The 115,343-nt window shown below is 40.3% G+C and carries 107 protein-coding genes and 5 pseudogenes (2 of these 112 cut by a window edge); 41 read left to right on the top strand and 71 right to left on the bottom strand.

Annotated features, from left to right (window positions below):
• Positions 1-232, bottom strand: the 5' portion of a protein-coding gene (locus LQE94_RS05885) for a NifB/NifX family molybdenum-iron cluster-binding protein (RefSeq protein WP_240577220.1). Its footprint begins 542 nt before the window's first position; only the first 232 of its 774 coding nucleotides appear in the window; its start codon is at positions 230-232; the stop codon falls past the left edge of the window.
• 292 nt (positions 233-524) lie between these two features.
• Here LQE94_RS05885 and LQE94_RS05880 point away from each other — a divergent pair, with 292 nt between their 5' ends.
• The 7 genes from LQE94_RS05880 (at position 525) to LQE94_RS05850 (ending at position 9,720) form a co-directional block, all read left to right on the top strand.
• A complete protein-coding gene (locus tag LQE94_RS05880) occupies positions 525-1,325 on the top strand; it encodes an MBL fold metallo-hydrolase (RefSeq protein WP_240577219.1) in 801 nt (266 codons plus the stop codon).
• A gap of 363 nt (positions 1,326-1,688) precedes the next feature.
• Positions 1,689-2,237, top strand: a complete 549-nt coding sequence (locus LQE94_RS05875; protein WP_118084887.1) for an RNA polymerase sigma factor — start codon at positions 1,689-1,691, stop codon at positions 2,235-2,237.
• A complete protein-coding gene (locus LQE94_RS05870) occupies positions 2,224-2,592 on the top strand; it encodes a DUF4179 domain-containing protein (RefSeq protein WP_240577218.1) in 369 nt (122 codons plus the stop codon). The genes LQE94_RS05875 and LQE94_RS05870 overlap by 14 nt, the downstream gene beginning before the upstream one ends.
• On the top strand, positions 2,576-3,202 hold the full coding sequence (locus LQE94_RS05865) for a histidine kinase (RefSeq protein WP_138376848.1): 627 nt from the start codon (positions 2,576-2,578) through the stop codon (positions 3,200-3,202). Before LQE94_RS05870 ends, LQE94_RS05865 begins: the two co-directional genes overlap by 17 nt.
• Complete coding sequence (locus LQE94_RS05860; RefSeq protein ID WP_240577217.1) at positions 3,199-3,822, top strand: PrsW family glutamic-type intramembrane protease; 624 nt, start codon at positions 3,199-3,201, stop codon at positions 3,820-3,822. Before LQE94_RS05865 ends, LQE94_RS05860 begins: the two co-directional genes overlap by 4 nt.
• A 151-nt stretch (positions 3,823-3,973) precedes the next feature.
• Positions 3,974-4,309, top strand: coding sequence for a hypothetical protein (locus LQE94_RS05855; protein ID WP_227159918.1), 336 nt, complete (start codon positions 3,974-3,976; stop codon positions 4,307-4,309).
• Positions 4,306-9,720 carry an InlB B-repeat-containing protein gene (locus LQE94_RS05850; RefSeq protein WP_240577216.1) on the top strand — a complete coding sequence of 1,805 codons (5,415 nt, stop codon included), beginning with the start codon at positions 4,306-4,308 and terminating at the stop codon, positions 9,718-9,720. The genes LQE94_RS05855 and LQE94_RS05850 overlap by 4 nt, the downstream gene beginning before the upstream one ends.
• Positions 9,721-9,833: 113 nt before the next feature.
• Here LQE94_RS05850 and LQE94_RS16420 read toward each other — a convergent pair whose 3' ends face one another.
• The gene (locus tag LQE94_RS16420) at positions 9,834-9,911 is read right to left on the bottom strand and encodes a 4Fe-4S binding protein (RefSeq protein WP_240577252.1); all 78 of its coding nucleotides are present in this window, start codon (positions 9,909-9,911) and stop codon (positions 9,834-9,836) included.
• 209 nt (positions 9,912-10,120) lie between these two features.
• On the opposite strand from LQE94_RS16420, the gene LQE94_RS05840 reads away from it, so the two are divergent.
• Entirely contained in the window at positions 10,121-10,780 is a 660-nt protein-coding gene (locus LQE94_RS05840) for a Crp/Fnr family transcriptional regulator (protein WP_240577215.1), read from the top strand.
• Between the two features lie 295 nt (positions 10,781-11,075).
• Here LQE94_RS05840 and LQE94_RS05835 read toward each other — a convergent pair whose 3' ends face one another.
• The 4 genes from LQE94_RS05835 to LQE94_RS05820 form a co-directional block, all read right to left on the bottom strand.
• Entirely contained in the window at positions 11,076-12,767 is a 1,692-nt protein-coding gene (locus LQE94_RS05835) for an FAD-dependent oxidoreductase (RefSeq protein ID WP_240577214.1), read from the bottom strand.
• 20 nt (positions 12,768-12,787) lie between these two features.
• Positions 12,788-13,093 (bottom strand): thioredoxin, encoded by a 306-nt coding sequence (trxA, locus tag LQE94_RS05830; protein ID WP_240577213.1) that lies wholly within the window; start codon positions 13,091-13,093, stop codon positions 12,788-12,790.
• 217 nt (positions 13,094-13,310) lie between these two features.
• Positions 13,311-13,517: a DUF6219 family protein gene (locus LQE94_RS05825; protein WP_240577212.1), complete on the bottom strand. Its 207-nt coding sequence runs from the start codon at positions 13,515-13,517 to the stop codon at positions 13,311-13,313.
• Between the two features lie 168 nt (positions 13,518-13,685).
• Positions 13,686-14,012, bottom strand: coding sequence for a winged helix-turn-helix transcriptional regulator (locus LQE94_RS05820; protein WP_240577211.1), 327 nt, complete (start codon positions 14,010-14,012; stop codon positions 13,686-13,688).
• 146 nt (positions 14,013-14,158) lie between these two features.
• On the opposite strand from LQE94_RS05820, the gene LQE94_RS05815 reads away from it, so the two are divergent.
• Positions 14,159-14,512, top strand: a complete 354-nt coding sequence (locus LQE94_RS05815) for a cupin domain-containing protein (protein ID WP_173790348.1) — start codon at positions 14,159-14,161, stop codon at positions 14,510-14,512.
• Positions 14,513-14,847: 335 nt separating this feature from the next.
• Here the strand turns inward: LQE94_RS05815 and LQE94_RS05810 are convergent, their stop codons facing one another.
• From LQE94_RS05810 to LQE94_RS05765, 10 genes and pseudogenes are all read right to left on the bottom strand, one after another.
• Positions 14,848-15,537: an ATP-binding protein gene (locus LQE94_RS05810; protein ID WP_240577210.1), complete on the bottom strand. Its 690-nt coding sequence runs from the start codon at positions 15,535-15,537 to the stop codon at positions 14,848-14,850.
• A 326-nt stretch (positions 15,538-15,863) separates the two neighbouring features.
• Positions 15,864-16,265 carry a DUF188 domain-containing protein gene (locus tag LQE94_RS05805; protein WP_442920070.1) on the bottom strand — a complete coding sequence of 134 codons (402 nt, stop codon included), beginning with the start codon at positions 16,263-16,265 and terminating at the stop codon, positions 15,864-15,866.
• Positions 16,266-16,277: 12 nt separating this feature from the next.
• A pseudogene (locus LQE94_RS16520) lies at positions 16,278-16,551 on the bottom strand (DUF4186 family protein); the annotation flags it as partial.
• Between the two features lie 4 nt (positions 16,552-16,555).
• Entirely contained in the window at positions 16,556-17,242 is a 687-nt protein-coding gene (locus LQE94_RS05795) for a PAS domain-containing protein (protein WP_240577209.1), read from the bottom strand.
• A gap of 12 nt (positions 17,243-17,254) precedes the next feature.
• Positions 17,255-17,431 (bottom strand): annotated as a pseudogene (locus tag LQE94_RS05790) (pyridoxamine 5'-phosphate oxidase family protein); the annotation flags it as partial.
• 291 nt (positions 17,432-17,722) lie between these two features.
• Positions 17,723-18,424 carry a transglutaminase-like domain-containing protein gene (locus LQE94_RS05785; protein ID WP_240577208.1) on the bottom strand — a complete coding sequence of 234 codons (702 nt, stop codon included), beginning with the start codon at positions 18,422-18,424 and terminating at the stop codon, positions 17,723-17,725.
• Positions 18,414-19,082, bottom strand: coding sequence for a class I SAM-dependent methyltransferase (locus tag LQE94_RS05780; RefSeq protein ID WP_240577207.1), 669 nt, complete (start codon positions 19,080-19,082; stop codon positions 18,414-18,416). The genes LQE94_RS05785 and LQE94_RS05780 overlap by 11 nt, the downstream gene beginning before the upstream one ends.
• 14 nt (positions 19,083-19,096) lie before the next feature.
• Positions 19,097-19,474 carry a hypothetical protein gene (locus LQE94_RS05775; RefSeq protein ID WP_240577206.1) on the bottom strand — a complete coding sequence of 126 codons (378 nt, stop codon included), beginning with the start codon at positions 19,472-19,474 and terminating at the stop codon, positions 19,097-19,099.
• A 49-nt stretch (positions 19,475-19,523) separates the two neighbouring features.
• A pseudogene (locus tag LQE94_RS05770) lies at positions 19,524-19,745 on the bottom strand (ZIP family metal transporter); the annotation flags it as partial.
• Positions 19,746-20,017: 272 nt separating this feature from the next.
• Positions 20,018-20,281: a hypothetical protein gene (locus tag LQE94_RS05765; protein ID WP_240577205.1), complete on the bottom strand. Its 264-nt coding sequence runs from the start codon at positions 20,279-20,281 to the stop codon at positions 20,018-20,020.
• 62 nt (positions 20,282-20,343) lie between these two features.
• Here LQE94_RS05765 and LQE94_RS05760 point away from each other — a divergent pair, with 62 nt between their 5' ends.
• Complete coding sequence (locus LQE94_RS05760; RefSeq protein ID WP_240577204.1) at positions 20,344-20,751, top strand: ImmA/IrrE family metallo-endopeptidase; 408 nt, start codon at positions 20,344-20,346, stop codon at positions 20,749-20,751.
• Positions 20,752-20,784: 33 nt separating this feature from the next.
• Entirely contained in the window at positions 20,785-21,003 is a 219-nt protein-coding gene (locus tag LQE94_RS05755; protein WP_240577203.1) for a hypothetical protein, read from the top strand.
• 148 nt (positions 21,004-21,151) lie between these two features.
• On the opposite strand, the gene LQE94_RS05750 is transcribed toward LQE94_RS05755, so the two are convergent.
• The gene (locus LQE94_RS05750; RefSeq protein WP_240577202.1) at positions 21,152-21,700 is read right to left on the bottom strand and encodes an 8-oxo-dGTP diphosphatase; all 549 of its coding nucleotides are present in this window, start codon (positions 21,698-21,700) and stop codon (positions 21,152-21,154) included.
• A gap of 283 nt (positions 21,701-21,983) precedes the next feature.
• Here LQE94_RS05750 and LQE94_RS05745 point away from each other — a divergent pair, with 283 nt between their 5' ends.
• Positions 21,984-22,124, top strand: coding sequence for a hypothetical protein (locus LQE94_RS05745; protein ID WP_240577201.1), 141 nt, complete (start codon positions 21,984-21,986; stop codon positions 22,122-22,124).
• A gap of 510 nt (positions 22,125-22,634) precedes the next feature.
• Here the strand turns inward: LQE94_RS05745 and LQE94_RS05740 are convergent.
• The 6 genes from LQE94_RS05740 to LQE94_RS05715 form a co-directional block, all read right to left on the bottom strand.
• Entirely contained in the window at positions 22,635-23,336 is a 702-nt protein-coding gene (locus LQE94_RS05740) for a pilin N-terminal domain-containing protein (protein WP_240577200.1), read from the bottom strand.
• Positions 23,320-24,174 carry a class C sortase gene (locus LQE94_RS05735; RefSeq protein ID WP_240577199.1) on the bottom strand — a complete coding sequence of 285 codons (855 nt, stop codon included), beginning with the start codon at positions 24,172-24,174 and terminating at the stop codon, positions 23,320-23,322. The genes LQE94_RS05740 and LQE94_RS05735 overlap by 17 nt, the downstream gene beginning before the upstream one ends.
• Before the next feature lie 137 nt (positions 24,175-24,311).
• Positions 24,312-26,066 (bottom strand): SpaH/EbpB family LPXTG-anchored major pilin, encoded by a 1,755-nt coding sequence (locus tag LQE94_RS05730; protein ID WP_240577198.1) that lies wholly within the window; start codon positions 26,064-26,066, stop codon positions 24,312-24,314.
• A gap of 115 nt (positions 26,067-26,181) precedes the next feature.
• Positions 26,182-34,092 carry a Cna B-type domain-containing protein gene (locus tag LQE94_RS05725; protein ID WP_240577197.1) on the bottom strand — a complete coding sequence of 2,637 codons (7,911 nt, stop codon included), beginning with the start codon at positions 34,090-34,092 and terminating at the stop codon, positions 26,182-26,184.
• A gap of 36 nt (positions 34,093-34,128) precedes the next feature.
• Positions 34,129-35,574, bottom strand: coding sequence for an Rrf2 family transcriptional regulator (locus tag LQE94_RS05720; RefSeq protein WP_240577196.1), 1,446 nt, complete (start codon positions 35,572-35,574; stop codon positions 34,129-34,131).
• Positions 35,575-35,885: 311 nt separating this feature from the next.
• Positions 35,886-36,266, bottom strand: a complete 381-nt coding sequence (locus LQE94_RS05715; RefSeq protein WP_240577195.1) for a helix-turn-helix domain-containing protein — start codon at positions 36,264-36,266, stop codon at positions 35,886-35,888.
• On the opposite strand from LQE94_RS05715, the gene LQE94_RS16515 reads away from it, so the two are divergent.
• A complete protein-coding gene (locus LQE94_RS16515; protein ID WP_173477489.1) occupies positions 36,225-36,314 on the top strand; it encodes an IS3 family transposase in 90 nt (29 codons plus the stop codon). The genes LQE94_RS05715 and LQE94_RS16515 overlap by 42 nt on opposite strands.
• Positions 36,315-36,479: 165 nt before the next feature.
• On the opposite strand, the gene LQE94_RS05710 is transcribed toward LQE94_RS16515, so the two are convergent.
• From LQE94_RS05710 to LQE94_RS05635, 16 genes are all read right to left on the bottom strand, one after another.
• Positions 36,480-42,590 (bottom strand): Cna B-type domain-containing protein, encoded by a 6,111-nt coding sequence (locus LQE94_RS05710; RefSeq protein WP_240577194.1) that lies wholly within the window; start codon positions 42,588-42,590, stop codon positions 36,480-36,482.
• Positions 42,591-42,623: 33 nt separating this feature from the next.
• Positions 42,624-44,072 carry an Rrf2 family transcriptional regulator gene (locus tag LQE94_RS05705; RefSeq protein ID WP_240577193.1) on the bottom strand — a complete coding sequence of 483 codons (1,449 nt, stop codon included), beginning with the start codon at positions 44,070-44,072 and terminating at the stop codon, positions 42,624-42,626.
• Positions 44,073-44,184: 112 nt separating this feature from the next.
• Positions 44,185-47,697 (bottom strand): DUF7601 domain-containing protein, encoded by a 3,513-nt coding sequence (locus LQE94_RS05700; protein ID WP_240577192.1) that lies wholly within the window; start codon positions 47,695-47,697, stop codon positions 44,185-44,187.
• Positions 47,687-48,367, bottom strand: coding sequence for a Spy0128 family protein (locus tag LQE94_RS05695; protein WP_240577191.1), 681 nt, complete (start codon positions 48,365-48,367; stop codon positions 47,687-47,689). Before LQE94_RS05695 ends, LQE94_RS05700 begins: the two co-directional genes overlap by 11 nt.
• A complete protein-coding gene (gene srtB / locus LQE94_RS05690) occupies positions 48,364-49,284 on the bottom strand; it encodes a class B sortase (RefSeq protein ID WP_117805298.1) in 921 nt (306 codons plus the stop codon). The genes LQE94_RS05695 and srtB overlap by 4 nt, the downstream gene beginning before the upstream one ends.
• Positions 49,285-49,521: 237 nt before the next feature.
• Positions 49,522-50,670, bottom strand: coding sequence for a DUF7601 domain-containing protein (locus LQE94_RS05685; RefSeq protein ID WP_240577190.1), 1,149 nt, complete (start codon positions 50,668-50,670; stop codon positions 49,522-49,524).
• 59 nt (positions 50,671-50,729) lie between these two features.
• Positions 50,730-51,272 (bottom strand): signal peptidase I, encoded by a 543-nt coding sequence (lepB, locus tag LQE94_RS05680; protein ID WP_240577189.1) that lies wholly within the window; start codon positions 51,270-51,272, stop codon positions 50,730-50,732.
• Positions 51,273-51,473: 201 nt separating this feature from the next.
• Positions 51,474-53,192, bottom strand: coding sequence for an Rrf2 family transcriptional regulator (locus LQE94_RS05675; protein ID WP_240577188.1), 1,719 nt, complete (start codon positions 53,190-53,192; stop codon positions 51,474-51,476).
• 436 nt (positions 53,193-53,628) lie between these two features.
• The gene (locus LQE94_RS05670; protein ID WP_240577187.1) at positions 53,629-55,287 is read right to left on the bottom strand and encodes a PucR family transcriptional regulator; all 1,659 of its coding nucleotides are present in this window, start codon (positions 55,285-55,287) and stop codon (positions 53,629-53,631) included.
• Positions 55,288-55,490: 203 nt separating this feature from the next.
• Positions 55,491-56,411, bottom strand: a complete 921-nt coding sequence (locus tag LQE94_RS05665; RefSeq protein WP_240577186.1) for a tyrosine-type recombinase/integrase — start codon at positions 56,409-56,411, stop codon at positions 55,491-55,493.
• A 589-nt stretch (positions 56,412-57,000) separates the two neighbouring features.
• Positions 57,001-57,300 carry a type II toxin-antitoxin system RelE/ParE family toxin gene (locus LQE94_RS05660; RefSeq protein ID WP_240577185.1) on the bottom strand — a complete coding sequence of 100 codons (300 nt, stop codon included), beginning with the start codon at positions 57,298-57,300 and terminating at the stop codon, positions 57,001-57,003.
• A 1-nt stretch (position 57,301) separates the two neighbouring features.
• Entirely contained in the window at positions 57,302-57,550 is a 249-nt protein-coding gene (locus LQE94_RS05655) for a type II toxin-antitoxin system prevent-host-death family antitoxin (protein WP_005333597.1), read from the bottom strand.
• 127 nt (positions 57,551-57,677) lie between these two features.
• The gene (locus LQE94_RS05650) at positions 57,678-58,733 is read right to left on the bottom strand and encodes a helix-turn-helix domain-containing protein (RefSeq protein ID WP_240577184.1); all 1,056 of its coding nucleotides are present in this window, start codon (positions 58,731-58,733) and stop codon (positions 57,678-57,680) included.
• Between the two features lie 162 nt (positions 58,734-58,895).
• Positions 58,896-59,483 (bottom strand): helix-turn-helix transcriptional regulator, encoded by a 588-nt coding sequence (locus LQE94_RS05645; protein ID WP_118199748.1) that lies wholly within the window; start codon positions 59,481-59,483, stop codon positions 58,896-58,898.
• 199 nt (positions 59,484-59,682) lie between these two features.
• On the bottom strand, positions 59,683-60,057 hold the full coding sequence (locus LQE94_RS05640; RefSeq protein ID WP_240577183.1) for a TnpV protein: 375 nt from the start codon (positions 60,055-60,057) through the stop codon (positions 59,683-59,685).
• Positions 60,058-60,061: 4 nt separating this feature from the next.
• Positions 60,062-60,748 (bottom strand): hypothetical protein, encoded by a 687-nt coding sequence (locus LQE94_RS05635; RefSeq protein WP_240577182.1) that lies wholly within the window; start codon positions 60,746-60,748, stop codon positions 60,062-60,064.
• Positions 60,749-60,769: 21 nt separating this feature from the next.
• Between LQE94_RS05635 and LQE94_RS05630 the strand changes: the two are divergent.
• The 3 genes and pseudogenes from LQE94_RS05630 to LQE94_RS05620 all read left to right on the top strand — a co-directional run.
• Positions 60,770-61,093, top strand: a pseudogene (locus LQE94_RS05630) (helix-turn-helix domain-containing protein); the annotation flags it as partial.
• A gap of 467 nt (positions 61,094-61,560) precedes the next feature.
• The gene (locus LQE94_RS05625; protein ID WP_240577181.1) at positions 61,561-61,944 is read left to right on the top strand and encodes a plasmid mobilization protein; all 384 of its coding nucleotides are present in this window, start codon (positions 61,561-61,563) and stop codon (positions 61,942-61,944) included.
• On the top strand, positions 61,931-62,197 hold the full coding sequence (locus LQE94_RS05620) for a hypothetical protein (protein ID WP_240577180.1): 267 nt from the start codon (positions 61,931-61,933) through the stop codon (positions 62,195-62,197). The genes LQE94_RS05625 and LQE94_RS05620 overlap by 14 nt, the downstream gene beginning before the upstream one ends.
• Before the next feature lie 77 nt (positions 62,198-62,274).
• Here LQE94_RS05620 and LQE94_RS05615 read toward each other — a convergent pair whose 3' ends face one another.
• The 14 genes and pseudogenes from LQE94_RS05615 to LQE94_RS05550 all read right to left on the bottom strand — a co-directional run bounded on the left by LQE94_RS05615 (position 62,275) and on the right by LQE94_RS05550 (position 76,491).
• Positions 62,275-65,166: a DEAD/DEAH box helicase gene (locus tag LQE94_RS05615; protein ID WP_240577179.1), complete on the bottom strand. Its 2,892-nt coding sequence runs from the start codon at positions 65,164-65,166 to the stop codon at positions 62,275-62,277.
• Positions 65,167-65,637: 471 nt separating this feature from the next.
• Entirely contained in the window at positions 65,638-67,020 is a 1,383-nt protein-coding gene (locus LQE94_RS05610) for an RNA-binding domain-containing protein (RefSeq protein WP_240577178.1), read from the bottom strand.
• Positions 67,021-67,040: 20 nt separating this feature from the next.
• Positions 67,041-67,964 (bottom strand): hypothetical protein, encoded by a 924-nt coding sequence (locus LQE94_RS05605; protein WP_240577177.1) that lies wholly within the window; start codon positions 67,962-67,964, stop codon positions 67,041-67,043.
• A 54-nt stretch (positions 67,965-68,018) separates the two neighbouring features.
• Positions 68,019-68,951: a Kiwa anti-phage protein KwaB-like domain-containing protein gene (locus LQE94_RS05600; RefSeq protein ID WP_240577176.1), complete on the bottom strand. Its 933-nt coding sequence runs from the start codon at positions 68,949-68,951 to the stop codon at positions 68,019-68,021.
• 16 nt (positions 68,952-68,967) lie between these two features.
• Positions 68,968-69,591 (bottom strand): hypothetical protein, encoded by a 624-nt coding sequence (locus LQE94_RS05595; RefSeq protein ID WP_240577175.1) that lies wholly within the window; start codon positions 69,589-69,591, stop codon positions 68,968-68,970.
• Positions 69,592-69,623: 32 nt separating this feature from the next.
• On the bottom strand, positions 69,624-71,606 hold the full coding sequence (locus tag LQE94_RS05590; RefSeq protein ID WP_240577174.1) for an LlaJI family restriction endonuclease: 1,983 nt from the start codon (positions 71,604-71,606) through the stop codon (positions 69,624-69,626).
• A gap of 17 nt (positions 71,607-71,623) precedes the next feature.
• Positions 71,624-73,342 carry an AAA family ATPase gene (locus LQE94_RS05585; RefSeq protein ID WP_240577173.1) on the bottom strand — a complete coding sequence of 573 codons (1,719 nt, stop codon included), beginning with the start codon at positions 73,340-73,342 and terminating at the stop codon, positions 71,624-71,626.
• A complete protein-coding gene (dcm, locus tag LQE94_RS05580) occupies positions 73,339-74,337 on the bottom strand; it encodes a DNA (cytosine-5-)-methyltransferase (RefSeq protein WP_240577172.1) in 999 nt (332 codons plus the stop codon). Before dcm ends, LQE94_RS05585 begins: the two co-directional genes overlap by 4 nt.
• 48 nt (positions 74,338-74,385) lie before the next feature.
• The gene (locus LQE94_RS05575; RefSeq protein ID WP_240577171.1) at positions 74,386-74,601 is read right to left on the bottom strand and encodes a helix-turn-helix domain-containing protein; all 216 of its coding nucleotides are present in this window, start codon (positions 74,599-74,601) and stop codon (positions 74,386-74,388) included.
• Between the two features lie 95 nt (positions 74,602-74,696).
• The gene (locus LQE94_RS05570) at positions 74,697-74,972 is read right to left on the bottom strand and encodes a hypothetical protein (RefSeq protein WP_240577170.1); all 276 of its coding nucleotides are present in this window, start codon (positions 74,970-74,972) and stop codon (positions 74,697-74,699) included.
• A 50-nt stretch (positions 74,973-75,022) separates the two neighbouring features.
• A pseudogene (locus LQE94_RS05565) lies at positions 75,023-75,856 on the bottom strand (Arm DNA-binding domain-containing protein); the annotation flags it as partial.
• A 2-nt stretch (positions 75,857-75,858) separates the two neighbouring features.
• A complete protein-coding gene (locus LQE94_RS05560) occupies positions 75,859-76,056 on the bottom strand; it encodes a hypothetical protein (protein WP_055054342.1) in 198 nt (65 codons plus the stop codon).
• A complete protein-coding gene (locus LQE94_RS05555) occupies positions 76,053-76,271 on the bottom strand; it encodes a hypothetical protein (RefSeq protein ID WP_240577168.1) in 219 nt (72 codons plus the stop codon). The genes LQE94_RS05560 and LQE94_RS05555 overlap by 4 nt, the downstream gene beginning before the upstream one ends.
• A complete protein-coding gene (locus tag LQE94_RS05550) occupies positions 76,264-76,491 on the bottom strand; it encodes a hypothetical protein (RefSeq protein WP_008705329.1) in 228 nt (75 codons plus the stop codon). Before LQE94_RS05550 ends, LQE94_RS05555 begins: the two co-directional genes overlap by 8 nt.
• Before the next feature lie 652 nt (positions 76,492-77,143).
• On the opposite strand from LQE94_RS05550, the gene LQE94_RS05545 reads away from it, so the two are divergent.
• From LQE94_RS05545 to LQE94_RS05515, 7 genes are all read left to right on the top strand, one after another.
• Positions 77,144-78,319, top strand: a complete 1,176-nt coding sequence (locus LQE94_RS05545; protein WP_240577167.1) for a MarR family transcriptional regulator — start codon at positions 77,144-77,146, stop codon at positions 78,317-78,319.
• A 2-nt stretch (positions 78,320-78,321) separates the two neighbouring features.
• Positions 78,322-78,852: a hypothetical protein gene (locus LQE94_RS05540; RefSeq protein WP_005333547.1), complete on the top strand. Its 531-nt coding sequence runs from the start codon at positions 78,322-78,324 to the stop codon at positions 78,850-78,852.
• A gap of 257 nt (positions 78,853-79,109) precedes the next feature.
• A complete protein-coding gene (locus tag LQE94_RS05535; protein ID WP_173690566.1) occupies positions 79,110-79,637 on the top strand; it encodes a DUF5697 family protein in 528 nt (175 codons plus the stop codon).
• 6 nt (positions 79,638-79,643) lie between these two features.
• Positions 79,644-80,345, top strand: a complete 702-nt coding sequence (locus LQE94_RS05530) for a DUF6100 family protein (protein WP_240577166.1) — start codon at positions 79,644-79,646, stop codon at positions 80,343-80,345.
• 108 nt (positions 80,346-80,453) lie between these two features.
• Positions 80,454-81,560 carry a hypothetical protein gene (locus tag LQE94_RS05525; RefSeq protein ID WP_240577165.1) on the top strand — a complete coding sequence of 369 codons (1,107 nt, stop codon included), beginning with the start codon at positions 80,454-80,456 and terminating at the stop codon, positions 81,558-81,560.
• Positions 81,550-83,520, top strand: coding sequence for a VirD4-like conjugal transfer protein, CD1115 family (locus LQE94_RS05520; protein ID WP_117536973.1), 1,971 nt, complete (start codon positions 81,550-81,552; stop codon positions 83,518-83,520). Before LQE94_RS05525 ends, LQE94_RS05520 begins: the two co-directional genes overlap by 11 nt.
• Before the next feature lie 16 nt (positions 83,521-83,536).
• Positions 83,537-84,463 (top strand): S1 RNA-binding domain-containing protein, encoded by a 927-nt coding sequence (locus tag LQE94_RS05515; protein WP_118520725.1) that lies wholly within the window; start codon positions 83,537-83,539, stop codon positions 84,461-84,463.
• A 334-nt stretch (positions 84,464-84,797) separates the two neighbouring features.
• Here LQE94_RS05515 and LQE94_RS05510 read toward each other — a convergent pair whose 3' ends face one another.
• The 8 genes from LQE94_RS05510 to LQE94_RS05475 form a co-directional block, all read right to left on the bottom strand.
• On the bottom strand, positions 84,798-85,160 hold the full coding sequence (locus LQE94_RS05510) for a hypothetical protein (protein ID WP_117536975.1): 363 nt from the start codon (positions 85,158-85,160) through the stop codon (positions 84,798-84,800).
• A 113-nt stretch (positions 85,161-85,273) separates the two neighbouring features.
• Positions 85,274-85,681 carry a hypothetical protein gene (locus tag LQE94_RS05505; protein WP_117536976.1) on the bottom strand — a complete coding sequence of 136 codons (408 nt, stop codon included), beginning with the start codon at positions 85,679-85,681 and terminating at the stop codon, positions 85,274-85,276.
• An 11-nt stretch (positions 85,682-85,692) separates the two neighbouring features.
• Complete coding sequence (locus tag LQE94_RS05500; RefSeq protein ID WP_240577164.1) at positions 85,693-86,076, bottom strand: hypothetical protein; 384 nt, start codon at positions 86,074-86,076, stop codon at positions 85,693-85,695.
• A gap of 117 nt (positions 86,077-86,193) precedes the next feature.
• Entirely contained in the window at positions 86,194-86,352 is a 159-nt protein-coding gene (locus LQE94_RS05495; protein WP_240577163.1) for a sodium ion-translocating decarboxylase subunit beta, read from the bottom strand.
• Positions 86,353-86,412: 60 nt separating this feature from the next.
• Entirely contained in the window at positions 86,413-87,267 is an 855-nt protein-coding gene (locus tag LQE94_RS05490; RefSeq protein WP_240577162.1) for a hypothetical protein, read from the bottom strand.
• A gap of 27 nt (positions 87,268-87,294) precedes the next feature.
• Entirely contained in the window at positions 87,295-88,143 is an 849-nt protein-coding gene (locus tag LQE94_RS05485) for a hypothetical protein (protein WP_117536977.1), read from the bottom strand.
• Between the two features lie 81 nt (positions 88,144-88,224).
• Positions 88,225-88,938 carry a hypothetical protein gene (locus LQE94_RS05480; protein WP_117536978.1) on the bottom strand — a complete coding sequence of 238 codons (714 nt, stop codon included), beginning with the start codon at positions 88,936-88,938 and terminating at the stop codon, positions 88,225-88,227.
• A 155-nt stretch (positions 88,939-89,093) separates the two neighbouring features.
• Complete coding sequence (locus LQE94_RS05475) at positions 89,094-89,405, bottom strand: helix-turn-helix domain-containing protein (RefSeq protein WP_240577250.1); 312 nt, start codon at positions 89,403-89,405, stop codon at positions 89,094-89,096.
• Between the two features lie 448 nt (positions 89,406-89,853).
• Between LQE94_RS05475 and LQE94_RS05470 the strand changes: the two genes are divergently transcribed.
• The 13 genes from LQE94_RS05470 to LQE94_RS05410 all read left to right on the top strand — a co-directional run bounded on the left by LQE94_RS05470 (position 89,854) and on the right by LQE94_RS05410 (position 103,844).
• A complete protein-coding gene (locus LQE94_RS05470; protein ID WP_005333524.1) occupies positions 89,854-90,231 on the top strand; it encodes a hypothetical protein in 378 nt (125 codons plus the stop codon).
• An 18-nt stretch (positions 90,232-90,249) separates the two neighbouring features.
• Positions 90,250-90,960 carry a hypothetical protein gene (locus LQE94_RS05465; RefSeq protein WP_005333522.1) on the top strand — a complete coding sequence of 237 codons (711 nt, stop codon included), beginning with the start codon at positions 90,250-90,252 and terminating at the stop codon, positions 90,958-90,960.
• Between the two features lie 15 nt (positions 90,961-90,975).
• Positions 90,976-91,884, top strand: coding sequence for a hypothetical protein (locus LQE94_RS05460; protein WP_109216361.1), 909 nt, complete (start codon positions 90,976-90,978; stop codon positions 91,882-91,884).
• A 1-nt stretch (position 91,885) separates the two neighbouring features.
• Positions 91,886-93,577, top strand: coding sequence for a lysozyme family protein (locus tag LQE94_RS05455; protein ID WP_240577161.1), 1,692 nt, complete (start codon positions 91,886-91,888; stop codon positions 93,575-93,577).
• A gap of 10 nt (positions 93,578-93,587) precedes the next feature.
• Positions 93,588-94,208 (top strand): DUF5038 domain-containing protein, encoded by a 621-nt coding sequence (locus LQE94_RS05450; protein ID WP_181369366.1) that lies wholly within the window; start codon positions 93,588-93,590, stop codon positions 94,206-94,208.
• Positions 94,205-97,402, top strand: a complete 3,198-nt coding sequence (locus LQE94_RS05445; protein ID WP_240577160.1) for a TraG/VirB4 family ATPase — start codon at positions 94,205-94,207, stop codon at positions 97,400-97,402. The genes LQE94_RS05450 and LQE94_RS05445 overlap by 4 nt, the downstream gene beginning before the upstream one ends.
• A 56-nt stretch (positions 97,403-97,458) precedes the next feature.
• On the top strand, positions 97,459-100,728 hold the full coding sequence (locus LQE94_RS05440) for a VaFE repeat-containing surface-anchored protein (protein ID WP_240577159.1): 3,270 nt from the start codon (positions 97,459-97,461) through the stop codon (positions 100,726-100,728).
• Between the two features lie 67 nt (positions 100,729-100,795).
• Positions 100,796-101,158, top strand: coding sequence for a hypothetical protein (locus tag LQE94_RS05435; protein ID WP_040015509.1), 363 nt, complete (start codon positions 100,796-100,798; stop codon positions 101,156-101,158).
• A gap of 62 nt (positions 101,159-101,220) precedes the next feature.
• A complete protein-coding gene (locus LQE94_RS05430; RefSeq protein WP_008373818.1) occupies positions 101,221-101,496 on the top strand; it encodes a hypothetical protein in 276 nt (91 codons plus the stop codon).
• A gap of 160 nt (positions 101,497-101,656) precedes the next feature.
• Positions 101,657-102,076, top strand: coding sequence for a DUF3268 family zinc-finger domain-containing protein (locus LQE94_RS05425; RefSeq protein ID WP_117536983.1), 420 nt, complete (start codon positions 101,657-101,659; stop codon positions 102,074-102,076).
• A gap of 13 nt (positions 102,077-102,089) precedes the next feature.
• Positions 102,090-102,677, top strand: coding sequence for a sigma-70 family RNA polymerase sigma factor (locus LQE94_RS05420; RefSeq protein WP_117536984.1), 588 nt, complete (start codon positions 102,090-102,092; stop codon positions 102,675-102,677).
• A 20-nt stretch (positions 102,678-102,697) separates the two neighbouring features.
• A complete protein-coding gene (locus LQE94_RS05415) occupies positions 102,698-103,384 on the top strand; it encodes a cell division protein (RefSeq protein ID WP_117536985.1) in 687 nt (228 codons plus the stop codon).
• Between the two features lie 13 nt (positions 103,385-103,397).
• A complete protein-coding gene (locus tag LQE94_RS05410) occupies positions 103,398-103,844 on the top strand; it encodes a hypothetical protein (RefSeq protein ID WP_117827098.1) in 447 nt (148 codons plus the stop codon).
• A gap of 188 nt (positions 103,845-104,032) precedes the next feature.
• Here the strand turns inward: LQE94_RS05410 and LQE94_RS05405 are convergent, their stop codons facing one another.
• The 10 genes from LQE94_RS05405 to LQE94_RS05360 all read right to left on the bottom strand — a co-directional run bounded on the left by LQE94_RS05405 (position 104,033) and on the right by LQE94_RS05360 (position 110,378).
• A complete protein-coding gene (locus LQE94_RS05405; RefSeq protein ID WP_005333498.1) occupies positions 104,033-104,365 on the bottom strand; it encodes a DUF5301 domain-containing protein in 333 nt (110 codons plus the stop codon).
• Entirely contained in the window at positions 104,322-105,158 is an 837-nt protein-coding gene (locus tag LQE94_RS05400) for an EcsC family protein (RefSeq protein WP_240577158.1), read from the bottom strand. Before LQE94_RS05400 ends, LQE94_RS05405 begins: the two co-directional genes overlap by 44 nt.
• Before the next feature lies 1 nt (position 105,159).
• Positions 105,160-105,519 carry a YccF domain-containing protein gene (locus LQE94_RS05395; RefSeq protein ID WP_005333494.1) on the bottom strand — a complete coding sequence of 120 codons (360 nt, stop codon included), beginning with the start codon at positions 105,517-105,519 and terminating at the stop codon, positions 105,160-105,162.
• 3 nt (positions 105,520-105,522) lie between these two features.
• Complete coding sequence (locus tag LQE94_RS05390; protein WP_005333491.1) at positions 105,523-105,957, bottom strand: hypothetical protein; 435 nt, start codon at positions 105,955-105,957, stop codon at positions 105,523-105,525.
• A gap of 229 nt (positions 105,958-106,186) precedes the next feature.
• Positions 106,187-106,519, bottom strand: coding sequence for a hypothetical protein (locus LQE94_RS05385; RefSeq protein WP_005333489.1), 333 nt, complete (start codon positions 106,517-106,519; stop codon positions 106,187-106,189).
• Between the two features lie 3 nt (positions 106,520-106,522).
• On the bottom strand, positions 106,523-106,813 hold the full coding sequence (locus LQE94_RS05380) for a hypothetical protein (RefSeq protein WP_022415108.1): 291 nt from the start codon (positions 106,811-106,813) through the stop codon (positions 106,523-106,525).
• A 121-nt stretch (positions 106,814-106,934) separates the two neighbouring features.
• On the bottom strand, positions 106,935-107,831 hold the full coding sequence (locus LQE94_RS05375) for a sensor histidine kinase (protein WP_005333486.1): 897 nt from the start codon (positions 107,829-107,831) through the stop codon (positions 106,935-106,937).
• Positions 107,832-108,683: an ABC transporter permease gene (locus LQE94_RS05370; protein ID WP_008373910.1), complete on the bottom strand. Its 852-nt coding sequence runs from the start codon at positions 108,681-108,683 to the stop codon at positions 107,832-107,834. It lies immediately after the preceding gene.
• The gene (locus LQE94_RS05365; protein WP_240577157.1) at positions 108,676-109,602 is read right to left on the bottom strand and encodes an ABC transporter ATP-binding protein; all 927 of its coding nucleotides are present in this window, start codon (positions 109,600-109,602) and stop codon (positions 108,676-108,678) included. Before LQE94_RS05365 ends, LQE94_RS05370 begins: the two co-directional genes overlap by 8 nt.
• A 77-nt stretch (positions 109,603-109,679) precedes the next feature.
• Positions 109,680-110,378 carry a response regulator transcription factor gene (locus LQE94_RS05360; protein WP_240577156.1) on the bottom strand — a complete coding sequence of 233 codons (699 nt, stop codon included), beginning with the start codon at positions 110,376-110,378 and terminating at the stop codon, positions 109,680-109,682.
• Between the two features lie 325 nt (positions 110,379-110,703).
• On the opposite strand from LQE94_RS05360, the gene LQE94_RS05355 reads away from it, so the two are divergent.
• The 5 genes from LQE94_RS05355 to LQE94_RS05335 all read left to right on the top strand — a co-directional run.
• The gene (locus tag LQE94_RS05355) at positions 110,704-111,405 is read left to right on the top strand and encodes a single-stranded DNA-binding protein (RefSeq protein ID WP_240577155.1); all 702 of its coding nucleotides are present in this window, start codon (positions 110,704-110,706) and stop codon (positions 111,403-111,405) included.
• A gap of 141 nt (positions 111,406-111,546) precedes the next feature.
• Positions 111,547-112,323, top strand: a complete 777-nt coding sequence (locus LQE94_RS05350) for a hypothetical protein (protein WP_022415111.1) — start codon at positions 111,547-111,549, stop codon at positions 112,321-112,323.
• 16 nt (positions 112,324-112,339) lie between these two features.
• Positions 112,340-114,151 carry an AAA family ATPase gene (locus LQE94_RS05345; RefSeq protein ID WP_005333473.1) on the top strand — a complete coding sequence of 604 codons (1,812 nt, stop codon included), beginning with the start codon at positions 112,340-112,342 and terminating at the stop codon, positions 114,149-114,151.
• Positions 114,152-114,160: 9 nt separating this feature from the next.
• Positions 114,161-114,427: a helix-turn-helix domain-containing protein gene (locus LQE94_RS05340; protein WP_005333471.1), complete on the top strand. Its 267-nt coding sequence runs from the start codon at positions 114,161-114,163 to the stop codon at positions 114,425-114,427.
• Positions 114,424-115,343 carry the start of a vWA domain-containing protein gene (locus tag LQE94_RS05335; RefSeq protein WP_005333469.1) on the top strand. 1,198 nt of this gene lie beyond the right edge of the window, so only the first 920 of its 2,118 coding nucleotides appear in the window; the start codon lies at positions 114,424-114,426; its stop codon lies beyond the right edge, outside the window. Before LQE94_RS05340 ends, LQE94_RS05335 begins: the two co-directional genes overlap by 4 nt.

Below are 115,343 nucleotides of genomic sequence, written 5' to 3'. Positions count from 1 at the left end.
CTGCAATTTTCTTCCTGGCATTCTCATAAATTCGCTGAACTGTTGTTCTTGCAATCTGCATAAATACTGCACACTGTTCCTGACTATAACCTTCTTTGTCCAAAAGACGGATTGTTTCGTACTCATCTATCGTCAAAATAATGGACGGAGTTTTTTTATTATCATCTACCGGGAAAAATTCTAAAACATCCGGAAAATGGCAGACTTTTCTGCACTTTACTGGTCTTGGCATAAACTGCTCCTTTCTTGCTTTTCTTATATATTAACTTTATTAAGAGCATATGTCAATAACGTTTTTGACATATGTCCATTTAATTTCTTCCTTTAACAAAACACACCTTCGCCATTACTTCTGAACACTGCCGCAATACTACTGACTATAATATTTGTCTTGAGATTCTGTTTCAATTTTCCATCCCAAATTCCATTTCGTATACAAGCAATTAAGTCTTTCAAATACTATACAGTCCTGCATATATTTGCTAAAATAGAACCAAATTTCTACTGAAAGCGAGGTACACATCATGAAACTTACTATTTTAGGTACCGGCAATGCCATGGTCACAAAATGCTATAATACCTGTTTTGCTATTGAAAATGATGGTCACTATTTTCTGGTTGATGGTGGTGGTGGCAATACTATTATGAAGCAGTTAAAAAATGCAAATATCGACTGGCAGGAAATCACAGATATCTTTGTTACGCATAAGCACATAGACCATATCATGGGAATTGTCTGGATTTTGCGTCTGTTTGGTCAGAATATTGCAGAAAAAGGTCTGGAACGGGAACTGAATATTTATGGCCATGAGGAGGTCATTCATATCCTGCACTCCATGGCAGAATTGCTCCTTCAGAAGAAACACTGCGCTGCCATTGGCAAACAGATTCATATGATTAAAGTAAAAGACGGAGAAGAAAAAGACATTTTAAAACATAAAGTAACTTTTTTTGATATCCAATCTACTAAGGCAAAGCAGTTTGGCTTTTCTATGGATCTGGGCGATGGAGAAAAATTAACCTGCTGCGGTGATGAACCATTTAACCCTTGCGAAGAAACATATGCCAAAGACAGTAAATGGCTTCTTCATGAAGCATTCTGCCTCTATGGACAAGCTGACAAATACCAGCCATATAAGAAGCATCATTCCACGGTAAAGGATGCCTGTGAACTGGCTGAAACCCTACATATCCGGAACTTGATCCTGTATCACACCGAAGATGACACACTAAAGAATCGGAAAGAGCTGTATACAAAAGAAGGCTCCATGTATTACCATGGAACCCTCTATATCCCGAATGATCTAGATGAATTTGAATTATAAATAATGCTCATATAACGTGAGCAGCAAGCCGCTGAGATTATCATATGGTATATTCAGGAATGCTCTTTGTAGTCTCCCCTCAACGATGAGATGCTGTCCTGCATCAGCATTTCATCGTTGTATACTTTTCCGGTTCTGTACTTTTTCCTTACTGCATATTTACATTTCTACTATTATTAGATTTTCTTATCGTCATTCTTGAAATTATGCTGATGTTCACATATAATGTATATATTATTTTCAGACAGAACAGGATTATATCTTTGAAAAAAGTGGAACGTAATGTGAGGTTATCTGTCCATAAGAGAAACTGCCAGAAAATGGGAAATGCAGGAATGACATGGCAGAAAGGAAGTGAACAGCATGAGCACCGATGAAGAATTTTACAAGCAATATCTGTGCGGTGATGAAGCAGGGCTTGAGGCGCTGATGAAAAAATATGGCGACCCGCTGACCTTATATATAAACGGTTATCTGCATGACGTTCACGAAGCGGAAGATCTGATGATCGAAGCCTTTTCCTATCTGTTTACGAAAAAGCCCCGCATCCGGGACGGCGGATTTAAGGCCTATCTGTATAAAGCGGCACGGCACATGGCTCTACGCCACAAAAGCAGACGGCAGATTTTTTTCAGCTTTGAGGACTTGACCGGGGAGCCGGACGGCAAAACGCTGGTGGAGGAGGTCGTCCGAACAAAGGAACGGAATCAGATTTTACATTTCTGTATGGACGAGTTAAACTCGGAATATCGAGAGACCCTTTATCTGACCTATTTTGAAGGCATGAGCTATCAACAGGCCGCCGAGGTCATGGGAAAAAGCGTGAAGCAGATTACAAATATGGTGTACCGGGGAAAAGAACGTTTGCGCGGATTATTGGAACGGGAGGGGATCACAAATGTTGAGCCATGAGGAACGGATAGCGGAAGTAAAACGGCGTACCGCAGAAAAAGAGCGTCAAAAAAGACTGCGGCGGAGATGGATTGCCGCCGTTTCCGGCGTGGCGGCGTGTCTTGCGGTGATAGTTGGTGTTTCCCTTTCCATGCCCGGTATTGTGGAACGAATCGAGCCGGGGACTTTTTCCGGATTTGAAACGGCGGCAACGATGTTAGGCGGCAGCGCCGCGCTGGGATATATCGTGATTGGACTGCTCGCTTTTGTTCTTGGCGTGTGCGTGACGATTTTATGCTTCCGCGTCCGTCTGCTGAACAGGGAGGAACAGCCGGATAAGCAAAAGGAGGATGGTGCGGATGGAACTTGTCAGTAACCTTTCACAATTCATCGTTACCCTGCTGGGCTTCTGCCTGAGCGGCATCTGGTATCTGAAAAGCCGGGCACAGGCGTATTTCCTGCTGACCTGCTTTTACGGCTGCTTCGCCCTCGGCTCTCTCTACTGGACGCTGTATCTGCTTTTATTTTCTGAAACGCCGCAGGTCTTTTATGTGTCGGAGTTTGGCTGGGTGGCCAGCGTGATTTTTCTTTATCTTCTGCAATACGGGCTTTCCACCGCGGAGGAACGGGGTTTTGCATGCCGCAAAGCCCTGCTTGCCCCCCTGTTCGGCGTTCCGCTGTGCATGTTTTACTGCACCTTTGGGGATGTCCTCTCCAATCTGCTCTGGTGCGGCATGATGATCGTTATTTCCCATCATTCCATCCGGGGGCTTGCTTACGCCTATACACAGACGGGAACGGCACGGGAGTTGCGGCATTTCCACATCGGGGTGCTGTGCTATACGGCGGTGGAGTATGCCCTTTGGACTTCAGGTTGCTTCTGGTCGGGGGCTTCCATTTCCAGCCCCTACTGCTGGTTTGACTTTCTGCTGACGCTCTGCCTGCTCGCTCTGTTGCCAGCCACGGAAAAGGCGGTGGTGAAATGACCTATATTGAAAATGTTTTGATCTGTTTGGCCTCGCCTCTGCTGATTGCTGCTCTGTGTATGGGAAAGCGGCAGATAAAATTTTTCCTGTTCTGCTTTGCGGGAATGGGTGCATGTCTGCTCTCCGCTTATATCAACACCTTTCTTACCGCGCTTTACGAGGCGGATGCCTTTGCCGCCACCTCGGAGATTGCTCCCGTGGTGGAGGAGGTGATGAAGCTCCTGCCACTGCTCTTTTATCTGTTGGTATTCGAGCCGAAAGCGGAGCAGATCAAAATTGCCGCCGTGATCGTCGCCCTTTCCTTTGCTACTTTTGAAAATGTCTGCTATCTGATTCAGAATGGAGCCGAACATTTTTCCTTTATTTTCTTCCGAGGCATTGGGACGGGAGCCATGCACGTCATCTGTGGGGCCATAGTGGGCGGAGGGCTTGTCTATGTGTGGCGGCGGACATGGTTAAAAATTGCCGGAACCTGCGGCCTACTGGGGGCGGCAATTACCGTTCATGCAATCTATAACCTGCTGATCGCCTACGGCAGCGCGGCACAGTATATCGCTTATCTCTTGCCCGTTCTGATTTTGACAGTGGGAAAGCTTATCTCCCGCCGTCTCATACCGTGATACAACTGAATTTTTCTTCTTTGGGAGTTGCTTTTGTGCAGCTCCCAAATTTTTTGAAAAAATTCGATTTTGAGGTGAGAGTTTCTCCGAGTTTTTGTACCTATATAAGTGAAAGGCTTTTTAAGCTGTGCTTTTGAGGAGGTTGGAAGGTATGTACGATACAGAAAAGCGTGTTGAGCTGGTAAAAAAGCGAATGTATGAATATCGCCGCCGAAAGGAGCGGCATAGAGTCTATCACCTGTCTGCTCTGTGTTCTCTGCTGTTTTTGTCCCTTGCGGGAGCTTTAGGGACGGTGCAGATCCAGCCGATGGATGCCGCAGGAATGTACGGCGCGATCCTATTGCATGAAGGGGTGGGTGGATATGTGCTGGTGGCTATGACTGCATTCGTGCTGGCCGTAGTGATAACGGTCGTCTGTATGAGGCTGCATGAACGAGAGAAGAAACAACAAAAACAAAAAAAAGAACAAAAGGAGAACACAATATGAAAAAATTCCTATCTATGCTATTGATTCTCTGCCTGTTTTTAGGCGCACTGCCCGCACAAGCGCTGGCTTATGTTGCTGACAACATTCAACGGGCAGACACTGTAGAGCAGGTTTCGGTGGGCAACAGCTCACTCGTCCTGCAAAACGATTATATCCGCATGACGCTGAACAAGCAGGACGGCTCCCTCACAACTTCCCCTGCCGCAACGTCGAGCAGTGTCAATCAAACAGACAAGCAAAAACCATTCTGTGAGTTTGTTACATGGAAAGGCTACGGCTATAACAAACAGGAGCTTGTGTATCCCACAACGCTCCGCCTAAAAAATGTGTCTTTTGTAAATAAAACGCCAAATGGCGATGCAAAAGCCATCAAAGTAGAGTATGACCTGACGACCAAGCTGCCCGACAGCACGCTTACCGCCACGACCGCGGTCTACTATGAGCTGGTGCAGTGCAAGGAAGACGAATCGTCAGAAGATACCTGGGGCGTACTGACGACCGTCAGCAGTATCTATATCACAGGCGGATATGTCCCTCCTACGACTGATAGTGATGCTTATATGCCAAGGTGGGGTTATACCCTCGACGACTTTACCGGCATGGGGCACGCAAACGCCACAGACAGTCCTGCAATTAAGATGAGACGCACTGTCTACAATACGGATCAGCATACGGAATCGACCGAAAGCTCTGTTCTTACCAGCAAGGTGGAAAATCTGTCTACCTGGGACGCCTTCTTTCAGGGAAGCGACTATTGCGGGGTCGATATCCGCGATGTTTATGTGGACGGCTACACTTGGGCAAATCCCTTTGTAGGACTGACGCAAGCCTCTGATGTGCAGGGCATTGATATTATTCTTCCAGAAAGATTCAGCGTAACGCCGGACAGTAGTCCTGCCAACACCTATGTGGAGTGTAAGGGCGACGTCGCTTACCATTTCGACAGTAATGAACCAGGTGGGAATGTGCACTTCCTTTGGGGCTTCCGCGAATTGAAGAAAGGTGTTGAGAATGTTCCGACAGAAGCGGACAAGGTAGAAATCTCCATTGAGGCCAAGCGGCTGGCCGCCTTTGCCAACGGGGACAGTGTGACGGTGGAATATGTGGCCGACGATGCGGCACTGAACGCCCTGAAACAGCAATACGGCGATCCTATTGCCCTCATCAGCGGCGACTATGAGAGCAAAAACGGCACGGAATTTACCTTTACCGGTGGGGCGGCACTGCTCTCGCCCTCCGTGACGGCGACATGGGATACCTCCAACAAAAACAACAAGCTCGTCATCCACAAGGACGGAACGATCACTCATAGCGGTCTGAGCCTGAACGCACCGAGCTTTAAGTTCTACCAGCCGAAAAGCGGTGCAGGCAAGGACTTGAAAATCAAGCTCACACAGGACGGTTTCACATTTGACATTAATCCAACGAAAAATGAGGCTGTGATTTACGTTGATATCCCATATGCCAATGCAAAGCTGGAAAAGGCTGTTGCCGATGCGGCGGGAAATCTTGTGTTCAGCGGTGATATTAGCTTCCAAACCATCTTTGAGGGGGCAAGCTTCACTCTGGAAGAACTGGGCTACGGCCTAAATGAGAAGAACGAGTTTAAGGTCAACGGCGTTCACGCAACGGGTAGCTTTGACACGGCCAAAACGCTGTCGCTGGAGCTGGCCAGCGTCGAGGGCGAGGTCAATACCTTCAAGGGCAAAGAAAAATATGCTTTCAATCTGGAATTGAACGCTTTTGATCTCTTTGAAACCGAGGCCGAGTTGGAGCTGACACGCAGCAAACAAGACGGCAGCCTGCTCCCCAACACGCTGTACTTCTATGTCGCGTCAAGCCCCGGAATCCCCCTCATTCCTCCGGTGCCGATCGGACAGCTCAACGGCGGCGGCGCGGGATTCAGCAATCTGGCTGATACAGTGAACGGCGACTATTTCGCCATCCCACCCCTCAAGCTACGGGGCACATTGAAGGGCACCTATCTCCATCTCATCGAGGGCAAGGGGGACGTAGTCATCGGACCGAGTGAGATTTCCCTTACGGCCAGCGAGGTGGGTATCGTCGGCACGAACGCATCCATTATTGACAGCTTTGGCTATGCTCTCAAGCTCAACGGACAGGAGCGGACTTATAAGGGAACCACCTACAAGGGTATCTATTTCGTCGGCTCCGAGGCCCTTAACCTGCATCTGCCGAATACTGCATTCAATGTTATTGTCCTGAACTCCTCCGTCGAGCTGGGTGCGTTCGGCGGTGCTGATGAGAACAAAACAAACCTTTATCTTGGCGTAGGCGCAAATGGCAGCGTCAGGGGCAGAGTGCAGTTCCCGGACAATATTCGTGTCCTCGGCGGTCTTGGTGTAGATGTTGCGAATATCAATCTCGTCATAGGAGGACAGACTGTTTTCCCAATCAGGAATGCCAGCGTCAGCGAGGGCATGAAGCAGGCGTTTAGCAATATGGACGTGTATCTCGGTGCGATGACCGAGGTGGGCGGCTGGCTTGCCAGTGCCCGGGCATGGGTACTCTTGCCGAATATCGTTGAGACCAACTTCCGCATGGGCGGCGGTTGGGATATTGAGGTTAACGCGTTCGGCTATTTGCCCGAATGGGACTGGTCGGACAAGGGCGTCGATCCAATCGTGCAGGCCATGCCGTCGGAGGACAGCGGCGAGGCTGTCCCTATGCTGCTTGAGGAAGAATCAGGTGTACCTGTAGCTAGCGGTGAGAATACAGAGGAAATCACAGTGACTGCCGGTGCAGACGAAACGCCGTATATCTTGCTGGCCTTTGAGAACACGGTCACCGAACAGGAAATCAAGGATGCTTTGAAGATTCAGAAAGACAACCAAGAAATTAGTGTCAACTGGGTTGGCGAGGATGGTCTGATTGATGCCGACGCGGACATCAATGCAGACATCGACATCATACATAACACGACGGACAACAAGGACTACAGCGTGGCTCTCCTGCGGCTGAATGAAGGCGGGACCTATACGGTCAACACGGGCTCGCTTGAACTAAAAAAACACCAAGAAGCCGCTGTAACACCATTTGAGAAACTGGACTTGTCTCTGAACAATCAGCAGGTGACTGGTCAAATCAAGTACGCCGAAACGGATACAAAGTATGTACTTCGCACCTATTTTGCAAATGAAGAGGGCGGAGCAGATTATCTGATTGATGAGCAGGAGGTAACGGACGCAAGTAATATCTCAGTCGAGATTCCGCAGAGCGGTGCGCTGGCACCCACGGGCAGCTACTATGTGACCTCTTTCCTCATGACGGAAAAGAGCGTTGAAAGTACCAACGAGAACGGCGAGGTGGAAACCCTGACCGGTCTCGTCGCCATCGACAATCAGCAGTTCGACACTCAGGTGAGCTACACGAACAACAACCATCCGATTGCGCCTGACAACGTTGCATTGAACCTTGCTGGAAACGAGGTCATGACGGCATCGTGGGGTAATGTAGACAGTGCCGATGGTTACGCCGTGACAATCTATCAGAAGCAAGACGACGGCACATACAAGGACACCGGTTTCGGCTATGACCTTGATAAAAACGCCACCTCTATCAATATGGCACTTACTGTTGGCGGGCAAGCGGTTGAGGTGAACGAAGAAGGAGAAATTTCTTCCACCACGGCGGCAGAAAACCTTGAAGCAAACAAGACCTACAAGGTGGGCGTGAGGGCATACAGAACCATCGAGGGCGGCAAATACTACAGTACGGAAGTCGAATCTTCCGAGCAATATCTGCCACAATATACGCCGTTGAATTTGATGCTCTCCATGAATGATACGCCTTGCATAGCAGACGAAAACGGCGTGTACCATGCCTATGTGGACGGTACCGACGATGTGCTAACGGTAAACTGCGAAACAACCGGTGTCACCTACAAGGTCACACGGATGGATACGAATGCCGAGATTCGTGAGAATACCGCAGGATCAGGGTATATGCTTCCCGATTTTGAGGGCAGCCTGATGTTCAGGATCGACGGTATTTCAGGTGTTGCGGGCAATACGACCGCCAAGGATATGACCAGTGTGTTCTTGCTGGTTAGTGTGGATAAAACGCCGCCTGTGCTGACTCTTTCTGCTCCGATATTCTACGCTGACAAGATGACGGGCGAATATCAAATCACAGGCACGGCGGACGCGGGTAGCAAGATTTTCTACGGAAATGATGGTAAATCTGTCGATGCGGCTAACGATGGCTCCTTCACCGTACCCGGTACGCTGGAGAGCAACGGTGGTGTTCTTTCCCTTTACGCACAGGACAGTGCGGGGAACGAATCCGCTTTGCAGCTTGCACTGATTACAAAGCAGCCGCAGTATGCTGTCACAGTGAACGGAAGCTACGCACAAGATTCGGGCGATGGAGAGTATTCAGAGGGCGAAACAGTAACGATTAAGGCTGGTGAGCGCAGCGGTTATCAGTTCGGTGGTTGGACCTCCAATCGTGATGTTGCCTTTGCGGATGCAAGCAGCGCGACAACGACCTTTACCATGCCAAACGCCGACGTAACCGTTACAGCTAACTGGAAAAAATCTGTTTCTCCTACGCCAATCACTCCTGGCGATACGGTAAACTATATCGTGGAGCATTATAAGGCTAGTAACGATGGTTATACGCTGGAAGAAACGGAATATCTTGGAGGTGCTATCGGTTCGAATGTTACCGCTGAGCCAAAAACCTACACAGGCTACACTTATAATCCTGATGCAGAAGGAAGTATTACCAAAGGGACATTAAAAAAGATTAGCAGTGCATCGGATATATTGACCTTAAAACTCTACTATGACTTAACTGTTTATGCTGTGACCGTAGAAAATGATGGAAATGGCTCTGCAACTGCTGTTCCCGGATCCGCAACGATGGGAGAGACAATATCACTAACTGCTACGCCGAACAGTGGCTACCACTTCAAGTCGTGGGAAGTTGTTTCCGGCGATGTGACGATCAGCGAAGATAAGTTTACCATGCCCGCAGGAAATGTGACTGTAAAGGCTCTTTTTGAAAGAAAATCAAACAACGACGAAGGAACCACTTACTACACATTGACCTTTGATACCAACGGTGGTAGCAGTATTCATGCAATCCGCACGACTTCTGGTAAGACGATTAACCTTTCCGACTACATCCCGACCCGCAACGGCTATGACTTTACCGGCTGGTATTCCGATAAGACGCTGATGCAGAAAATCACGAAAATCAAGCTGAGCGAAAACAAAACAGTTTATGCTGGTTGGACAAAACTGACAAGTGATGGTGCATCTACCCAAAAGCCTCCGACTGGTGATAGCAACGAATTGCTCCTCTGGTCTGTTTTGCTCCTTATTTCTGGTTTCAGCATAATAAACATTGTACTGCTTGTTAAAAAGAAAAAGGGTGCAAAATAATCAACATATAAATAAGCTAATGTAGAAAGGAGGTAACGGACATAGTTTCGTTATCTCCTCGTATTGTAAATACCATTCACCTTAAAATAAGGCTTTTCTCTACTTTTTAATTCCTAGAAAACTGCTGCCAGCGGACAAGTATTTTCACATACTCCGCAGGCAACACATCTTTTTTTATCGACACTTGCCACTCTTTTTTCCAATGCTTTGTTCCCCTTTCAAATTTAGTATCTCTATTGTACCTGAAAAAGGTAAATTCTTCTGTGATATTATTACATAAGAATTTACCTTGAACGCTAATAACTGAAGTGACATATTTTTATTTATGGCATATGTCAATTATGTAATTGACGCATCTTAAAAAAGCAAGTATACTATGTTCATAAAGGAGATAACTGTTATGGGCTTCGAAAATTATTTTCCAGTATGGAATGAGTTAAATACAGCACAAAAAAAAATACTTTCAGATAATTTAATCACACAGCATGTAAAAAAAGGAACGGTTATTCATAACGGAAACCTGGATTGTACTGGATTATTACTGGTTAAATCCGGGCAGCTTCGAACTTACATACTTTCAGATGAAGGACGGGAGATTACACTCTACCGTCTGTTCGATATGGATATGTGTCTTTTATCCGCCTCATGTATCATACGATCCATTCAATTTGAAGTAACCATTGAAGCAGAAAAAGATACTGATCTTTGGATCATCCCCGCTGAAATCTATAAAGGTATCATGAAAGAATCTGCTCCCGTTGCAAACTATACCAATGAGTTAATGGCTACCCGTTTTTCTGATGTCATGTGGCTGATTGAACAAATCATGTGGAAGAGTTTGGATAAGCGTGTTGCTTCTTTTCTTTTAGAAGAGACCTCTATTGAAGGTGCAAATGAATTGAAAATCACTCACGAAACTATCGCCAATCATCTTGGTTCCCACAGGGAAGTTATCACTCGAATGCTTCGATACTTTCAAGACGAGGGGCTTGTCAGACTCTCCCGCGGCAAAATCACAATCCTTGATTCGAAAAGACTTGAAACACTACAAAAATCATAAAACTGTTTTTGTATCAAGTCGAACATCCGTGAGACTTGGCGCGTGATTCTGGTCAGCGAAGCTGACATATTCCTATCAGAATCACTGCGCATCCTCGCGGAGCGTTTATCTCAGTCGGAGATTAGACTCCCACTGAGACAAATTTGCTATTACTCACCACCTGAAGAGGTGGGAGTCTTCTCGACTGAGATAATATCTAAAAAATCCTCCATTTATTAGAATTATGAAAGTCATTCTAATAAATGGGGGATCTTTTTATGCTACAAAAAAATTATAAAAATATTTTTGTTTATTTCTAATAATCCATACCACATGCATATGCCCTTTCAATCAGCGTACGATCATTAACCACTGCATCATAGAAGCGAAATCCGCCGGAAAAGTTGTATGTTTCATATCCATTTCCTTCCAGAATACGGCTCGCAATATAACTGCGCAGCCCACTCTGGCATATCAGATATATAGGCTTTCCTTTCTCAACTTCATTGATACGTTCCCTCAATTCATCTACAGGAATATTTTTAAATCCATTAATATGGCCCCTGCTAAATTCATCTACCGTTCTCACATCCAGCAACACAGCATTTTTATCTTTAGAAATCTTATCCACATCTTCCAAATGCCATTGTTTTAAGGTCCCTTTTGCTATATTGTCTATCATGAATCCGGCCATATTTACAGGATCCTTGGCAGAGGAATAAGGAGGTGCATATGCGAGATCCAAATCTTTCAGCTGGGTTGCCTTCAGCCCTGCATGGATTGCTGTTGCCAGCACATCGATACGTTTATCAACTCCTTCGTATCCAATAATCTGAGCACCAATCAAACGATAATTCTCTTTTTCAAAAACTACTTTCATGGTCATCACTTTTCCACCAGGATAGTAACCTGCATGACTCATAGGAGAAAGAATTACTGTATCTACCTCTAATCCTGACTTTTTAGCATTGGTTTCATTTATACCTGTAGTGGCTGCTGTCATATCAAACACTTTGATAACGGAGCTTCCCTGACTACCCAAGTAATGACTATCACCACCACAAATATTATCAGCAATAATCCTTCCCTGTTTATTGGCAGGTCCTGCTAAAGAGATTAACGCATCATTGCCAGTAACATAATGTTTTACCTGAACTGCATCACCTGCAGCATAAATGTCTGGTACAGAAGTTTCCATTCTATCATTCACTACAATACTTTCCTTGATGCCAAGTTCCAGACCAGCTTCTTTTGCTAATATTGTATCTGGTGTAACGCCGATTGCCAGTACTACCATATCAGCTTGAAGGGATGGATTATCTTTCAATAGAATCTCTACTCCATTGTCTTTTTCTTTAAATCCTTCCACTGTATAGCCCAGTACCAGTTTTATCCCGTGTTTTCTCATTTCACTATGAATCATGGATGCCATATCTGGATCAAAAGGATTCATCAGCTGCTTAGGCCGCTGGACAATTGTAACATCCATGCCAAGCTCCCTCAAATTTTCTGCCAGTTCCAGACCAATAAAGCCACCACCTGCCAATACAGCCGATTTTGGATGGTTCTTATTTATATATTCCTTTATCCGAAAAGTATCTTCTACTGTACGAAGTGTAAAAAGTTTATCAATGCCTACTCCAGGGAGTCTCGGCTGTGTTGGTTTTGCACCTGGAGAAAGGATAAGTTTATCGTAATTTTCTTCAAATATTTCACCTTTTTCTAAATTCTTCACTGAAACAGTTTTACGTTCCGGATGTATGGAGATAACTTCATGATGAATTTTCATATTAATACGGAAACGTTTTAAAAAACTCTCGGGTGTCTGTAGTGTAAGTTCCTCCGGATCTGTGATCACATCTCCAATATAATATGGAAGTCCACAATTCGCATAGGATATATATCCAGATTTTTCAAATACCGTTATTTCTGCATATTCATCCAGTCTGCGTATTCTTGCTGCAGCTGTAGCTCCTCCGGCTACACCACCTACGATTATTACCTTCATCTTTTTCCCACCTTTCCTCATTAAAGCATTTCTAAAATTGCATTCTTAGGTCTTACCCCGGAAACCTGCTGAATAATCTTCCCATTTTTCATGACAACTAAAGTCGGAATACTCATAATACCGAACTTATTTGCTAGTTCAGACTGCTCATCTATATTGATTTTTCCAACTTTGATATCTGCACGTTCACTCGCAATCTCCTCTACGACAGGAGCCAACATACGGCAAGGTGCACACCAAGGAGCCCAAAAATCCAAAAGAACAGGTTTCTCGGAATTCATTATTTCATTCTGAAAATTATTTTTATTGATATTAATAGCAGACATTTTACAGCCCTCCTTGTTTTTTCTTTTATGGCTTTATTATAATCTGAAATTCATTTGTTTTCTGTGATATCATCACATTATTATCATGATTAATTTTTTTTAATTTATCCTGGATTATTTTTTGAAGTGTAAAAAGACATAAAAAAGATGCCAGAATTTCTCCTGACACCATAGTAACTGTGCCAACTTCGTGCCCAGTGGGCACAAGGTTGGTTCATTATTCATTTTCTGCATTCGCCAATCCTTTCTTGATTTTCTTTTTCCCAGAAAGCATTTTATGTCCTGAATAAATAGCCATAACCATGCAAATCAAAGAACTAACCGCAAAATACTTATGTTCTGATTTTGAACCTTTATATCCGGTATAAAAAGTGCCAAACATTGTGAGTAATGCTCCAAGTGACCAATATTTATGTGCTTTCATTCTACCACCTCTCCCTTTGTGTTAATTTTAATATGTAACTTTTGATGAAATATACTTTACAAAGCTTTTATTTATTTCGTTTTTAGTTCGTCTTTATTCTCGTATGTTCTCAATATTCTATCTTCTTCAAATCCTGATTTCTATGTTGCTTAAATTCCAAATAAAGAATCAGTCTATGATTGATTTATAATAATTTCCAAAATCGGCTAGTGCATCTATAATTGGCAACATTTCTTTTCCAAGTTCCGTTAATCCATATTCTACTTTTGGCGGCATCTCCTGATAATCATGCCGATAAACAAGCCCGTTATCAATCATTTGCCTGAGACTATCTGTCAGTACCTTCTGTGAAATTCCTTCAATATCTCTCTGCAGTTCATTAAAGCGCCAGGGACGTTCTTTTAAATTACGTATGATCAGAAGTTTCCATTTTCCACCTATAAGGGACACGGCCGTTGCTACCGGGCAGATAGGAAGTTCATCTTTTGTCTTCATTTCATATTCACCTCCAATTTTATAATAGCACATACATTTTAGAGTGTGTAGTTATAAAAAAGTGCGTACTTGTTTTTGCATGTGTAAATCAGTAAATTATAGATAAGCAATCGAAAATTGCAAATATATATCTGGAGGTAATAAACATGGCAAATTACGCAAAAACAAATATTGGGAATGAAGGCAGAGTAGAACTTCATGAAACACTCTCATTAACAGGAGCTGAAATCAGCATTAACAAACTTCCTGCTGGAGCAAGTGTTCCATTTATCCATTCACACAAAAATAATGAAGAAATATACGGAATTATTGCTGGTAAGGGAAAAGCTATTATTGATGATGAAGAAATCAATCTTACCACTGGAGATTGGCTTAGGATTTCTCCAGCAGGTAAGCGTCAGTTCTTTGCTTCAAAAGATTCCGAACTCACTTATATCTGTATTCAGGTAAAAGAGAACTCGCTTGAAGGATTTACTACAGACGATGGCATTATTTACTAAACTTCTTATAGAGTAAAGAATGCTATGCTGTTATGTATTAATTCAAAGCCGTGAAACCCTTTATAAGGTCTCACGGCTTTTTACTTGTTTATTCAAACTCCTTTGCAGACTGCGTTTCATGACACGCAAAAGCTGTTATTAGAGGTTTATACTTCATACACGTGTTCTGATTTGTGTTTTTCGCACCGCTTATGAAGAAATAAACTCCAAAATAACTCCATTTTACTCTTTATTATTTTGTTGTTCTTCTCTTGCGTACAGGAGATCCAATGCCTAGAATATTACATTATTCATAGTCTGATAATGTCTCCCTGCATAAGATACTAGCACAAGTATCAATCTCGTTTTGTTAATATCACCCATTTCCCTTTTTGGCTACTTCCCTGCCTCTTCAGATAATTCTTTTCCTTCAATTTAGTTATATAATACTTCACACTAGCAAGATTCCAATCTAACGCATTGGCCATTTCTTTCTGCGTGATTGAAGGTTGCATACGTACAAGATTCAGAATTTCTATTTCTTTCTCACTCAGTACATTTTCATCTTCCACTTGGTCTAATCTCTCTAAATCTTGGTTAGCTTGGTTAGTAGCTTGGTTAGCTTGGTCAGTAGCTTGGTTAGCTTGGTCAGTTATTGGATTGACTCGGAACAGCTCTACCCGAAACATATTATCGAATTCCTGAAATCTCGGTTTCGGAAGTCCATACTCTTCTGCTGCATTAAGGATTCTTTTAATTCCGCTTCCCCATGCTTCTACGAGTCCCATCTGACTGAATATATTGGCAATTCCTTTATTCCGAATCTTAGAGTGACCATTCATAACTTCTTCATAAGTCAATCCGTTATATAATCCGCCTGGAGAAGTCACCTCCAGTCTGTCATCATAAACTGCGACCTGAATACAGGATTCATCTAACAGGTTACGATGACAATGGGCGTTAATAATCATTTCCCTGATTGCTTCCGGTGGTAACTCATATTTCTCTTTTCGCAACTCCCTAATTTTATCACCAAATGTTGTCATAAGTATACATCTTTCTCCTATGAGTTTTGTACGTGCTTTTTTTATCACGATAAAAGTATATCATTATGCAAACAAAAAGAGAACCCGACATCTCAAGCAAATTTGATGATGTAGGTCCCTCTTTAACATTTTTGCCAAAGCACTGTTCTTGTTTGCAGCACTGCTCAATGCTCCGGAAATGCAAATATCTGTATCAGAAAAAGAGCCAACTCTTTAAAAAGAAGAGGTACCTACTTAACGGTGCCTCTTGCTTTTCCATCTAATCTGTTTTATTGCTCTACCCTATCACACTTGCACCAAATGGCATGAAAGAAAGTCTTGCCATTTTAAAAAACTACTTCCTGTACCATCATGAGCATTTTTTCAAAAGACTGTGCAAACCTTACATCATCTTCTTCTGTTCGTTTTTTCGATCCCTTGATATGATTCTTATGGGAACTTCTTCTGGCTTTTTTATTCAAATGACGTTCCATGAGCATCTGATCAATATTGTTATTCGTGTACCATTTACCCGATTGATGAATGGCATATGCACCTTTTCCCAGTGCCATTGCAGCTACACCATAGTCCTGTGATACGACAATATCTCCTTTATGGCAGATACTGATCAGTTTATAATCTACTGCATCTGCTCCTGCCCCTACTACAATCACTTCGCTATAATTAGAATACAAAATATGATTCGTATCACACAGCAATGTAGTTGGAATATTATATTTCTCTGCTATTGTCTCGATAATACCTACTACCGGACATGCATCTGCATCTACAAATATCTGCACTTGTGCCTCTCCATTTCTTTTTGAGATAAAATCCTCTGCATGTTGTCTGATTCTCTCCATGTCTCGCCTCCCGGCCCGGTCGTTGCTTCTGCTACGCAGGGTCGTCCACTGGACAACCGCAACCTTTTTCGTTTATGTAATCAATATCTTTCTGCTTTAGATGAAAACTGCTTCGGAACTTGGAATTGTCCAGTCGCTCAAATAACTGTTTGTACCATTCATCCTTCGTCATATCATCACCATAAATCGTATTGTTTCATAGTCTCTGCATTTCGATATTCATGTTTCTCATAATATCCTATCAACTTCCCATCATCTCTGAGTGCCACCATATAAACATCTTTATTCTGTTTTTCATTGTGAAAAGTATAAACGATATTATGCCTTTCATCTATTGCAAACCAGTCCACTACCTGCTGTATTTTATCTCTTGATTCCGGATTATGACAATCTAACAGACTTCTTCCAATAAGTTTATCGCCACCTCGCTTCGCATAACTGATAACAGCTGCCGGATTCATGTAAATAATCTCATGTTTAAGATTGCATATAACAACAGATGCCCTGTCCTGATCAACAATGCTTTTATAAAAGTTGACATAAGATTTAAACTTAATCACCTTTTCATTATCCAGCCTCTTTTGAAGATGTGGTTTCTTTCTTCGATAATAATCGTATATTTCTCCATCTGGTATCCAGATTTGTGCCTCATTTATCTTATCAAGTACAGCTTCAACAATCTGTTCATCTGCCAGCGAATCAGGTGCTTTACCATGTTCTGTTACATACTTTTTGTATTCTTCATACACCCAGCCTGTAATCTTATCCTTCTGTTTCATCTTGAGATTACTAAACTTCTTGTTCATCTGTAAAAGCTGACCATCTATCTTTTTATGTATTTTTTTCTTCTTACTTTTCGCCATTTTATGTTATCCTTAGAACTTCACTACTTCCGGTTCATGTGTAAATGATGAAAATGTAGCTGTCGCATTCTTAAAATAGAACACCTCTGTATTTCCATCATCTGCTGAGTACATATTCTGTAAAGATGGATAAGCATCAAGCATAGACTGTCTTGCTTCTCTTCTATCATCTTCTACAAGTTCTCCTGCCTTAACTGTTTATCTGATACTTATAATGAATTACAACTATTTTCAGTATAGCATATATTGCTTTATTAAGTATCAATAATTTGCCTTATGAAAAGGTTGGAAAGAGCGAGCCGGTATGTATTGCAGATGATGTGCCGTTTGAAATTCCGGAGAGTTGGGAATGCGCATGACTACCAAGTCTTTTTCTGGCTTGTTCAAGCATATCCATGCTGTAATCAATACAAGTAATATGTGCATTTTTCAGAGAACTCCTTACCCTCCAAATTTAATTTTAATTCTAAAAGCTTAAAACTATCGTTCTCTAATCTTCCTGACATTATGATTCATGAGGTGTCTTCCAATATGTCTATAAGCAAATGCTTTAAAGGCTGAAATTTCTTGATGATGTTCCTTCAACAGTTCATCTGGACAATCATATACACCAAAATCCTGATTGATTCCCTCGCTCTGAATATAAGTATTGTTCCTATCAAACTCAATAATGAGATTTCTGAAATCCTTGACTGCTACTCCATAACCGCAAAATGCACCTGTACATTCCGAATTTTGTTCCTGTAACTTCTTTATGTAGGTTTTATCCAAAATGAATGCTTCCAGTTCGTACCACTGATTTTCGAAATTAATTTCTACCCAGCTATGGAAAATACTTTTTGGAGCATTACGGTAAACAAACCCGGTCATAGCCCCTTTCTGCAATCTTTTATCAATCGTAAAACCATGTACTCTGCATGGAATATTGCAGGCACGTAAAAGTGCCATAAATAAAGTTCCTTTTGTATTACATTGTCCATAACCATCTGCAAGTACTTTTGAAGCTGAAATTCCGTCATCAATATTATATCCAAATAAAACATCATCTCTTACATAGTTGTAGATTGCCTTAATCCTTTCAAATTCACCCATTTCCTTCCATTTCATATTTTGAATAAGTTTTTGAATTGCCGGATTAGAAAAATCAACCATTCGTGTTTCCCTAAGATACTTATCTTTCATTTCTTATCGCCTTTCCCATAGGTTTTCTCACAACACAATGCATTCGCATACCTTTACGAATTTCAAATTTTTCTACTTTTAATCCTGCTTTTTTGCAACATTTTATGACCACATCTCTTGTTGGCACTTGGACATCTCCATGTCCGCATATATTTGCCAACGGCATTTCCAATGTATTCATTAGCCATACCAATACTTTATTGTCACTCGTCACATCTCTCAGTATCAATCTTCCATTTGGGCGAAGACATCTTTTCACACTATCAAAAAATGCCTGTGGATCCGGATAATGATGGAAGCTCATAGAACAAATAATTGCATCAAATGAATCGTTTTCAAAAGGAAAGTTCTCACAATCTCCTACAACAAATGTTGCATTTGGAATATTTTTCTTTTTTGCCTGTTCAATCATGGCAGGAGTCAGATCCAGTCCTGTATAATGTCGGTCTGGATATTTTTCTGCTAATAAAGAAATCATCGGAGCAGGCCCACAGCCTGCATCTAATAAATCTCTAAATGGCTCCTTCTCTAATTCTTCCAGAATATCCGGATAATCCTTCTTGCACATTTCGTAAATGCCAGCATGGTTACTTTCATATCTTCCTGCTGCTTTTGTAAACTCTTTAATTGATATTTTTTTATATTCTTCATTTTTCATGCTTTTTTCTCCAATCACTGTACCTTTTTCGCCTTGCATTCGCATTTCTTCATTTTTTTCATATAAGCATAAAACTGCTTATGCAATTCCCTCATTTCATCTGGTGCCTTCATAGCATGTTGATACATAAATTTATCTCCAAAACTGCTTCCAAATGTAACTACCAGCATATTTGCTAAAAATGGCAAGGGTAAAAAGCAAAAAATATTCATTTTCCAAGGTGACAGTTTACCCTTTTGTTTTCGCAAAAAATTAAAATTTCTTTTCAGCCTTTCTGCTGTTTTCCTCATAATTTTCCATTCTTTTTCTACTTTCTCCGGATCATCTGATTCATAATACGCATCTGCAATCGGTACCACCATAGCAAGATGACAAAGCTGCCATAGATGCATATCCGTTACTTTCTGGTATGGTATATGAGCATGCCTCAATATCTCTGAAAACTGCCGGAACAAACGATAAAGTTCCCATATTCTCAGATTGTTTAATTGCCGGAATCAGGAGACTCCAGATTGAAGCAGCAACCATTATACCTGCTGCAAACCCTGCAAGTGCACGTTGCAGTAACTTGCTAAGTGTTTTTCTCATAAAAAACACGCATGCTGCACCTAGCGTTGTTCCAACAAATGGAATCAATATACCTTCAAAAACATTCATTAGCATTATGTATTCCTTTCTGTATAGTCAAAAGTACTTTCACATCGTTCTGTTGTTAGTTTTAACTAACAGCCATGTATAAAAGAAACCGTGCAAAAAGCAAACTGTAATTTCACACGGTTTTCCTTATGTTTAAGTATATCACTTACGAAATCATATAACAATATAATTCTTTTAACAATTTACAAAAAGCCGGAGGTCACAATAATCTTCATGACCTCCGACTCGTTATACTTATTCTACACTGTCCTTACACCCAATCAGCTCCTCTCTCCAGCTTATCTTTTCCCTGCTTTTCCTTCATCCTTAACTGCTGTTTTTGCATCAACGCCAGCTCTTGGCACAGCTTCTCTGCTCTCATTTTTCTCTGCCACCTGCTGTTCTCGTCTCTCCTTCACACCTTTTTCTTCCAGACTGCAAAAACTCTGCAAATACAGCAGTACATGATTCTGCATATCCGTCAGATCTTCCATATACTTCTGAAATTCTTCATTGCCTTTTCCTTGCTGATAGCTGATCCAGCTTTCATCCGTCAACTTCATTTCATATTATTGGTAAGAAGCTTCCGCTTGGAACTGATCCAAACTGTTGTAAAGGCTTCTGTATGCGGGAATGTCGAAAGACCTGCATCGTCATTAACTGCGACCTGCCGGAAATCATACAGCAGATTATCCTGATCCACGAGATTGGTCACGCACTCCTTCATCAGAAAACCCTTCAGATCAAGTGTTTTCATGATTTTGAATTATTCGATGGAGTATCACAATGTGAATATGAAGCGAATTGCTTTGCCGCTGATTATCTTCTGGAGGATGAAGATGTCCTGGAGATGCTTAACGCTGATATGTCCTTTTTCCAGGCTGCCGCCGAACTGAAAGTTCCACCGGAACTTCTTGATTTCAAATTCCAAATGATGAAACGAAGCGGCGTTCAGATTGTAGATTCTCCGATTACTTCCAACAGTGACTTTTTAAAAGATATCCCTACTTCGGGAGTAATAGAAAATTACTAAATATGCTATTTTGAAAAAAGGAGAGTTTGGAATATGATCAACTTAAATAAACGTAGAATAGATTTTGGAAAAGGTGACGTAGGTATTGGTGTCATTGGTAACACTGCAGATTCCGCACAACTAGCATTTTATAATCAGAGTGCACGTCCCATCCATATACTCAAGAATCCAGATCAGAATTCTGGGTTCGAACCCATGGAATTTAACGAAGAACCTTTTTATCATGAGCTTTTCCAATCCAGAAAGCATTGATGCAGTTATTTTGATTTTACAACGTGCCAAATATATTAATTTCACTTCTAAAAGTGAACAGCAAAAAACAGAATAGATGAATGATGTATCTTATAAAGAATGGCCGTCTTTTCTCCAATGAGCAGGCAGCCATTTCTCATGTAATTCTTTAATACAAATCTCCCACATATCCATCTACTTCCAGATGCATATAGCACTCATCCACCTGCTCTGATTCCAGAATCTTTAAAACGTGTTTCATACCTGTAGCAAGTTCTTTTGTTTTTAACTCTTCCAGCGGAATCCAATAAACTCTTCCTTCCTCAGAACTCTTCAAGTCTCCGGTGAACTTATCTGCTTTATACAGGGTAATGACATAATGCACTCCGCCCTTATGCCAATGATATAATCCTCCAAGCTTCGGTGCTTCGATCGTAAGTCCTGTTTCTTCCCAGACTTCCCGAATCATAGACTTCTGAAAAATCTCATTTGCTTCTACGTGACCACCTGGGAAAGTCGTACCGGTATAGCTATCATTTACTTTATCCAGAGCCAGTACATTTCCTTTATGATCCTGAATCATACACATATTCATAAAACAGACCTTCTCAATCCGGCTCTCTTCTTTTTCATTCAGAGATTTTCTGACACGTTTGTTGATATCCGATCGTTTGGATTTATGTTTCCCATCTATCATCTTATGGTTTTTCCGTGGCATCGGTTTGACCTCTTTTCTTCTTTTTCGTTCAGATTTTACTATACCACAGAATCATGCCTGCGTCATACTTCTGAGCTTCGATGTCCTCTTTTTCTTCTCTCAGTACCTTATTTATAGAGGGATCTTTTTTAAGGACTCTCTTCCGGCGGCTGTGCCACCGGTAAATAGCAAGGACAGGAAGTGTATATACACTTCCGGAAAACCAACAATTTAGGGAACCCTGCCCTAAATTAAAAACACAGAAATCACTACTTCGAAGAACCAAAGAAAGGAGAATCTGCCTATGGCAAAGAGAAAAAGAAATATACAGATTTTGTTTTGTGTTTCCCCTGAAGAAAAAAAGCTGATTCGCAGGAAGATGATAGAATCAAAAACAAAAAACATGGGAGCTGAGCACGCAGAAAGTCATTCAAAAACACTGTGATTCTTACCGGCTCTGCCGTAAAGTAATTGAAGATTGCAAATCTGCTAAAAATCCAAAAGCATACCGCAGCAAACATCAGGAAGAATACAAACTCCACGATTCACTAAAAAAAAGCTTCAGAATCTCGGTGTTACCAAAATCCCAAGCTCTAATAAAATCCAAAAGAGGATAGAAAATCTTGAATCTGAACAGGCTGCTACTGTCCGGGGAAAAAGGAGTTGCAGAAAAAGCAAAAGACACTGGATATCATCCGACAAAATTTCACTGCACTGCTCGATGCTCCTGAGATCAGTTCAGACTTACTTCCAGCAAAACGGGAACCTATTTCTGTCACAAGAGATAAATAAGATTGCACTGGCAACTCTCTCATTTTCTTCCAAATCTTCCCATGGTTTAAAACCCATTTCCTCCTAGGTGACGCCATATGGTGCACCTCCGGAGGTATTTGTTTTTGGGTTATGCCAGTTATATAACGAAACGAAAAGACCGGGATTTCCCGATCTTCTCATATTATTTATGGACTTTTCTTTTACAAACACTAAATATGACTAAGGATATTCCCATTAAGGAAAGCCACATAATTACATTCGTATCGTCCCCCGTTTTTACATTTGGAGTGCGACTGCTTTTATCACCCGATGTTTCTTCTGAAACTGGTGGCGTATTCGTGGTAATTGGTGGTATCGATTCATTTTTAAATTTAGGTTCTGCCGTTACATTCCAAATTATCTGACCATCATAATTACCTGGAACTGTTATGATAAAAGGTTCGCTTTGATATACTTGATTGCTAATTTGTGTTTTTTGTGTCTGGACAAAAAGATACACTCCTTTTTCCAGATCTCTGTACATAACTTCTCCGTCTGAGTTGGTCTTTCCGGACATTCCTTTGATGTTGTTATCCTGTACATATTTTTCCAGTTTTTTTGCAGCTTCTGCCTGAGCGGAAGAATCATCAAAATCAAATATGACTCCAGACTTTACAACCTCACTCACTAATGCCCATGAATTATTTTTATATGTTCCAACCTGATACATCGTAAATTCAGTATTACTTAACTTATATACCGTGGTCTCATCTTCAACCGTTGCTTTTAATAATATACTTCCCAGATCATTCGCAGACACAGGTAACGGAATGAGGAGTAAAAGCATACACATCACACTGGCCATACACATATATATTCGCTTACGTTTACTTATTCTGCTCATGTTTTTTCTCCTTCCTGCGTTTATGTAACTTAATGCTCACCCATATGATGATTAAAGCAACAATTCCAGCAATCAATAGAATCAAATTGAATGGGATTGTGCGCTGAAGACCAACTTCCTCATCTATCTTCTGTGCCTCTTCATACGGAATTCTAGTGCCACGTACAAGCAGTCTGTGCGTGTTAACTGCATAAGGAGTGCATGTGACCAGTGTTACATAATCCTTGCCCTTTTCAATCTGTAAAGAATCTGTATCTGATGGCAATACTGTCAGAATCTGATCCACCTGATAGGCAAAGGTATGATGAAGAACTTTAATATAAAATACATCTCCAACCTCCATCTTGTTCAGGTCGGTGAATATCTTGGCATTTGCAAGTCCACGGTGTCCGGATAATACCGCATGACAGCTCTCACCGCCTACCGGAAGCGAGGTGTTTTTCAGATGTCCTACACCTGACTGCAGTACTTTTTCGGATGTTCCATGATAAACCGGAAGAACAACATCAAGCTTTGGGATATCAATATATCCCATCATTCCAGTATCATCAATTTTCAAAAGTTTGTTATACTCATCATCTTCTGTCTGGTTTTCATTGCTTTCTGAAAATGGATCTGCTATGGAACCAATTCCAATCAGGCTTTCATTGTATTCCTGTGCCTGCTCGATCATGGCATTTTCCTGTTCTTCCGACAGATGAGAAACTTCCTGTTCATAATCTGTAGCAATCGTTGTGCTGTTCATCTGATTGATGTAATTGCTCACTACCGGATACAGGATTAAAGAAAATGCCGCCAGATATCCAATTCCTCTTAGTATTTTTACTACTTTCTTCATAATACCTTTCACCTTTTCGTCTGTTTCTTCTGAAATACCCAGTCCACACTGGACATTTCAGAAAAAGCAGACATCCTCCCGGTACGATACCGGGAAGATGAACTGTCTTTTTATCCATTCTTAAACTTCAGAATGCCTTAGTTTTTTGCTTTCTTTTTGCCAAAAGCTTTGCTTGCTGTTAATACGCCGAAAAGAACGATACCAGCCAGTGTTACCATAAGCGCTCCCTTGCTACCAGTGGATGGAAGCTGTGCACCTGTTTTGTTTTCTACAGGTACTTCTGGGGAAGTTAATTTATCAGTATTTGTTACAGTTATTGGATTACCATTGTATGTATAAGTTACAGTATAGTTTGTCAGTTTGCCAGTTGTTGTATCATAATTTGCTTCAATCACAACTTTGATGTCGCTGAGAAGTTTATTGTATCCTTCTGGAGCTTTTGTCTCTCTTAAGTAGTAAGTTCCAGCTTCAAGACCTTTTACAAGAACTTTACCATCAGCATCAGACACAATCTTTGCAGAAGTAAAGTCTGCTGCTTTAGCTTCATCGGCTGTTGCCTGACGGTATACGCCGTTTCCTTCGTCTACAATATTAACCTTCGCCTGTTCATCTGCTGCAGTACCTTCTGTGTTTCCCTTATAAAGCTCAAATTCTGCCTTTGCAAGTGCAGTCTTATCTTCTTTATTACTCTGGTCTTTTAAATAATATTTATAAATTGTGAAATCAAAGGTATGTACATCTACGATGCTTGGCTCAGATGTACCTGTTCCACCTGTTGTCGGGTTATTACTGTATTCAACGACCGCCTTGTTGGTATTTGGATTCATACCGATAACAGCATCTTTGTTTAAGGTTGCAGTATAAACAACTGTGATTGTCTCACCTGTACGATTCTTATAGGAATTATAGAAATCATTTAAGGTAACTGTTAAAGTACGTTTAGCCTGGTCATATGCAAGTGCATATGTATTAGTTCCTGCTTTCTTAGCAGTAAGTGTTGTATTTCCAACTTTTACAGATAGTACTTCTTTTAAGTCCAGTCCTTTGGACAAAGTATCGCTAAATTTAAAAGTATAAGAATTATATCCTGTCATATCCGGCACTTTAGAAGTCAGCTGGTAAGTGACGGTATCGCCAATTCCAAAATCTCCGGCTTTCTTTTCATCTGCTGCGCCACGTGGTGCGATGGTATCCTCAGACTCATTTTCGTCATCTTCATCTAATCCCATATGACTAACGTTTTCCCAATTATCGTTCACAATAGCATCAACTTTAGCGCCACTTCCACTCTGTGCCGGAATGATTTTCTTGTCTACTGTCGGGTAATTGCTCTTCATATTAACTGTAGCATCAGTACCTGTAACGCTGACTAAAGAAGCTACGGATTTTACTGTTTCATTTCCAGGTGCTGTAGATGTATCTGTGGCACCTAATGGATAAACTACATAGTATCCATATGCCAGACCACTAATTACTGTAGTGTCAGCGCCTGTAGTTGCAGTTGTATGAGTAGCCTCTACAGTTGTAGTATTTCCAAGAATCCATCCCATGATATCTTTTGCAAACGCTGCGCCATTACTTCCAGCTGTTCCGACCTGTGTTTTAACATAGTTATATGCCGCTTCACTTAAAGCTTCGCCAGATAAAGATGAACCATTCTCTACTTTTGTTTTGAAGAATCCATCATATGCACTGTTCAGTGTATATGCTACGTTATCGCCACTTTTTGTTGCTGTAAAAATCTGATACAGATCCAGAGTCTTTCCTGCCACTGTATTGTTGACAGTCAGAGTGCCTTTTGGATCTTCTGCTGCAAATGCAGTCATGCTCATGGACAGTATCATGGTCATTACCATCAGAACTGCCATAAATCTTGATACTAATTTCTTCATGTTCCTCTTCTCACTTTCTTTTGATTTTTTATTAGTTCGCTTGGGATTCTTTCAGCCTTTATGGTGGAAGTTCCCCACGCAGCCATATCTCTCTCATGACCCTGCTCCCCCTTTCCTACATCGTCTGTTTCCGTTTTCTTCTGCGTCCGGTATAAAGCAGGAACGCTAACAACAGGCCACCTGCTATGATAAACATCATAATGCCCTCGCCTCCAGTATCCGGAAGCAATGCAAAATGCCGGTTGATAATCGTGAAGGTAAATCCATCTTTAGAAGTTTCGATTGTAGTTGTATATCCTTTTATTTCCGTTTCCGTAACGGAATATGTGTAATAGTGAATGATTTTATTTTCATCCGTCGTATATGCTGGAAGTCCATTGATGACCTCCTGCCAGGTAGATTTATCACTAGAGCCACTTATAATATAGTTCTCATATCCTGAAACAGTTTCTGTCTGTTCTTTTCCTGCTGCATCTGTCCAGGCACGAGATATCGTTACCTTAATATTAACCGGACGTTTTTTATCCAGATTGTTTAGATCCTTCCAAACTTTATTGATTGTCAGCTTGATGTACTCATCACATGGATCCTGTGACTCGGATGGTTCCGGTGTATCACTATCTCCTGTGTTCAATGTTGTTTTAGTATCTGACATCAATACTGCTTTTGCAGGTGATTCATAGGCATTAAGATCTGCTTTCACTGAATCACTCTTGCTTGTCAGAACAGCATTCTTTAAAGTCTCAAAGATCTTTACCTTATCCATATGTCCTATTGTATAAATATCCCATCCGCTTGCTTCATCCTTTTCATGACTGCTGTTCAAGATACTGTTATTCTTTTTAATTTCATCTAAAGATTGATCCAATTTTCTATAAATACGATAATTGTTCTTTTCGCCTTCCACCTTTTCCTGGCTATTGAAGTCATATACCGTATTCAGTTCACTTTTTCCGCTAAATGGACCGACAAGATCTTTTGTTCCACGAACCACATCACAGTAATACATGTTGTTGTTCTTTAAAAGCCCTTCGTCATTGAATCCAACAAAACCGCCGCTACGTCCATCCTCTGCAGAACCATCTTTATCATTTCCGGCTCCACCGGCATAGACATCATATCCATGACTGACACCGTAGACATTACTATCTGTAATTCTTGTTCGATTCGCCTTGATCAGACTCACACTGATATTGGATTTGGCATCATTATCATCCAAAAGTCCATTTTCATCACATGGAAGTTTGATGGATGAATCTCCAATCGTAATAATTGCAAGATCTGTCTGCTGCTTGTTATCTGTTGACTTCTTTGAAAGTCCTACAGAAATATCCAGTCCAAGCAGATTTACGTGAAGCAGTTTGCCAGCATACAGTGCATCCACTTTAATAATTCCAAGATTAATATTCAGAAGATTGGAGTCCTGGATTTTATCCAGATACAATGCCTTTATAAGTTTATTAACAAGTGAGACTATTACATTCACTGCTCCAGAATCCAACTTCAAATCTGCAAGATAAGCGAAACTTGTTCGTCCTGCAAAGCCGCCGGCTGTTCCACCTGACGCTACCTGTTTCAGTCCAATTTTCTGGTTCGTTTTGTCACCTGCTGTACAATTCGACATTCTTGCAAGATTTGCATATCCAATAAATCCTCCGGCAATCTGCTCATCTCCATTTGTACTCTGCACGGTGTAACCGTCATCTGTTCCTGTAACTGTACAGTCATCAATGTGAGAGCCAAAAATATCCATAACTCCAAGTGCTCCACCAAGTAACTGTCCTGTATTGTTTCCAAGAACGTCAATCTTGTCTGCCTTAACTACTCCGCTCTTTCCAGAATAGCCGACAAATCCTCCGACGCTATTTAACCCTCTTACATTACTTAAGTTCGTTACTTTACTATTTTTAACTGAACCATTTAATAGTGAACCACCAAAACCACCAGCAGTTCCGCTATATGTAACCTCATTGTTTTGACCATACTTTTTAGCAATATTAGCACTCACGCTTAGACCTGCATCTTTACTTCCACTTACATTTCCGTAATATACATAGCTTCTAAACGCATCCAGTACATCGACTCGTCCTAGTTTTAAAAGTTTATCCAATAAAGACGTTTCACTACCTGCACTGATATTAGCAACACCTGCAACATCCGCAATTCCAAAACATCCACCGGCATATTCACCAGATACTACAGAACGAATATTTTGGGCAGTAACACCAGCTAAAGCTTCATCTTTTTTACCAAGTACGGTTCCTTCAAGCATTCCCGCAAAACCACCAACAGCTTTGGCATAAGAAGTGTTTTTGCCTCCACCATCATAAGCTCCATTGACGATAACACCCCAGTCATTCCATGCTTCAACATCTGCATATCGAATGGTTGCGACTGTAGCGTTTAATACATTAATTAAATCTGTTGGTGTGTCTAATAACTTCTCTAAAAGCTTGGTCAAGAATAACCCTTCTCCTCGAACAGGATCTACTGTAGCCACACTACCAGGTTTTGAACTGCCTACAAAGCCACCAACATAACTTTTACCATCTACTCGTCTAAGCTTTGTGACTTTACAACGCAATGTGTCATCACCCCAGATCTGACCACCAATCAGTTTTCCAACATAGCCACCCGCATATCCAAGAAGATCTTTATCATTATTTCCATTTGACTGAACCATAAGACCACTTTGATAGCCTTCGACTGAAGATTGTTTGATTACTGGTACAAATACATTTAAAACTTCAAGCATCTGTCCTAGTTGTAAATTCAATCCTAAAATACTTGTACCACCAAGATTTGCAGCACCACCATTGATCATTTCTCCGGCAAATCCACCTGCACAACGAAGTCCTTTAACTAACTTAGTATCATGAGCTTGACCATTCGTGATAGTTCCTGTTAACATGGAACCCACATAGCCACCAGCTGCACCACCATTTGAAAGAATCGTCTCATCACGGTAGTTAGTTCTTCCAGCTACAACATTATAGCCATAGACATATTGACCAAGAATCTTATCCAAATCTTCTTGAGTATTTATCTTTCCACTTTGAACTAAGTTGCTGAAATCACTACCATAGCCACCATACTTACCTACATATTCAACCCATGAATTCCATGTATTTAAATCCATTAATGCAAGCGGACCATAGACTTCTGTGTTTTCTTCAGTTGGATAAACAACACTTAATGCGCCTAAGATGTTATCAACTTTTACCAATCCCCATAATAAAGATAAGCTTCCAGCTTTTGCTGTATCTGCCGATTCCATTAAACCAGTAAATCCACCGGCAATCTCTTTTCCGTAAACAGATCGAATACGAACAGCCTTACATGTACTTTTTGGTCCAGTGTAATCTTGACCTTTCCATTTGTTTGTATTATTGCCCCAAATATGACCGCCTTCATTATGACCAGCATAACCACCAGCCATACCTCTTTGAGTTGTTGTAGTAGAAATTGCATCTGCACGAACTGCACCACCACAAGGAATACACGTTGTAGAACTGTTTCGAATTGTAGGAACAAAATCTTCTGCAAGAGATGCCAGTGTTTCTTTAGTATTGACAAGACCACCTAGTATACTTGTTTCTCCCAAAGCATCTGCCACACTACCTGGCTGTAAATCTCCAACATAACCACCAGCTGTAATCTGACCAATGATATATGAGAAGTTATAAGAATTTGAATTCTGAATATGACCACCAGAAATCTTACCAACAAATCCACCGGCATCTCCTAATACATCATTATCCGAAGCATCAGAAGCTGTATTTTTCATAGAGGCTCTAACCGCAAAACCACCAGGTCCTCCAGTAACATCCGAATGTTCTATTGTAGAAACCACAACATTTAATGCATCCAATACATCATTCAAGCCAATCGCTGTATCTAAAACCTTCAAGCCTTTTCCAACCGAAGCAGCAGAACCAATATTCATATATCCAATATATCCACCGGCATATCTAGCTCCCGTTACTGCATATGTACTTTCCTGACCAAAATAATTTGAACTATCTTCACCCTCTAAATCTTTAGGAGGTGTTACCTTTGTATGTTTTAAATTTGTTACATCACAATGACTAACCTGAACTCCACTGCCATAGCCAATAAAGCCACCTGCACTACCAGAATTCGTATCATCCGATTTAAATTTATTAGCCGATACTGTAAATCCATTATCAGATTTAACACCTGCATACTTTATAATTGGAACATATGCATTTACTAAATTTAACAGTTCTCCAATATTTATATTTAAACCATTAATATTTCCTAGAACACTAATACCTTTACCAGCATCCGCCAATGCTCCAGAATAAACATTTCCACCAAAGCCACCAGCATAACTTTGACCATTCACAGAGTCTAAATTATATACAGCATAATAATCATTTTCACCACGCAAACTATTATCCACTGTTCCACTTTGGAAATCTGCTGCAAAACCACCAGCAACATCTGCTGTAACACTTCCACCATTCACAAAAGAAACCGTGCAATTTGTATATTTAGGAATTAAATATCCTACAGCATTTACTAAACCATTAGTCTCAATCAATGATTTAATTGAATTGTCATCAGCAACATCTGCTAGACCACCCGTTTTTGAAATAGCCACAAATCCTGAAGCATATCCGCCATTATCTGCAGCTTTCACTGATTTTAGATTTGTTACATGAGAATCCTCTACTTTAGTACTTCCACTTTTTGCGATAAAACCAGAAGCACTATAATCACGAACAGAATTAGAATCACGACTACCCTTTGCGTGTACCGTAAATCCATTTGTGACTCCATTCACATTTACTTTATTAATCTTAACTTCAATTGCTTGTCCTAGAGAGAGCAAATTATTCAGTTTCAACAAATAATTCAAGCCTAATAGATTAACAGTCAATCCACCATCTGCTCCCGCCAAATCGCCAGGACCAGAAAGACCTATAAATCCGCCTACTAAGTTATTGCCTTCAGTAGAAGCTAAATCATTGATGCTAACAGTTGTTATCGAACCACCAATCGCATCTCCAAATCCACCGCCAACACGTTCATTTCCCGTAACAGTAAATCCATTCCCTGCACCATTTACATGAACATTATCTACAGTAAATGCAAGATAAGATGCAACACCAAGCGTTGTATTTAATAAACCAGCAACACTAGCTGTACCCATTGATCCAGCGATTCCACCAACATAATCATTTCCTGTAACACTGGATAATCCAGTTAAAGAGATATCAATCTCTTGAACAGAACCAACATCATAAACATTATTTTTCCAATATGATATTTTCTGTAAATTATCTGCATTAGATTGTGCTATATATGCACCATTGCCTCGACCTGTAATACCACCAACATAGTCCTTACCACTAACTTGAAGTGAAGCATTTACAGAACATCCTAAGATATGTGATGGATTTACACCAGCAAGAGAAAGTAAAGATGAAGTTGCTCCAGGATTACTACTCAAAAGTTTTACAACAAGATCAACTACACCGCCAAGTAAGTTATCTTTTGTGTCATCTTTACCTAAGTCAGCAGCCCATCCAAGAGATGCAATTCCTGCAAAACCACCAGCATAATTTCCAGAAGCCGTTACAGTAAGTGCATTATCCGATTTAACATTACAATTGACAGTTGATGCATTGGCCAATCCTCCGGCAAAACCACCAATATAACTTTCACCAGAAACAGACACAACTGCGTTATTTAATGAACAATTTAGAAGCAAGCTTTCCGTATTCATCTTAGGAAGTTTTGTCTCTATATCCAATGCACCTGATAGTGTTCCTTCAATCACATCATCACGAGCTAGACCAACAAAGCCACCTACAAAATTCTTTCCACTAATTGTATTCGTACCACCTGTTACAGAAGAATTTTCTACAATAGCACCCTTTTGCATACCAATAAATCCACCAGCATATTCTTTATCGGATGCTGTTGAAATCGTTAAACCATTTACATTACAATTCACTATCTTCGGATTGATATATCCTGTTGGAATTAACTTTCCTAAAGGAATTGCGTTCCCTAATAGAATCTTAATTAAATCACCTAAACCTAAACCTGGGATGACATTTAAAATATTCGTTAATAATTTAACCAAATTCCCTAAAGCATTCGATAATCCATCATATTGAGTTGAACCAACGGCATATCCAACAAAACCACCTGTATATCCGTTCACATTTTTTACATTTGCATTATTGACTTCAATATTTGAAATTTCAACCTGTCCTTCAACTCGCCCAGCAATTGCTCCAGTTGATAAAGCTGTAGGATCTTTTTTACGTGCATCTAAAACATCGCCTAATGTTTTGCCTAAATCAATTTTCACTTGACCAAAAGTTAAAATAAATGTTAATCCACTCAACAATCCACCCAATAACTGTCCTAGAGTCTTTGTAAGTGCACTTACTAATGTGTCTGGATAATAGGTTTCATTTGTTGTTGTATGAACTTTTAGATTATTAAATTGAATATTAGATACCTTTACCAATCCTTTACTAAGACCAATATCCTTTTCACTTACTTCACTTGATATTGTTGAAAAGAATCCAACACCCATTTGTTCTCCAACATTAATCTTAGTTGATTGATTTACAGTTACGTTTGAAATCACTGGCTTGTCGATTGTGTTTATAACACCATCTTTCCAAAGTCCGCCTTTTTCAGCAGATTTAGCACCAATCATTGTGCCTTGGAAAGTAAGCGGAGTCCAATTTGAACTACCTAAATCAATGTCACGGAAAATTATATAGTTAGCATTAGCAGAATAAGTTTGTCCTGTCATTTTATCTATATCTAAATCAGGATCAATTTTACCTGTATTTTGATTTACACCACATCTACCTCTAGTGTGTATTCCTTCAGCACTAAGCTTACTATCTTTCTCTAAAATTGTACCAAATGTGAAATCTTGTTTTCCGTTTTGTTCCTGCTTTAAGTCGGCATCGCCACCATAAAGCATGATAGAGTTACCTTTTCCATCTTTGTCTATTTTCCAAGACACACCCTTATAAACTGCTTGATAGACTGCACCATAAACAGTTTTGCCACTGCCAATTGCACGTAATTGCTCTTCATTCCCAATTAAGATATAGGTTTTATCACCAATTGTTTTTACAACCTGCCCCTTAAAGTCACGTCCTTCAGTATCTGTTGTATCAGGATCTATGCTCAATTGATCTGCAACTAATTCAGGCTTATCTGAACTGAAGTTCTTTGAAATGACATAATTATGGTCTTTACTGTAAGTTAAATAATCTTTGTCTTCTCCATTTGGATAGATCATCTGCCCCATACCAAACTGTGGTGCATCATAATCCAATGTCATAACTGGTTCCGTTTCAGATTCTTCTTGCGCAAGTACCATTAACTGATATGGATTGTATATGTAGATTGTATCCGTTTCCTTATCATACAGCGTTGGTGTTTCGTTTTCTTCTACTTCCGTACCAGTAATAGTTCCGGTAAAGGAATCCGGCACTGACCACATCTGTTCCAAGTTCATCTGGATGTCATTCATCAAAATGTACTGGGCATCTGCACCGTATTTCAGCTCTGTGCCTTCACTCTTTACTACATCTCCAGAACCAATCTTTCCGTCCTTATCACCCGTGTAAACATAAGCATCTGAACCAATCTGTTTTAACTGTTCATAATTATAAATGCATATTTTACTATCCTTATAATAAGCATCTATATTATCTGTTGATTCTGCTTTAACATTTCCACCGGAAGATTCCGATTCGTTATTCTTCGAGTTTTCATTTGTTTCCTCCGATATCGAAGATTCGGACTCCGTGGTGCCATTTATTTCATCTGAAACTGAGGATTCGGTTGATGCTTCATCATTACTCATATTGGTTTCATCAGAAAGGGCCACTTGACTCGTGTTGGTACCTGATGGATTCAGATCTGCCGCATCCGCAATATTCACTTGAGAAAATAAGATAGCCATACATAGTATTACTGCGATAATTCTGTTCTCTATCCTTCTTTTTTTCTTCATATCTGGACCTCTAATCTTTTGCCTTCATTTGTTACTTTAATTTTGCCTTTTTAACCAGTTTTGCTGCTTTGCTGCCTCCTGAAAGCATTGCATCAGCTGATTGGAAAACGCTCCGCATTCACCATTTGAAATCATCTGGATTGCCTCTTCAGGTTCATACTTTCTTTTATATGGACGATCGTTGATCAATGCATCGTAAGCATCAACAATCCCAACGACCTGTGCACACATTGGAATCTCATTTCCTTTTAAACCATCCGGATATCCTGATCCATCATATCTTTCATGGTGATGTCTGCATATTTCATAGCTATATTGATTCAGCTTTTCCGTTGTTATCCCCTCTGGGAATCTCTGGGTCATCGCTGCACCTACTAATGGATGTTGTTTTACTACATTCATTTCTTCATCTGTCAACTTTCCATTTTTATTCAAAATTTCAATTGGTACTTTTATCTTTCCAATATCATGAATCGGTGCCAAATGAGCTACTGAAGCAATTTCTTCATCCGTAATTCCATATTCCGGATAATTCTTCTGCAATTGAAGATATACCTGTTTCGTATAGAAGCTGATATCGTCTTGATACCCTGATTCAACTAACTGATTATGATTCAATACAGTAGTTAAAAGTGATACCATATCCCAATACTGCTTTGCCATATCCTGTTCTTTCTTTACGAGTTCCTGTTCCATCCTTATAACTGTGTTCTGGACAATCTTCTCATTATGTAAGGTAATAATTGCAGTATTCTCATTTGCATCTATATTTTTTTTTGCTTCCATCCAAACATATGCATTCTTATCTTTTCCAGTAATTCTGCGATACGGAAGATCTTTTTCCATACATCCATCAACTAGTCTTTCTTCTAATCCTTCACTTGATAAGAAGTCATGAACCATTTTTTTATCAGAAGCATACACATATCTTTCTATATATTGATTTATGAACTCTTCATAACTTTTTGTTTTCCTTACTTTCTCATACACTTCACGGATATGTGAATATACACACTCGTAGCTTTTTTCCTTCAAGTTCAGTTTTAATACAACATAAAATCGTCCAAAATATTCATCTTCTCCAGGGCGGATAACATCTGAAACTTTTACGCTTTCTAATTTATTATTGTATGTATTCTGCAAACTCAACAATATTTTATGTATCTTGCAGGTATCTTCTAAATTTCTGGAACAAAAACGATCTTCTTCCAAACAACGATTAATTGCCATTGTTTCCTCTACACACGATATAATATCCATTAAAGAAATGTTCTCCGGTTGTTTTGCCAGCATATAGCCACCATTTGTACCTTCACAGGCAGTAACTATTTTTGCATCTTTCAGTTTTTTTGCTATTTTAGGAACATAATTAGCAGAAACATTTAGCTTCCTTGACAATTCTGATGTAGATACCATCCGTTCCTGTGCTGCTAAGTAACATACGATTCTAATTGCGTAATCTGTCGAATTTTTCAGTTGCATCGTTATCCCTCTAATCTAAACCCTGCGAGGTCTTAGTTTATATCAAAAAAATATCAAAATTTGATATCTTCAATATTTTTCGCTGATAATCTTTCTCATCAAGTGTGATATTATACGCTATTAAACTTAAAAATATAATGCACAAAGGATGAAAAATTTTTAACGTTTTTTTATCCAAAGTGTTCCATTTGCGATTAATGGACAAAAAAACGAACCACACTAACCATGTGATTCGTTATCTTTTATAACAATTCCAATATTTTTAATATTATGAATCTCATCTTTGCCTCTCTAAAAGATTCTTAAAAATTCTACATTACTTCAAGAACTCGAATTGCTATCAATCCAATTCGAACACTAAGCACTTCTGCTGGATTATTAAAATCTATATTCGTTATTTCTATTATTTTCTGCAAACGATATGAAGCAGTTCGATAATGAATAAACATTAATTCAGAAGTCTTTTTTAAGCTTTGGTTGACATTCAGATAACATTCCAATGTATCAACCAGCTCTCCATTTTTCTGAATATCGTACTGGCGAAGTTTATTCAATGACTCCGGTATAAACGCTTGCAACTGATTTATATCTTTCATCTTTTCCAGTACCTGATAAAAGAATCCTATCTTTGTACTATCTATAACTGACTTATAGATTACTACAACAACCAACGACTTCAAAGGAAGCTGCATGTAATGACACCAATGAAATATCATGAGCAATATACAAAAGCAGCATAAAATATCGCCAGCCATAGCATGGCTGACGATACAAAAATTTATTATTTTTTATTGTCCTCTTGACGGGGAGCATACCATTATTATAGTGGTTTATTTTTTTATTCCAATGCAACAAACATGTAAAATGTCTGATGTATTTTTGCAAGTTTTGTTCCATAGCAGTGTTTATCTTATTTTCCGTCTTCTTCTGAAAAACAGAATCATGATAATACTTATGGCAAATAGTAGCCATACATGCCTGCTTGTTCCCAGACGAACCCCTGTTTCCGGTATTAATTGTGTGTTTTCGTTTGTGATTTTTAACTCGATCACATCTCCTCGTGCAGCCTCAATCCGCTGTTTCATGACAGCCGTATTTCCATTCGATGTTGCCTGCACTGGATTTGAATACTTATCATTCTCTTCTTTTTTAGAAATCGAAACAGCGTATTTTGATGTATCAACAGTTTCTGTTATTATGATATCCGAAGATATATCTACATTTTTTAATGTAACTTTATCTCCATGTTTCAAAGAAGTTCTAATTGTCTTGCTACGCAGCTTTTGACCATCTTCCCAATAGAGAATTTCCATATCAAATGGCTTCTTGCGGTTTCCAAGTGGACCTGTGACTTCCTTTGTAATCTCAACCATCACCCCGCCTTTTTGCGGATGATTGACGATATGTCTGTCCGAAACAGCTCTCCAGGTATTTGTCATCGATGATTTCTCATATAGGAATAAAATACCGGATTCTACATCGACCATATATAAATTAAAGTTATCCTGATACTGTGTTTTGGTTTTATCTGCTTTGTCCTTTTTGTTTGGAGTAACAGATTCTACCATCCAGTATCGTCCGTTCTCAAAGTCCTCCGGTAATTGAAGCATTCCATTTTCATCTGTTTCTAAGGAACGATACGTCGTACACGTTTTTCCATCCTTTTTCAGAACGATATCGTCCTTGCTCTGTGTATTGTCATAATCTACTGTATATCCTGTATCATCCGCATATTTTTTCGTAACATCATCATACGGTACTTTGTAGAACAGAAAACCTGCACCAGCAAGTCGGTTTCTTGGAAGATCATCCGTCTTTAAGAAACTTCGTTCAGCAAGATTGAAATGCAGATTCTGCACTTCCAGTTCCATCTTGGAAACATCCTTGAACTCATTCTCATCCTTCGGGAATATTTGTTGTCCATTTGAATCGAAATACTGAATCTCTGGATAAATAACTTCATAATATAGGAAACCATCCCCGTATTCCAAAGAATAATGTGTCTTTCCTATCTCAATTTCTTCCACCTTATATTCCACCGGATTTCTGTCCTGGAATAGTGGAACATTGTCGACTGTGTGTTCCCATCCGTTCTCTTCATTCAGCAGGAATTCCTGTCCTGTAGAAATTCCATTCTGATACAATCTGATTTTCACCTGTTTTTCCGTCAGTGCATCATTTGGATTTTCCCATGTCTTTTTGATATGCAGAGTGCCTGTTTTAGCAAAATTTCGGATATTAAGGCTGGTATCTCCTCGCTGAAGCAGAACAGATTTTCCGTCTATCTTACCATCAACTGGTGCCTTAACAGCCTCCTGATTTTCGTTAGCCTCCCTATCCACCAGTTTTGCATCAGTGATTTTGAATGCTCCATTGGCAATCTCAACTGTGATCTGTATATCTCCTGTGTCTACATATCCCGTCGGTAAGTTTGTCTCTCGCAACAAATACGTCTCAGTTGCTGTTCTGTTCTGTTTGTTTTCATCTTGTAACGGAATGTGAAGTTGTGCGATTCCGTATTTATCAGTTGTTACCGTTTCCTCCTCAACACCGTTCTTACTGACAGCAAAATTGATCTTCTCCATTCCCTGTCCGGTAGACTCATCAAATTTGTTCAGTGTGAGTATTCCCTCTTTCTGATAACGGTTCTCCAATTCAATAGTAAGAGTCTCACCACCGCGTCCAATTCCACGTCCTGTGAATTGAATTCCACTTTCTGGATATGCTTCCCATGAATTTACATTATCTCCTTGTTCATGAGAATTGCGAACATTGTACCAACCTGAAAATTTCACATTCGAATCTTTTGGCTTATAGTTGTACTCTTTTAATGTGTATTTCCAGAATGAGTCCGCCTTAACGATCCACGTACAGCTTGTATGTGTATCATCTGTCCATGTACCTACAACTTCTATTGGAGCATCCTCCGCTTGCGGAGCTTCTGCATCCGGTTTCTGGCTATCTTCTGAAGGAAGCACAAGTTTCATATGCTCATGAAATGCAGGTGGCTGAGGTTTTCCATCTAAAAGCTTTTCATCCATATCTACCTGGATATAATAATCTTTCTTGACTTCCTCTATTGCTTCCGGCATTCCGACAAAATCTTTCTTTACTGTCAGGTAACCATTTTTTGCTACAATACGTCCGTCAATATGCCACCCATCGGACATTTCACTTTTGAAAGAATACCAATAAATGGTGAAGAATTCGGTATCTAATTTCGATGGCGGAATCTCCCTGTCTCCGATACGAATCATACGTCCGCTTTCACGAATTGTCTGGAATACCTCTTCATCGGAAGGAATTCTATCTATCTTGTAGATATAGTCTCCATTTCCAATATATCCCTCATCTGGTTTAGTTCCCTGCAAAAGTTCTTGCACTCTCTTATTTCCATCCGCATACTGTTCCCACGTAGATGGATTCTTATTTCCAATAACTGGAACATCATGCAATATACTTGCCTTCACATTACAGTTTGCCACGGCAACCGCACTTGTATAATCGTCTACATTCGTGGTTGGTAATGCTACCGAACCATCTTCCGGCATCGCTGACTTACAGATATAAAACTGTACCTGTTTTCGATTTTGGTTACTCACCTTACGCCACGCTGCATAGAGGGTGATTGGCTGTCTTGCATTATTATTTATAAGATCAGAAATAGAATCCCCTGCACCGCATTCCTGCCACTTTCCGTCTTTGTTTCTGTAATCCCAATGATCGAATTCATACTGTTCCAACTCTTTGCTGTCATTATCTTCATGATCATAAACCAGAGGATATGGTGACTTAACGTTATGTTTTCCAGCTTCTATTTCATTCTCATAATCATCTGTATGTCTTGTCTTATTCTCAACCTGAGGGGTCAACTTAGCTTCCTTAGGAAGTTTCTTCATATAACGAGTTGTATTATAGATAACCCTGACTGCCCCAGACTCCAGCGGTTTGTCTGCGATCACCTCATAAGATGAGTTAACATTCGGAATTTCAAATTTTACCTTATCATCTCCGGACGGTTCCGGAAGAACCTCATTTTCGTCCCTGTCATTAGATGTACAACTCCAGACAATCTCCTTGCCATAATACTCACCTTCTAAACTTGCCCTCTTTGGTACTTCCACAGTATATGCTTCCCCATGGCCTACATACTGTCTCTTAATCGCCTCTCTTTTGGTCAGGTTCAGTGGATCCAACACTTCAATCAGATGAAAACTTCCCTCTACACTGAAATGTCTTCCTGCCAGCCCAACCTGAGAAGAAAGTCCTGTCAAACGATCAAAATAATTTTCGATTCTGTCTGGATTCAGTGGGTTTGGCTGTGAGAAATAATAGACAGATACATCTTTTCCGTTTTTCAGGACAGGAATATACCATGTACCATCGTTGTCCTTATAAGGGTGCTGTACAAACACACGGCTGTCTGTCGCATAACCAAACAGAATCTTCTCTTTCTGATCTGCGCCGGGCTCCAGCTTGCTCGGAGTGAAACCAAACTCACTGTAAATTTTAGAAATCGTATCATCTGGTTTAGCTCGCAAATAATAACGACTGGCTCGGCCACTGTTTGCTTTGATTATGTAATGCTGCTCAGCATTGAGGTTCTTTATCAGCTTATAATGTCCATCGATAAATACATAAAAACTGATATTTGCTTCTTTTGTTGCTGCCGGTTTTTCTGTATTATCAGGAACAATCACATATGGACGTACTGCATCATCTGGCTTAATAGTAAAGCTCATGGTATGCTCTGATTTATTTTTACTCCATGTAACTGCTGAAAGAGTACCATCTTCCTCTCTGCATTCCCAGTTTATATCCTGCGTTTGTTCTTCTACACGCGGGTTTGTACTAACTGTTCTTGTAAGTGTTGACTTTCTTGCAACAAAATCAATTGCCGGAAGATCACGCAAAGCTGTTTGGCTGTAAACCTGTCCATCGTCATCCTGTACTGTCACACTGTAAAAACCGTTATATCTATCATCGTCGTGTTCGAGTAAGGTCTTTGCACTCATGATGCTTGTATTCTGTCCGTCTGGCAGGTAATACACATCCATCGGCTCTCCGGACTTTCCTATATAAATACATTCATGACCTTCTATCGTGTATTTCCCTGCATTATGGATTGTATCGTAATCTCTCTTGGAATAATAAAAACGCTCTTTTGCTCCATTTTGAATAGAACCATCGTAATGAAATTTTTCAAAATGCTTTTTTAACTCATCATTAGAAATATAATAATAAACTGTTCCCGGCTTTGTTGTAGTATCTTTTATAACAGGAATTTCTTCGTTTAGAACATTATATCTCTCATTATTTACAAAAGTATAGAATTTAATGTTCAAGGTTGCTGGTGCAAAAGTGCTGCATGCAACCGTATATGGTTGCTCTATCTTCCCAATAGAAAAGGTTAGTTTATCGCCCTGTTTCACCGGAAAAATTGTTTCATTTTCATCCTCACTGGCACAAAGCCAGTCGCTTTCCTTCGTATCTCCTGGATCAACGGAAATTGTGACCGCAGAATCTTTCTTATAGTAACTCACTGTTCGATTTCCATCTGGATTGATCACTGTAACCGAATAGAAACTGTTCTTATTCTGCTTAATCTGGTCTGAATAATTATCCGGAATTTTTTCGCCATCAGATGCTCCTTTTGGCATATAATAAACGTCTGTTGGTACAGTTGCTTCCTGCTTGTCCAGGTTATAAGATACATATTGCTGTCCTTTATAAGTTACCACTGTCGCCTGTGCTAATGTCTTCTCACCACGGACTGTATATGGAAAATAATTTCCGGACTGTGTTTCCTCTGCATTCAAGCCAAACTCTCTATAAATCTCAGCAAGATCACTGACAGATAAATAGCATCTGCCCTGACGGTTCCATTTATACACCTTTTTCAGAGAATCAGCCGGCAGCTTTCGAACCTCATTGTCTGCATATATATAAAACTGAATGTCAAAGGCTGTCTGATCCGCTCTCTGGATCACATAAGACTGTGTGATCTTTCCGATTGTGAACCTCGTCTGGTTCCCTGATTCCCGTATACCATCTATCACCTTATCATCTGTTCCCATACAGGTCCATTCGATCTGGTCTGTCTGGTCCGACAATTGGGGATTAAAATCAGCCACAGCTTCTTCCACTACAGTTCCTGTTAATGCATAACGAATCCGATCCTGCCCTTCTCCCTTTACCTCTACGGAATAAAATGAGTTGTCCTTTTTTACAGAATCTTTTAAATTTAATGCAAGGCCTTTTCCATTTGGAAGGTAGTAAACATCTATCGCTTCCCCTTGTTTATTCTGTCCATAATTGTAAGAAACATATGTCTTTCCGGATTCTGTGTCTGTATAAACTTTTCCGTATTCTATCCCGCTTTTTCCCCGGTATGCAGATACAAACTTATTATTTGCATCCGGATTCTGATTCTCACCATTTTTCACAAATCCAAATTCTTCATATATCAGGAGCAGGTCCTCAATGGAAACACCATAGTAGGTAGTTCTTCCGTCTTTCCATGTTGCAATGCCGGTAATGTCATTATGCTGAAGCTTTACCTTGTTTCCATCAATAATGACATAGAAATCAATATCAAATCCTTCGGAAATCTCCTGAAGTTTCGGTGATTCCTCTTGTGCAATCTGCTCCTCGAAGGCTTTTTCTTCTTCTGAAAGCTCTCCCTGGGATGGAGTAATTTCTTCCTCCGGAATCTCTTCTAATGACGGGGTGATTTTCTCTCCAGGAGTCTCTTCTAATGGCGGGGTGATTTTCTCTCCAGGAGTCTCTTCTGATGGCGAAGTATTTTCTTCTTTCGACGTCTCTTCCGACAATGATGTACTTTCCTCCGGAATAAAATCTTCTGTGTGCATTTCACCCTCTTGAGTACTATTTATATTTGGAATATTCTCTTCTTCCACTGAAACTGCCAAAACTGTCGTTCCTGCGCTATTCATGCACAAAACCAATAAAAGTGTCCAGGCTATCCATCTTAGCCATCTCTTTTTCCTCTTCACACAAATTCCTCCTAAAAACATATTTTCCTTTTCTCAACTATCTGCCTTTTTTATCCATTCCTTCTGCATTGCCGCTGCTATAAAGCACTGCAATAGTTTTTTTGAAAATACACCACATTCACCGTTGGCAATCATTCTTATGGCTTCTTCATGCTTTAATTTTCTTTTATAGGGGCGTACACTGACCAATGCATCATAAGCATCCACAAGGCCTACTACCTGAGCACAAAGTGGTATTTCATCACCTTTTAGTCCATCCGGGTAACCAGAACCATCATATCTTTCATGGTGATATCTGCATATTTCATAGCTATACTTATTAAGTTTTTCTGTCGTAGCTCCTCGTGGAAACCGCAATGTCATCTCTGCCCCTGTAAGAGGATGCTGCTTTACAATTTCCATCTCATCAGCTGTTAATTTACCGTTTTTGTTCAATATCTCTATCGGCACACGGATTTTTCCAATATCATGAATTGGAGACAGATGAGAGACATTTTCTATTTCTTCCTCTGTAATCCCATACTCCGGATAGTTTTTCTGTAGTTGAAGATACACTTGTTTTGTATAAAAACAGATATCATCCTGATGTTCTGTTTCTATAAGATTATTGTGATTCAACACTGCAGCCAGAAGCGAAACCATTTTCCAATACTGTTTTGTCTCATCCTGTGCTTTTTGTCTTAATTCCCGTTCCATATTTACAATTGTGTTAGGAATAACTTTTGCATTATGGAATGTAATAACAGCAGTTTTCTCATTTTCATCCACAAATCTTTTTACTTCCATCCAAACATAAGTCTCTGAGTTTTTCTCGCTTCTTCTTTGATAAACGATATCTTCTTCTGAACAGCCCTTTTTCAAATGCTCTGTCAACGAATCGCTTTTCAAAAATTCCTGCAGTTTTTCACAATCCTTTTCACATACATATTTTTCACAATATACTTTCAGAAAATCATCATATGTTCCTGCAGTTTTTACATCATCATAAATCCCCCTGTTATGAGAATAGATACATTCATAACTGTTTTCCGCTAAATTAACTTTCAGAATGATATAAAATCGCCCAAAATATTCATCTTTCCCCGGTCTGATAATATCAGAGATTTTCACATTTTCTAATCGGTTATTGTAAATGTTCTGTAAGTCCAATAAGACTTGATGTACTTTACAGCAATCCGTATAGTTTCTGGAGCAAAATCCATCCTTTTCAAGACAGCGACTGATTGCCATTGTTGATTCCATACATGATATGACATCAAATAACGAAATCTTTTCTGGATTTTTGGCAATGGCATATCCTCCACTGGTACCTTCAGAAGCTGAAATAATCTTCTCTTTTTTTAACTGCTTTGTGATTTTGGGAATATAGCTCTCCGGAATCTTTAATTCAGAAGCTAATTTTGCCGTTGTAACCCTGCGCTTTTTTATTGCCAAATAACAGACAATCCTGATTGCATAATCCGTTGTATTTGTAAGCTGCATAAGTGCTCACCTCGCTCTTTTTTCTTTGTCCCGTACATAAACTCATTGATTGAAAAAGGAAGAATCATACTTTCAGGTTCTTCACTTCACAAGCACAATCCTTCCCTTTGCCCTAACGATATTTTCTTTTTACTTTTCTGAAAAATACCACGCCGCTCATGCCAATAAGCAAAGCCACAATTAGCATCATAATCCAACTGCTATTCTGAATATCTCTTCCAGTTACTGGCGGTGCAATGGTCGATGTATTGGTAAACTGAATCGCTTCACTTCCTGTAGTTGCCATCGTAAATAATGCTTCCGCTCCATCTGTCACCGTTCCCCCATTTATGCTGTACGAAGCCTTGAAATTTGTTCCCGGCTCTGTCTCTGTAACGGTATATGTCCATCCTGTCGGCAAACAGCTGATATCCACATATTCATCTTTCTTTAATGTAAAAGTTGCCTGATTGTTTGTAAAAGCTAGATTTTCTTCTGTTCCATCGCCTTTTTTGATGTAAACCTGGTCACTGCTAAGAGTTGCAGCATTTGTATCCTTTCCATCCGGTGCATTTGCCTGAATCGTAAACGAGAATGCCTTATCCAGTTCCAGATTATATCCGGATACAATTTTGCTGACTGTCAATACGGTTGGCTTATAATACAAATTTAATTCAATCGTATCTGTAGATGCATCATTTGTAACCGTCTTTTCTAATGTGTTGTGTGGATCATCTTTATCAAAGATATATCCTGGAAATGTCCCATCTGGTTCTGGCTTTGCAAATACTTTAACACTCTCATTTTCTGTAGCAAAAGAAATAGTTCCTGCTGTTGTCTTTTCCAATTTTTCTGTACTATTCGGTACCTTAAGCCAATGCTTCACTTCTACCTTTTTTGTATCGATTTTCTTCCACTGGGCAACAATCTGATAACCACTCTCGTTATTCCATGAACACAATGGAAGATTCGTATTATTTGCATACGCATAATTATCTTCTGCAATTGTAAAAAGCTCTCCATGTTTGTATAGTGTTTCACTTAGATTTCCAGATCTGTCTTTCAACTTCCATCCCACAAATTCATATCCTTCACAAGTCGGTTCTGGACAACTCTCACCCATAACAAAGGTCGTTCCCATACCTCTTGCGCCTTTATACGTGGATGGATTTTCACCATAAGACTGCATCGGTTTATTTTGATTATTTGTTTCCTGATTATACGGAATGTTATTCACAAGGGCATCTTCAGGTAATACCCCCTCACCTGCGCCAGAATTATAATGTACATATAAATTACTGGAAACTGCTTCAAAACTTGCTGCATATAAAAACCAGTCCGTATTATACGGATCTGCTGCTCCCCAAGCTAGATATGTTGTATATCCAGCCTTTTTAGCAGCATCCTTTGCCGCTTTCCATTCCTTTGTATATATATAAAATTCATTATTTCCTGTTTTAATAGACGTATCTGTCATCGTATCAATCATTCCAGCATTAGCCGATGATTTTCTTCCGTCCAGAACAGGGTCTTCACCATGTGGAAGACCATAACTCACACCTGTGGCAGACTGAAGACCATTTGTTAGGACATAACCTGGTCTTGGTTTCACAAAGAAAATTCTTACCTGTCGTCTGCTTTTCCCGTCATACTTCACAGCATCCATATCTATGACATCATTATCTTTAACAGGTACGAGTTTCTGTTTTTCATAATCCCACATCACTACATCCAAACCTTCACTGTTTCGCCTTTGGTTTGTATATAATCTTGCCGTTAACGCCTGCTTTCTAATACTGTATGGTGCTAAATTAAAATTATAATCTTCCACTGCTCCGCCTCTGACTTTTAATCGCATTGCATATGCATAGGAACAGTTCGCTTCATCACCTCTACTAGATTTATATTCATTCGTCATTTGAGTTATTATAGTCACATTTCCTGGACTTGAGGTTAACTCATCGCTTGTTCCAGTAGAAGTAGGTACTTCGCTATAATACCCATTGGCACTAGAGTCCATTGTATAACCATTTACTGTCATATGAACCAAACGATATCCTCTGTTCACATGAAATTCTGGCATATATAAATAAGAATCACCACTACTAAAATCTGATTCCTTAAATGTCCACTCAATCTTATCCTGGCCTTCCAAGTAAGTCCAGCCATTCTTTATACTATGAGAAATATTAATGTACTCAACACCAGCATTATCCTTCGTATTAATAGTCACACGATAAACACCCTGATTCGTATATGAAATAATAACTGTGTCATCTTGATTAATTCCAATCTTATAGGTAGCTCCGTATTCATCTCCTGATGTTTGAGTTATTCCGGCATCCTTTTCTGTTTTGACCGATTCTATCTTAAATCTTTCTTTTTTATCTGCATAGTTTGCTGGTTTATGATTATCTTTGCCAGGTGTAACAGAGATTACCCAATCTTCCCCTGCATTGACACGAATCTGTTTGTTCGTTTCAACCGGAACATCTTCGCTGCCCTTTTTCATAGCAAGGATACCAGGGTCACAATTTGTCGGAAGCACTTCTTTAATCATAACAAAGTAATACTCCTGATAGGTCATTGTTAGTTTCTGTTCTGCTTCCATCTTGATCGCAACAACACCATCTGTACTATAATATAGCACTCCGTTATATTCCCCGATATACACACAATCTTTTCCATTTACCTTCGCACTAAGGAAATCGAAATGTTTGCCATCTATCAAAAGAGCCTTATGTTCAGAAATATTTCCATAAGCGATTGTAGTAGGTGCTCCATTAATTAGAGTTCCCTTTGCATCCACATATTCTACACGATCCGTAGTCTGTTCATCGCCATTCGCAACACTTCTCTGCATTGCGATATTCAAACTCTGTACAGATATCGTATCTGGAAGCTGCTCATCACTTGCCTGTTCTGTAGATTTTTCATTGTCAATAATCTGCTCTGAAGACTTCTCTGATATTTCTGTTTCAGATTCTTTAGTTTCTGTAGTATCTTTTTCTTGCTCCAGGTCTTCTGTCTTCGATATTTCTGACTCTTTTTCCTTTTCTTTCAATGCATAAGTCATAGTCAGTTTTTGTCCATCTGCAAACTTATTGGCATTGATATTATCGGAACTCCAATAAACCGTATCTTTATATACTCCTATAAAGGAACAGTCTGCATCATTTACTTTTGCACTCTTAAATTCATAATCTTTGTCAGAAATATTTAACTCTGAATGATCTGATATTTTTCCAAGCTCAATGGTCTCTGGTGCTCCTTCAATCGCATTGCCGGATTCATCTACATATTCCACCAATTTTGTGGTCGGTACCTGACCATTTGAAGTTGCTTCCTGTATTTCTTTCTCCAGCTTCTCCACTTCTATGCTATCCGGAATCTGTTCCTCAGTTTCTGCCGATGTCTCAGTTTCTGTTTCTGATGTAAATTGCTCCGAAGTTTGCTCGGTTTCTGTCTGTTGTGCATCTGTCTCACTTGTAAATGCTTCTGTATCTTGTGTTTCTTCCTGCTCTGTAACCACTGATGTTTCATCTTCTGATGCACTTACGGTTTCCAGATTCATAAAACAAATAGAAAAGATTAGAAGCCAGGAACATGCTATTTTCAAATATGTTTTCCAATTCTTATGCCTCATTTTTCGCATCTTCCTTCCTGTTCTTCTGCTTCTCCATGAGTAATCCGCAAAGGCAGATAACTGAGCCAAAGAATAAGAACAAATAGCCTGCAACCGGACTATCATCACCTGTCTTTACCGGCGAACCATTATGAATAATATCCTTTGATCTTGGGGAAGATGGAACCGGGTTTTGATTTTTACCAGTTTGACCGGTATACGAGTTTTTGAATGAAACCTTCGATACTTTATCTCCATTTTCATTTTTGACCACTGTTACCGCCATCAGTTCATTATTGGAATCAAAGAATCCTTCAATCGTTACATCATAGGTTTTTGAATCATATGTATAATTTTCTTTATTCTCTGTTGCCTGGTACAGCTTGTAATGATATTCTCCTGCCTGTCCGACATTCATAATCAGCTCTGTAGAAGAATTACCACTCATATTCCAGGTAAATGTTCTTCTATTGCTTCCCTCCGGCATTGGATTTTGTATCTGATCTGCTATTAAAACATAAGAGCCTGTTTTGTCAGCATCTGCAGAATTGTTTACTTCAAATATCTGTTCCACTGGTATTTTCACTGTTGTGTTTTTGCCAGCTGCCAGTACTGGTTTTTGAACACCCAGAAGGAATATCATGGACAGGAATATAACCATGGCTATTTTTGTCAAACGTGTTGTTCTCATGCTTCTCCCTCTCCTTCTTTCTTCTTGTTTCTTTTCTTTTCTATCTGTCTTGCTATCAGCATCAGTACAAGGACAATCAGGATAAACCATACAATAACTGGCACTTTTCCTACTGCATTTTTCAGTTCATCAATTCCTGTACCTACGTTTTTGGCTTTTTCTTTTTCCGGATATATCTGATCTGTTAAGCGTCCCATCAGGATATTTCTTCCATTTGTCATATCCGATGTACAGGTGGTCAGCAAAACCAGATGATCATCTTCCGTTATATTCATATCTCTTTTATATAAAACATTGTTCTCGATTTCCTGCAGATACTCCTGTTTCGCTTCTGGTGTGTCCAGACACACATTGAAAATCGTCTCATTATAAGCATCTACCTGTAACAATGCGTAGAATTCAATTCCATGATTTTTTCCATCAAAGAACAGATTTCCATATGGATGTTCGTTGAAATACTGTTCATTTGTAAATTCACCGATATCTCCAAACATCATGTGCTTTTCCATATGGTGACCATATATAATATTATCAAAATCCGAAAAATCCGGCTTATTTGCACAATGTAAAAAGATTGCTCCGCTTAAGGAATAGTTTCCTTCCGCATCTGTATTCATATAAGTATCATCATTGTCCGTCTGCACCAGTGGATAATTGATATTTGTGTCATTCACTCGTATCCATCCAATCACATCCGGATTGATTTTCTGTAATTCTTCAAAAGATTTTGTATTCTTTTCTGTCGGAATATATGCTTCATAGTTCTTTGCATCTGCTGTCTGGTATACCTGGTGGGAGTCCCACAGCATATAACCGGAGAGGAACATGGCTGCAAGAATCAGCGATAAGGCTGTGAAGTTTACAATATGGTCTAATCCTCTGATAATTCCTTTCAGCACTTTCTTCATCCGAAGCATATGTACAAGTTCCTTTCACCATTTCTGTTTCTTTTATATTTATCAAAACTGGTTTATCTGACCAATTTGCTCGTATAATCTACAAGAAACATGCTCTGCGAGTTTCTTGTAGCTATCACGGCAGTCGCCAAGGTCTTGTGCAAGCACAGACTTTGGCTCGTTGCTCGCGTAAATTAGCAAAAAGGGATGCGGCGGAGCAACGCCGCACACATCCCCTTTCCTGGTTGCTATATTTTATTATTTCTGTAATCTTCTACGTTTGAAGCCTACAAAAGCGATCAGTGCTACACCGCAAAGTGCAATCATCAGAACGTATGGAAGAGTGTTCATGATGATACCAGTTGTCGGTACATAGTTGTATGTATTGGTTACGTCAACAGTATTCTTTGCTTTGCCTAAAGTTTTATCAGATACTGTGATTGCTTCGTCATACTTGCTTGCTGTAACAGTATCCTGTGCTGCACCGTTAATTACAACAGCTGCACTTCCTTTATAGTTCGGTGTTGCAGACTCTGTTACAGAGATCTTAGTTCCTACAGGAACACCTGTGAATTTCATTTTCTCAGTTGTTTTCAGTTTGAATGTATAAGTACCATCCTGTTTAAGTGAAATAACTGTTCCATTACCTTTTACGCCGCCAAGAGTATTTGCATCTGTTCCATCTGGAAATTTAAAGGTTGCTGTGAAATCGAACTCTTTCTTTGCATCTGCTTGTACACCTTCTGGCACACTAATCGTCTTAGATACATTTAAAGATCCAAAATTTGTGTAATCTGGATCTGGGGTCGTTGGATTTGTACCTGTACCAGCTTCCTGTACATAGGTGTTGGTGAAGTTGAATCCGTTTGTATCTGTATCACCGATATCTGTTACTTTTGTACCCTGTGCATCATCGCCTTTATCATCTTTCATTTTTTTGACGATAATATTATCAATTACTAAATTGCCCTCTGTATTCTCTGTAACATATACATCCATTGTATACTCAGCCTTTGACATGATCATTTTTTCATGTTCCCCGTCGGCTACTGCTGGATCTGCTGTCTGAGACTCAGTTACAGTGTACTCATACTCACCTGCCTCTGGAAATGTCGAAAAATTAACTTTTGCTCTCTGTTTTGTTGTTCCGGTCTGCTTTGCTGTAAATGAAATATCTGGTATCGAGACGTTAGCATCCTTTGTAATAATCCCAGTTCCTGCTTTAACCTGTGTTGCAGTAAAGCTAAACTTCTCTGCTTTTCCAACCTCTGTGTTATACGTTTTGCTAACATAGGCTTCGGTTACCTTGCCCCCCTCTGCCGCAAATGTTGGCATTGCCATTCCCATCGTCATGGCACCAGCAGCAACAACTGCGAGCACTTTTTTGAACATTTTGTTCATGCTCATAATGATTCCTCCCTTGTAGATAATATTGTTTGTTTTTATTTGATTAACGGAGGAGGGGATTAGAGTCCTCTGGTCCGAATAACCGCAATCGCTTTTCCTTTGACGTCTTTAATATTAATACAGCCATAGATTCTGCTGTCTGACGCTTCCGGTCTGTTATCACCCAGTACAAATATCTGACCTTCGCCAACAGTGATTGGAAAGTCAACTCCATTTTGAAACTGTGTGGTGTCAAAATAAATATCCTGTGAAATCTGCGTAGCACCGTTAATCATCAAACCGTCTTTTGTTATATCTACGGTATCACCTGCGACTGCTACGACCCTGCCTGTGGTTGTTCTGCCATCTTTCTTAAATACTGCAATATCACCGGACACAAAACGCTTGTCCAGTCGATAATACATGACCAGATCACCATCTTTTATTGCTGGTTTCATAGATACGTCATTGATTCTTACAATTCCATACAGGAATGTAAAAATAAGAATGATTGCAAAAATAATAATCACAATCTTCAAAAGCAACTGAATGATATCCTGTGCAAGTGATGGTTCCTGTATTGCTTTTTTTTCTGTCTCAATATCAACCTGTTTTTTCATCATTCACGCTTCCATATTCAAACTTAGATATTCAAGGTTTCCGTTTAAACATGTAAATTGTAGTTCTTTTCTTTAAAAATAGTAATGTTACAAATCGGAAATCTTTTTGAGAAATTTTTGTAAAAAGTGTTCCACCACATTTATATAATTTTCAAAATCAATAAAAAAAGAAACCATGCCTCAACACGATTTCTCTTTCTTTTTCTATTCTATTTCTTTTAACATTTTATAAATAATCAGGCCATTACTGACTGCCAGCACTTCATTTGCATTGTCAAAATTAATTCCGGAAATTTGTTTTATTTTTTCAAGCCTGTAAGATATCGTTCTATAATGAACAAACATTGCACCTGCAGTTTTCTTGATGCTTTGGTTATTTCTAAGATACATCTGCAAGGTTGTAATCAATTCTCCCTTATGTTCATCATCATATAAATATAATTTCTTTAATGTTTCCGGAATGCATCTTTCCAATTCCATCATATCATCAACTTTGCCGAATATCTGGAAAAATCCGAGGTTCGAATAATTTACTACTGACTTATTCTTATCACCAGTCACCTGGCGGATAATCTCAATATACTTGATAGCCTGACTTGCTTCGTGATAAGATTCTTTCAATCGTTGATACCCTCCCACACTTTTTCCTATACCAATCTGAAAGTCTGTATCTTTCTTTCTATAAAGAATGCTTTGCTGGATAACCTCCTCTATTTCTTCCATCTCTTTCTGATATTCCAGTTCTGTCTGATCGGAATCTACCTGTTGAATCATAACAATCTGATCCATATTTCTGTAAATAAGCGCATCCGGCAAAAGATGCATCAATTCACCCTCGATAACACCTACTTCGTGAAGCTGTTCTTTTGTATATTTTCTTTGTACATTTTTTGTGATGGTATGAAAATCAACAACCCTGTAAGTATCGCTTTCTTTCATTCCGAGCTGTGCTGCCGCTTCAGTCATTTCTTTCGAACTCAGTAATCCATTCAGAATATTTTGGATAATATCTCTCTGATACGTCTTTTTTTCTTCATCCTGTGCAAATTCACTCAAAAATCCATCCTGTAAGTTAATAGTCGCATTTTCGAGTTCCATACAAACATCCTGTTCTTTTTTTCTTAGCTCCTGTTCCATTGTTACAATCGTATTCGGAATTACTTTTGTATTATGAAATGTAATAATTGCTGTATTTTCCTTTACATCCACATACTTACTAGCTTTCATCCATACATACGATGTACCGTTATTTTCGATAATTCCGCGATAGAAAATTTCTTCTTCCACACATCCATCTACAAGATGTTCTGTTAAATTCTCACCTGCAAGACATTTCTGGACATTTACCCAGTCTGCTTCACAAATATATTTTTCCGCATATTTTTTTATAAAGTCATCATATGATTCTGCTGTTTTTACTTGTTCATAGACATCATGATTATGAGAATAAATACATTCATAATCTTTTTCTCTCAGATTAACTTTTATAATCACATAAAATTTTCCAAGATATTCATCCTTACCAGGACGGATAATGTCTGATATCTTTACGCTCTCCAAGCGGTTATTGTATATATTTTGCAGATCCAGCAGAATCTGATGTACTTTACAGCAGGTTATATAATTTTGGGAGCAACCTCCCTCTTTTTCCAGGCACCTGCTAATTGCCATGGTGGATTCTGTACACGATATCACATCCTTTAAAGATATATTCTCTGGCTGTTTTGCAATCTGATATCCACCCTTTATCCCTTCACAGGCTTTTATGATTCCTGCTTGTTTTAATTTTTTTGTTATTTTTGGAATATAACTGGATGGAACACTTAGTTCCTGAGATAATTCTGATGTAGAGATCATCTGCCTTTGTGCTGCCAGATAACATACGATTCTGATAGCATAATCCGTTGTACTTGTAAGCTGCATGGTTTTACCCCTTTCCTTAGCTAAACTATTTCAGGTATTAGTTCGTCCTAAAAAATTGGTGGGTTCCTGTCGGACGATGAAATTGATTATTCAAAAATTTCCATCAATTTCATCAAGATATGGGGGGCGTTCTACTCTATCATCAGATATAAGATCTAGAATTCTATAAATAATAATATCGCAACATATAGTAATGCGATGATGGCTTTTCAATATAATTTTTTCTCATTGTCTATTTGAATCAGAGAATGTTTCTCATCGATATTTCTGTATTGTATACCATTTTAATTTTTTTTATAATGTTCCAAACAGGAAAAGTTTTTTTATTTTTTTGTAAAATCTGTTCCATCGTATCGATACTCTTCCATATAATACCTTTTTATGAACTTCGTTCAAAAAAAGAAACCATGCCTCAACACGATTTCTCTTTCTTTTTCTATTCTATTTCTTTTAACATTTTATAAATAATCAGACCATTACTGACTGCCAGTACTTCATTTGCATCGTCAAAATTTATTCCGGAAATTTGTTTTATTTTTTCAAACCTGTAAGATATCGTTCTATAATGAACAAACATTGCATCTGCAGTTTTCTTGATGCTTTGGTTATTTCTAAGATACATCTGCAAGGTTGTAATCAATTCTCCCTTATGTTCATCATCATATAAATATAATTTCTTTAATGTTTCCGGAATGTATCTTTCCAATTCCGTCACATCTTCAATTTCGCCAAATATCTGGAAAAATCCGAGGTTCGAATAATGTACTACTGACTTATTCTTATCACCAGTCACCAGGCGGATAATGTCTATATACTTGATAGCCCGACTTGCTTCGTGATAAGATTCTTTCAGCCGTTGATACCCTTCCACACTTTTTCCTATACCAATCTGAAAGTCTGTATCTTTCTTTCTATAAAGGATGCTTCGCTGAATAACATCCTCTACTTCTTCCATCTCTTTTTGATACTCCAGTTCTGTCTGATTGGAATCTACCTGTTGAATCATAACAATCTGATCCATATTTCTGTAAATAAGCGCATCCGGCAAAAGATGCTTCAATTCACCCTCGATAACACCTACTTCGTGAAGCTGTTCTTTTGTATATTTACTTTGTACATTATTTTTGATGGTATGAAAATCAACAACCCTGTAAGTATGGCTTTCTTTCATGCCGAGCTGTGCTGCCGCTTCAGTCATTTCTTTCGAACTCAGTAATCCATTCAGAATATTATGGATAAGATCTCTCTGATACTTCTTTTTCACTTCATCCTGTGCAAATTCACTCAAAAATCCATACTGCAAGTTAATAATCGCATTTTCGATTGCCATATAATCAAGTTCTGTCAGTCCTCTATTTTCTTCTGTTATTGTTATATATATTTCCACCTCACTCAATATGGCAAATTTCACTACATATTGAACACAGCTTCCTTTCATCTGCTTCATATATTGAAATTTCGTAATAATATTGGGTTTATATGGCTGAATTTCATCTGACAATATTAACTTGGAGTTGTCCGAGTTTGTTGAAACCATACAATTAAGATTACCATAATACAATACAACAGGATTCTCAATCATGATACTTAAAAATTTGGTAATATCACTTGCTGTATTATTTGATCCATTATTTCTTAAAATAAACGTATTAAAATTATCATGCGTAATTTTAAAATACTTTAATCGTGCAGTAGCTTTATCGAATACCTGCATTATAACATGGCGGATAATTCCCCAGTAATATAAATCTTCTGAAATTTCTACCAGAGGAATTTCATATTTTTTGCAGTGTTTTTCTAATAAACTCAATCTGCGTCCTGTAGGATCATATTCTTTTCTTTTCTTTACAATGAATCCACTTATGTCACTTTTAACTAAATCTTCAAAATGTTGCTCTACTTCTCGATCACTGCATGATAAATATACCTGAAAACTGGTTATGAGTATTTCACCACCCGTCAGGTATCGCTCCATATCTTCAATTTCGATTATTCGAATACCTTTCACTTCCAAATCTAGACCTTTTTCACCGCAAAGCAGCTTCATTTTTGGAAACTGTTCTGATTCAAGTAATTTTCTTACAGTATATGCCATCGTTACTCCTTATCCATTGCAAAATCAATACAACATAATATCAGTTATGTTGTAAACTGATTTTTCACATCTGTTTTGTTTGTTAATAAGTTAAATATGACCTGTTTCATTATAAATTGCACAAAAACGGCAATTGATTAGACAAAATTCACCTTCATGTCAGATGATAAATAGCCTTATTTCACAACGCTTTTTTCTTAAGGTCAAGTATACCTCACAGAATCTTCCTTGTCTACAACATAACTGATATTATGTTGTAGTCCTAATTTTTTTTGTTCAATAAACCTATCTATTCGTTTTTGGAAAACAGATTCTGTAGTCGCTGTGTATATTCTTGTAACATTAACACTACTATGTCCTAGTAAATCTGCCAGACCAGCAAGATCCTTTGTATCCTCATAATAACTTCGTGCAAACAAATGTCTTAGATTATGTGGGAAAATTTTTGTTTCTGCCACTCCAGCTTTTTTTTGTAAATTTTTCATTTCCCGCCATAGATTACTTCTATCTTTTAATTTTCCAGTTTTTGTGATAAAGACCCATCCGGTTTTAATTCCATGTTCTTTGCAATAATTCAGTAAGTTTTCTCTTAGAAGTTTCGGTAAAAAAATTTTTCTATACTTTCCTTTATTATAAATTTCAATCTTTCCCCGTTTAATCCGTTCCACTGTAAAATATTTAAGTTCGCTGATTCGTATACCTGTACAAGCGATTGTTTCCATACATAATGCAAGCTGTTCCTTTCCATCTTTCTTTGCTGCATAGATTAATTTTTGATATTCTTTCCTTGTAAGTTCCTTTTGGGTTTGTATAAACGGTTGTTTTTGGATCTTAATTCTTCTGACTTTCAGATTGCCCGTACCTAAAAATTCTAGGAATTGATTCAGCGCAGCTAAAATTGAATTAACACTATTAATTGCATATTTTTGGATCAGGCAGTCCTTGTATTGTAAGAGTATTTCTTTATTGATGCATTTATCTTCATCTAAATATTGAAAAAAGACTTTTATATCAGACGTGTATTTTTGAATTGTTGCTTTTGCATTTTCTCTTACATGCAAATAAGTCGCAAACTCGCTGATTATCCCCTCTGATATCTTGATTGAATTCTCCATTACTTTCATTAACATCTTCCTCCTGATAAATCTTACTTCCCCATTATAACCTTTTTTTACTAATCAGCCGCCACTTTACTTGTCTTTACCTTTCGTCATCTATCATTTTCTGACTGATTTTGCTATTATTTCAACAAAAGACATCTTTGGTATCTCTTTAATTTCCTCTGCTGAAATAAATACATCTGTTTTATACATAATTTTTCTCCTCCTCGTTCTGTATTTTTTCTTTCAAAATACATATGGGATAAAATATTGCGTATTACTAAATCAGTTATGAAATTTTTTATTTTGGGGAAAAATGGATATATTTTCGGAATAAAAATATTCTTTTTGGATATAAGAAATTACTCATAGATTTGTTTCACAATATCTTTTGTCTACAAAAAGTGTATCACGAAAGTAAAAAAAGTGCCCGAAACCCTTAATCTAGGGTTTCGAGCAAAAAAGTGTTCTACTCAAACTCGCAAATAAAATCTTATCACTATACACTTTTGTATAGGGATTATGGTTCTATCTGGTTTTATATGTGTTCCACTGTCCAAAGTCCACAGACTGTACTGAACGGTGTTATCAATTTGTTATCACATCTCTGTTATCAATCAAAGATTCTCGTGATATCCTGATATCGGTTAACTACACGATAAATCTCTACATATTCGTTACTGACCTTGTAGATAATAACATAATCTTCCCATATCGCATATTTATAATCTGTCCGAAAGCTGACCCGTTTGGAGAGATCCGACCCCATTTCAGGAAACATCTGAAGGTTTTCAAATTTACCGTAAATTTCCTTTATGGTCTTTGCTGCATATTCTTCGTTATCTTCAGCAATATAATCCCGGATATCTTTCAAATCCTTTGCAACAATCGGATTGATCCGCAGTTTTAACATCTTATTCCCCCACAAGTGCTTTTAATTCATCCAAATCCAGCCAGCCTTCTCCGTCTTTCACTGCTTCTTCAGCTTCCTGCAGCTTCATCAGAAGCTTTTTCTCTGCCCGGTCACGCTCATAATCTTCAATATCCATGACAACGAAACGTCCTCTGCCATTCTTAGTCAGATATACCGGTTCTCCTTTATGACAGTTTTTCAGGACTTCATTATAATTTCTCAAATCAGATACTGGTAAAATATTTGCCATATTCTTTCAGCTCCTTCCTTTGATTTTAAATTGTTTCTGCTACTTCTATTATACACAAAAAGCTGTAAAATTCAACGTAGATTTTTACAGCTTTTATTTTATCATTTCTATATATTTTTATTGCAATCTATTTTAAATATTGAGAAAAAATCGCCTCCAATTCTTTATTTCCTTTCAAAAATTCATACTCTTCTTTATTTTCAATTTCTGTAGCTAATGCACGAACAAAATTATTTCCAACACCTGAAAAAGATTTTCCATGTACTGTATCCGCATATCTGTAATATAAAGGTGATTCCACCATCTTCCATGGCTTCTGTGACTCCATCAGCACTTCTTTTATCAACTGAATACATTTTTCTACATCCTTTCGATACACGGCAATCAATAGATATGGTACTACTTTACCGTAATCCCACAGACCAAATAACGATACCATATGTTCTGTGATTTCGGCAATCTCCTCTGCTTTACAATGATTTCCGGTTTCTTCTTCCATTTCTATCAACTTATACAGATAGTTTTGTATATTCGTAACTGTCTGCATCAGTTTTCCCCCTAAAAAGAACGCTGCAATATCTGTCCCTTCCTGGTGTGCTAGTACATTCGTTTTCATAATTGTGGCATCTATCACAGTATCTGGAATTTTATCCAAAAAAATATTTGCTTCTTTATATTTTTCCATTTGTATATATTTCGCTGCAAGCATAAAAATACTGGAAATCCTTACCTTTTCATTCGGACTTTCAGCAGTTCGTTCCAGCCATTCAACAATCACATTATTGCATTCCAACTTTTTCTCATCATCGACATCGGATAAAGTTAACGCCGCATTTAAAACAGTAGCAATTGAATAAATCAACGAATCACAATGAGGATATTCCTTTATTTTATTTTTTCCCATCTCAAAAGCTTTTATAAAGCTATCCAATGAAACTTCCGAAAGCTCATTCACAAATTGTCCAATCTCTTTTTCTGTCAATTCTTCACGAAATGAAAATAGTTCATTCATATCAATTTTTAATAATCGAGCAATTGCCGGAAGTAATGATATATCTGGATATGTGTTTCCTTTTTCCCATTTATTTACCGCAGGAGTAGAGACGTCCAAATAATCCGCCACCTGTTCTTGTGTTAATCCCACAGTTTTCCGATAGTTTCTTATCTTCTCACCAATTTGCATTGTTTCTACCTCCTGTTTATATTCTCATTATAGTATTTCTAATATGTGTTTACAATTGAGCCTTCGTTTAATTATGGCTTCGATTTCTTAACTACCAGTTAAAATCTGCGAGAAAAATGCTCTATTTTATAATTCTACAAATCAAAATATCCTTAAATTTAATTAATTCAAGAATAAGTGCATCAGTACTCCAATTAAGAAGCAAATCATCGCTGTAACACCCGCACTGATAATAACCTTTAATATATTTTGATAAGGACGTTTTCCCACTTCAACTGCCTTATGAAGTTCATCCAATTTTTTTCCCTCCGTAAATGCAACAATTTCCTTATAGGTTTGTATATCATTTTTCTTTTTTAGTTTTTCAACCTTTAACGCCCAGTACTGTGTAATAATAAATAAAATCCCAAACGGAATATACGCATACCTTCCGAGCCACATAAACAAAGGTACTGCCGATATAATCAACACGGCCAAATGAACTGTATAGATGGAACCATAATAATTAAACTTTTTAATTTCTTGCTCGCTAATAATTTCTTTCATTTTCTCTATATCTCCTTTAATTAATTGATCGAGAGATACATTAAACAATGAACTAAGAAGTAACAAGCTATGAATATCAGGATAACTCTTTTCGTTTTCCCAATTAGAAATTGTCTGTCTTGTTACATATACCTTTTCTGCCAATTCCTCCTGTGATAGATGAAGCTCTGTTCGGTATTTTTTTATCTGTATACTCAGCTCCATATAATTTCCTCCCTTCGCAAGTAATTTGTTCTCTTGATCTGAGCCAAGAATAATCATTTTTTCATTATCTGTCTATCAAAGATATTTTACTTAACGGAAAACACAATGTCAAAAGAGTTTTACACTACAAAACTCATACCTTTTCAGCAATTTTTATTTTCATCTTTGTAAAGAGCAGCCTTTCGACTACCCTTTCGACTCACATATATACCCTCTCTTTCAACACAATTTCTTCCGCACTAACTTTGATATTATTCATCAATCTAACCCACTTCATCTGATCCTGCCTCTTTAAGTTTTCGTTCACGCCCTGTTTTTCTGCCATCTGTTTCATTAACACTTCGACCTGCTCTGTTACTTCCTGGTCAATCAGATTCAGATGTGCTGTCAGCTTGCCAGATAATAACAAGTTTTGATACCGTATTGGTCTATACTCTTTCAAAAACTGTTTCCGTAACACTCCATATTTTCCATATGTCGGTTCTTCTTCATTCAATACCAGATTCGGCAAATAATAATCTCCACACAGAGTATAGCTTAATCCGTTCTTTTCATCATAAACGTGTTTTTCCATGATTTTATCTCTCCATTTCTCTATTTTTTGATTTATTTTTCTTACGCTGCTGATTCTCCATCTCACTCTTTTTTATTCCCCAGGCTAATCTTTCATGAATACTTCCCTTCGGCATTTGTTCCATCCGCTGCTTTTCTTCCAGAGCTTTCTCGTTACGAATATCCTGCTGTACTGCCGCATCTACCGTCTCTATTCCCAGAACTCGTACAACACGGTCATACCTATCAGAAACACCTTGCATTATATTCTTTTCTTCTGATAATTTATGATTTTCTTTACGCATATCATCCAACTCCTTCTGAATACCGTTATATTTTTGTTTCAGCTTTTGATATTTACTCTTCCAATTTTCCACCTCTTTTGTAAGTTCTTTAACCTGCGCAGCCATTGCCGCAACCTTATTTTTTATCTGAAGAAACAGCGGTTTGATTTTTTTGTCCCGGTAGGTTGCTGCCCGTTCCAACGTTCCTGCTTCCGGTAACAACATTTTAACTATTCCATATTCTTTTATTTCCTTACTCACATTATCCATAATCGGCTGTAACTGTTCCCTGCGTTCTTCCAAGCTTTTTAATTGTTTTTCTGCTGTTTCTGCACGCTTTTCTGCTGCTTTTTTATCTCTGACCGCCTGTTCTTTACTTTCCTTCAAAAGCTGTACGTCTTCTCTGGATTCTGCGATTTGTAAGGCCAATCCTTCGTTCTCTGCTGAGGTGCCCGCAGTCCAAAAGAAAACTATCTGAATGCACTGGTTGATATTTTTGATGTCTCTCCGCATGCACTGGCTGTCCCGGATATTGACAGCTATGTAGGACTTATGCATACCTTATTTACATTAGAAGACCTTTACGGACTTCATATTGGTGAGATTGACGGAGAACTCTGTCTCCGGCTGGACAAATCCAAGGGAACCACCTACCTTTCTATGTTTGATATGTTCCATGCATGGCAGGAACAAGCTGAAAAGCTGAAATCCGGAGAAATCACTCCGGAAGAATATGATCAGTGGCGGTATAATTATCCGAAAAACGACAAATAAAAAATCAACGAAAAAGGCCTTACCAAATTGATTTCACTCAATTCAGTAAGACCTTTTTGTTGGTTTCACACATATTACCTGATAACCACAAGATTCCGGATAAACAATGCCAAAATCTCTCGTGTTATCATTTTGTTATCAAATAGAACTTTATCTACTCGGAAACGCCCTGTTTATAAGGCTTTCCAGAAATTTTTAATTATTCAAACTCTTCCCAAAGGAAGTATCATCAAATCAAAAATGCTGATTTTATGCGGCATTCCACCGCATCTGTTTCATCTAATGTTACTCTTTTCATATCGTTTTCAAAAACTTTAGTAGCAAATTAGTTGCAATTATTCAATCATGCATCTACGAAATTCATGGCAGATATAATCTACTTTTACTACTAAAAACGAATAATCAAATTTGGCTTGTGGGTGCTTAACTGTGCCTGCTGCCACGCCAACTATGAAAGGAGCTTTTCTATGAGCAATAAACACAAACACCCAACTATAAGTTTTAGAATCAGCGATGCTGAACGCAAGCAAATCGAAGCCCGTATCCTTGCCAGCGGCATGATGAAGAAAGATTACTTTGTCCGTTCCTGCATCTATAACCGCATCTGCGTTGTAGGCAAGAAAGAAACCATATATCCGCTTGTGCAGACTGTTAATGCACTATATCTGCAATTACTTGAAATGCAAAAAGCATTTGCTGAATACTGTGAACATCAAACTTTAAACAATCTTCCCACAAGCGATGAAATCCAAGAACTACAGACCGGCTATAACAATATGCTTACAGCCATCATTGACCTGCTTTATGGTGCTAAGTATCTGTGGGAAGGAGAACACCATGAAACAAAATAATCCTTGTTACCTGTTTGGTATGTATGAACCTGATACAGATTCCGTTATTGTTAATGCCATCAATGATACATATACCGGCACGCCTCTTATTATCAGTTGTGAAAAATGTAATTCAGCTGTCTTGCTCGATACACCTGATGATATCGCGTATCTATACCATCTGGCACAGGAGAATCCTCTGCTGTATGCTGAATTAGCTTGTAAACCTAATGGATTACAGGAATATGTGGATGCTATGAATGAATTCAATTAACAACATAATTCTTATCTCACCAGTTGCAGACTTCTTTTGCGACTGGCGAGATATATCCTATCCCCGTTATCATTATTTTAAATGCTCCCCATTATTCTAAGTCGGTTAACTTTACCGGCTTTTTTAACATATGAATCTGTTGCTGCTAGTACTTCTTGAATTCTAGCTGGTATAGCTTTACTCTTCTTTATCCCCGGTTGCACTATGCAAATACATCCTCGTAATACTTTTCCAGATGTTTTTATCTCTTTTATCATGGTCTTAAAATTTCCACCTTTTTTCACTATACAATGCCCAGCATTATGACGACTCGTAAACTTTTCAAGTAACTTTCCTTTTGTCGTAAACCATGTTACAGACTTTATTGCTTGTCCAGATACTTCATATATATCACCAACACTATTGTTATAAGATGATGAACCCATTTTTTTGACATGATACAATTCGACAACCAACTCATTATCTGTCTCATAAATTGTGATATAATCCGCCATTTCACCTGAACCATGGTCGTATATAATATATTTAAATTTTTCATCTGCTTCTAGAATTTTATATAATGCATCCTGAATTGACACCCTCGTATCGCTGTCATTTTTTCTAAATTCCAATTTTAAATTTGTATCATAATGCTTCCAATCAACACCTTCTATTATATTACTGTCAAATAACTCGCTCTCAAAATCACCTTCAATTACATCAATGCCTGTTATCGTCATATCCTTTACAGTTTTATATATTAGTGGTTGTTCCGTGAGAAATTTGTCCATTGGTATTTCTTCTTTTCCTGAACATACAATAAATCTATTTCCCAAACTCCTATATCTGGCTTTTATATCACATTCCAAGTTCTCTGAAATTTCTCCGACCGAGACCTCAACTGACACTTTTGTCTTCTCACAATTTTTCACCACAACCATCGCATCCGTTAATCTGCAACACTCGTAATCCGACTCTTTTCTACGATACTTAATAACAGGATCACAACTATATGTTTCCGCAGTAAAATCTGCATAAAAGATATCTTCCGGATATTCTACAAGAGCTTTGGGCTGAGGTAAAAAATCAAAATTTGTATTTGTTTTTACTTTTATATCTTTATTTGCTATTTTCTTTCCCAACCTATCACACCACTGTATATAATCTTTTAAGTCTTTGTAAGCACTGCTCCAAACTTTCGAAGCACTACTATATCCAATTGTGATATCTCCTTCTGCATCATCTACTGCTTTACAAAATGCATGCCCCGCAGAATACATTCTACCAGAATCTTTATCAATTGCATCACTCACATCTGAACCTGCCATTATTCTATATGATTCTCCTGATTGCGATTGCTTACTCAGCATTCCTGAATTAAAAATCTCGAAGTTTTTGAGTTTTCCCAATACTTTATATATTTCTGATTTTGGTATCGGATCATAAGAATCACAAAATGATGATACCAATTCATCATACATTGCTTCTGAATGTTTCTGTGAATATATATGTACCATATGAGTTTGTGTTTGATAATGTATTATATATAAAATATATTCAAGATTGACCTTATCACCACTTCCCATCCAAAGTGGTGATACATATTCCAAGCCAATTCCTACTACCGTATTTTCTTTTTTATTTCTTAATATTCTTCCTGCCACGTTACATACCTCTGGAAATTCGGCATTTATATCAAAACTCATAGAACGATAGATTTTCACATGACAATTAGGTCTGATTGCATGAACAGGGACATTTTCAAGAATACGCTCATCTTCAACAACATATTCTTTATAATAATTTCTATTTTGCTGTTCACTTTTATTCTTTTCTTCACTCATTCCAATGATCATATCCTGCCATACAGCATCTTTAGAATAAAGTAAATTGTTTTCAATTTCTAATTCTTCATTATTTACCGCAATAAATTTTGCCTTTCCTATATTCTTTGCATTTGTCCGAGCAAATCTACCAATAAACTGTAATGTACTCGCAAGCGATTTATGAGGAACATGTATTGCTGCAATTTTAAGATTAGGAAAATCATACCCTTCTCCTAGCATATCTACACACACAATTCCATCCAGTTCTCCAGAATGCAACAATTTCAAAATATGCTTAACCTTGGAATTACTCATTGAACTATCCACTTTTAAAAGTTTCAATGAAGTATTATCCTTATATAGCTTCTCCAATTTTTCAGCACTTACTTTAGTATCCGTACGTACCATCAGATAATGTTCATAGCCAGCTTTTCTATCATTCAGCAATACCTCCTCAGCTCTTTTAGCAATGCACAAATCATTATCCATTCCACTTTCCACAGGAACATATTGTATTTCGCCAAAAATACCATCTTCGTATGCCTTTGAAAGTGGATAATCATATACTATTTCACCAGACAGCTCTTTTCGATCCAACCTAAATGGTGTTGCTGTAAACAGCACATGCGTTGCAACAGATAAATTCACCAATATCTGTTGCCATGTTTTAGCTGGGGTATGATGAGCCTCATCAACTTCCACCAAATCAATATTCTCTTTCGCCCAATCAGATTCACTTAGGCTGAGTGCACAACTAGGTGTAGCAACAATAACATCTGCTTGCTCCAAGTCTTTTTGATACTCCTTGGTATACAAATGCTCCAGCTCAAAAACGTTAGGTTTTTTTATTGAAGTATTAAATACATTAGCTACACACAATGTCCTAAGTTCAGAAAAATCCTCTGCAATTTGTCCACAAACCATTTTACTCCGCGTAACAACTAATACTCGTTGTTTTCGTATTAAATATGGTGTCAACATAAGCACAGCTGTTTTTCCTGATCCTGTCGGCATAATAACAATAGCCGCCTCCTTTTTATTGAGCGTAAAAAAGGATGATATTGCATGAATTGCACCTAATTGAGCATTTCGTAATCCTCTGCTCTTTTCCGAATCTATGGGATATTTTACTGCATTGTAATGATTCTTAAAATAATTCCCCATATAATTTCCTTCCCAAACTAATATTGTTTTCTCATATTAGTTCATTGTATCTTGAAAATACTATCGTTCACTAATTCATTTAATAATTGTCTTGTCCTTTGACCTTTTATGCCGCCTACATCCATAATGCCAAAATCTACTGATGCCTTTCTGTTAATTCCATTCTTTCCATATTTTTCGAATCTGCTGACTTTTCTGCTGATTCTGATGATTTTTTCTGCTGATTCCTTTTTTCCTCTTCATCACAAGCATCATCTAATCAGAATTTGTATCTTCAATCAATTCTGGCATTAGTCTCAACTCAGTCTCATAACCTCACCTTAAAAATGAGACTAAGTTGAGACTGATTTGAGACTAAGTTTTTCCAACACGCTAAAAGTCCCGATTTTATCACGTTTTTAGATTTTTCTTTAGTCTCATAAAGTGTCAAAATTTATGAGACTTTGTTGAGACTAACTTGAGACTGTCTCATTACAAGGCCCATGTTGAAGTCTTTTTATCGTAAACGGCACCTGTTACTTTCTTAATTTTCGCATAATCTCTAAACACTGTTGATCTTGATATATCCAATTCTGCCATTACCTGTTCAACTGACAAATGCAGGTTCTCGCAAATCATATTATAAATTTTCTGTTCTCTTTCAGATAATGTTTTCTGTTCTGTTGCTTCATCTGCAGCTATTCTGTCTAATGGTATATTAATTCTAAATACATCATCTTCAATCAGCTCTGGCTTACCGCCATCTGAATACATTGGCGTATACTTGTAAAGATTTCTTACTCCCGAGCCGATAGTATCTGTTCTACCAATATTAGCAAAAAATTGCTGAATTAAAGGATTCTTTGGATAAGGAGTAAACTCATCACTCATAATATTTCCATGGCGTCTAGGAATACACCAATTTTCTGTTCTCAGCCAATCCTTTTCGATAATCACCTTTGCCGGATATGCACTTGAATAATCTCTATGCACAAGTATATTACCAATAACCTCCCTTGAGATAATACCTCTAATACTCGTGCTAATATTGTTGATTAAGCAAAATTTATCTGATGTATGCTTTGCAACAAATTCCATTAAAAGATCATATGCCTCTATTAAATTAGTTGTTACCTGCAATCTATCATCATATCTGTCTAAATTCTCAACCCTATATAAGGCATCGGTAATATATCCAGGACAACAAGACCTTATCACATCATCTTTGCCAAACAATAACACACCTGCAAGATTATATCCTTGAATACCTGATGAAAAATCTTTTTCCCATAATCCGGCACTCTTCATAATTTCATCATCTGACATTTTCAACCAAGGATGATCCGGATTTTTGCTCCTTGCAAGATTTCTTACTTTACCCATCAAATCCATGCGTAGATCTTCCGTTGTAACATATGGGAATATCTTGTGCTCCGCATATGTGTTGCTTTTTCTGTTATACATATTTTGTAACTGAATAGGTGAATCTGTAATATCCATGTCCCCATCTTCATTTCTGTCATATATTCTATTAATACATTTTTCGACAGTTGATGTTGGTGGTACATACACCCATAATAATAATTTACCTTCATATTCAAATTCTTCTATGGAAAGATATAGTGTAGGTGACATTCTATCAGAATTGTTAAGCTGATTAACAAAGTTTTTTCTCATATCTTTACTCATATTTCTATTAATCCCGATTGGTGTTCCATCATCTTCTACGCCCACGATAATATAGCCACCATATCTATTAGAAAATGAGCACACTGTTTCATAAACATCTTCCTGTATTCCATGCTGACATGTCTTGTACTCAATTGTTATTTTCTCATCATTTGTGAGCAAATTTCTCATCAATTCGGTTGTCATTTAATCGCCTCCTGTATTTATTAATCAGCATAATATTCTGCCATAAATTGCATGCCATTTCCTTCATTATTCTGAATATACTGTAATAGTTTCTTATCAAACCTTTCATTCATATATTCAACAATTATTGGACATACCCAATATTGACTTCCCTCCTGTGGCTTCATCCCCATTTCTAAAGCATCAAGATAATCTGACGAATGAAATTTAATACTATCTATAACTGACAACAAACTCAAAAATATATCCGTAATATTTTGAAGTGTCTCTATAAGTTCTTTATCTTTATCTTCCTTTTTGTTCTGATATACATAATTATCCATTACAAATCTAATGCCATTCGCATGGACATAATTATTTAACTTTCTGTCCTCTCTCAACCACTTATCTACAAGAAAATTATCAAAAATATATTCGACCTTTTCATTATTACTTACCAAATATGATTTGTATTTTGATGTATCAAAAAATTGTTTTCTATCTTCTTTGTTTTCTGAGCTTTCCAATACATTATAAATCCATTTTTCCATAGCTAGTTCTGCGTCGGTTTTTCTTTTACCTGAAACCAATATAGACACATCTAACTCTATCATTTTCATCATAGATTCCGAGTTTATTGTAAATTTTTCTGCTTCTTCATCCGTTAAACCATGTTTGTTCTGTATAACATTCAATACAAATAAATACTGCATTAAATCATCTCTACACTTCCGTAATAAAGTATACGCATCCGAGTAGGCATCTCTATTACAACAAAAATCAATAGTCTCTAGGGTTTTACATATTGACATCATTGTCTCTCCAGATAACATATATGGTCCTTTTTTTCCATAAGATACATCTACAGACGAAAATGTTGAATCTGCTAAACAAAAGAATATATACCATATATTTTCAATATCTTGGGAATTAAACTTATAATTAGTGTCTTCTATATCATCCATACGTTCTCCTTGTTTTTAGTCAGCCTTATGTATTATAAATAAAAATATTTCTTTTCAATTCAATTCTAATTTTGTTACATTGCTTGCTTCAAGCAAATCTTTTGTCTCAGCATCTTTAAATACTTTAAAGCACAAATATCTCAACAACAATGAAACTTCTTCTTCATTCTTAAAAACAAACTTACCATTATCGCTTATTTCAATATTCAACATACTTGCAACTGCTTTTCTCTTTGTCTTATTTTTTATCCGATTGACGCGTTCACTTTTTAATGTAATAAAAGTTCTAGGTGCCTTATACGCCCTTGCCATTTGTTCAAACTCGTCTTTATTTTCAAATGCATCAAGTTCAAAAATCTTCTCAAGTGCTTTAGTTTTCACTTTTTGCATTGTCTTATCCATATTTAATAAATCTTCAAATTTATAGTTGAATGAATATATTACTTCATCAATCACTATACAGTCTGCATCCATACGTAACTTGCATACCTCATCTGTCATTTCAGCCAATTCATTATCCGCATCAAATGTAAATACAACATTCCGTTTATTTTTCAAATTAATTATAGGATTAGCCATTTTCAGAAACACCAATGATTTTCCATCATTGTTAGAGGGGGTTCCTTCTAGTACATATCCATTATATTTCCCTTCAATTTTTTCATCCGAAGCACATGCTATATCTTCAACAAAATAATCCCATTGCTCTTTAACAAGTACATTATTCGTTTCAATCCTATCGCAAGAAACCTTTGTGTTTTCACCTGTATAATCTTTAATCTCTGTAATTTTATCAAACTGATACTTTACAACCATATCAATTAATATTCTTGCATATTCTGGAAGGTATTCATTATTCTTGAACCTTATTTTATATGCAGTAAAGGGATTATTATTTCTTCTATCTATCTTAAAAAAATATAAGCTCCAGCTATATATGTTTTCTCTTGCGTTGCTCATAATTTCAATGAGTAAATCTTTATCCATTGTATGCCTCCCATCCCTATCTTAAATCAATATAAATATAATTATCAAAATCCCAACATTCTATATCATTCTCAATTTTAATAGTAAGATTATTTTTGCTAATTACTAAACACTCTTCATAAATATGTGGTCTATCCATTATATTAGTCTCTAAATCACATAAATACATGCGATACCCTTTTATTTCAAGCCATATATTAGTATATACATTACTATTTCTAATGCATAAAAAAGCAAGCATTCCAAAATAAATTATAAATAAAACCACGCTTTTGAACTCTGCAAAATCAAAAGCTATCATAGGTAAAATATACGCCAACAGGAATTCTGAAGATAATTTATTAGCCCTTAAAGCTTTTTTTATCTTAACCTTATGTGGAGTGTTATTTCTTTTTTTATCCCTCAAAAATCTATTTATAGAGATAATACTAGTCAGCATCAATATCCCAATTACTAACACAACAAATACACAAACCCAATTTTCTCTACATATATTAAAAACATTCATACATATAGAATCACAATGTCTCCAAGTTTTAATTCCACTTTCAGCTATATTCCAAATATCTGATACCATTATTGATAACCATAAGGGTATAAATGATGTAATAAACATATTCCATTTAAATTTTTTGTCCATATATGGCTCACTCCAATTCTAATAACTTCTCATCACAAATACACTTCCCTAACCAATTCCATAACCTTTTCAACCAGCAGCTCCAAGTTGTCACCTTCTGCCATAGATGCTATATCTTCTTTATCCTCAAAACACTTCCTGAGAATATCTATAATTACCTTTTCATCCTGAAGTTCCTTTTCAGACAATTCTTTTATCTTTTTCTCTATTTCGATAGATGCATCTGCAATCTGATTACATCTGCCATAAGAGTTGCCTATATCCTCTGCGACCATATCACCATAATTTTCTTTTTCATACGGATCAAATCCATAAAAAGCTTTGCTTGCAACCGGGCAGATAGCATCATATATAATCTTGGCTCCAAGTTCTCTTTTTATCTGTCTAGGATATATCAATTTACCTCTGTCTACCTTCATCTTAAGCTTTTCCTCAGCCATTTTACTAGCGTTTGTGATACGCATAAGATATGCCAGCATTCGATTAGCAAAATTTTGCTCTGATACTTCCTGTCTACCTATATTTGGTATATATTGATTAATCTCATTCTCACTAATTGTCTGATTATCAAGATACAATTGATACATATTTGATGCACATAATTTCACAACGGCTATGTTTTCCAATCTTTTATTTCCAACATGATTTAGAATTTCCATCTGTACCCAGCCATACTGCTTATCTCCAATTTCGTCAGGACAGAAAAACATATTTTGCACATATCTATATCCCTGTTTCATAATAAAATCATCAAACGCTAATTGATATAAATATTGCTTTGTGACATCCCCTACTCCCGGTTGTCCACTAATGATAGCTTTATCTCCATGTATTTTATAATCTATACAATAATATTTTGCATCATATATTCCAAAGCAATAATCTTTTTTCTGTTCATCAACCGGATATATGCATACCAAATCAGGTTTTAATGTTTCCACCTTCGGATCTTCTACATCCGGGAACTCAGTTTGTCTCCATCTTGGTGATTTAATCACTTTTCTTAATGTTTTGTCTTTATATTCAACTTTATTCCATTCCGAATTGCTTAATGGAAGATCTACTATTTTCTTATCTAGAACACTTCCAAAATTATCAGCACATACTTTTTCCCAAACTAAGTTAAAACTATTAGTTCCATATAAACTATAGCTCACATCATTTTTGTCTGTTTTCTCGTTAGCAATATATGTATATATTGTTTTTAGAAGATTCTGTTTCCTTGTAATATATTGAGTTTGTATCTCAGACTGCAACCTATATAATATATAACTCGCATCACCAAAATCAGACAGTTCTTCTTGTGTCAGCTCGACTTCTGTCAATTCAAACAATTCTAAAAGTCCTGCATCTGATAATTCTCTACTACATTGTGTAAGAACGCATTCATGTAGCCGCCGAAAATAATCATAGTCATTGTCAATCGTATTCTTAGTCTGTAATTCCACATAATATGGTTTGTTATTCTGTATAATTGCAAATGTTTCATTTATAGTCTTATCCCATAAAATCTCACCTTCTCCATTTGTTTCAATTATTTCTTTCTGATTTGTATACAAACCATCAGCATAATATGTCTCTAACAAATGAATAGATACAGCCAGTCTATTAAAAATCTTACTATCATCTTCTCCATTAAACAGATAAATCAATTGTTCTGATGCATTGTATTTTTTTATAACCTTTAGAACCTGCTTTAGATTTTCAAATAAATATTCTGTTGATTTGATATATTTAGGATAACATTTAAAAACTTTTCCCTCGATTACAACAACTCCAACATAATCAAATATATATTCTATATCGCTTGAGCTGTCTATTACATCAGTCAAGACAATATCTTCATTTGATAAATCATCAAAATCCGGCTTATTCTTTTTTACAGCTTTAACTACTCCATATTTTTTAAGAATCCCGACAATGCGTCTGGTTTCTTCCATATTTATGTTAATTAAATTGTCTGTTATTTCCTGTAAAGAATAATGCTTTCTTTCACGAAAGAAACCTTTCGTCATTGTCTCTCATCCCCTTTTTATATATTTTCCAAATCTTCAATTCCAAATATGCCTTCACCCTCCTGCTCAAAGGCTTTACATATTTCTGAAAAAATCATCTTTCCATTCTTTTTATGATGACCTATAAATATGTTCTCCGGACGCATCTTCATAACATCTTCAAACAAATACATGATTACTTTACTTTCAAATGCTTTTATATAACTATTCTCTTTTTGATGCATATCTTTAAGTTCTTCGTTATCTCTCTCAGTCAAAGAAGCTTCATCTTTTGCTTCTAATTCGTCTATTTGCTCTTTATTGTTCTTTATCTCGTCTAACATATTTTTAGATATAAAAAATGGTCCTAAAAGCTTGTCTTCATTAACCTTACACTTTTCAGATGTCAAAATGTTATTTATCCTTGTTCTTAAACTATCCCATCCAATATAATGATCTGCTTTGTTATCCTTAAAACACATTGGTATGACATAATCTTTTATTGCTGCAACCTGCTCATCATCATTGACACCTAAATATTCGAATTCCCATCTACGCTTAAATGCTGTGTCCATTGGAAATACACCCTGATCTGCACTGTTCATTGTTGCCCATATATACATATTTTCTGGAATTTTCATATATAATAACTTACTAATATCCTCTTTTGTGTATTTATCTTCATCCTTCTGTTTAAATATTTTATTGCCATATTCATCATTTTCTTCATAATTCAAACACACAAGTTCTTTTCTCAAATATTTTTTTATATCTTCTGTCGTTGCAATCGGATATTCACTAACACCATCTTTTCTATCTAATAACTGAAAAATATCTCCAAAAACTGCTGCCACATTACCCCTATTAATTTCTTCTACAATAAGTAAATAATCCTCACCTGGATTATTTACTGCTCGTGTATAAACTCTCATAAATGGTCCAGGAACATACTCATATGTTATGTCCCCTGGCTTTTCTCCCTGAACAGGTTTATATGTACCGACAAATTGTGAAAACGAATAATTAGGATGAAAAGTCACCCGTTCAACATTATCACCAAAAACCGCACTATCTTTTTCAAGTTTATGGCTTTTACCGGTTCCCGGTGCACCAAATATTATTCTATTTTTTTCACCTTTATTCTGCTTATCTATAGAATATATATAAGTAGGGTTAAGTTTTCCCCATGCCATATGTAAAGCCTTCGTATCATCATATTCAACATTTTCCGTAGCATTAACAATTGTTGCTGTTAGAATCAATTCATTTTGATTTCTAATATTTATATCTGATACAAACCAACATGCATTTTCTCCTAACCCTAATTGTTTCTTCATCTGTTTTATAAAGATATCATTAGAATATATATCTTCATTGTCATAATATGTATTACTAGGTCCATATTTAACCCTAAGTCTCCCTGCATGAGACATAGAGGTGTCTCTTGTAATTAACAGAATATATTTTCCGTCATCTATGAGCACATCATTTACATATACTTTCTGAAAAAGAGCAGCTAAAACTACTGGTGAGTTCTCTACATTTCCAAAAACTACATTTCCACCTTTTCCTATTTTAGTTGAAACTTTTTCCAGTGGAACTGCGGAATATACCATTCCTTTTAATAATTCATCAATTTCTGCATCATTATTTATTTTATGTTCCTTTCCCTGCCCCAACGCCGTTGCCCAATTAGGCGTTGAACCTCTACCTTTGACCTTGTGCCCAAATGCTAGTGTTGCAAAATCTATTTTCATAATAATTGCCCCCATATATGATTTAATAATATTCCAACAAGATTTACATCCCAACCATTAGCTGCTCGCTTAGATAACTGTGTATATGACTGATTTGCAAAATCAATTTCTCCATTCTTAAATCCCATCAATCTAAATTGTTCTGTCACCGAATATTTACGAACAATCTCTATCCCATCAGGACCTGTAGGCTCAACCAATCTTAATTTATTATGCTCAGGTGCTAAAATTGTAATGCTAATGCCATCATCTCTTATCTTTCTATTGTATAAATCAAAGCAAGATGCTTCTGAAACAACAAATGATGGTATCCCATAAAAATCTTTTATCCTCTGAATCTGTTTCTGTGACAAATACAAGAAATCTTCTGGATTATCATCAACAAAATCTTTCAATCTTAATCCATTTTCAATAGTCGGTGGTGTCATTGAGAAATCATCTGGCAATCCTCCTAAGCGAGCAAACATCCATAGTCTTTCTCTGTTTTGTGGAATTCCATAATCCTTTGTATTAAGTATCGCATATTTTAAATCTCCATATCCCATTTCTTTCAATGAATTCTTCAACGTATTGAATGTATTTTCAAACCTTTTCGTAGCTAGTCCCTTTACATTTTCCATAAAAATATATTTTGGTTTTTTTACAGCACAAATTCTTAAAATATCATATAATAATGTTCCCCTTCCATACTGATCATTTTCTCCTTGTTGCATTCCTACAGTAGAAAATGGTTGACAAGGAAATCCTCCTGTAAACAAATCAAATTCAGGTAAATCTTCTGGATTTATCTGTGTTATATCTCCCCAGTTATGTATAGGCTTTCCTTTTTTGTCCGTATGATTAGCATCATATAATGCAGAAGCAAATTTATCAAATTCCGAATATCCGACAACTTTGTGATTTATCCCTGCTCGTTGCAGTCCATATGTTGCACCTCCATAGCCGGCGAAGCCTTCAAATACTCTAATTTGTTTGTGTCGTTTTAACTTATTCATTTATAATGTTACCTTTCAATTAATTGTTACAAATTACGTTTAAGCCTATTAATGACTTAACCATTCATTTTCTATTTCTTCATAAGGATAATCTCGTTCTTCACAAAATCCCTTTATATTTCTCATAGCAGCAATATTAGGTCTAGCCTTTCCAGTTTCCCATCTATTCACTGTCGAAGACGCTACACCTAGCTCTTTTGCGAAATCTTCTTGTGTCATTAAAAACTTTTCTCTTAATACTCTTATTTTATAGGATAATTTCATTATACTTATGCCTCCTGCTCATTTTACAATCATTATCATAGCATAAAACAGGCGTTTTATCAAATAAATATGCAAGGGGAATACGGGCAGCGGAATCATCTTCCTCTGCCTCTATTCCATATTTTATCTTCCGCCTTACCTTTATCAACATCTCTGCTAACTGCTTCATCATAAATCCTCTGGAACTCCTCATAAAGCTCATCCCCATCCAGCTTTATTCCAAGTTTTTTCATCACATCCGAAAACAACCTTATGCTTCCACTAACATCAGCAATATCAAATCCGAATATATCAACCTTAACAGAATCACTGACATTCTCATAACCACCAAGCTCTGATATTCTCCTAACAATCCAGCCAACTTCGTCCACAGGCTCTTTTTCTTTAGGTTCAACAAATTCGCTTTATCCTGTTACATCAATTTAGTAAATCGAAAAAGTCTTTCCTTTTTCATAATTCCATACAGATGACCACAATACTCCCGGAATTCCTCAGCAAGAAAATCCGGCATCGTAATCACACGGATACTCTTCGGAGTTTTCGGCAGCTGTGTAATCATGTCCTTTCCTTTCAATCTCTGATAAGATTTATTGATTGATATGGTTTTCTCTTCGAGATTGATGTCATTATAAGTAAGGGCAAGCAATTCACCGATACGCATTCCTGTCCAGTACAGCAGAAGAAATGCCATTCTTGTTTCTGGCTTATCACTTACTGTCTCCAGAAACGCATTGAACTCTTCCTGCATCCAGAAATCCTTCGGTTCTCCTTTGCTCTTGCCGATCGCTCCTGCCTTCCTGCAGGGATTATCTTGCAGGTTATAATACCGCATGGCATAATTGAAAATTGCAGTCAGCTGGCAGTTCACTGTTTTCAGATAAGTAGGAGAATATCCTTTTCCATTCTTATCCTTATACGTCAGCAACTCATTCTGCCATGCACGGACATCTGCCACCATAATTTCACTGAGAATCTTCTTTTCAAAATAAGGCTTGATTTTCAGGTCTATAATATATCGCTTCGTGTACATAGTGTTTTCTCTGAGACGGACATCCATATCTTTGTAATAAATTTCCAGAAAATTTCCAAATTCAATGTCCACACCCTGGCTCTGCTGTTGTAGGAAATCTCTTTCCCATTCCTTAGCTTCACCCTTGGTCCTGAATCCTCTTTTCTGTTTTCTTTTTCGGTTTCCCTGCCAGTCTTTGTAATAGACCTGTACTTTCCAGTTTTTTCCTTCTTTGTAAACCCCCATTACTAATCCTCGACTTTCATGCCATAAATCTTTTCTGCCAGGAATTTCGTAGAGATTTTTCCAGCTACTACAATATATCCTTTTGCCTTCAATTCTTTGTTGTATTCTCGCATCAGACTATATGCATAAGTTTTTGAAACTCCAAGAATTGCACACACATCATCCACATCCATATACATTTTTTCCTGCACCATACTCATACCGCTTTATCCTCCTTCAAATACTGCTCAACATGTTCCAGACCATAGATCTTGTCCTCTACATAACGGGCTGGTACCCGACCGAGAATCACATAATAGTTCTTACTTGCCAGATCGGCATTCATTCTTTCCACCACCCGGTAAGCAAACGAAACTGATAATCCAAAGAGTTCTGCAATGTCTTCCACTGATAAATACATTTTTCTCTTACGCATGAAACCATTCCTTTCCCTCTTCCTGTGGGATCTCACAAGTATCTTCCACTCCGTAGAAACGCTTCACAAAATACTTTGTCGGAACTTTTCCTCTAAGCGTCAGATATCCCTGTTCTTCCAGTTCCTTGTTCAGATTTCCGATGATCTCATAAGCCGATGTCTGTTTTACTTCCAGAAGTTCACATATATCGGCTGCCTTTAAAAATAATTTGTTCTGCATAATCAGTACCTCCTATGTTTTGAATATTTATCTCTTCACATACTCTGTACTGGCAGATGCAAAATCGGACATCATTTTCCGAAATTTATCAAATTTTCTTGTTTTTTAATTCTCCATCAGTGTGATTACTGTGTCATGGAGTTTAAGCTCATCGAAAATAAAGAACCTTTCTGTGGTATCTGTTTTCTAAATGCAGGCAACAAAAAAACAGTCTGCCTTGACGAAAATCACTTCAATCAAAACAAACTGTTCTTCATATTTACTCTAATTTTATTTTATGAGAATAACTGATTTCACGAAATTTGCAGGTGAATCTGGAATATAAACAAGAGGAAAAAATAATTTTTAAACTCCATTTGCACTCCATTTGGTCTTTTCGACACCACGCAAAGCCTTTATTTATGGGCTTTTCCGCGATTTTTCAAGCTACTCAAACTCCAGATTGACAGTACGGAGTATTAACGAATATAGACGATTTTCAAGGCTTTTTAGACAGTATGAAACAAAATAGCCACATAATCTAAATTTTAAAAATGCAATAAAAATGCAATGAACGGCACAACTAATTGCTATATTCCCATCGGCTTCTTCTTGATACCAATACTTTGAAAAATCCGATTATAACTAAATACACTCTGAAAGGAAGATCACTATGAATTACCAATTAGAACTCAAACAAATCGTGGAATTTCCACGTTGTCGCATTTACCGTGACTTCATACAAACTTTAATCACCACCAAGAGCATCCGAACCACCGGAGGCTCTTTTCTTTTTTACTATCTGGTTTTATGCTCCTATGCAAATTACCGGACATCCTATCGCCGGATGGAACACATCACCTACACAGTCGGTCCCGGAGAATGGATCTGCTCCGTCACAGATCTTCAGAATTGGTTCCGCTGCCGCTTCCAGCATCAGGTATTATCTATCCTCAAGTTTTTTGAAGAACAGAATTATATTACCTATTCTCTCCTTGGCAAAAACAAGCTGGTCAAATTCAAAATAACCGACTGGCCTAAAGACAACACCATATTGGAATATAACTATCCCTGTAAAAAAGATACAGGGTTTTTCTTTTTCCCGATTGTCAAAGTCCATGAACTGATTGGCATAGGGAAATGCTCGGAGATGGATATTCTTTTAGATCTTTGGATTCATGCTGTCTACAACGATGCCACCGTACAGGGTTCGGATTCCGGTCCGGTTGTATATTACCGGAACAATACTGGCAATCCCCTTACCAGTTTTCATTCACTGGGCGACCGTTGGGGACTGTCAAAGGCATCGGTCTCCCGGCTTCTGAAGAAACTTGAGGAAAAAGAATACATCACACTCATCTCATTTACAGGAAAACACGGAAGCGTAATTTATCTCAACAATTACCTGTCCGTCATGTTCAACATCAGCGATGTAATGATTGACAAGGAGGAAATCGCCATGAAAATGCAACTGCCAATCCATGTGCCAGAAGATATTACAGTAGTGGAATCCGGTTCCGCCACCGTTTCAGAAACTGTCATGGACACACAAATTACCGTTTCAAAAAATGATTCCTGCGTTCCGGATTCGCATATGAAATATATCGTACAAAAAGTCGCAGAACTATTGGATTCACAAGGGATTCCATGTTGCCACTGCTCCAAAACCCGCTATATATTATCTCCATTATCAGCCTGCAAAGATATATTTAATACATTTACTCTAAATATTATCTGTCCCTACGGAAATGCCGCTTATCGGTTTGAGTTGTCCGTAAGTCCAGGGGATGAGTCTGCCCAAAAGATGCCTGCCGTGGCAGAGCCTTCTGCACTGAAAGGGGGGGAATAGACATGGCAAACCGCAATACACAGGGATTTCCTTCACCCGAAGAAGATCCACGTTTTCACGACACCTATCAGTTTTTACGCAGATACCGGGATGCAACCTACAGCCTGAAGGTAGTCGTACACCAGATGGAGCACCAGTTTAAGCTCCAATACGACAATGACATCGACAAATTTCTGGACTCCATCTATGCTGCCGGGGCTGATCTTACCGGAAGCGACATCGAACAACGGGCAAAAAGTATTGCCAGAAGCAACCAGATGCTGAAGCTTTTGGAATCATCCATCGATCTCCTCCGGAACAATCACAAGCATGGGGAACAGTATTACTGGATTCTCTACTACGCTTTTCTCTCTCCACAGGAAATGAAAAATACAGATGAGATATTGGATAAGCTGGCTCACCACATCACCAATATTTCCTACCGCACCTATTACCGGAAACGCAGGGCTGCGATTGAAGCACTCAGTACCATTCTTTGGGGATTTACTGCAAAAGAAACACTGGATACGCTCAACAAGTTCTTTCCGGAATAGCATCGCTCATAAAATGGCACAGAAATGACCTGCTTCTGCGATTGAAGCGTAAAATTACCCATGCTACAATAGGTATTGCTTATAGTTTTCCTTATTTCCAGCACCCATAGATGGTGCTTTTTTTGTACCTGTAAATTCAATCGCTGACAGCAGGTTCTATGTACTTTGTACGTACACTATACTTACAATACCAAACGTATTCTGTACGTACAGCCATACGTATAAAGTTTCCTATTATATATAGAAGGGAGTCAATCATGAAAACAAGGAACGAAATCTATCAAGGAGAGGGAGCCAAGCTCTTACGGTTCATTACCACTTACCATACTCTGAAGTATGACCAGGTTTTACAACTTTTCTCCCGACATGAGCAGTCTATCAAGTCATTGATTACCAGCCTCATCAAACAAGGGCGCATCATTTACGATAAAGAGCATGACCTTCTTTGTGACAGCCAGCAGTCTGCTGAGAATCCTGACTATGCTATAATTACATGCTTTTGGGTACTGCTGGATTTTAAGAAAGGTATTATATACCACACCAGTGGCGAATTTCCAATCAAGCTCAATTTCTTTTCGCAAGATGAACAATACGAAATCATCTATATCGGTGAAGAACAGGAGGCTCTGATCAATCATGTGATGGAAAGTATCCCATCAAATGGTTCCAAGCGCCTGATTGTCTTAGAATCCGAAAGCCAGGCTGCCAAAATCACCATTGATGATGTAGCCGCTTACTGCCTCGTAAATGAATCCGGTGCTGTCAGTTACTACATGAGAAAGTAGGTTATTATGATGCAAAATACACCAACCATTTACCAGCGGCTTGAAAAACTGGAAGGGGAGCTGCAAAAACTGACGAATACCGTTTACGCTCTGAAGGTCACTGATATCCAGAATTATGATAAAAATTTTGAGGAACTGAGCGTCAGTGCTGCTCTTAGAACGGAGCGGATTGCCTGCCAGATGCGTAATCTTGTCTGTTCGGCCCTCTCTCCAAATCAAGCAGCTTATCTTCCCAAAGCGGCAGATGCACAGGGAATCCGGATTGCAGAACAGCAGGGGATTCTCACCATTGCGCTTCCCGGACTGCTTCCGAAACGAAGAGTCCACACAAACACTGCATTTCTCCATGAACCGCTTAATTATATGCTTCGTGAGTATGTAAAACAAAATGCCCTGCCCCTCTATCGTGACTGCATGATATGCTTCAGTCAAATATATGACAGGGAACTTCCTCAAAGACGTATCCGGGATTATGACAATCTGGAGTTTAAACAGATTCTGGATACACTTTGTACTTATGTTCTAACAGATGACAGCGGCTTTTTCTGTGATTCCTACTACACGACACAGCTTGGCTTAAAGGACTATACACTGGTATCGGTTATGGAAAAAGCTGACTTTCCGAAATGGCTGCAGAACCAGAAAAATCATCACGAAAGCATGTCGGAAAATCTCCTGACTTCTCAGGCAGAAATCCGACATCGGTAAGAACCACCGCAGGGAACTTTGTTTTCTTGCTTTTTTTTCTCCAAACTACCAGAGATTTACCCAAGTATAGGCTTGCATGGGTAAGAACTGAACTGAGGTGATGCTTATTTGATAAGACCTGACACTACGAAATACCGCTTACTGGAAATGATAGGGATGTGCGGGGAATTTCCCGCAGACCAGCTAAACAGACTCATCCCCAGTGCCTCCTATGCGGAAAAACTCATTACGGATTTGAAGGCAGAACACCTCATCCGTACCCACTACCGGGATGCTCTCAGAGGCTACCGGCTGACCAAAGCTGCGAAAGAGATGCTGTTATCTGTCTCGCCGCTGCGCTTCCAGTGCTATCTGACCGGCAATACCGAGACGAACCTCATCCGAAGTGAAGTATCCCGCCGTATCCGCTTACATCAGAAAGCCGAAACGTATCTGACACTCCTTCATGCCGGGATTCCCTTTTATCCGGATGTAAAACCTGACATCTTCTGTAATTACCGCGAAGCTGGTTCCATCGGTATGCGAAACCTTCCTCTTTTTTACGCTTCCAGAGAAATTAAGGAACTAGGCCCGGAGACCACGAAGATTAGGAACTCCCGCAGCATGGGCATCCTGATGGCACCGCAATGTGTCTATGTCCTTTACAACACGGGAAACGGAGTCCTGAAATGGGAATATCGAACGGAAGTCCGCTTAAACGCCTTCCTGCAGCATTACCTGCAAGGCTACCCTTACAACGGACATCCACAGATCCGGGCAATCATGACCGGAACCGACATGGAAATGGCTTTCCGGCTGTTTACCAGTACAGGAGGCTACAAAAAGAGCCTGTTTATGCTGGACACTTCCTTCGAGCATTTCCATTACCTTCCCAATACTCCGGAAGGGGAAGTGCTTTTAAAACTGCTGGTTCACCCTGAGATCATGGAAAAGCTGGACAACCTCCTGCTGTCCGATCTGGGCTGCCGCAGCGATTCAATTCCACTGGAACATGATGCCACGGATGCTTCCGGGAACCCCATCCTTCTTGCTTATGATTTTGACATGCAGCGAATCAACCGGTTCAATACCGGCTTAAATGTATACGGCAGATCCGGGAACCTGATCTGTTTCGATTTTCAGATTCCGGTCCTGAAAAAATACTTAACTGCCACAATCCATTTCTCCAGTATTGACCTTTGCAAATTCAAAAGGGGGTTTTTACATGAACCGTAAATGGTGGAAGCTCATTTATATGCTTCCGATCACCTTCTGCACCCTCTATGCAGGAGGCTATGTTGCTCAATTTATCCGCAACTATCAGACCTGGGAATCTGCCGGCAATTTTGCTGGAAACGGAACTGCCCCGCAGATTCCCTCCCCGCACCCGCTCGCCTGTCTGGATGCCCTGACTGCTTTCCCGTACAATCTGTATGGGATTTTTCTATGTCTGGCAGCTTTTGGACTCCTGACCTTCCTTCTCATGCGTATGGGATTTGACCGAAACGGGGAAATAACAGACCGGGACCGGAACCTGAATTATTCCACAAAGGGAACCTATGGGACTTCCGGTTTTATGACTTTGGAGGAAATGCATCAGGTACTGGAGCTTACGAATGATGTCAAGAAACACAAGGGAACCATTCTTGGAAAACTGAACGGAAAAGCCGTTTGTCTCCCGAAGGATACCCGCATGAACCGGAATATTGCCGTTTACGGTGCCAGCGGTTCCATGAAAAGCCGGGCCTTTGCACGCAACATGATCTTCCAGTGTGTTGCCCGCGGGGAAAGCCTCATCATCACCGATCCAAAATCGGAATTGTACGAAAGTACAGCCACTTACCTTGAGAATGCCGGATATATCGTGAAATCCTTTAATCTTGTAAACCCGGAAAACTCGGATAGCTGGAATTGTCTGGGTGAAATTGGCGGACAGGAAACCATGGCACAAGTATTTGCTGATGTCATCATCCAGAATACCGGTTCTGCCAAAGGCGATCACTTCTGGGACAATGCCGAGATGAACTTATTAAAAGCTCTGATTCTCTATGTGGATCAGGGATTCCCACCGGAGGCAAAGAATATCGGACAGGTATACAAACTCCTGACCATGAGTTCTGAAAAAGAACTGAACAGCCTCTTTGACCTGCTTCCGGTCTCCCATCCGGCAAAAGTCCCCTACTGCATCTATAAGCAGGCAAGTGACACGGTACGTTCCGGCGTCATCATCGGACTCGGTTCCAGACTTCAGGTATTCCAGAACAAGCTGATCCGCCAGATCACTTCCTATGATGAGATCAACCTGACGCTGCCGGGAAAAGAAAAATGTGCATACTTCTGCATCACTTCGGATCAAGACAGCACTTTTGATTTTCTTTCTTCCCTGTTTATGACCTTCGTATTTATCAAACTGGTCCGTTATGCAGACACCTATGGGGAAGATGGAAAACTGCCGGTTCCGGTACATATCCTGGCTGATGAGCTGGCGAATACGGGAGCAATCCTATCGCTCAACAAAAAGATTTCCGTGATCCGAAGTCGAAACCTCAGTATTTCCTGCATTTTCCAGAACCTGCCTCAGATGCAGAACCGGTATCCCTTAAACCAATGGCAGGAAATCATCGGGAACTGCGACACTCAGCTATTTTTAGGCTGTACGGATGAGGTAACTGCTACATTTATCTCTAACCGCTCCGGTGATGTGACCGTTGGTGTCAGCAGCGAAGCCAAACAATTAAATAGCTGGAGGGTATCCGATTATACACCAGAATACCGCCAGACCAGATCCATCGGGAAACGAAAGCTCTTAACTCCGGATGAGATCCTACGCCTGCCTCTGGATACCGCACTGATTATCCTGCGTGGTCAGAAAGTCCTGCAGGTAGAAAAATACGATTACACCCTGCACCCGGATGCCAAAAAACTCATTTCCCGGAAGGCTTCCGAGCATATTCCGGAATGGAGAAAAGGAGCATGTAGTGAAGAATATACGTACACTCCAACTATTCCTGCTTCCCACCCGAAAAAAACCGCTTCTTATGGAAAGCAGAAAAAGAAAAAAGCTGAGCCTCTCTTTGACCAGCAAAGCGTTTATCAGGAACCTGGCTATCACGATTTCCCGGATGACTTCTCAGCAGATAACTATCCGGATCACACAGACATGGTTCCTTTAGATAAAGATTCTATCATGTCATAATTTGAAAGGAGACACTATGATGCCAAACGAAACAACCAACACATCTATTTTAACTCTGGATTCCGATGCAAAGCTGGAAACAGCCCAGTCCATTTCAGACCTTACCTGGCATGAGATCCAGAATGCCTACCGTACCCGCCGTATCTTAACCGGAATGCTTGGCGGTATCGAGAAAACAGAAAACGGCAGCCTCATTGCCGTGGTTTACTACAAAGATTTCCGTGCTGTCATCCCGGTAACTGAGATGATGATTCATCTCATGCAGGATGAAGCACACGATTATGGGGAGCTTGCTCTGCGGCAGAACAAAATCCTCAACAATATGCTTGGATGTGAGATTGATTTTCTGATTAAAGGATTGGATTCCAAAACACGCAGCATTGTTGCCAGCCGCAAAGAAGCGATGCTAAAGAAACGCCAGATTTTCTATCTGGATAAAGACGCAAACGGAATGCCAAAGGTCTATGAAGACCGTATCGTACAGGCAAGAGTCATTGCCGTTGCTGAAAAAGTAGTCCGTGCTGAAATTTTCGGTGTGGAAACCTCCATTCTTGCCAGAGATTTGTCTTTTGACTGGATGGGCGATGCTAGAGAACGCTTTCAGGTGGGCGACCACATCCTGGTACGCATCCTGGATGTGGAGGCTGACTCACCAGAGCAGATTACGGTTCACGCAGATGTAAAAAGCGTGGAAGGTAATACCAGCAAAGAGAATATGAAAAAATGTAAGATTCAGGGAAAATACGCCGGAACTGTGGAAGACATCCATAAAGGCACCGTCTTTGTCCGGCTCTCCATCGGTGTCAATGCCATTGCTCACTCCTGCTATGACAGCCGGACAGTCGGGAAAAAGGATCAGGTATCCTTTGTGGTGACGCATATTGATGAGGAACGGAACGTTGCCCTCGGCATCATCACCCGCATCATCAAGCAGACCATTTAAAATTATAGGTTGTTCCATAAAAAGGAACGTGGTATACTGATTCGGTATTATTGAACTGGAAAGACGGATGCATTTCGATTTTGCCCTCTAGTATCCAAGGAGGGTGATGCCCATGAATACAATGGAAGTATTGACTTTACTATTGGTAATTTTTGCGGCTTTGACTTATATAGATCGACATAATAAGAAATAGCATCCACGACCCTAGGAAAGTTTTGGATGCTATGACTTATACATAGAATATAAAATTTAACTGAGGGCATCAGATTTTGCATCTGAATACCTTTCTTGAGTTCATTATACACTGGGGGATTTGAGAAATCAAGTCCCCCTTTTATTTTAATCTCTGCATCGGATACCTTTTCAGGAATGTATCAATCCACTTCTGATTCACCCCATTTAGTACACCAAGCCCGGATAATAGCTGCATACAGTCAAGATATCCCTGCACATAACTGAAAAGCTCCGTCTGATATCCCCAATGCTCGTAGGCATTATAATGCTCCTCAAACAGATCTGCCATTTCAGCATTCACATTCCGGAGTGCTTCCACTGCCTCATCAAACTTCTTTTCCAGTTCGCCGCATACACTTCTGCCTTCCTCAAACACCGGATTCTGCTCCCGCAGCCTTGTTCTGGTCGGCTCCATCAGTTCCATTGCACTCTGCATCAAAAGTTCCATCATCTCTTCATTCATTTTTCAGATACCTCTCTTTGCTTTTTCATTTGCCGTTGGCATAAATAAAGCATAGCAAATATCTGCTTTTCTGAAAACGATGTGACAGTTCCTACGATGATAGATTATAGTTCCTATTCTCCTGCCTGCTTACCAAAGAACAACTCTCTATGCGGATGCAGCGCATCTGCATGATAAATGTTGATCCGGTGCTCATCCCCACTCCGGTCTTTAAACGCCGGAAACAGGAACCCATATTCCGGTTTCCCCGGCTCATAATCTCCTGAAACCGGACAGATGGCGCACATAAGGAACGGATAGACTTCCTCCGATTCCCACAGCTCTGCTTTATCACTCGCCATTGCGATTGCCAGATTTCTCGTCTGATCTGAAGCAGATAATTTCAGGAAATGTGTATTGAATGTTCCATCCACAAATCCTTCCTCATCCATGTATGCTCCGGCAATCCTGCTGAAACAGTTTCTCTTGATTGTCATACGTCTAGTCAGTTCCAGCATATCTTCTCTGTTAATTTTTCCCATATTCTTCCTCGCTACCCATCTAAGCACGCATTATAAAAAGAGGTAAAATCCCCGTCAAATTCCATTTCAATAATATGTAGGCTGTCCATTGTGTGCTCCAGATAAGTCAGTGTTCCTCTGTCCAAATCTATACTCGGCTTTCCCAGTGAGTTCGCTATTACATCTGGATTTGTAATTCCAAACATCTCCTTTATATCCGGCATAAGATAATCCACGATATCCGGAAGCCTTTTTTCATACACCTGTGCCAGTTCAACTGCACGTTTTTTATAATCTGAATGTATCCTGTTGCATGTAAATTCAATTCCGTTTATTTCCATCTTATAGTAATCATTATTCTCATCATAGACAAACGCTGTACCCTTACTTTTTTTATTTTTTTCCAAAATCCCCATGATATATCTACACTTTCCCGGTTCTTCCGCCATACACAGTCTAAAAAACTGTAACTTAATGCTTACGTTTGTATAAAACAATTCCTGCTAAAATCAACAAAGTAATACCAATTACAATCAGAAAACTAAAACTATCCCGTTCAATTTCCCTGCTATGTAAATAGAAGTCGGACCATCCGCACCGCCTATCACGGATACTGCCGCATTTTCTTTCTGCTTCAGTACAATGCCAATGACAGCCAATACAATTCCTAAAATTCCTGCTATGATTCCCAAACATTTTTATGTAACTACCTTCTCCTCAAATCACATACTTCTTTACGGGAAGAATACATGTCATAAAATGTATGAATATATTAACTCCATTATTTTTTCTATTCCCATATCCTCTTTGTCATCACTATCCTGATTTATATGTTCTTCAAATTTTTTACATATTCTCAGATGTTCCATATATGCTTCATCTGACAGTTCACCTCCTTCAGATATTACCAAAGTTAAATATTCCACAAGATCCTTAAAATTCTCAACAACTCCTAAAAGAATAGTAAATAACACTTGAAGATCAACCCCTGTATTAGGAATTATCGACTCTCGCCCACTCATATTTTTCTTCTGCCATTGTTTTTCCTCACCTAACGGTGCATTATAAAACTGATATTCACCATTTCTTCCAAATGAATATCTCGCAAAATCAAAATGTGCATTTACACGTTTTAATTCCTCGATCAGTACGCTCAATTCTGATAGTGCGATTTCTATTGATTTGTTCATATTTAGTCTACTCAATTCACACTTTAAAATATTTAAATACTCATAAATACCGTGATTATTTTTTAATTTCTCTCCAGAATGAATAAGAAAATGAATTGCATTTATACTACTTTTCAGCCACAATTCTACGCCATGCCATACGTCAAATAAAATAGGAAAAACAAGCATATCTGCCACACAATAACGATTTCTATTATACAAAATTGAATACAGCCCTAATACTGCATTGGCCATATATGCTTTGCCCATTTCAAAATTATCATTTATAGTTTGAACCGGATTACTTTTATCATTTCCCCCCATAGCGTCATCAAAACACCAGTTCAAAAAAGCATAATTATTTGATTGATTATAATTTATCTCGTCTTCACTACAAAAAATTTTCATTTCATTAGTCTTCTCCACTCTATTGGTCATATCTATCCCCTCCACAAAATAGAATTTTTATATACTTCTCAATTCATCATGTTCTTCAATCTTATTACATGGATTAGTTCGTAGCGTGACTGGATCTATAAACCAATATTTTGTATCTTCATAGTCAAATAACCTTCTTCCTAATAATGTGCGATTTGAAAACATATCTTTCTTTTCTGGCCAGTATACTCCCACAGGGCGACAATTCATATACTGATACGACTTGATCATCTGCGGAGCTCCTCCTATTGTATCTCTTTTATCTGTTTTTTGAAGCATTCTGCATAATGCTTCAAAAGGCTCCATATCTAAAACAATCCCTTTTTGTTTCTCGATATCGTTTCCATACTTTTTCCTTAATAAATCCCTTAATTCTCTTTTAAAATTTTCTCTCTGATCACCAATTGCCACAAAGTTGCCACTCACACTAGATATTATTCTATGGTTCTTTCCGTCCTTTGCAAAAGACTTATCATGTTTATCATAATAATATCTCCAAATTTTAAATTTCTTCTCCACCCACGAATATCCTCCAAAAACGAATTCATTATCGGGAACATAATTTGGATCAGCCAAATCATACACTGAATTCATTAGATGATTTGCATGATTTAAAAGGTGTCCATTAATATCGGTTATATCCATTGCCCGTGTTTCTATTCTTGTATATCCCGTCATTGCCTGCCTAATTTGCATCATCATTGGATATGCATATTCAGTATCTCCTGCAAACGCTAGTGCACATGTATTTCCCGGCAAAGTTGTAAGTTTTGGACACTCGTCCCAGCGATGTCCTCCACATAATCTACTATCAGAAATAAAAATTAATTCTTCACAATTATGAATTTTTCTCACCCACGATGCCGCTATTGTCATTGCTTTTCCTCCATCAACTTCAAATTTTTCTAATACATAAAACCTACTTATATTATACTCCTCCCCAATTCAAATCACAATTTATTCCCCAGCCTTTTTCCCGTTCACAAGCTTCGGACAGTAAAACGCCTGGATCTTCATAGTCTCCTCATCTGATTCAATTTCCACATAATAATCCCGGATAAAGTATCCCGCATTATGCTCCTGAAGGGCGTACAGCTCCAATGTCTGAAAATCCACCAGTACCAGATCACGTGGCTTTGGCTTTTGTGTTTCCTCACAGAATACTTCCATGCTTTCCACCAGCTTATCCAGACATTCCTGACACAGATGGTTCTGTACTTTTTTCACATCGAAGATACTATCTTCCCCGTAATCCACCGATACTTCGGAAATCCCGTAATCCGACATCTGCTCCGTATGGAAAAAGCAGCCGCCTTCTCCTGTCCCGGTATAACCCATATGCCCGTTTCCCTGCGGGCCGGTAAGATTCCCGTCTTCATCGTGATTCCGTATATGCATATCCATCACATACCATTGATTGGTACAGATGACTCCAAGATCATCAAACTTCCGAAAATATCCCATCATGCTCCGTTCATGACTCCCACACAGCCAGCACTGTTTTGGATCTTTCAGCTTGCTTTCTACTAATTCAGGCACCTTTCTTTCTACCGGGTGATATTCCTGCTCCTGTGTTTTTTCAAGATAACCTGTCAGATCCAGCCGGCTGATTCCCAGTCCGATCAGAATTCCTGCCGCACATGCCAATAATCCCACATATCCCTTTTTCATATCATAGTCATCCTTTAAGAATTAGTTTTATAATGCTTTTAGGATTACTATATCAAATCTTGCAATCACTTTCATCATAAATCGCATATTTTTATGTGTTTTATTGCATATACAACTTTCAAAAAAACTGCCTGCGGCAATTTCGCAGACAGCTTCTATTTCATCATCTCTTCAATTATCACATCCAGCATCCGAAGCACGCTTTCCTGCTTCTTCGGTGTGAGCCCTTCCAGCTTTCCTTCCACTACAGAAGTATGTTCCATTCTGGTAAGAGGAATCACTTCCTTCAGCACTTCATTCGGTTCCGCACCTAATACATTCAACAGCTTTACAAATGTTTCCATCGTAGGTGTTTTCACTTCCCGCTCAATCGCACCCAGATGGTTGGTACTGATATCCACCAGTTCAGCCAGTTTCTCCTGCGTAATTCCTGCCTCTTCCCTGTACCTGCGGATTGCCTTTCCCATTCCTTTCACACGCACACCTCCTCCTTCCAGTATTTACTAACGCTTAAAGCATTAGTCATGTAAATCCAGTATAATTGGTTGCAAATCACGCTTACAGTATCCATAAGGATTGCATTTATAACGCTTTTAGCGTTGGTCATATTTTTGGCACTCCATCGTCTGTAACTGGCACAGTCCTGCGATTGTAGCGGTAATTTACCCATGTTAAAATTGATATTGTCAAAATTATATGCAGAAGGAAACGCAGCACTGCCGTATGGGAAGCCTCTCCTGCGGCATAAAGGTTGCATTTTTTCTGTAAGATAGGAGGATCTTTACAATTTCATACTTTGATTTAGGACGCAGCCTGCATTGACCGGGCTGCGTCTTTTCTTGAGGCAGGAAAACCATAAGCAAAGGCAGGGGAGGTAATTCTCCTGCCACTCTTATAAAAAGGAGGTACCTTTACGTGAAACACAAACTGAAAAACGCTCCGCCGGACACAAAACGGCATGTCAATTATGGCAGATGCCTGTATGCTGCATTTCTGGCTGTCACAGTCCTCTGCGGATACACACAGCCGGTTTTTGCCGCTACCATCTGGACCAAAGCCAATGAGATCATGAAGGATGTCTATAACCAGATTATCCTCATTTCCACCATTGCTGCAGTTGTAACTGCATCGGTTGCCCTTCTGATGATGAATTTTTCCAAAAGCGGAAAAACCGTGGACGAATCACGTGCATGGCTCAAGCGTATCGTCATTACCTGGGCGATCTTAAACGGGCTTGGCTTTATCATGGCTTACATCACCCCGTTCTTTGCAGGCGGAAAATGGAACGGATAGACGAAAGGAGATGCCACTATGGGAATACTTGACGGAATCGTGGAATGGATTGCCGAACAGGTCATGAACATTCTGGATCTGATCACCACTTCAGTCCTCGGTGCTCTGGGCTGTTCCATGGATACGTTTCTTCGCTACTTTCCTGCAGCCGAGACCATGTATCAGGTCTTTCTGGCACTGGGCATCGGGCTGATCCTCTTAAACTGGGTATGGCAGCTCTTTAAAAATTACTTTATGGGAGCCGGTATCGAAGCGGAAGATCCCATTAAGCTGTCCATCCGTTCCTTCCTCTTTATCTTTCTCACCTTCTATGCGAAAGATATTGTGGATCTGCTCCTGAAGATTTCAGGAACACCGTACAACTGGATTTTGACGGAAGACCTGCCACCTTTAAAATTTGCGGATTTTAACTCCGTAGTCACAGTCATCCTGGGAGTCTGTGCAAATGGGGCGGTAGCCATCATTGCACTGATTCTGGTACTGATTCTGGCGTGGAACTACATCAAGCTGCTCTTTGAAGCGGCAGAACGTTATATTCTTCTGGGAGTACTGGTCTACACAGCCCCGGCAGCTTTTTCCATGGGTGCCAGCCAGTCAACCGGAAATATCTTCAAAAGCTGGTGCCGGATGCTTGGCGGCCAGTTCTTTTTGCTGCTGATGAATGCGTGGTGCCTGCGGCTGTTTACTTCTATGGTCGGCACCTTCCTTGCCAATCCGTTATCCCTATAAGAAAGGAGGACCAAAATGAAACTTAGAAAGAAACTCATACCATTCCTGGTATTAACTGCCTGTCTGGTACTGTTTTGCTCCATGCCGGTCTTTGCAGCGGAGCTTACGGAAGCAGACGTGGAAGCGGCAGTTGCCAGTCAGGGAAAGGAGGCGGTAACCGGAAATGTCTTCGTCTGGTTCCTGTGTGCCATTGCCTTTTTAAAGGTATCCCAGAAAATTGATTCTTTTCTGGCATCGCTTGGCATCAATGTCGGCAATACCGGAGGAAACATGATGGCTGAACTTCTGATTGCAGGACGGAGCCTGACCGGTTCCATGCGTTCCCATGGTGGTGGCGGCTACCGCAAAGCCTCTTCTCCCGGAAGTGCGGCTGTCGCAGGAAGCTTCCTATCCGGCGGGCTTGCCGGAGCGGTGGGAAGACAGGTACAAAGGGAAGCGGTCAATTCCGCAACCGGTTATACCGAACACAGCAGTATCGGGAACATGCTTTACCAGTCATCCCTGAACAAAGGCGGAGACTTTGCCAATCAGGTCATCAGCAACATTGCACAGGGAAATTACGGTCAGGTGGGTTCCATCAAGGGCGCAGACGCACAGAAAGCCTTTACTTCCTATATGGGCATCAAGCCGGGCGGCGGTTCTTCCTATGATAATGTAGAAATCGGCGGCGGACGGATCACCGGTACCGAAACCGGAAGTTCCGGGAACCGGGATTTTGCCCTGTACCATGCCGACCAGTATGCAGCTCCGACTCAGGGCTCCTACTCTACGGTGCAGTCCGTAGACGGTTCCACCTGGTACAAGCAGTATGCACAGGATACGGTAGAAAAAACACCATATACTTCCGGCAACGGCAAAGTAGCCTACAATGAATCCATTGTCCAGAAACTGCCGCCAGCCCCACAGCGAAAGGAGCGTATGTAACATGCCAAAAACAGCCTTGATGGGCAGTCCTCTTGCTGTCATCGGTACAGTATTCCGGCACAGGCGCACCCTTGCGAAAACCGGAGCAGCCGTCGGCGGTGTACTGATGCTTCCCATGCTGTTCCTTGTCATGCTTCCGGGACTCGTCTTCGGAGACCTCACTGAAAATACCGGAGCACTGACCAGCAACACGGTAATCAGTGAAAATATCCGGGCTTCCAATCAGGCAATCGTGGAGGTGCTTCAAGAAAGCCATGATGCACTGCTTGCTAAGATCAATGCGGAAATTTCCAGACTCCCAGAAGGAGATACTGCCTCTATCAGCGATCCTTACGCTTCCAGTATCATCGTAAATGCGAACCAGCTCATCGCACAGTTTTGTGCCAGCCAGGATGACTATAAAAATATAAATATCAGCAAACTCAAAAGCCTGATCCGGGAAAACGAGGACGGGCTTTTTTCTTATGACGTTACTTCAGAAACGGTCACGGTAGAAGTTCCGGCAGAAGAGGAAAATGCACCACCCAGAAAGGTTACTTTTACCCGCCATACCTACATGGTCAGCTATGCCGGAGATGCCTACTTTGCAGATCACGTCTTTCATCTGACCGATAAGCAGAAAAAAACGGCAGACAGTTATGTGGAAAACCTGACCATGTTCTTTGGCGGCTCCGCTTCCGGTCTTGCCATGGCGGTAGGTGTCAGCGATGAGGTGCTGGCTTACCGGGCTACCATCCAGCAGGTCGCACAGAAATACGGCATGGAAGCTTATGTGGAACTCCTCATGGCAGTCATGATGCAGGAAAGCGGCGGGCGTGGAAGCGATCCCATGCAGGCGGCAGAAGGCGGCTTTAATAAGAAATACCCCCATGTCCCCAACGGCATCACCGATCCTGCTTATTCCATCGAATGTGGGATTCAGGAATTAAAGTATGCACTGGATAAAGCAGGATGTACCGGACCTACCGACCTGGACCGCATCAAGCTGGCACTTCAGGGTTACAATTACGGCTCCGGCTATATCGACTGGGCAATGGAACGTGACGGCGGCTATACCAAAGAAAACGCCATTGCTTATTCGGATATGATGTGTGCCCGTCCGAACTGGCATTATGACCGGTATGGGGACAAGGAATATGTGGAGCATGTTCTCCGGTATTATCAGATTACCAATACCGGCGGAAGCTATCCGGCAAACGGAATGCAGATTCCGCACTATCTCCAGACCGATTACGGGAACATCCCTTATGGCGGCAGCTCCATCGCATCTTCCGGATGCGGGCCTACCAGCTTTGCCATGATCGCCAGCTACCTGACCGGGAACACTATTACCCCTCCGGATGCGGTGGCATGGTGCGGGAATTCCTATTATAAGCCGGGAGTTGGAACCTACTGGAGCTACTTTCAGGCTGCAGCCAGTCATTTCGGCTGTGGCAACGTCACACAGACCAGCAATGCCAATACGGTACTTCAGGCACTCTCCGAAGGCCGTCCGGTCATCTCCTCTCAGCAGGCAGGACTTTTCACCAGCGGCGGGCACTTCATCGTGCTCCGGGGTGTTACGGCAAACGGCAAGATACTGGTCAATGATCCCAATGACAGTGACGCAAAGAACTATATTAACCGTGAATTTGATATGATGTCGGAAATCCATGCCACGGCAAATGCCTACTGGATCTTCGACAAAAGATAAAGGAGCCATTATGAACAGAACAAAAGTGATTCTTTCCATTTTTCTGATGCTGTTTCTGCTGCTTGCCGGACTGGTTCTCCCCAGTTTCTGGAAAAGCCAGAAAAAAGAAGCTTCCGGAAACAAAGGCAGGGAACCGGCAAAGGAAACAACAGAAACAAATTCCGATACCCCCATGCCGGAATATCTGGATTTTGTTGCTTTAAAAGCATTTTTCTCCGACAGCCAGATTGCTTCTCTCAAAGAGCAGTTTCCTGTCTACCTAAAAGAGTATGTCAAAAAAGAACAGACAAGCATCACCTTCCTGCCGGAAAAAACCAGCTACCCTACCGAAACAACCGTCTGCCTGATGTTTTCACTTTCCGATCAGGATACGCTTCCGGTTACCTACCACACCCCGACGGGTGTGTTTTTATTTGGAGAAGACGGGGTACAGGTCTCTGCAGATACGACTGTTTACGAAAAGCAGACCGATGATTCCCTGCCGTCCTTGACTTCGCAGGACATCGAACACCTGCAGGAAGGCGGGTATCCGGATACTTCTGACAGCCCGGAAGCTCCGGACACAGAATCCGGCAGTGCCTCCACACCTTCGGAAGATGCGAAAGATACGAAAAAGGAGGTGCAGCCATGACACAGCCAGAAGAAACACCGGTTTCCTTTATCCCGCCCAACTTCATTGAGAAAGGCAAGATCCTAAACGGAACTTTTGACATCCGCAATGCCATAGAAAGCATTGTTCTTTCCCTGGCAATCGGTATCCCTGTTTTCCACCTGCCGCTGTCCCTGACTGCCCGCATCATCATTCTCTGCATGACCGCACTTCCGGCGGCAATGGTAGCCCTGATTGGAATCGGCGGAGAGAGCATCACTGCCTTTCTGATGAATGCCCTGCGTTTTGTAGTGAACCGCAGGGTAATCTGGAGGTCCGACAGTCTTCCGGAAGGAAAGCCACTCAGGAAACCACGTTCCAAAGAGCCAAAGACAAAGAAACACCGGAAAGCAGAAAAAATGGCAAAGCCTTCCAAAGTAATGGCATCGGCTCCCCCGCAGTCTGAACCGGACGCACCAGCCCCGCCAAAAAGTAAAAAAAAAGAACACCGGCAGTTTGATACCTCCACCAAGCGGGGCATCAAAAAACAGGCAAAGGAAGATATCCGTTATCTGAAGTGGGAGCAGAAAGAAGCCAGCCGACAGAAAAAAGAGGCGGCGAAACAGATAAAAATCCAGAAAAAAACGGAAGTCCGGAGACGAAAGGAGGAAGAAAAACGGGCAGTTTCCGAAAAGCGGGCGGCAAAAAAAGAGCAGAAAAAGAAGGGGGGTTCCAAGAAGGACGCCTCATCTGCCACGGCAAACCCCGTTTCCCGGAAAAAGCGAAAGAAAGACCAGACCTTGGAGGATTATCTTCCGGTGGAAAAAATCGCAAACGGGATCGTCTATACCACAGACGGACGGTACGTGAAGATCCTGGAGATTGAACCAATCAACTTCCTGCTTCGAAGTGCCAGAGAACAGCAGGGCATTATCTACAGCTTTATCAGTTACTTAAAGATCAGCCCGGTCAAACTCCAGATCAAGATGATCTCCAAAAAAGCAGACATCAATAAGCATCTGGAGCAGTCCCGGCTGGAGCTGGAACGGGAAACAGATCCCCACTGTCAGGAACTGCAAAGGGATTATATCCAGTTCGTTCAGCATTTAAGTTCCAGAGAAGCGGTTTCCAGACGATTCTTTCTGATTTTTGAATATGAACCGTTTAATATCAACCGGAAAGAAGAAGAACGGGAAATTCTTGCTGCTCTTGAGACAGCGGCACAGACTGCCAAAACCTTTTTGTACCAGTGCGGGAATGAAGTGGTCACCCATGACAATGAGGATGAATTTACCACAGATGTCCTGTACACACTGTTAAACCGTACCCTTTGTACGGAGGTTCCGCTTCCGGACCGGATCAGCACTGTACTGTCCGCCTATACAAAGGAAAACCGCATGGAGGAACTGGATCACATCCGGATCAACGAGTTTCTCGCACCGGAAAGTGTGGATTTCAAGCACTCCCATTATGTGCAGATCAATGGGCTTTACCATTCCTACCTGCTTGTGCCGTCTGACGGCTACAAAAACCGGGTAACTCCCGGATGGCTGTCACTCCTTGTCAATGCCGGGGAAGGGATTGATATTGATTTCTTTCTCCAGAAACAGCCAAAGGACAAGATTCAGCAGCGTCTCGGTCAGCAGATCCGTATCAACCGTTCCAAATTAAAGGATGCGTCCGATACCAACACTGACTATGATGACCTGGACTCTGCCATCCGCTCCGGATATTTTCTGAAGCAGGGACTTGCCAACAACGAAGATTTCTATTACATGAATCTTCTCATCACCATTACCGCTTCCACGCTGGAAGAACTGCAGTGGCGGATTCAGGAAATGAAAAAGCTCCTGATCTCGCAGGATATGAACTTACACTCCTGCTACTTTTTACAGGAGCAAGGCTTTCTCTCCTCCCTGCCGCTGGCAAATCTGGACAAGAAGCTTTTTAAGCTGTCCAAGCGGAACGTACTGACTTCCGGGGCGGCAAGCTGCTATCCCTTCGTCAGCTACAGTATCTGCGATGATAACGGAATCCTCTTTGGGGTAAACAAGCATAACAATTCCCTGGTCATTGCAGATATCTTTGATTCCAGGCAGTACAAGAACAGCAACATCTGTATCTTAGGCTGTTCGGGAGCAGGAAAGACCTTCACCATGCAGACCATGGCACTAAGGATGCGAAGAAAAGACATCCAGGTGTTCATCATCGCTCCCCTAAAGGGACACGAATTCTATCGTGCAGCAAGAAATGTTGGCGGAGAATTTATCCAGATTTCCCCTGCCAGCAAAAACTGTATCAACATCATGGAAATCCGAAAGGTGGATAATTCTGTAAATGAACTTTTAGACGGACCGACCCTCGATGCCTCCGCACTGGCTGGCAAGATCCAGCGGCTTCATATCTTTTTCAGCCTGCTGATCCCGGATATGTCCCATGAGGAGAAGCAGCTTCTGGATGAAGCCCTGATCAAAACCTATGCCTTAAAAGGGATTACACATAAAAATGAATCCCTGACAGATCCGCAGCATCCGGAGCAGTACAAAAAGATGCCCATTCTGGAGGATGTCTACAATGTCCTGCTGGAAAGCGAGGATACCAAACGTCTAGCTCATATCCTGAACCGCCTGGTTCACGGTTCTGCTTCTTCCTTTAACCAGCAGACCAATGTGGACCTGACCAATAAATATACGGTACTGGATATCTCCGAACTGACCGGTTCCAGCGATCTTTTAACGGTCGGCATGTTCGTTGCCCTGGATTATGTCTGGGATAAAGCGAAGGAAAACCGTACCGAAGAGAAAGCCATCTTTGTCGATGAGGTCTGGCAGCTCATCGGTGCATCCAGCAACCGGCTTGCAGCGGAATTCGTACTGGAGATTGCCAAGATCATCCGGGCTTACTCCGGAGCCGGCATCTTTGCCACGCAGGATTTGAACGACTTCTTTGCTCTGGATGACGGAAAATACGGCAAAGGCATCATCAACAACTGCAAGACCAAGATCATTCTCAATATGGAGGATGAAGAGGCGCAGCGAGTGAAAACCATCCTGCATCTTTCGGAAACGGAAGTTATGAACATCACCCATTTCCAACGAGGAAACGGTCTGATCTCAACCAACAACAATAACATCACTGTGGAATTTAAGGCTTCCAATCTGGAAAAGGAGCTGATTACCACAGATCGGCAGGAGCTTCTGGAAATCCTTGCAAAACAGAAGAAACCGGCCGTGTAACTTTGGGCAGCACTGACGCTGCCCTTTTCATTTGAACTTCAAGAAGGAGGAGACTTATGTTACAGACATACAAATCCTATACCAGACGGACGCTGGCTATGCTGCTGGCAGTCCTTGTCGCAGTCGGCGCATTGTTTTCCGGCAGTTTTCCGGTTCATGCAGCCGACGGCACCATCAGCTATAAGGCAGGTGCCAATATCCCTTACGGCAGCTATTTTACCTCCCGCATGAGCTTTGACGGGAGCAATACTGCCTACTGCGTGGAACCACTGAAGAAAACCCCTTCCTCCGGTTCCTATTCCTATGACCTTTTAAGCCAGAACTCCCCGCTCAGAAAAGCGCTCTACTACTTAAACGGCGGCTACGGCTACGATAAAGTCGTCAAGGATAAATATTTCAGTGGCTGGAGTGATGATAACAGCTATGTCATCGGACATCTGGTTGTCGCTTACATCTATGCCGGTAATTCCGCTGACACCGGAGCTTTCCATGGCGCTCCGCAGTCCTATATTGATAAAGCACTGGAAGTAGCCAGTGCCATCCAGGGACTTCCGAACCCGCCGGAAGACTTCCGGGCATTCATCGTTCCGGGACAGGGCAGCCAGACCATTGCCGGAAGCTGGTATCAGGTTCCAAACGGCTGGATCGAACTGAAAAAATCTTCTGCCAACGGAAGTATATCGGACGGGAATCCGAATTACAGCTTAAAGGGTGCTGTGTATGGAATCTATCAGGGTGAGAAGCTCATCCAGAAACTGACCACCGATGAAAACGGGTATGCCAGATCCGGCGAACTGGAGGAAGGCGATTATACCGTAAAAGAGCTCTCTGCTTCCAAAGGCTACATTGTAGACACCAAAGCTCACAAAGTCACTGTAAAAGCAGAACAGACTTCTGCTGCAAACGTAACAGAGATTCCGCAGAATAATCCTATGGATCTGGTGCTTGAAAAGCTGGATGCCGAAACAAAGAAAGCCTCCCCACAGGGAGCAGCTTCCCTTGCAGACGCAGAATTTACAGTCAAGTTCTATACCGAGCAGTCTGACAGTGATCCTGCGGAAGCTGGAAAGAAACCGGCACGTACCTGGGTATTAAAAACAGATGTTTCCGGAAAGATGCATTTTACCAAAGATTCCTTTGTAAGCGGCGATGCCTTTTACTATACCAGTGATGGCAAGACCGTCTGTCTTCCGCTCGGTACCATAACGGTACAGGAAAGCAAAGCCCCTGCCGGATACCAGCTCAATCCAACTGTCTTCGTACAGAAAATTACAGGTGACGGTAAGCAGGAAACGGTTTCGGTATACCAGTCTTCTACCGTAGAAGAATCTGTCATCCGTGGCGGAGTGAAGATCCAGAAACGTGACAGCGAGACCGGAGAAGCAAAACCGCAGGGTTCTGCCACATTGGAAGGTACTGTCTTTGCGATCACTACGTTAAATGAAAATCCGGTATTAGTAGACGGAACATCCTACACGAAAGATCAGGTTGTCCTTACACTTACTGCCGATAAATCCGGTTCTGCTGCAACTGCAAAAGATGCTCTCCCATTCGGACATTACCGTGTGGATGAAACAACTGCACCTTCCGGTTATCTGAACAGCGGAAAGATCTCTGTAGAATTTGACATCACAGAACAGGGAAAAATCGTGGAACTGACTGCAAAAGACAATTCCATCTCCAATCAGGTCATCCGCGGGGATCTGGAATTTGTCAAGATTGCTGACGGCAGCCAGAATCGTCTGGCAAATGTTCCATTTAAGATCACTTCCAAAACAACAAGTGAAAGCCATGTGATCGTAACAGATGCCAATGGTTATGCCAGCACTTCCTCAAAATGGAACAAACATACATCCAATACCAACCGTGGCGAATCTCCAGAGGACGGCATCTGGTTCGGCACATCCAAACCGGATGATTCCAAAGGAGCATTGATTTACGATACTTACATCCTGGAGGAACAGCGTTGCGACTCCAATAAAGGCATGGATCTCTTAAAATTTGAAGTTAAAGTTTATAAGGATTCTGTAACTGTACGGGTTGGAACTCTGACCGATGATGCCATTGAGATCGGCACGACTGCTCTGGATGCCGAGACCGGTACACACATGAGCCAGCCGGCAAAAGAAGTGACGATTGAAGACGTTGTGGAATACAAAGGCTTGAAAAAAGGCCAGAAATACAAACTGACTGGAACGTTAATGGACAAAGAAACAGGCGAACCAATCCTTGTGGATGGAAAACCGGTGACTTCCAAAACAGAATTTACTGCAAAGAAATCCTCTGGCTCCGTCAAAGTAACCTTTACCTTTGATGCAACTTCCTTAAAGGGCAAAACAACCATTGTCTTCGAGGAATTATATCAGGATGAGATGCAGCTTGCAGTCCATACCGACATCAACGATGAAGACCAGACCATCTATTTCCCGGAAATCAAGACTACTGCGAAAGATGCGGACACGAACTCCAATATTTCCTGTGCAAAGAAAGAAATCACGCTGGTGGATACGGTTTCCTTTAAGGGGCTGGTTCCTAACCATAAATATGAAGTGACCGGAACTCTGATGGATAAAGAAACAAAGAAACCAGTCGAAACAGACGGAAAACCGGTGACAGCAAAAGCATCCTTCAAGCCAAAAGAATCCGCTGGTACGATAGAGGTTACCTTTACCTTTGATGCCAGCTCCTTAAAAGGGAAAACGGTAGTTGTCTTTGAATCCCTGGCTTACAAAGACAAGGAAGTTGCCGTACACGCAGACATTGCAGATGAAGGACAGACTATTTACTTCCCGGAAATCAAAACCACAGCCAAAGACGGCAGTGACGGGGATCAGGATGTCTCTGCTTCCAAGGAAGCGACTATCGTAGATACGGTCACTTATCATGGTCTGATGCCTGGATCTGAGTACAAAGTCATCGGAACCCTGATGAATAAGGAAACCGAAGAGGCTTTGTTAAAAGACGGAAAACCAGTTACCGCTCAGGCAGAATTTAAAGCAGAAAAAGCTGGCGGCTCTGTGGAAGTTACCTTTACCTTCGACGCTTCTGCTCTTGCCGGACAGGATGTGGTTGTCTTTGAAAAGCTCTACTATACAGACGGAAAAACCGAACATGAGATTGCTTCCCATGAGGATCTGAAGGATGAAGGTCAGACCGTACACATGACGGAGCTTCCGAAAGAACCGGAGACGCCTCCGGTAGCTCCGCCTGTAAAGACCGGCGATGAGACGCCGCTTCTCCTATATGCCGGAATCGCCATAGCTGCACTTGCAGGTGCAAGTGTCCTGGGCATCGTTTACTTCAAACGCAAAAAGAAACATCAGTAACTCATAACGAAGACTCCTGCAGGCAGCTCCCACATGGAACTGCCTGCTTCTTTAGTAGGTGATGAATATGAAACACCCCCACTGCAAGACAGATGCCAAGCACATCCGTCATTTTCTGAACCTCTGTGAAGGGAACTGGCACTCCTGTATCTACGTCTGGTGCCGCACTTGTAACGCACAGGAAAGCTGTGAGAACTCCGGCTTTTTATTCCATCCGGATGAAACGGGAAGCCCCTGCATCCTCCCTCTTTCAGATGCAGCGCTTTTGTTTCCCCGGATACCGGAGCCAACCGAATGTACCGGAAGCATGAGCATTGCTGCTTTTACAGAGCTTTATCTGCCCTATCTGGCCGCTCAGAAGCTGCCATTAAAGCCATGCCCCATTCCGGCACTGCTCCGGCTTCAGGAGAACCAGCAATATGACTGGTAACAAAAAGTTGCACTTTCAGGCTCTTATACGTACAGGATATGTAAAGAAAGGAGGCACTGCCTATGTTAAACGTAATTTCAATCATCCAATGTATCGATCAGGTCTTTACGAACCTGATATTTATTCCCATGATTTTTGTCCTGTATGTGAAATTCCGTCCGAAAAAGCCATGGACCAGAAGGCGCAGGAACACTTACCTGCTCTGTCTGGTACTGATCAGCTTATTCCTGCTACGGATTTTCTGTGAGAAGTTCATCTTTACACCGGTTAATTATCCACGTTTCACAGACAGCGGCTTATTCCCGCTCATCCGGGCAATTTTCTATCCCGGCATCTGAAAAATGGGGATTCGTGCCATTTAGTCCGAATCTGGGATCAGTATCCGCTTGCGTCCTATGGGAATTCATCACCTGCTTACTTACAATATAAGTATACAGTACGTACTGGTTATTCACGTACACGTTACGTATCGTGTATGTACAAGCGAGGTGAAAACAGATGAAGAAACCAAAAATCATCCGCTGCCCTTACTGCGGCGGAACAGCAATATTAAGAGATGCATCCTTTGTATATGGAACGCATTCTCATGGCGGACAGGTTTATGTCTGCTCCCACTATCCATCCTGCAATTCCTATGTCGGGGTACATCCGGGAACCAAGATACCAAAAGGAACGCTCGCCAACCGGGAGCTTCGTCAAAAGCGGATTCAGGCACATCGAATTTTCGATCAGATCTGGCAACAGGGCATCCTTTCCAAACCGGAAGCATATCGCTGGGTGGCAGATAAGTTCTGTCTGACAGATAAGCAGGCTCACATCGGACAGTTCAGCAACTATATGTGCGACCAGCTCATTCAGGAATCCGCAGATGTTTTAAAGAACAACCATATTCCCTTCCGCCTCCGGGCAGCCAGCTGAAAGGCGGTGATTGATGATGACCTTACCGCTAAATAAAAAGCAAAAACAACTGGTGGAAAAATCCATGGATCTGGTTCCGATCATGATTCGTTCCATGACCCGCACCGCTGCCTATGTAACTGAGGAAGAACAACAGGAATTATGTCAGATTGGATATCTGGCTTTGTGCCGGTCGGCTGTCGGATTTGAGGAAGGAAGATCATTCCAGCCTTATGCCAAAACTATCATCCGTCATGCCATCTTTGATTACTGGCGGAAAATTGCCCGTGACCGCTCCATGCTCTGTTCTCTGGACGAAGCATCATCTGAAGATGAACATCTCCATTATCGTGATTTGTTTTCCTACGAGGATACACAAACAACTCACCCGGAAAAGGACACAAATCAGACATTGCTTCTTGAGCATTTAACCCAGCTTGGCACCGGACATTCCCCAACTATTCAGAAGGGAATTGCAGCCCTCTATCTGCAACAGCAGGGATATACCAGCTTTGACCTGGCAAAACACTACCAAGTACCAGCCAATCGTGTACGGGCATGGCAGAGCAAAGCACGGAAACTATTACAGCAGGATGATGCACTCTATGCACTTCTGACTTAACTTTGAAGGAGGGAACTTTTATGCTGACACTTTATACTGCTGTCGGAACCTTAAAATTTCAAAAAACGACAGGCGGAAAATCCATTCCTCTTGTAATCAACGATGGACAAGAATATGGACTATCGGATGACGAACTGCTACTTTGGAGCTGTCTTGCTTTTCAGATTCTGACGCTCCATGAACTCCAGGATGCCTATACCCTGCGCCAGATACAGAAAGAAGGTCCGAAAGGTTTATCCTTCCAACACTATCTAAACCGACTTTCCTTACGTGGTCTGGTTGTAAGCGGAATTGGACTGACCGGGGTGGATGCCTTATATCGCCTTCTCGGCAGTCTGACCATTATTCCCTTGAAGGATACCTTTCTCATCCGGCTCTTTGGTTGCATTCAACTTTATCTGGAAGGAAGTATTGGCGCAAAAGAGTTTGGCAGATATTTAAAGAAGAAACCCTCTTCACCGATGGAAGATACCATTCTGAAGCTGGCTGATAAGGTATCCCTCACGACCGCTGAGCTTGTCACAAGTATGGAGCAGGAAAAAGTAATCCACAACGAATCGGATATTATGGATGAGTTATACACAGAACCGGAGACAACTTACCAAACACTTGTGGATGATGTCCAGATTCACCATACCCAGTATCCAGTGCTGCAGGCTATTGCTAATTTGTACCTGAATAAACAAATCACATTTCATACATGTTAAAGGAAGGAACCTTATGCCAAAACCATTTTTTACAAAGCTGGTTGCCATCAGTGCAATCGGCTTTTTCTGTGTACTTTTTGGGTGCATCTTCGGAATTGCCACCCACGACCGGCTCTTCATTCTTATGAGTCTCTTAATCGGAATCTGCAGCATCCTGCGTGCACTCAGTTTCTACCACCTGATCCATACACATGCTTATCTGTCACTGGACGTAAGCTGCACGAAACGGGAACAGACACTCTTCGGGAAAAACCAGCAATATTGGTTTGCCAGTGATAACGGAAAGGAATACGCCTTCTCACTGGAAAAGAATATCAAACTCCTAGAGGGACATCGGTATCGGCTGTACTTCCGGAAACCACAGCAGGGGACAGGGCAATCGATGCCATGTGCCGGAGATTTTCTCGGATATGAAGAACTCACCGATCAACTGCCGGAACTTCCGGATACATCCGTTTAGATAGAAAATGAGCCGCCTGTACTGCATCACCCCTACAGTTCTGGCGGCTCATTTTATTATAAATAACCTCTCTTATTTCTATCAAACAATAGTGTTTGTATCCGCTTCAATGCCATGAGCATTTGCTCCGGAAATGTCTTAGTTAAACTTGAAAGAATTAGATTTTCATTCTCATTACACAAATATTATTAGATAACCAATTCAGAAATATCAATACTCGTTTTATAGTTTTGTTTTACTCCGCCAGGAGAAGTAATAAAAATCGTAGCGTATTCCCCATTTTCATAAAGGGTAATTTCTTTTATATCTTTTTCTTCATCTTGGTTCGTAGTATCGCAATAAAATTTTATGGTATATTTAGGGTTCATACCTATGCTTTTTTCTGTCTCTTTCCATGATTTTATATTTAAAGCAGAAATAACCTTATCTATATTATGCTTATCATCATACTTTACCAGCAATTCCTTATTTGCAGCATCATATATCTCTATAACTTTTACACCTTTTACATAATTGTCCATTCTCTGCCTTTTTCCGCCCCGCCAGATACCTGTGCCGGTATTTCAGCTCTGCATACTCTGTGATCCGTTTCATGTAGACTGCATCATAAGCTCCGCCTACAGCACCAACCACCGGAATTCCCTGTAAGAACTTCATATACAGAAGCTCTTTTGACAAAGCTCCCGCCGTTTGTTCGATCTGCTCCTTATCCTGATATTCTTCCGGCAGCATTCCGTTTCTGATAAATTCATTTACTTTCCCGTCAATCTCACAAAGTGTATCCCCATAGGATACTGCTCCCCGGATCAATAATAAGATAAAATATTTTTCTTCCCTGCTTTCATAGCTGTATCCATACTGCAGAGCAGTCTCATAAATATTCTTTAAAATCATCCCTGTAAATACCGGAATATCCGGCAGACCGATTCCCAATACGCCCATCCCGATTCCAGACACACCGGATAGCAGTAAATTCTTTGTTCCCGTATCTCTTGCCTTTTTAGAAAAAGAGCGGAGGGATTTGGAATTCTGCTTTACATCCGCCATATACTGCCGCACCTGATAATCCTGCTCCAGTTTTGTCCGCTGATACGTCTTTTCAATAACCCCGGTTCCTTTCTCGAAAATCAGAGCAAATGCCTTCGCAAAAGCGGTATCCAATGTTTTCTGAAGTTTCGGCGGTATCTTTTCCTCCAGTTTCTGATTCAGAATGCTCTCCCTTTTCTCTGAACGCTTCTGAAGGAATCTCTGCTCCTGTACTTCCAGCTTTTCCCACTCCTTCTGAAGCGGTGTCCTTTTATCAAATAATCGCATCTTAATACACCTCCGCACCAAACGGCATCAATGCCAGTTTCGCCAGTTTAAACTGCTGTAAACCAAACGGGATTCCGATAATCGTCACACATAAAGCTGTACCCAACGCCAGATGCTCCAGTGCAAGAGGCAGACCGGATACAATCAGCCAGATGATATTCAAAAGGAACGAACCAGCTCCGCCACCATACTGCACCTCTTTTCCAAAGGGGAAAAAACTAAGCGCCGCAAATTTAAAACACTGCATCCCCACCGGAATCCCCACAACGGTAATACACCAGAGACAACCTGCCAGACACCAGCTCAGCCCACTGACTGCGCCGCCAAACACAAACCACAACACATTTCCCAGGCATCCCATATGCTACACCTCCCCATTCATCCGATTTTTCACATCAGCAAGTATCTTTTCTATCCGGTTGATGGCATCATCCACCTGTTCTCTTGCATCTGCAATCTTGCTCTGCACCATATAATCTGCCACCAGCCCGTCCAGAAAGAAATCCGCAAAGGAAAGGAAGCTGCCGATTTCCATGCGTAGATCCAAGGAAACCTGCACATCTCTTAATTCTCTCTGAAAACGCTGAATATCGCTTTTCGCCTGTTCCATCAACGCAGCTGCGTCATTCATTTTAGAATGCTTCACAAAGTCACTGATAAAGCCTCCTCCAAGCATATCAAAAATGCCCCAGTTTCTCGCACTTCCCAACTTATCCCTTGCTGCGTAAAGGCTCTGAAGCGCCCGCTCCCCTGCCTGTACTGCTTCCTGCATTTCCCGTTTCATCATTTCGTTACTCATCGTTTATCCTCTCTTTCTTTTTAGCAGACTATTGCGGCAGATTTTCTATATTTCATAATAAAAAAAGACTCCTATCATGACCTCTGCCACAATAAAAGTCTTGCTATCTCATTTGCTACGGGTATCTCTCGATACCGGTTGTCGGTTACAAAACCACCTCTTTCAAGGCGTTCAGCTACTCCCTTTTTTGCTTGAGATGAATATAACATATTGGAAATAATTTGTCAAATCATGCATTTTTCTTTTCCAACCGTTCCGCTTCTCTGGCAAATACATGCGAGATATCAAACAGTTCCGGTACATCTGATATGGTACACACATTCACACAATAATTGAGCCATGGAAATTCTTTTGTCATCTGATAAATAACTGCCATGGCTTTTGCTTCTGACATTGCTTCCACCGAATGATATCCCGATCCCTGAATATGCTCAAATCCGTTTGCTTCAAAAAAGTCCCTTACATCCGCATATGCATTATGCCAGTCACCTTTCGGATAATATTCCTTTAGTGCTTGTGTATTCAGGTCAAAATTGATGCCTTTCCTCTGTAAGCTGTCCATCTGTTAGTTCCTTATAAAGTCTGTAATCAGGTTCTCCTTTTCTGTTCCGTTATACCAGAAACACTCTAACAAATTCTCTGCAATTCCTACGGAGTTTTTCAACTGAAAGATTGCTGCCCAGAATCTTCCATAGTCCTGCTTGCGTCCCCGGTCAAGATAAATCCTGCTTCCAAGGGCTTTGACTGCACAGCTTAAATCCTCCTGCTCAAAAATCTGATCTGCCTGTTCACACATCTGATTTACCGTTTCCGGAGCGAGCTTGCTTGTATCAAATTTAAGTTCTACTTTATACATTATACTCATCCTTTCATACAACAAATGACTGAGTGACTCTTCTCTTTCTACTGTAATTCTACCATGAAACCTATATAAAGTCATTCCCCATTTTCACTTGCTTTAATATAAATTTTTCCTTTTATTTTGGAAACACAATCTCCACACAGAACTCATTCCCTTCTATCCGGGCGCTGATTTTCCCATCCATACGAAGTACCAGCTCTTTCGCAATTGATAAGCCGAGACCGCTGGAAGTCTTACTGCGTGCTTCATCCGCTTTATAAAACCGTTCAAACACCTGATCTACATTTATTTTTTCCACATGACATACTTGATTTTTTATCTGTATCCGGATGTTGTTTTCAACTTCTTCCAGTGAAATACTGATTTTCTTCTCCCCGTGATCCAGTCCGTTTTTTATGATATTCTGAAAAATTCTCTGGATTCCCTGTTCATTTCCGTTCATAAACAGCAGTTTATCTGTAATCTGTATCTCCGGTTCAATTCCTCTGCCCGTCCATTCATCGTAGTAGGAAAATATGGTATCTTTCAAAATCTTGTTGATACAGCAGGATGACATTTCCAGATGAAAAGAATCGTTTTTAAGTTTTGTAAAAGTAAATAATTCTTCCAGCATTTCTTTCAGGCTGCCGATTCTCTCCTGTATGATCTTCATATACCGTCTCTGCTCTTCCTGGTCTTCACAGGTTTCCATTAACTGAAAATATCCGTCAAGGGATGTCAAAGGAGTACGGATATCATGTGAGAGATTTGTATATGTATCCGAAATCATCTCCTCTTTCTTCAAGTATTCCTTCTTTTCCCTTCGCTTCAGTTCCAGCCATTCGTTTAAAACATCTGCCAACTCACCAATGCCTCCAAAATCCATTTCTCTGGTAATCAGCATGTTGCTGTCGTGCTTCATCAGAAACGACAACTGGCGGCAGATGTCTTTCACCTGCCGCTGGTATTTCCAAAATAACATTCCTTGTACCAGTATCACTGCTATCAATAGCACGAACCCTAGTTTTATCATTTAGATATCTCTCTTTCTGAATACCCATGCTGTCAGTAATGTAACCACGATTCCGAACGCCGCCGCAATCACAACTGCCGTCAGGCATTCCTTATTGGTCGGTGACATGGATAAAAGTGCAATCTTTCCTGTCACTGTATATTTCAAAATCTGGAAATTCTCCACACCTGCCTTCTGGATCAAATGATTGATCACTCCGTATAAGACAATCATGGTATTCATGCACAGGCAGATAACAATCGTCATGCTGAACACGTTGCTGTTCAAAACCACCGCAATCGCCATACTGATTAGTACCAGTGCATAATGAAGCAAAATCTGAATACCAAAGTATCTCAGCAACTCGCTTCCATTCCCCCACTCCAGATATCCGAAGTACATCTGCTGTGCAATAATCTGAATGATGAAATAAAGCAGCATGGTAACAGTCGTATACACAAACAACACGGAAGCTTTGGAAAAGATCAGGTTTCTCCGGCTCCTTACCTGCCCGCCGATATTTTTAATATAACCGCTTCCTATATCTGCACTGGAAAACAGCACTGTAAAAATCACCAGAAACAACGCCACAAACTTCGCCTGCAGGTTTGCATATACCTGATCAAAGACCGTTACTTTTTCTCCCGGCTGTGTCGGCAGGAATACGGACATTCCCATATTGATGGTTTCTGGTTTCACTGTTTCTGCAATGCTTTCTGTCTGCTGTTGTTCCGCTTCCTTGTTCATCGTATCAATATCCAGTTTCGACATGGATGTGGAGAAGAATATAGCTGCCGCCATCACAATCCATACCACATACATACTTTTTGTCCGGACCATCCGGTACAGATCCATTTTTATCATATTAAGCATTTTGATTCCCTCCTGTCAGATTCAAGAAATAGGTTTCCAGTTCTTCACTGGTAATGGAAATTCCATTGACCAAAATTCCTGCTTTTGCCAGTTCCATATTGACATTGGCGCTTTCATTCAATCGTTCAAATATATGGATATGGCTCTTATCTGTAACCTGATAGTTGGTAAATCCCATTCTGTCCAGAATCGGGACTGCCTGCTCCGGATGGATTAACTCTATTTCAATCCGTTCACTGCAGCGTTTCATCAGTTCTTCGCTTGTCAGCTCCTGCAGAAGACTTCCATTATGGATAATTCCATAATCCGTTGCAATCTTAGATAATTCCTCTAAAATATGACTGGATATCAAAATCGTCATATTCCGTTCATCTCGCAGTCTCTGTATGGTATCACGCACCTCTGCAATTCCCTGGGGATCAAGCCCATTGATCGGTTCATCAAGGACCAGGAGATCCGGCTCCCCGACCAGTGCCAGCCCGATTCCGAGACGCTGCTTCATTCCAAGGGAAAAATGTTTCGTTTTTTTCTTTCCGACACCTTCCAGTCCGACCATCTCTAAGATATCTTCGATGTATCCCTTTTTCCGAATACCAAACAATTCACATTTTATTTTCAGGTTTGTATATGCATTCATGTTGCCATACAGCCCCGGTGCTTCAATCAGACACCCCACACGAGAACGAATCCTCTCCAGTTCTTTTCCTTTACACCCGAACATCTCAATCTCTCCGGCTGTCGGTCTTGCAAGTCCACTGATCATCTTCAGGCAAGTCGTCTTTCCCGCACCGTTCCGTCCGATAAATCCATAGATAGCACCCTTTTTTATGTGAAGGTTTACTTTATCCACTGCCTTATGATGACCATACTGCTTCGTCAATCCATTTGTACTTAATAACAATTCACTCAATGCTTTCATCTCCTTTTCTTATCTGCTGTTATCATATCGGATAAATCCTAATCAAACGCAAATAAATAGTAAAAAAAGAGTAAAGATTAAGAATGCAGACGGTAGCCGATTCCCCATACGGTATCAATATATTCCTCCTGCGTTACTGCTTTTATCTTTTTCCGGATATTGCTGATATGTACATCCAGTGTCTTTGTCTCTCCCATATAGTGTTCATCCCACGCATATGCAAAAATCTCTTCTTTGCTGAAGACCTGTTTCGGATGCTCCAGTAAAAGCTCCAGAATTGCAAATTCCTGCTTTGTAATTTTGGGAAGCAGCACTCCGGCAATCCGGACTTCAAAGCGCTCACGGTCCAGTTCCAGGTTTTTATATGACACGCTTTTATGTTCCGGCTCCTGCTGCATATGGCGGAGCTGAACCTGAATCCGGGCAAGCACCTCCTGTATCTCAAACGGTTTTGTAATGTAATCATCTGCCCCACTGGTAAGAAGCCCGATTTTTTCATCCAATCCGTCTTTGGCTGTCAGGACAATAACCGGCGTATTGCCCTGTTTCCGAATCTGGGCAAGCACCTCTTCTCCTGAAATTCCCGGAAGCATCAGATCCAATAGAATCAAAGAAAAGCCCGCCTTATCCATCTGGAACAGCATCCTCGCTTCCGTCCCGGAAAAAGCCTGTACCGTCTCATACCCTGCTTTCTGTAATGCCGTATATAAAAGATTATTGATATCCGTATCGTCTTCTACAATCAGAATTCTGTTTTTCTGCTCCATTTTTCTCATCCTTCCATTTTCCGATTTAAACAATATTATATTGCACTTTTATAACTATGTCCAAAATTCTTTTGATATTATCCTTCCACCTCGTCTACATATGCTATATATAGTTCTAATTCTTTTGACATATGCTATATCTTGTGTTAATATAATCTTGTATTTAAGTTTTTGTGCTGTCCCGTCATGGGAGTCTGGACCATTCATCCAGAAGCATATGCAGTTTAAGTTTGGAAAATCGTGTCATTATACTGCCGTTTTATACGGTGCTATAATGGCACTTTTTTTATTTTAATCTATTTTAACGCCCAAAGAGGCAGAAAGGAGAATTTTTATGTCAGCAATTTTAACAATTTTAGGGAGGGCCACAAGAGATCCTGAGATGCAGCAAGGAAAAAATTCCGGTACGGAATATGTTTCTCTGGACATTGCAGTTTCACAGCGAGGCCAGGATGGAAAGGAAGAAACCATTTACTATCAGTGCTATTTTAACAAGTTCCTTGCAGAACGCTTAGCAAAAGCAGGCGTAAAGAAAGGAACCGGGCTGATGATCTATGGTGATCTGGAGCTTCATCCGTTCATTTATCAGAAAGGAAAGAATGCGGGGCAGGCAAATGCCGGTCCGAGGATCAATGTCAAGGACTGGCACTTTGTACCATCCAACCATTCTGACAGCAATACCGGACATCCGGGTGCAAACCAGAACAGCCAGCCGAATGGTGGTGCGGCAACGCCCGGTGCAGCCGGCAATGGCAGCTACCCAATGCAGGGAAATCCCAATGGCAGCTACCAGAATCAGGCAATGCCTGGCGGCTATCCACAGCAGGGAATGGCTCCTGCTAACGGTGCCTACACGCCTCCTGCAAATGGCGGACAGTATCAGGCTCCGCCAAACGGAACCGGTCAGCCACAGAGCAGCTACCCGCCGCAGGGCAGTTATACCGGAATGCCAAATTACGGAGGTATGCCGGGCAGTCAGCCAACTGACGGCTTTCAAAATGTGCCGGAACAGATGGCATCCCAGTTGCCCTATTAACTCTCAAGGAACCCTATGTTGAGGAATTGCATTTATCATCTTTGTGATGATGCAGTTCCTCTTTTTCATGTCCGGAAGCGGCGATTTCCCATCCAGCTTCCGGGCTTGTCTAAGAATCATGAATCAGAAAGGAATCAGCTCATGAAAAAATCAAATCGAAAAAAATTCTTACAGTTTGTCGTGCTTGTACTGTTTCTTGCAGCACTTTTCGTACCACAGGATGCCAACCGGCTTCTGATTGCAGGCATTGCCCTGATCGGTATCGGAGTCACGCTGTTCAGTTATCTTCTCCCGCTTTTCACGGAACGCCTGAAAAACAGGGAGCATAAGCTACGAAAACGCCCAGAAAGAACTCGTCATCTGGAAGGAACACCTGATCTGGAAACCATTCTCTGGAGACAGATCAAATTCCAGATTACCGGAAAGCTCAAGGAAGCCTTCCCGGATGCCACATGGGATTTTGTGAAAGAACCACCGCTCTCCCAGATACTGGATGGGGAACCATTACGGATTCGCACACGGAATACCGGAAGTTATAATTTTGCGGAAATTCTCATGGATGCCCGTGGCAGTCTGACGCTTCAGATGATGACCATTGAATCCTTACATAAAAAGGAACCGTCAGAAGGAAATCCGGATTCCAGACCAGCCGTTAATCCCAAATCATGGTATTCCCTGATTGGGAAACCGCTACTGATGGAATTGGTCGGTGACTTACAGGCAAGGGGCTATGAAAAGCTGTTTATCAACGAGCAGGGAGATGTCTATATTCTGAACGGCACTGAACCGGAAGTCCGGGGAAAGCTGGAACATTTCCCGCCCAAAGATTACTGGGGCGAATTGACGGAGATTTTTACTGAAGATGAATTGACCACAGAAGAGACCGAGCAGGCACTGGAACTGTCCTGGATCTCATAAGAAGGAGGAACGAATCATGGCAAATAACATCGTAGCAACCTGGGGGTTCAAACGCAAACTCCCGGAACCATTTGAGGATTATACGGACCATGCAATCTTTGATGACATTGCATCCAAATACTGTACTCAGCCACGGAAAAAATCCACGCTTCATGCAGCTACCCTGCGGGCAGTCCTTGCTTATCTGGAGCTGGAAAACCCGGTTGGCAGTACCCCGCCGGAAAAGCTTGGGGCGGTCGGTACCCAATCCAACAATTTTGTTGTGGCGGAATATCCGAGCAAAACCGGTGATCTTCAGGTGGTTGTCTACAACCAGCTAAACGGAAAGTTTTACGGAGGCTGCTATACTCCTCCGCCGGATGTGGAAAGCACACCGGAAAAATACGAATTTAAAGACTCCAAACAGTCCGGTGCGGCTCTGCTGTTCGCACTGATGCCGGTTTTTCTGGCAGATGAAGAGTGTAATGAAAAGTATCAGGAATTAAAAGCGCACCGGGACAACGGTTATCCCGATCTGGACGCCGCTGCGGAAACAGCAGCCGTTCTCTGCGACAACATTTACCGGAGAACCCGCTATGCATCAGGTCTCCCGACCGGTGGTGTTAAGATTGACCTTCCGGCAAACGGCGTATTGTCGCTGATCAAACCGTTAAATATCCAGAAGGGGGTCTATGCACCAACCGAAGTGCTCCATGGAGACTTTCAGGTGTTACGTCCAGGAAGTGGATTTAAGAAAGCACAGGCAGCCATTTCCAGAGATGATTTTGTTGGGAAATTTATCCTGACCGCATCCCGAAGGCTGTCTCCGGAAGAGGAGGTATCTGTTCCGACATTGGCAGAGTGGTACATCATCCCTCCGGAAATCAAACGGATCTGCGAACACGCAAAACTGACAACTGATACCACACAGCCGATGCGGAATTTTCTTTTACGGGGACCGGCAGGTACCGGAAAGACCGAAGGAGCCAAAGCCATTGCTTCCGCACTTCACCTTCCTTACCGCTGCATTACCTGTTCCGCAAATACAGAGGTATTCGACCTTTTAGGTCAGATTCTTCCGGATGTGGACGGAAAACGCACCCGGCTTCAGCGGCAGTACCCGTCTTTTCAGGAAATCCAGTTAGATCCCTCCGGTGCCTATCAGAAGCTGACCGGAAACTATGATGAAGAAATTTCTGCCGAGGACACCTACCAGAAGCTGATCGATACGATTTTTGATGAAATGCACAGCTATTATAAGGAACACACCTCCGGACAGAACTTCCAGTATGTGGATACGCCTCTAGTCGAAGCCATCCGCTATGGGTATATTCTTGAGATACAGGAGCCTACGGTCATTGCTAATCCCGGTGTACTGGTTGGACTTAACTCCCTTTTAGACCGCTGTAACAGCGTATATCTTCCAAACGGAGAAACCATCCACCGTCATCCGGATACGACCATCGTAATCACCACAAACAATGACTATGCAGGCTGTAAACAGATGAACCAGTCTGTCATTTCCCGAATGAACCTTGTGATTGATCTGGATGAACCGGATGAGGATACACAGGTAGAACGTGCCATGGCTGTTACCGGATGCAAGGATGCAAAAACGGTACGTCTGATGACACGCATTGTCAAATCCATGGCTGTCTACTGCCGGGAAAATCTCATTACAGATGGCTGCTGTGGCATGAGGGAGCTGATTTCCTGGGTGCAGTCCTACATGGTCTGCGGGGATATCCGGGAAGCGGCCCGTTACACGGTGCTTGCCTCTGCCTCTGCCGATGCTGAGAACCGTACGGAAGTGGAAGAAAGCTGTCTGGATACTGTGCTTGCTGCGTAGGACACGCCTATGAGAAAAGCAGCACTCACAGAAGCCCAGATCCGAAAGCATCTGGCAGATAATCTGTCTTATCTCCGGCAAGCCAAAACACCGAAGTTATCACAAAAGGCAGTTGCCAGAATCTTAAATCTTCCCCCGAAAACCATTATGAATTATGAAAATGCAAACTCCTCCCCGATGGCTTATGCCGTCCTTCGCCTTGCTGTGTATTACGGCTGCACGATGGAGGAACTGCTGACAAAAAATCTAAGAAAAGAAAGGAAGAATATCACGTGAATCACAGCCAAAGAAATTTAAAGAAACTAATCCGGGCAAAAGAGGATTCCATTGCGGATGAGGAGTTATTCCTCTCCGCTGCCTATCAGAAGTACCAGACCTCCCTTGCCAGAGCCGTTACCGGACGTTACCGGTATGGACTGCAGGTACTGCTGGACTGGGACATTTCCGAACAGGCAGGCGTTGCATATACCGACAATTATAAGGTACATCTCAACGCAGCGAACCCGATCACCCAGTCTTTCCCCACCCGTTTCTTACGTTCCCAGAGCCTGACAGGGCTCACCGGGCATGAAGTGGGGCACTTACTCTATTCTGATTTCACAGCCCACGCTGTTCATCTGAGGAGTCTGGAAAACGGTTCCTTCTATCCGAAGGAGCCGGAGCTATCCCTTCCAGCTTATCAGACAGCACTGGAGGAGATCAAAGAAGTGTTAGAAGAAAAGGACAAAGCCGGATGCCTGACACTGGCACGATGCGCCGCAACTTTTCAAAACATTCTGGAAGACATCCATATTGAAGACCGTATGTGTGAGGAATTCCACGGCACCTTCCGACAGGGGATTGAACTCAATAACCTGCGTATGTCCGAACAGATTCCTTCCATACAGGAACAAATTGACAAAGAATACCAGCCATTTTCCATCATTGCCAACCTGATCCTTTCCTATTGCCGGACCGGAAACATCAACAATCCCACCGGCTATCAGGGGGATTATCTGGATACCATTTCCGATTGTACCGATCTTCTGGATACGGCAATGGAATCGGAAAAAGGCACTGACCGGATGCTGGTTTCCAATGCGCTCTTAGCCCTGACCTGGAACTATATCCAGCCGCTCATCGAAAAAACACGGGAGGAATTGGAAATGCATGGCGAGGATTCCGCTGCCGATGCTCTGGAAGATCTTCTAGG

The sequence above is a fragment of the Mediterraneibacter sp. NSJ-151 genome (genome assembly GCF_022487435.1).
GTDB classification, from domain to species: Bacteria; Bacillota; Clostridia; order Lachnospirales; family Lachnospiraceae; genus Schaedlerella; species Schaedlerella hominis.
This window is presented reverse-complemented; position numbering and strand designations above follow the sequence as displayed.

Excerpts from the sequence above, each read along its gene's own strand:
- LQE94_RS05355 (WP_240577155.1), top strand. The coding sequence starts at position 110,704 with ATGTCAGCAATTTTAACAATTTTAGGGAGGGCCACAAGAGATCCTGAG.
- LQE94_RS05615 (WP_240577179.1), bottom strand. The coding sequence starts at position 65,166 with ATGGGGAATTATTTTAAGAATCATTACAATGCAGTAAAATATCCCATA.
- LQE94_RS05480 (WP_117536978.1), bottom strand. The coding sequence starts at position 88,938 with ATGAAAAAGGGATATGTGGGATTATTGGCATGTGCGGCAGGAATTCTG.
- LQE94_RS05685 (WP_240577190.1), bottom strand. The coding sequence starts at position 50,670 with ATGAGCATGAACAAAATGTTCAAAAAAGTGCTCGCAGTTGTTGCTGCT.
- LQE94_RS05410 (WP_117827098.1), top strand. The coding sequence starts at position 103,398 with ATGCCAAAACCATTTTTTACAAAGCTGGTTGCCATCAGTGCAATCGGC.
- LQE94_RS05875 (WP_118084887.1), top strand. The coding sequence starts at position 1,689 with ATGAGCACCGATGAAGAATTTTACAAGCAATATCTGTGCGGTGATGAA.
- srtB (WP_117805298.1), bottom strand. The coding sequence starts at position 49,284 with ATGCTTCGGATGAAGAAAGTGCTGAAAGGAATTATCAGAGGATTAGAC.
- LQE94_RS05815 (WP_173790348.1), top strand. The coding sequence starts at position 14,159 with ATGGCAAATTACGCAAAAACAAATATTGGGAATGAAGGCAGAGTAGAA.
- LQE94_RS05705 (WP_240577193.1), bottom strand. The coding sequence starts at position 44,072 with ATGCAGCTTACAAATACAACGGATTATGCAATCAGGATTGTCTGTTAT.
- LQE94_RS05485 (WP_117536977.1), bottom strand. The coding sequence starts at position 88,143 with ATGACAATAGCGGCATCGTGGGTGAGAAAAATTCATAATTGTGAAGAA.
- LQE94_RS05720 (WP_240577196.1), bottom strand. The coding sequence starts at position 35,574 with ATGCAACTGAAAAATTCGACAGATTACGCAATTAGAATCGTATGTTAC.
- LQE94_RS05375 (WP_005333486.1), bottom strand. The coding sequence starts at position 107,831 with ATGATAAAACTAGGGTTCGTGCTATTGATAGCAGTGATACTGGTACAA.
- LQE94_RS05870 (WP_240577218.1), top strand. The coding sequence starts at position 2,224 with ATGTTGAGCCATGAGGAACGGATAGCGGAAGTAAAACGGCGTACCGCA.
- LQE94_RS05850 (WP_240577216.1), top strand. The coding sequence starts at position 4,306 with ATGAAAAAATTCCTATCTATGCTATTGATTCTCTGCCTGTTTTTAGGC.
- LQE94_RS05475 (WP_240577250.1), bottom strand. The coding sequence starts at position 89,405 with ATGGGAAAGGCAATCCGCAGGTACAGGGAAGAGGCAGGAATTACGCAG.
- LQE94_RS05435 (WP_040015509.1), top strand. The coding sequence starts at position 100,796 with ATGAAACACCCCCACTGCAAGACAGATGCCAAGCACATCCGTCATTTT.
- LQE94_RS05400 (WP_240577158.1), bottom strand. The coding sequence starts at position 105,158 with ATGCGATTATTTGATAAAAGGACACCGCTTCAGAAGGAGTGGGAAAAG.
- LQE94_RS05545 (WP_240577167.1), top strand. The coding sequence starts at position 77,144 with ATGAATTACCAATTAGAACTCAAACAAATCGTGGAATTTCCACGTTGT.
- LQE94_RS05750 (WP_240577202.1), bottom strand. The coding sequence starts at position 21,700 with ATGCCACGGAAAAACCATAAGATGATAGATGGGAAACATAAATCCAAA.
- LQE94_RS05645 (WP_118199748.1), bottom strand. The coding sequence starts at position 59,483 with ATGGAGCTGAGTATACAGATAAAAAAATACCGAACAGAGCTTCATCTA.
- LQE94_RS05610 (WP_240577178.1), bottom strand. The coding sequence starts at position 67,020 with ATGACAACCGAATTGATGAGAAATTTGCTCACAAATGATGAGAAAATA.
- LQE94_RS05555 (WP_240577168.1), bottom strand. The coding sequence starts at position 76,271 with ATGCGTAAGAGAAAAATGTATTTATCAGTGGAAGACATTGCAGAACTC.
- LQE94_RS05820 (WP_240577211.1), bottom strand. The coding sequence starts at position 14,012 with ATGAAGACAAAAGATGAACTTCCTATCTGCCCGGTAGCAACGGCCGTG.
- LQE94_RS05550 (WP_008705329.1), bottom strand. The coding sequence starts at position 76,491 with ATGCAGAACAAATTATTTTTAAAGGCAGCCGATATATGTGAACTTCTG.
- LQE94_RS05500 (WP_240577164.1), bottom strand. The coding sequence starts at position 86,076 with ATGGGGATTTTGGAAAAAAATAAAAAAAGTAAGGGTACAGCGTTTGTC.
- LQE94_RS05460 (WP_109216361.1), top strand. The coding sequence starts at position 90,976 with ATGAAACTTAGAAAGAAACTCATACCATTCCTGGTATTAACTGCCTGT.
- LQE94_RS05755 (WP_240577203.1), top strand. The coding sequence starts at position 20,785 with ATGATCAACTTAAATAAACGTAGAATAGATTTTGGAAAAGGTGACGTA.
- LQE94_RS05440 (WP_240577159.1), top strand. The coding sequence starts at position 97,459 with ATGTTACAGACATACAAATCCTATACCAGACGGACGCTGGCTATGCTG.
- LQE94_RS05735 (WP_240577199.1), bottom strand. The coding sequence starts at position 24,174 with ATGAAGAAAGTAGTAAAAATACTAAGAGGAATTGGATATCTGGCGGCA.
- LQE94_RS05825 (WP_240577212.1), bottom strand. The coding sequence starts at position 13,517 with ATGAAAGCACATAAATATTGGTCACTTGGAGCATTACTCACAATGTTT.
- LQE94_RS05430 (WP_008373818.1), top strand. The coding sequence starts at position 101,221 with ATGTTAAACGTAATTTCAATCATCCAATGTATCGATCAGGTCTTTACG.
- LQE94_RS05360 (WP_240577156.1), bottom strand. The coding sequence starts at position 110,378 with ATGAGAAAAATGGAGCAGAAAAACAGAATTCTGATTGTAGAAGACGAT.
- LQE94_RS05745 (WP_240577201.1), top strand. The coding sequence starts at position 21,984 with ATGGCAAAGAGAAAAAGAAATATACAGATTTTGTTTTGTGTTTCCCCT.
- LQE94_RS05625 (WP_240577181.1), top strand. The coding sequence starts at position 61,561 with ATGAGCAATAAACACAAACACCCAACTATAAGTTTTAGAATCAGCGAT.
- LQE94_RS05840 (WP_240577215.1), top strand. The coding sequence starts at position 10,121 with ATGGGCTTCGAAAATTATTTTCCAGTATGGAATGAGTTAAATACAGCA.
- LQE94_RS05640 (WP_240577183.1), bottom strand. The coding sequence starts at position 60,057 with ATGGAAAAACACGTTTATGATGAAAAGAACGGATTAAGCTATACTCTG.
- LQE94_RS05775 (WP_240577206.1), bottom strand. The coding sequence starts at position 19,474 with ATGCATCTATGGCAGCTTTGTCATCTTGCTATGGTGGTACCGATTGCA.
- LQE94_RS05835 (WP_240577214.1), bottom strand. The coding sequence starts at position 12,767 with ATGAAGGTAATAATCGTAGGTGGTGTAGCCGGAGGAGCTACAGCTGCA.
- LQE94_RS05385 (WP_005333489.1), bottom strand. The coding sequence starts at position 106,519 with ATGGACAGCTTACAGAGGAAAGGCATCAATTTTGACCTGAATACACAA.
- LQE94_RS05350 (WP_022415111.1), top strand. The coding sequence starts at position 111,547 with ATGAAAAAATCAAATCGAAAAAAATTCTTACAGTTTGTCGTGCTTGTA.
- LQE94_RS05760 (WP_240577204.1), top strand. The coding sequence starts at position 20,344 with ATGCGGGAATGTCGAAAGACCTGCATCGTCATTAACTGCGACCTGCCG.
- LQE94_RS05540 (WP_005333547.1), top strand. The coding sequence starts at position 78,322 with ATGGCAAACCGCAATACACAGGGATTTCCTTCACCCGAAGAAGATCCA.
- LQE94_RS05605 (WP_240577177.1), bottom strand. The coding sequence starts at position 67,964 with ATGGATGATATAGAAGACACTAATTATAAGTTTAATTCCCAAGATATT.
- LQE94_RS05450 (WP_181369366.1), top strand. The coding sequence starts at position 93,588 with ATGAACAGAACAAAAGTGATTCTTTCCATTTTTCTGATGCTGTTTCTG.
- LQE94_RS05575 (WP_240577171.1), bottom strand. The coding sequence starts at position 74,601 with ATGAAATTATCCTATAAAATAAGAGTATTAAGAGAAAAGTTTTTAATG.
- LQE94_RS05730 (WP_240577198.1), bottom strand. The coding sequence starts at position 26,066 with ATGAAGAAATTAGTATCAAGATTTATGGCAGTTCTGATGGTAATGACC.
- LQE94_RS05560 (WP_055054342.1), bottom strand. The coding sequence starts at position 76,056 with ATGAGTATGGTGCAGGAAAAAATGTATATGGATGTGGATGATGTGTGT.
- LQE94_RS05700 (WP_240577192.1), bottom strand. The coding sequence starts at position 47,697 with ATGAGGCATAAGAATTGGAAAACATATTTGAAAATAGCATGTTCCTGG.
- LQE94_RS05595 (WP_240577175.1), bottom strand. The coding sequence starts at position 69,591 with ATGGACAAAAAATTTAAATGGAATATGTTTATTACATCATTTATACCC.
- LQE94_RS05810 (WP_240577210.1), bottom strand. The coding sequence starts at position 15,537 with ATGACAACATTTGGTGATAAAATTAGGGAGTTGCGAAAAGAGAAATAT.
- LQE94_RS05670 (WP_240577187.1), bottom strand. The coding sequence starts at position 55,287 with ATGGCATATACTGTAAGAAAATTACTTGAATCAGAACAGTTTCCAAAA.
- LQE94_RS05530 (WP_240577166.1), top strand. The coding sequence starts at position 79,644 with ATGATGCAAAATACACCAACCATTTACCAGCGGCTTGAAAAACTGGAA.
- LQE94_RS05345 (WP_005333473.1), top strand. The coding sequence starts at position 112,340 with ATGGCAAATAACATCGTAGCAACCTGGGGGTTCAAACGCAAACTCCCG.
- LQE94_RS05655 (WP_005333597.1), bottom strand. The coding sequence starts at position 57,550 with ATGGCAAATATTTTACCAGTATCTGATTTGAGAAATTATAATGAAGTC.
- LQE94_RS05725 (WP_240577197.1), bottom strand. The coding sequence starts at position 34,092 with ATGAAGAAAAAAAGAAGGATAGAGAACAGAATTATCGCAGTAATACTA.
- LQE94_RS05455 (WP_240577161.1), top strand. The coding sequence starts at position 91,886 with ATGCCAAAAACAGCCTTGATGGGCAGTCCTCTTGCTGTCATCGGTACA.
- LQE94_RS05415 (WP_117536985.1), top strand. The coding sequence starts at position 102,698 with ATGCTGACACTTTATACTGCTGTCGGAACCTTAAAATTTCAAAAAACG.
- LQE94_RS05795 (WP_240577209.1), bottom strand. The coding sequence starts at position 17,242 with ATGGCGAAAAGTAAGAAGAAAAAAATACATAAAAAGATAGATGGTCAG.
- LQE94_RS05715 (WP_240577195.1), bottom strand. The coding sequence starts at position 36,266 with ATGCAGCTTCCTTTGAAGTCGTTGGTTGTTGTAGTAATCTATAAGTCA.
- LQE94_RS05380 (WP_022415108.1), bottom strand. The coding sequence starts at position 106,813 with ATGTATAAAGTAGAACTTAAATTTGATACAAGCAAGCTCGCTCCGGAA.
- LQE94_RS05620 (WP_240577180.1), top strand. The coding sequence starts at position 61,931 with ATGAAACAAAATAATCCTTGTTACCTGTTTGGTATGTATGAACCTGAT.
- LQE94_RS05390 (WP_005333491.1), bottom strand. The coding sequence starts at position 105,957 with ATGAGTAACGAAATGATGAAACGGGAAATGCAGGAAGCAGTACAGGCA.
- LQE94_RS05660 (WP_240577185.1), bottom strand. The coding sequence starts at position 57,300 with ATGTTAAAACTGCGGATCAATCCGATTGTTGCAAAGGATTTGAAAGAT.
- dcm (WP_240577172.1), bottom strand. The coding sequence starts at position 74,337 with ATGAATAAGTTAAAACGACACAAACAAATTAGAGTATTTGAAGGCTTC.
- LQE94_RS05505 (WP_117536976.1), bottom strand. The coding sequence starts at position 85,681 with ATGGGAAAAATTAACAGAGAAGATATGCTGGAACTGACTAGACGTATG.
- LQE94_RS05365 (WP_240577157.1), bottom strand. The coding sequence starts at position 109,602 with ATGAAAGCATTGAGTGAATTGTTATTAAGTACAAATGGATTGACGAAG.
- LQE94_RS05600 (WP_240577176.1), bottom strand. The coding sequence starts at position 68,951 with ATGGATAAAGATTTACTCATTGAAATTATGAGCAACGCAAGAGAAAAC.
- LQE94_RS05515 (WP_118520725.1), top strand. The coding sequence starts at position 83,537 with ATGATGCCAAACGAAACAACCAACACATCTATTTTAACTCTGGATTCC.
- LQE94_RS05370 (WP_008373910.1), bottom strand. The coding sequence starts at position 108,683 with ATGCTTAATATGATAAAAATGGATCTGTACCGGATGGTCCGGACAAAA.
- LQE94_RS05535 (WP_173690566.1), top strand. The coding sequence starts at position 79,110 with ATGAAAACAAGGAACGAAATCTATCAAGGAGAGGGAGCCAAGCTCTTA.
- LQE94_RS05465 (WP_005333522.1), top strand. The coding sequence starts at position 90,250 with ATGGGAATACTTGACGGAATCGTGGAATGGATTGCCGAACAGGTCATG.
- LQE94_RS05490 (WP_240577162.1), bottom strand. The coding sequence starts at position 87,267 with ATGACCAATAGAGTGGAGAAGACTAATGAAATGAAAATTTTTTGTAGT.
- LQE94_RS05340 (WP_005333471.1), top strand. The coding sequence starts at position 114,161 with ATGAGAAAAGCAGCACTCACAGAAGCCCAGATCCGAAAGCATCTGGCA.
- trxA (WP_240577213.1), bottom strand. The coding sequence starts at position 13,093 with ATGTCTGCTATTAATATCAATAAAAATAATTTTCAGAATGAAATAATG.
- LQE94_RS05865 (WP_138376848.1), top strand. The coding sequence starts at position 2,576 with ATGGAACTTGTCAGTAACCTTTCACAATTCATCGTTACCCTGCTGGGC.
- LQE94_RS05585 (WP_240577173.1), bottom strand. The coding sequence starts at position 73,342 with ATGAAAATAGATTTTGCAACACTAGCATTTGGGCACAAGGTCAAAGGT.
- lepB (WP_240577189.1), bottom strand. The coding sequence starts at position 51,272 with ATGATGAAAAAACAGGTTGATATTGAGACAGAAAAAAAAGCAATACAG.
- LQE94_RS05420 (WP_117536984.1), top strand. The coding sequence starts at position 102,090 with ATGATGACCTTACCGCTAAATAAAAAGCAAAAACAACTGGTGGAAAAA.
- LQE94_RS05665 (WP_240577186.1), bottom strand. The coding sequence starts at position 56,411 with ATGAAAGTAATGGAGAATTCAATCAAGATATCAGAGGGGATAATCAGC.
- LQE94_RS05740 (WP_240577200.1), bottom strand. The coding sequence starts at position 23,336 with ATGAGCAGAATAAGTAAACGTAAGCGAATATATATGTGTATGGCCAGT.
- LQE94_RS05520 (WP_117536973.1), top strand. The coding sequence starts at position 81,550 with ATGAACCGTAAATGGTGGAAGCTCATTTATATGCTTCCGATCACCTTC.
- LQE94_RS05510 (WP_117536975.1), bottom strand. The coding sequence starts at position 85,160 with ATGAATGAAGAGATGATGGAACTTTTGATGCAGAGTGCAATGGAACTG.
- LQE94_RS05650 (WP_240577184.1), bottom strand. The coding sequence starts at position 58,733 with ATGCAAATTGGTGAGAAGATAAGAAACTATCGGAAAACTGTGGGATTA.
- LQE94_RS05785 (WP_240577208.1), bottom strand. The coding sequence starts at position 18,424 with ATGAAAGATAAGTATCTTAGGGAAACACGAATGGTTGATTTTTCTAAT.
- LQE94_RS05395 (WP_005333494.1), bottom strand. The coding sequence starts at position 105,519 with ATGGGATGCCTGGGAAATGTGTTGTGGTTTGTGTTTGGCGGCGCAGTC.
- LQE94_RS05675 (WP_240577188.1), bottom strand. The coding sequence starts at position 53,192 with ATGCAGCTTACAAGTACAACGGATTATGCTATCAGAATCGTATGTTAT.
- LQE94_RS05880 (WP_240577219.1), top strand. The coding sequence starts at position 525 with ATGAAACTTACTATTTTAGGTACCGGCAATGCCATGGTCACAAAATGC.
- LQE94_RS05765 (WP_240577205.1), bottom strand. The coding sequence starts at position 20,281 with ATGAAGTTGACGGATGAAAGCTGGATCAGCTATCAGCAAGGAAAAGGC.
- LQE94_RS05695 (WP_240577191.1), bottom strand. The coding sequence starts at position 48,367 with ATGAGAACAACACGTTTGACAAAAATAGCCATGGTTATATTCCTGTCC.
- LQE94_RS05405 (WP_005333498.1), bottom strand. The coding sequence starts at position 104,365 with ATGGACAATTATGTAAAAGGTGTAAAAGTTATAGAGATATATGATGCT.
- LQE94_RS05445 (WP_240577160.1), top strand. The coding sequence starts at position 94,205 with ATGACACAGCCAGAAGAAACACCGGTTTCCTTTATCCCGCCCAACTTC.
- LQE94_RS05860 (WP_240577217.1), top strand. The coding sequence starts at position 3,199 with ATGACCTATATTGAAAATGTTTTGATCTGTTTGGCCTCGCCTCTGCTG.
- LQE94_RS05855 (WP_227159918.1), top strand. The coding sequence starts at position 3,974 with ATGTACGATACAGAAAAGCGTGTTGAGCTGGTAAAAAAGCGAATGTAT.
- LQE94_RS05590 (WP_240577174.1), bottom strand. The coding sequence starts at position 71,606 with ATGACGAAAGGTTTCTTTCGTGAAAGAAAGCATTATTCTTTACAGGAA.
- LQE94_RS05780 (WP_240577207.1), bottom strand. The coding sequence starts at position 19,082 with ATGAAAAATGAAGAATATAAAAAAATATCAATTAAAGAGTTTACAAAA.
- LQE94_RS05425 (WP_117536983.1), top strand. The coding sequence starts at position 101,657 with ATGAAGAAACCAAAAATCATCCGCTGCCCTTACTGCGGCGGAACAGCA.